The 81652-nt window shown below is 53.5% G+C and carries 69 protein-coding genes, 1 pseudogene and 2 other annotated features; of the genes and pseudogenes, 25 read left to right on the top strand and 45 right to left on the bottom strand.

Annotated elements, in window-relative coordinates; genetic code table 11:
• Both RC73_RS08500 and RC73_RS08495 read left to right on the top strand, forming a co-directional pair.
• Complete coding sequence (locus RC73_RS08500) at window positions 1-1077, top strand: efflux RND transporter periplasmic adaptor subunit (RefSeq protein WP_082014280.1); 1077 nt, start codon at window positions 1-3, stop codon at window positions 1075-1077.
• Complete coding sequence (locus tag RC73_RS08495; RefSeq protein WP_039034247.1) at window positions 1077-4196, top strand: multidrug efflux RND transporter permease subunit; 3120 nt, start codon at window positions 1077-1079, stop codon at window positions 4194-4196. Before RC73_RS08500 ends, RC73_RS08495 begins: the two co-directional genes overlap by 1 nt.
• A gap of 83 nt (window positions 4197-4279) precedes the next feature.
• Here the strand turns inward: RC73_RS08495 and RC73_RS08490 are convergent, their stop codons facing one another.
• Entirely contained in the window at window positions 4280-4633 is a 354-nt protein-coding gene (locus tag RC73_RS08490) for a DUF1428 domain-containing protein (protein ID WP_039034246.1), read from the bottom strand.
• A gap of 208 nt (window positions 4634-4841) precedes the next feature.
• A complete protein-coding gene (locus RC73_RS08485) occupies window positions 4842-5267 on the bottom strand; it encodes an OsmC family protein (protein ID WP_039034245.1) in 426 nt (141 codons plus the stop codon).
• A 189-nt stretch (window positions 5268-5456) separates the two neighbouring features.
• Here RC73_RS08485 and RC73_RS08480 point away from each other — a divergent pair, with 189 nt between their 5' ends.
• Both RC73_RS08480 and RC73_RS08475 read left to right on the top strand, forming a co-directional pair.
• On the top strand, window positions 5457-6203 hold the full coding sequence (locus RC73_RS08480; protein ID WP_052248088.1) for a substrate-binding periplasmic protein: 747 nt from the start codon (window positions 5457-5459) through the stop codon (window positions 6201-6203).
• Between the two features lie 62 nt (window positions 6204-6265).
• A complete protein-coding gene (locus tag RC73_RS08475) occupies window positions 6266-6691 on the top strand; it encodes a thioesterase family protein (RefSeq protein ID WP_039034243.1) in 426 nt (141 codons plus the stop codon).
• 11 nt (window positions 6692-6702) lie between these two features.
• Here RC73_RS08475 and RC73_RS08470 read toward each other — a convergent pair whose 3' ends face one another.
• Together RC73_RS08470 and RC73_RS08465 are read right to left on the bottom strand one after the other, a co-directional pair.
• Entirely contained in the window at window positions 6703-8196 is a 1494-nt protein-coding gene (locus RC73_RS08470) for a putative bifunctional diguanylate cyclase/phosphodiesterase (RefSeq protein ID WP_039034242.1), read from the bottom strand.
• Window positions 8197-8243: 47 nt separating this feature from the next.
• Window positions 8244-9086, bottom strand: a complete 843-nt coding sequence (locus RC73_RS08465; protein ID WP_039034241.1) for an HDOD domain-containing protein — start codon at window positions 9084-9086, stop codon at window positions 8244-8246.
• Between the two features lie 430 nt (window positions 9087-9516).
• On the opposite strand from RC73_RS08465, the gene trhP reads away from it, so the two are divergent.
• The 3 genes from trhP to RC73_RS08450 all read left to right on the top strand — a co-directional run bounded on the left by trhP (window position 9517) and on the right by RC73_RS08450 (window position 11610).
• Window positions 9517-10881, top strand: a complete 1365-nt coding sequence (gene trhP / locus RC73_RS08460) for a prephenate-dependent tRNA uridine(34) hydroxylase TrhP (RefSeq protein ID WP_039034240.1) — start codon at window positions 9517-9519, stop codon at window positions 10879-10881.
• A gap of 269 nt (window positions 10882-11150) precedes the next feature.
• Complete coding sequence (locus RC73_RS08455; RefSeq protein WP_028779037.1) at window positions 11151-11402, top strand: YfhL family 4Fe-4S dicluster ferredoxin; 252 nt, start codon at window positions 11151-11153, stop codon at window positions 11400-11402.
• A 10-nt stretch (window positions 11403-11412) separates the two neighbouring features.
• The gene (locus RC73_RS08450) at window positions 11413-11610 is read left to right on the top strand and encodes a hypothetical protein (RefSeq protein WP_373297519.1); all 198 of its coding nucleotides are present in this window, start codon (window positions 11413-11415) and stop codon (window positions 11608-11610) included.
• A 91-nt stretch (window positions 11611-11701) separates the two neighbouring features.
• Here the strand turns inward: RC73_RS08450 and RC73_RS08445 are convergent, their stop codons facing one another.
• Both RC73_RS08445 and ltaE read right to left on the bottom strand, forming a co-directional pair.
• On the bottom strand, window positions 11702-12070 hold the full coding sequence (locus tag RC73_RS08445; protein ID WP_025009448.1) for an acyl-CoA thioesterase: 369 nt from the start codon (window positions 12068-12070) through the stop codon (window positions 11702-11704).
• 166 nt (window positions 12071-12236) lie between these two features.
• Window positions 12237-13253: a low-specificity L-threonine aldolase gene (gene ltaE / locus RC73_RS08440; RefSeq protein WP_039034238.1), complete on the bottom strand. Its 1017-nt coding sequence runs from the start codon at window positions 13251-13253 to the stop codon at window positions 12237-12239.
• Window positions 13254-13614: 361 nt separating this feature from the next.
• Between ltaE and RC73_RS08435 the strand changes: the two genes are divergently transcribed.
• Window positions 13615-14256, top strand: coding sequence for a trimeric intracellular cation channel family protein (locus tag RC73_RS08435; RefSeq protein ID WP_039034237.1), 642 nt, complete (start codon window positions 13615-13617; stop codon window positions 14254-14256).
• A gap of 141 nt (window positions 14257-14397) precedes the next feature.
• On the opposite strand, the gene thrC is transcribed toward RC73_RS08435, so the two are convergent.
• Genes thrC through thrA form a run of 3 tightly spaced genes read right to left on the bottom strand, consistent with a single transcriptional unit; the run spans window position 14398 to window position 19151 of the window.
• Window positions 14398-15690, bottom strand: coding sequence for a threonine synthase (thrC, locus tag RC73_RS08430; protein WP_039034236.1), 1293 nt, complete (start codon window positions 15688-15690; stop codon window positions 14398-14400).
• A gap of 39 nt (window positions 15691-15729) precedes the next feature.
• Window positions 15730-16689 carry a homoserine kinase gene (gene thrB / locus RC73_RS08425; RefSeq protein WP_039034235.1) on the bottom strand — a complete coding sequence of 320 codons (960 nt, stop codon included), beginning with the start codon at window positions 16687-16689 and terminating at the stop codon, window positions 15730-15732.
• Window positions 16686-19151: a bifunctional aspartate kinase/homoserine dehydrogenase I gene (thrA, locus tag RC73_RS08420; protein ID WP_039034234.1), complete on the bottom strand. Its 2466-nt coding sequence runs from the start codon at window positions 19149-19151 to the stop codon at window positions 16686-16688. Before thrA ends, thrB begins: the two co-directional genes overlap by 4 nt.
• 34 nt (window positions 19152-19185) lie before the next feature.
• Window positions 19186-19306 (bottom strand) — a sequence feature (Thr leader region).
• A 496-nt stretch (window positions 19307-19802) separates the two neighbouring features.
• Between thrA and slyD the strand changes: the two genes are divergently transcribed.
• On the top strand, window positions 19803-20414 hold the full coding sequence (gene slyD / locus RC73_RS08415; RefSeq protein ID WP_039034233.1) for a peptidylprolyl isomerase: 612 nt from the start codon (window positions 19803-19805) through the stop codon (window positions 20412-20414).
• 154 nt (window positions 20415-20568) lie between these two features.
• Window positions 20569-20949 carry a hypothetical protein gene (locus RC73_RS08410; RefSeq protein ID WP_052248087.1) on the top strand — a complete coding sequence of 127 codons (381 nt, stop codon included), beginning with the start codon at window positions 20569-20571 and terminating at the stop codon, window positions 20947-20949.
• Between the two features lies 1 nt (window position 20950).
• Here the strand turns inward: RC73_RS08410 and trpR are convergent, their stop codons facing one another.
• Complete coding sequence (trpR, locus tag RC73_RS08405) at window positions 20951-21226, bottom strand: trp operon repressor (protein WP_039034232.1); 276 nt, start codon at window positions 21224-21226, stop codon at window positions 20951-20953.
• Window positions 21227-21423: 197 nt separating this feature from the next.
• Between trpR and RC73_RS08400 the strand changes: the two genes are divergently transcribed.
• A complete protein-coding gene (locus RC73_RS08400) occupies window positions 21424-21876 on the top strand; it encodes a c-type cytochrome (RefSeq protein WP_039034231.1) in 453 nt (150 codons plus the stop codon).
• Between the two features lie 61 nt (window positions 21877-21937).
• On the opposite strand, the gene RC73_RS08395 is transcribed toward RC73_RS08400, so the two are convergent.
• On the bottom strand, window positions 21938-22615 hold the full coding sequence (locus RC73_RS08395; RefSeq protein WP_039034230.1) for a cytochrome b/b6 domain-containing protein: 678 nt from the start codon (window positions 22613-22615) through the stop codon (window positions 21938-21940).
• A gap of 312 nt (window positions 22616-22927) precedes the next feature.
• Between RC73_RS08395 and hpf the strand changes: the two genes are divergently transcribed.
• Window positions 22928-23281 carry a ribosome hibernation-promoting factor, HPF/YfiA family gene (hpf, locus tag RC73_RS08390; RefSeq protein ID WP_039034229.1) on the top strand — a complete coding sequence of 118 codons (354 nt, stop codon included), beginning with the start codon at window positions 22928-22930 and terminating at the stop codon, window positions 23279-23281.
• Between the two features lie 110 nt (window positions 23282-23391).
• Window positions 23392-23509, top strand: a sequence feature (Phe leader region).
• Window positions 23510-23547: 38 nt separating this feature from the next.
• Window positions 23548-25503, top strand: a complete 1956-nt coding sequence (locus tag RC73_RS08385; RefSeq protein ID WP_039034228.1) for a chorismate mutase — start codon at window positions 23548-23550, stop codon at window positions 25501-25503.
• Here RC73_RS08385 and RC73_RS08380 read toward each other — a convergent pair.
• The 9 genes from RC73_RS08380 to RC73_RS08345 form a co-directional block, all read right to left on the bottom strand.
• Window positions 25491-26792: a cation:proton antiporter gene (locus RC73_RS08380; protein ID WP_039034227.1), complete on the bottom strand. Its 1302-nt coding sequence runs from the start codon at window positions 26790-26792 to the stop codon at window positions 25491-25493. The two genes, RC73_RS08385 and RC73_RS08380, sit on opposite strands and share 13 nt — an antisense overlap.
• Window positions 26793-26838: 46 nt before the next feature.
• Window positions 26839-27174: a hypothetical protein gene (locus RC73_RS08375; protein ID WP_039034226.1), complete on the bottom strand. Its 336-nt coding sequence runs from the start codon at window positions 27172-27174 to the stop codon at window positions 26839-26841.
• Window positions 27175-27273: 99 nt separating this feature from the next.
• Window positions 27274-28371: a hybrid-cluster NAD(P)-dependent oxidoreductase gene (locus tag RC73_RS08370; protein WP_082014279.1), complete on the bottom strand. Its 1098-nt coding sequence runs from the start codon at window positions 28369-28371 to the stop codon at window positions 27274-27276.
• 68 nt (window positions 28372-28439) lie between these two features.
• Window positions 28440-30101 carry a hydroxylamine reductase gene (gene hcp, locus RC73_RS08365; RefSeq protein WP_039034224.1) on the bottom strand — a complete coding sequence of 554 codons (1662 nt, stop codon included), beginning with the start codon at window positions 30099-30101 and terminating at the stop codon, window positions 28440-28442.
• A 229-nt stretch (window positions 30102-30330) separates the two neighbouring features.
• Window positions 30331-31470 (bottom strand): bifunctional chorismate mutase/prephenate dehydrogenase, encoded by a 1140-nt coding sequence (tyrA, locus tag RC73_RS08360; protein ID WP_039034223.1) that lies wholly within the window; start codon window positions 31468-31470, stop codon window positions 30331-30333.
• 13 nt (window positions 31471-31483) lie between these two features.
• Window positions 31484-32575, bottom strand: coding sequence for a 3-deoxy-7-phosphoheptulonate synthase (locus RC73_RS08355; protein ID WP_025887857.1), 1092 nt, complete (start codon window positions 32573-32575; stop codon window positions 31484-31486).
• A gap of 1030 nt (window positions 32576-33605) precedes the next feature.
• Window positions 33606-33752 carry a hypothetical protein gene (locus RC73_RS20740; protein ID WP_160289567.1) on the bottom strand — a complete coding sequence of 49 codons (147 nt, stop codon included), beginning with the start codon at window positions 33750-33752 and terminating at the stop codon, window positions 33606-33608.
• 391 nt (window positions 33753-34143) lie between these two features.
• A complete protein-coding gene (locus RC73_RS08350) occupies window positions 34144-34449 on the bottom strand; it encodes a DUF962 domain-containing protein (protein ID WP_039034222.1) in 306 nt (101 codons plus the stop codon).
• 12 nt (window positions 34450-34461) lie between these two features.
• Window positions 34462-35112: a GNAT family N-acetyltransferase gene (locus RC73_RS08345; protein WP_039034221.1), complete on the bottom strand. Its 651-nt coding sequence runs from the start codon at window positions 35110-35112 to the stop codon at window positions 34462-34464.
• A gap of 334 nt (window positions 35113-35446) precedes the next feature.
• Between RC73_RS08345 and RC73_RS08340 the strand changes: the two genes are divergently transcribed.
• Window positions 35447-35677, top strand: coding sequence for a DUF2789 domain-containing protein (locus RC73_RS08340; RefSeq protein ID WP_039034220.1), 231 nt, complete (start codon window positions 35447-35449; stop codon window positions 35675-35677).
• A 16-nt stretch (window positions 35678-35693) separates the two neighbouring features.
• Here RC73_RS08340 and RC73_RS08335 read toward each other — a convergent pair whose 3' ends face one another.
• Window positions 35694-36059: a DUF3192 domain-containing protein gene (locus tag RC73_RS08335; RefSeq protein WP_039034219.1), complete on the bottom strand. Its 366-nt coding sequence runs from the start codon at window positions 36057-36059 to the stop codon at window positions 35694-35696.
• Window positions 36060-36225: 166 nt separating this feature from the next.
• Here RC73_RS08335 and RC73_RS08330 point away from each other — a divergent pair, with 166 nt between their 5' ends.
• Complete coding sequence (locus RC73_RS08330; RefSeq protein WP_039034218.1) at window positions 36226-36564, top strand: hypothetical protein; 339 nt, start codon at window positions 36226-36228, stop codon at window positions 36562-36564.
• A complete protein-coding gene (locus RC73_RS08325; protein ID WP_039034217.1) occupies window positions 36564-37337 on the top strand; it encodes a Zn-ribbon-containing protein in 774 nt (257 codons plus the stop codon). Before RC73_RS08330 ends, RC73_RS08325 begins: the two co-directional genes overlap by 1 nt.
• Before the next feature lie 75 nt (window positions 37338-37412).
• Here RC73_RS08325 and syd read toward each other — a convergent pair whose 3' ends face one another.
• Complete coding sequence (syd, locus tag RC73_RS08320) at window positions 37413-38054, bottom strand: SecY-interacting protein (RefSeq protein ID WP_039034216.1); 642 nt, start codon at window positions 38052-38054, stop codon at window positions 37413-37415.
• 59 nt (window positions 38055-38113) lie between these two features.
• Here syd and queF point away from each other — a divergent pair, with 59 nt between their 5' ends.
• Window positions 38114-38971, top strand: a complete 858-nt coding sequence (gene queF, locus RC73_RS08315; RefSeq protein ID WP_200887990.1) for an NADPH-dependent 7-cyano-7-deazaguanine reductase QueF — start codon at window positions 38114-38116, stop codon at window positions 38969-38971.
• Window positions 38972-39032: 61 nt separating this feature from the next.
• On the opposite strand, the gene RC73_RS08310 is transcribed toward queF, so the two are convergent.
• Window positions 39033-39803, bottom strand: a complete 771-nt coding sequence (locus RC73_RS08310) for a 4'-phosphopantetheinyl transferase family protein (RefSeq protein ID WP_052248084.1) — start codon at window positions 39801-39803, stop codon at window positions 39033-39035.
• A 46-nt stretch (window positions 39804-39849) separates the two neighbouring features.
• Window positions 39850-40134 (bottom strand): hypothetical protein, encoded by a 285-nt coding sequence (locus RC73_RS08305; RefSeq protein WP_129978400.1) that lies wholly within the window; start codon window positions 40132-40134, stop codon window positions 39850-39852.
• A 400-nt stretch (window positions 40135-40534) separates the two neighbouring features.
• Between RC73_RS08305 and RC73_RS08300 the strand changes: the two genes are divergently transcribed.
• The 5 genes and pseudogenes from RC73_RS08300 to RC73_RS08280 all read left to right on the top strand — a co-directional run.
• Window positions 40535-41320, top strand: coding sequence for a helix-turn-helix domain-containing protein (locus tag RC73_RS08300; protein WP_039034214.1), 786 nt, complete (start codon window positions 40535-40537; stop codon window positions 41318-41320).
• Window positions 41317-48873, top strand: a complete 7557-nt coding sequence (locus RC73_RS08295; protein ID WP_052248083.1) for a type I polyketide synthase — start codon at window positions 41317-41319, stop codon at window positions 48871-48873. The genes RC73_RS08300 and RC73_RS08295 overlap by 4 nt, the downstream gene beginning before the upstream one ends.
• Window positions 48870-51260, top strand: coding sequence for a PfaB family protein (locus RC73_RS19850; RefSeq protein ID WP_052248082.1), 2391 nt, complete (start codon window positions 48870-48872; stop codon window positions 51258-51260). The genes RC73_RS08295 and RC73_RS19850 overlap by 4 nt, the downstream gene beginning before the upstream one ends.
• A gap of 7 nt (window positions 51261-51267) precedes the next feature.
• A complete protein-coding gene (locus RC73_RS08285) occupies window positions 51268-57132 on the top strand; it encodes a hotdog fold thioesterase (protein WP_039034213.1) in 5865 nt (1954 codons plus the stop codon).
• 226 nt (window positions 57133-57358) lie between these two features.
• Window positions 57359-58789 (top strand): annotated as a pseudogene (locus RC73_RS08280) (PfaD family polyunsaturated fatty acid/polyketide biosynthesis protein); the annotation flags it as partial.
• A gap of 144 nt (window positions 58790-58933) precedes the next feature.
• Here RC73_RS08280 and acpS read toward each other — a convergent pair.
• From acpS to rpoE, 11 genes are all read right to left on the bottom strand, one after another.
• Window positions 58934-59314, bottom strand: a complete 381-nt coding sequence (gene acpS / locus RC73_RS08275; protein WP_039034211.1) for a holo-ACP synthase — start codon at window positions 59312-59314, stop codon at window positions 58934-58936.
• Window positions 59314-60051 carry a pyridoxine 5'-phosphate synthase gene (gene pdxJ, locus RC73_RS08270; protein ID WP_039034210.1) on the bottom strand — a complete coding sequence of 246 codons (738 nt, stop codon included), beginning with the start codon at window positions 60049-60051 and terminating at the stop codon, window positions 59314-59316. The genes acpS and pdxJ overlap by 1 nt, the downstream gene beginning before the upstream one ends.
• 112 nt (window positions 60052-60163) lie before the next feature.
• The gene (recO, locus tag RC73_RS08265; RefSeq protein WP_052248081.1) at window positions 60164-60889 is read right to left on the bottom strand and encodes a DNA repair protein RecO; all 726 of its coding nucleotides are present in this window, start codon (window positions 60887-60889) and stop codon (window positions 60164-60166) included.
• An 8-nt stretch (window positions 60890-60897) separates the two neighbouring features.
• A complete protein-coding gene (gene era / locus RC73_RS08260) occupies window positions 60898-61887 on the bottom strand; it encodes a GTPase Era (RefSeq protein WP_039034209.1) in 990 nt (329 codons plus the stop codon).
• Window positions 61884-62567 (bottom strand): ribonuclease III, encoded by a 684-nt coding sequence (gene rnc / locus RC73_RS08255; protein ID WP_039034208.1) that lies wholly within the window; start codon window positions 62565-62567, stop codon window positions 61884-61886. The genes era and rnc overlap by 4 nt, the downstream gene beginning before the upstream one ends.
• Window positions 62564-63478: a signal peptidase I gene (gene lepB, locus RC73_RS08250; protein ID WP_039034207.1), complete on the bottom strand. Its 915-nt coding sequence runs from the start codon at window positions 63476-63478 to the stop codon at window positions 62564-62566. The genes rnc and lepB overlap by 4 nt, the downstream gene beginning before the upstream one ends.
• A gap of 437 nt (window positions 63479-63915) precedes the next feature.
• Window positions 63916-65706 carry a translation elongation factor 4 gene (gene lepA / locus RC73_RS08245; RefSeq protein ID WP_039034206.1) on the bottom strand — a complete coding sequence of 597 codons (1791 nt, stop codon included), beginning with the start codon at window positions 65704-65706 and terminating at the stop codon, window positions 63916-63918.
• A 117-nt stretch (window positions 65707-65823) separates the two neighbouring features.
• The gene (locus RC73_RS08240) at window positions 65824-66303 is read right to left on the bottom strand and encodes a SoxR reducing system RseC family protein (protein ID WP_039034205.1); all 480 of its coding nucleotides are present in this window, start codon (window positions 66301-66303) and stop codon (window positions 65824-65826) included.
• Window positions 66304-66313: 10 nt separating this feature from the next.
• The gene (locus RC73_RS08235) at window positions 66314-67246 is read right to left on the bottom strand and encodes a MucB/RseB C-terminal domain-containing protein (RefSeq protein ID WP_039034204.1); all 933 of its coding nucleotides are present in this window, start codon (window positions 67244-67246) and stop codon (window positions 66314-66316) included.
• 9 nt (window positions 67247-67255) lie between these two features.
• Window positions 67256-67876 (bottom strand): sigma-E factor negative regulatory protein, encoded by a 621-nt coding sequence (locus RC73_RS08230; protein WP_039034203.1) that lies wholly within the window; start codon window positions 67874-67876, stop codon window positions 67256-67258.
• A 24-nt stretch (window positions 67877-67900) separates the two neighbouring features.
• Entirely contained in the window at window positions 67901-68479 is a 579-nt protein-coding gene (gene rpoE / locus RC73_RS08225; protein WP_025010551.1) for an RNA polymerase sigma factor RpoE, read from the bottom strand.
• A 199-nt stretch (window positions 68480-68678) separates the two neighbouring features.
• Between rpoE and nadB the strand changes: the two genes are divergently transcribed.
• Entirely contained in the window at window positions 68679-70289 is a 1611-nt protein-coding gene (nadB, locus tag RC73_RS08220) for an L-aspartate oxidase (RefSeq protein WP_039034202.1), read from the top strand.
• Window positions 70290-70305: 16 nt separating this feature from the next.
• On the opposite strand, the gene RC73_RS08215 is transcribed toward nadB, so the two are convergent.
• From RC73_RS08215 to rppH, 10 genes are all read right to left on the bottom strand, one after another.
• Entirely contained in the window at window positions 70306-70728 is a 423-nt protein-coding gene (locus tag RC73_RS08215; protein ID WP_039034201.1) for a protein YgfX, read from the bottom strand.
• Window positions 70709-70948, bottom strand: coding sequence for an FAD assembly factor SdhE (locus RC73_RS08210; RefSeq protein ID WP_028779782.1), 240 nt, complete (start codon window positions 70946-70948; stop codon window positions 70709-70711). Before RC73_RS08210 ends, RC73_RS08215 begins: the two co-directional genes overlap by 20 nt.
• 98 nt (window positions 70949-71046) lie before the next feature.
• Window positions 71047-71955, bottom strand: a complete 909-nt coding sequence (nhaR, locus tag RC73_RS08205) for a transcriptional activator NhaR (protein ID WP_039034200.1) — start codon at window positions 71953-71955, stop codon at window positions 71047-71049.
• A gap of 16 nt (window positions 71956-71971) precedes the next feature.
• The gene (locus tag RC73_RS08200; protein WP_039034199.1) at window positions 71972-72355 is read right to left on the bottom strand and encodes a hypothetical protein; all 384 of its coding nucleotides are present in this window, start codon (window positions 72353-72355) and stop codon (window positions 71972-71974) included.
• Window positions 72352-73527: a Na+/H+ antiporter NhaA gene (nhaA, locus tag RC73_RS08195; RefSeq protein ID WP_039034198.1), complete on the bottom strand. Its 1176-nt coding sequence runs from the start codon at window positions 73525-73527 to the stop codon at window positions 72352-72354. Before nhaA ends, RC73_RS08200 begins: the two co-directional genes overlap by 4 nt.
• 117 nt (window positions 73528-73644) lie before the next feature.
• Window positions 73645-74439: a thymidylate synthase gene (thyA, locus tag RC73_RS08190; protein ID WP_039034197.1), complete on the bottom strand. Its 795-nt coding sequence runs from the start codon at window positions 74437-74439 to the stop codon at window positions 73645-73647.
• Window positions 74439-75266, bottom strand: a complete 828-nt coding sequence (gene lgt, locus RC73_RS08185; RefSeq protein WP_039034196.1) for a prolipoprotein diacylglyceryl transferase — start codon at window positions 75264-75266, stop codon at window positions 74439-74441. Before lgt ends, thyA begins: the two co-directional genes overlap by 1 nt.
• A 37-nt stretch (window positions 75267-75303) precedes the next feature.
• The gene (locus tag RC73_RS08180; RefSeq protein ID WP_039034195.1) at window positions 75304-76104 is read right to left on the bottom strand and encodes a sulfite exporter TauE/SafE family protein; all 801 of its coding nucleotides are present in this window, start codon (window positions 76102-76104) and stop codon (window positions 75304-75306) included.
• Window positions 76105-76151: 47 nt separating this feature from the next.
• Window positions 76152-78386: a phosphoenolpyruvate--protein phosphotransferase gene (gene ptsP, locus RC73_RS08175; protein WP_039034194.1), complete on the bottom strand. Its 2235-nt coding sequence runs from the start codon at window positions 78384-78386 to the stop codon at window positions 76152-76154.
• A 25-nt stretch (window positions 78387-78411) separates the two neighbouring features.
• Entirely contained in the window at window positions 78412-78936 is a 525-nt protein-coding gene (rppH, locus tag RC73_RS08170) for an RNA pyrophosphohydrolase (RefSeq protein WP_025010542.1), read from the bottom strand.
• A gap of 698 nt (window positions 78937-79634) precedes the next feature.
• On the opposite strand from rppH, the gene mutH reads away from it, so the two are divergent.
• Together mutH and RC73_RS08160 are read left to right on the top strand one after the other, a co-directional pair.
• On the top strand, window positions 79635-80309 hold the full coding sequence (gene mutH / locus RC73_RS08165; RefSeq protein ID WP_039034193.1) for a DNA mismatch repair endonuclease MutH: 675 nt from the start codon (window positions 79635-79637) through the stop codon (window positions 80307-80309).
• A 122-nt stretch (window positions 80310-80431) separates the two neighbouring features.
• Window positions 80432-81514, top strand: a complete 1083-nt coding sequence (locus RC73_RS08160) for an adenylate/guanylate cyclase domain-containing protein (protein ID WP_039034192.1) — start codon at window positions 80432-80434, stop codon at window positions 81512-81514.
• Window positions 81515-81652: the final 138 nt, after the last annotated feature.

Genomic DNA, 81652 nt, shown 5'->3' with positions numbered 1-81652 from the left:
ATCGGACTCCTGGTCCTTGGCCTTTGTGTGGCCACCTATCTCCTATTAACCCAAACGGCAAAAAATACCGTCAAAAAGCCCGGCTCAGGCATGGGGATGGGCAAAGCCGCCGTTCCCGTAATTACCGCCACAGTCACAGAGCAATCCCTGGCGCAATCCCTGACTCTGATCGGCAAGCTGGAAGCTGAACGCTCGGTCACCATAGCGCCTCAAGTCGCCGGCAAGATAAACGCTATCGCGGTGCGCTCCAATCAAGAGGTGAAGGCGGGTGATCTCTTGCTGGTTTTGGAAGAATCCAAGGCCAAAGCGGCGGTGATGGAAGCCGAATCTTATCTGGCCGATGAGCGGCGTAAGTTGGGCGAATATGAAAAACTGATCGGCCGCAACGCCATTACCCAGACAGAAATTGATGCCCAACGCGCCAGCGTCAGCATCGCCGAAGCCAGACTGGCCTCGGCCAGGGCCGAACTTTCCTACCACCATCTGCGGGCTCCCTTTTCCGGTACAGTGGGCCTGGTGGATTTCAGTAAGGGCAAGCTGGTGAGCCAGGGAACCGAACTCTTGAGTCTCGATGATCTGAGCTTGTTGCGGCTCGATCTGCAGGTACCCGAGTCTTATCTGTCGCAACTGAGTGTCGGCATGCAGGTTCAAGGCAGCAGCAGTGCCTGGAACGGCCAACTGTTTCAGGGCAAGGTGGTTGCCATAGATCCCAGAGTCAACCCGGATACCCTCAATGTCAGGGTGCGGGTAGAATTCAACAACCCAAACAAACGCTTGAGACCGGGCATGATGCTGTCGGCCACCCTGACCTTCCCACCACTGCACCAGGCGGTAGTGCCGGTGCAGGCGTTGGAGTATTCCGGCACCAAGCGCTATGTCTATCGCATAGATGAAAACAACATAGCCCACCGCACCGAAGTGCATCTGGGCGCCCGGGTCGAACATCTGGTGCTGATCACAGATGGCGTCAGCCTGGGAGATCGCATTGTGGTGCAGGGGCTGGTGAATATTCGTGATGGCGCCAGCGTCAAACCCTTGACCGCCGAAGCAGTACAGCAGACCGGGGAGCTTCACTGATGTTGTTATCCGATGTCTCGGTCAAACGGCCGATCAGTGCCATAGTGCTGAGCCTGCTTTTGTGTGTCTTTGGTCTGGTGTCTTTCAGCAAGCTGTCGGTGCGGGAAATGCCGGATGTGGAGAGCCCGGTCGTCACTGTGATGACCACCTATGAAGGGGCCAGCGCCTCTATCATGGAGAGTCAGGTCACCAAAAACCTTGAGGATGAGCTGACAGGCATCAGCGGTATCGATGAAATCACCTCGGTGAGCCGCAACGGCATGTCGCGGATCACAGTGACCTTCAAATTGGGCTGGAACCTCACCGAAGGGGTGAGCGATGTCCGTGATGCGGTGGCCAGGGCGCAGCGCCGGCTGCCGGAAGAGGCCAACGACCCGATAGTCTCCAAAGACAACGGCTCGGGCGAGCCCTCCATCTATGTCAACTTGAGCTCCAGCGAGATGGATCGTACCCAGCTCACCGACTATTCCCGCCGGGTACTGGAAGATAAGTTCAACCTGATCACAGGGGTCAGCTCGGTGGATATCTCAGGTGGCCTCTACAAGGTGATGTATGTGCGCCTCAAGCCTGAGCAGATGGCCGGTCGCAATGTCACTGTGCAGGATATCCTTGCAGCCCTCAAGGCGGAGAATATGGAATCCCCCGGCGGCGAGCTGCGTAACGACACCACAGTGATGACGGTGCGCACCGCCCGCCTCTATCTGAGTCCTGAACAGTTCGACTATCTGCAGGTCAGCAGCGCAAACGGCTCGCCGGTTTATCTCAAGGATGTGGCCGAAGTGTTTGTCGGCGCCGAAAATGAGAACTCCACCTTCAAGAGCAACGGTATAGTCAACCTCAGCCTGGGGATAGTGCCGCAATCGGATGCCAACCCGCTGGATGTCGCCAAAGATGTTTACAAGCAAGTGGACGCACTGCAAAAGTTTCTGCCGGCCGGTACCGAGCTGTATGTGGACTACGACTCGACCGTGTTTATCGATCAGGCCATAGACGAGGTGTATTACACCCTCTATATTACGGCGGCGCTGGTACTGCTGGTGCTGTATATTTTTATCGGCCAGCTGCGGGCAACGCTTATTCCTGCTGTGACTGTGCCGGTATCGCTGATCTCGGCCTTTATGGCCGCCTACTTCATGGGCTTTTCCATCAACCTGCTGACCCTGATGGCACTGATCCTGGCCATAGGCCTGGTGGTGGATGACGCCATTGTGGTGGTAGAAAATATCTTTCACCACATAGAGCGCGGGGAAGATCCGCTGCTGGCCGCCTACAAGGGCACCCGCGAAGTGGGTTTTGCCGTTATTGCCACCACGGCGGTATTGGTGATGGTATTTCTGCCCATCTCCTTTATGGAAGGCATGGTCGGCTTACTGTTCACCGAGTTTTCCGTGCTACTGGCGGTATCAGTACTGTTCTCATCCCTGGTCGCGCTGACACTGACACCTGTACTCAGCAGCCAGTTGCTCAAGGCCAATGTCAAACCCAACGCCTTCAACCGCGCCTTGAATCGCTTCTTTGCGGCGCTCGAGCTTAAGTATCGCGCCATGGTGGCCATTGCCATACGTCACAAGGTTGCGGCGCCCTTGGTGATCCTCGCCTGTATCGGCGGCAGTGCCTTGCTGGTAAACCATATTCCAGCGCAGTTGGCGCCACAGGAAGACCGCGGGGTGATCTTCGCCTTTATCAAGGGCGCCGAAGGCACCAGCTATAACCGCATGACAGCCAACATGGATATAGTACAGGACAGGCTGATGCCGCTGCTGGGCCAAGGCGTGCTCAAGTCCTTCAGTGTGCAGGCGCCGGCCTTTGGTGGCCGCGCCGGTGACCAGACAGGTTTTGTGATCATGCAGCTCGAGGATTGGAAAGACAGGGATATCAACGCCGAGCGGGCGCTGGTGATGATAGCCCAGGTATTGAAAGATATTCCCGATGTGATGGTGCGTCCCATGTTACCCGGCTTCCGTGGCCGCTCCAGTGAGCCGGTGCAGTTTGTGATCGGCGGATCCGACTATAAAGAGCTGTTCAAATGGGCACAACTGCTGCAACAGGAGGCCAACAGCAGCGGCCTGATGCGCGGCGCCGATCTCGATTATGCCGAAACCACCCCTGAGCTTCTGGTCACGGTTGACAGGCAAAGGGCGGCAGAGCTTGGTGTCAGTGTTGCCGATGTTTCGGAAACCCTGGAGGTGATGCTCGGCGGCCGCAAACAAACCACTTATGTGGACAGAGGTGAAGAGTATGATGTCTACGTACGCGGAGATGAAAAACAGTTCAGCAACATGAGCGACCTCAGTCAGATCTATATGCGTACCAGCAAGGGCGAGCTGGTTACCCTTGACAGCCTGGCGCATATCGAAGAAGTCGCCTCGCCGCAGCGACTGAGCCATACCAATAAACAAAAATCCATCACCATCAAAGCTAACCTCATGGATGGCGCCACTCTGGGGGAAGCACTGGATTTCCTCGACGCCAAGGCGATTGAATCCCTGCCCGGTGATATCAGTATCAGCTACACAGGTGAGTCGAAAGACTTCAAGGAAAACCAGAGCAGCATGCTGCTGGTATTCGGTTTGGCCCTCTTGGTGGTTTATCTGGTACTGGCGGCTCAGTTCGAAAGCTTTATCAACCCACTGGTGGTGATGTTGACCGTCCCCATGGGGGTATTCGGCGGCTTCCTTGGTCTGTGGCTGACACAACAAGGACTCAACCTCTATAGCCAGATAGGGATGATCATGTTGATAGGCATGGTAACCAAGAACGGTATTCTGATAGTCGAATTTGCCAACCAACTGCGAGACAAGGGGCTGGCCTTCGAACAGGCGGTTATCGATGCCTCGGCGCGGCGTTTGCGGCCGATCCTGATGACCTCCTTCACCGCGATTGTCGGCGCGATTCCCCTTATCTTCTCCACCGGTGCCGGCTCTGAGAGCCGTATTGCCGTGGGTACTGTGGTGTTCTTCGGTATGGCGTTTGCGACCTTTGTCACCCTGTTGGTGATCCCGGCCATGTATCGACTCTTGTCCTATAACACCAAGTCGCCCGGCCATGTCAAAGACAGGCTCAATGCCGCTATCGCCCGGCAGCAGGCGCAGATAAACATAGGCTCAGGTTCAGATTGATTCTGTCTGGGTCAATAAGGAGCCTCAATAAAACAAGGGATGCCAAACGGCATCCCTTGTTTTATTGAGGCGTCAAAGAAAAACTAATCCTTGAGTAGCATCTCAAAGCCGCCCCAGATCATTCTCTTGCCATCGAACGGCATATCACCGAGAGTCTCGGGAACGGAAGGATCTGTCATGATGAACTGCATGCCTCTATCGCGCGTAGCCTTGTCCGGCCAAACGATCCAGGAAACCACCACAGTCTCGTCATCCTGGCGCTTTACCGCCATAGGCATGGAAGTAAGCTTACCTTCCGGGACATCATCCCCCCAGCATTCTACCAGCTCCAAAGCGCCCTGAGACTTAAACAGCCCCGCCGCCTTGCGTGCATGCTCAAGATACTGCTGCTTCTTGGCCGTTGGAACCGGAGCGACCATCACATCGATATAACTCATTTTCGCCTCCTTTGCTCTGTTCTCCCTGAACTTGCATCTTCCCTTGCAAGTGTAGGAGGCGCAACGGCATTTTGCCGTCTGAGTCAGTGGTTATCTGTCAGCCTGTCAGTATTCACGCAGCAGGCCTGGTTCAGCGCTTTATTTTATTTAGCCCGGGCTTGGTCAGGATTGGCTGTGCTCAAGCCAAGAGCAATTGAAGCTTCAGGCCTCAGACGCTTTGATGCTCTACTCTGGAAGCGCTCAACAGGTTGTCATGCACGGGACAACGATGGCAGACAGTATCGAGAAACTGCTGCTTTTGTTCTGCCGTCAAGTCGGCATCGATATCGGCATCCAGGGTAATACGGCGAAACCCAACAGGATCCTCACTGGGTTTCCCAAGCAACCCGTCGGAATTCATCTCGCCACGCACCTTGATATTCATTCCCCGGAGATCGATTTTCTGCTCTCTGGCTACCATTCTGGCAATAGCAGAAATACAGCCGCCCAGAGAAAACAGGAAGGTCTCCAGCGGATTGGCTCCTTCGTTACCGGCGGAAGCTTGGTCAATGACCAAGGTATGCTCACGCACCTGCGCCGTCACTTTCCAGCCTTTGCCCATTTTGGTTTCGAGTTCAATGATCTTTTCTGGCATGGTACTACCTCATCCATTAGAAAATTTTTAATGAGATTAATCTAATGATTATTGTAATGCAAACCCGTATAACGTAAATGTCGCCAAGCTCACAACTCAAAAACTTGTCTCGCTGAGACTATCGAAAAGACTAAGACTCAGGTACTATTTTTAGTCTTTATAACCGGGCCGCTCAACCCAAGGACGAGAATGAGATCTGGAATAATAACTGTATTAATTTGTTTTCTTTGCATATTACCTACCGAGTCAACCAGGGCAACCCCTCAGAATAAAGTCTTACTCGCCGCCGAAGACAGTTGGCCCCCTTTCGCCGACAGAACCGGGCAAGGCTTATCTCACCAACTGATAGCCGCGGCTTTTTCTATTGAACATATCCAAGTGGAAAGCTTGGTGGTGCCCTACTCCAGAGCCTTGATGATGGCCCGAAAGGGACAGGTTCAAGGAGTGTTCAATGTGACTCGTGAGCGCAGTACTGAGGCGGCTTTTTTGTTCGGTGAAGAGCCATTGTTTATTGCCAACGCCTCCTTCTACTACAACAAAAACCGGCCACTGAGTGCCAAAAACAAATGGCAACTTCCGAGGGGGAGTGTCGTTGGGGTTATCAAGGGTTATGAATATGGCGATGAGTTTTCCGAGCTGAGCAAACAGTTGCAACTGGTACAGGTTGCCAGTCAGGAGCAACTGCTCAATCTCTTGCTGCTCAATCGTATCGATGCCGCCATTATGTTCGACAAGGTAGCCGAAGGAGTTATCAAACGTATGGGGGTGAAAGAGGAGATTCTGCCGGCATTTCCCAACCATCAGAGCCGAATATTCCTGGCATTCTCACTACAGGATGCCGATTCACCTGCGTTGGCCAAGGCATTGGATAAAGGGTTGCGACAGATGAAACAAAGCGGTCAATATCAGCAAATAATCAACAATGGTCGCTTCTGAGTGCTCATCTTTGCCTATCACAGTGTTAAACTGCCGGGCACGACTCAATTACAGGTATTTGCATGCAGCTCAGCTTCAGCCCTTGGTTTCATTTTCAATTGCAGATCTACTACGAAGATACAGATTTTTCCGGCGTGGTGTATCACCCCAATTTTCTGAAATATTTCGAACGCGCCCGTGAACAAGTCATAGGTGCCAACGAGTTAAAACGCCTGTGGCAATCTGAGGGAATGGGCTTTGCCGTTTATCGCTCCGAGCTTATTTGTCAGGAGGGAGTCGAGTTTGCCGATATCCTGGATATCCGCACCCGTTTTGCCTTCGAAAGCAAATATCGCACCGTGTGGGAGCAAGAGATCTGGCGTGAAAACGCTGTCAGAGCAGCAGTCAACGGCAGAGTGGAAATGGTGTGCATGAATCGTCAGCGCCAACTTTGCCCCATGCCGGCAACGCTGCTTGAACAATTGGGCGCTCAACTACAACAGATTTAATTCCTTTGAACTCAGCCTGCGGTCTTGGCATGAATGCTGTGTTTAGCGTACCAGTATTCCAATTCCGGCGCCGTTTTGGGTTTGGCGATAATATCTCCCTGTAGTTGGTCGGCCCCCATAGAAATTAGCACCTGTTTCAGCGCCATCGACTCAACCCCCTCAACTGTAACCTCAAAACCCAATGACTTGGCCATCTGGATACTGGCGCGCATTATATGCTTGGCATTACTGTTACTGAGCAGCTCTTCATTGAACGCCTTATCGATCTTAACTTCATCTACCGGCAGATTCTTCAAATAGGCCAATGACGAGTGCCCGGTACCAAAATCATCTATCGCCAGACGAATATCCAGTTGCCGCAAACGTTGTAAAATTTTAATCGCCTGCTCAAGGTCGGCCATCAAGCTGCTCTCGGTGATCTCAAGCGCCAGCACATCACCCGGCAACTGGTATTCTTGCAATTGGCGTTCAATCTCCTGCAACATACAGCCGTTGTTGAGATCCTGCGCCGATAGGTTAAGTGCAATTCGTACTTTAAAGCCGCCACTGCGCCACTTACGCTGCTGTAACATCACTTGCTCAAGCGCCCAATGACTCACCAGGCCTATCATGCCGGAATACTCGGCCAACGGAATAAACTCGGCTGGAGAAATGGCGCCGAATTTAGGATGTTCCCAGCGAATAAGCGCTTCGACCTGGCGGCAAAGGCCGCTGCTCACTTCTTCTTTGGCCTGATAAACCAGATACAACTGACCGGTTTTCAACGCTTTGGGTAGACTATTGATGATCTCCAACTCACGCATTTGAATGCTGTCTTCACCCGTCTGATAACCGGCCAGCAGATCACGGCTATTACGGGCTTTTTTCAGCGCCAGATCCAGGCGGCGCAACATCAAGCTGAGATCGGTATGATGCGCATGCAAATCCAGATAGCCCATCTGGATGCGGAGGCTCAAAGGCGTACCTTTAATATCAAAAGGAACCTGTAACCGTCCCCGCAACCGATGAAGATCCTCCTCTGTCTGTTGTTGCTCAAAGTACAGCAAAAACTCATCTTCATTCATTCGCGCCAATAACCTGGGCGCATGTTGCAACCCCAGCAGGCGATCTGCCATCTGCTTGAGCAGTTGATCGCCAAAGGCAAAGCCAAACAGGTCGTTGACGTAACGGAAACGGTAGATGTCCAGCAGCACCATAGTCCCCTGCTGCAGCGGCATCAAAGCGGTCACGCTGCGCTTGAGCCCTACCCGATTGGCAAGGCCTGTGAGTTTATCTTTCCCCACAGGTGGCGGAAGCGCCTGCAGCAACTTTTCCAGGCTATTAACCAAATCATAAAAAGCGACCGGCACCCAAGGGAGATCGAGTGGCGCGCGGGCTTTTATCTGATTATCGAGTTGTTTGCCGAGCTGTTTGATAAAACGCCGCTCTTTTTGACGCTGGCGGCGCCACAAAAGGAGAATAAACACAGTAATTAACGCGATAGAAAGCAACCATGGGCCTATCATCAAAGCGGTATTCTCCCGTTAATGATCGAAATGAATTATTTTAACTTTTACTCATAGCTTTGCTTGATTGAGTGATATTTGTCCAAAAACTCATCACAGCCAAGTAGTTCGGCACTGACGGGTAAGCCTCTGTCGACAAAGACTTCCAGACGCTGTTCAAGCTCGGCGCCGGCTCGTAACTCACCGGTATAAAAAGCCGCCGAGCGAATAAAATCCAGGTAAGTCACATGATCCGGCAGATAGGGCAGATCAGCCCAACGTTCGACCACTTCCATCACATCCGGGGCAAAGTCCCAGCTCTTGAGTACCGCTCTCCCTATCGGCCCTTGCATCTTGCGCACCAAGGCTCTTAGCTGATCTATGCTGCCAAAAAGCTCTGGGTGAGCCTCGGCCTCGGTCAGTACCGGCAAGGCACCGATATTGTGCACCAACCCGGCCAGGGTCAAAGTATCATAATTCAGGCCGCTACCCGGATGGGTCTTGTTATAGATAAGTAACATGGCTCCGGCCGCAGCAGTAACATCTATTGAAGTGCGCCACACTTCGTCCATGACCTCCCACACCATCTCGTTGGTGGAGATAAACAACTGCTCCATGGCGATAGAGGTAGCGATAGATTTTATCTGCGCCAAACCTATACGGGTCACCGCGCTGTTGATGTTTTCCGCCGGGATCCCCCGGCTGTAGAAAGCACTGTTGGCTACCTTGATCATACGCGCCGATATGGCGGCATCCTGACCTATGATATCGGCAACTTCCCTCAAGCTTGAATCGGGACGACTGACGACTTCCTGCACCCGCATGGCTACTTCCGGCAAGGTTGGCAGCACCAGGGTATCGTTCTTGAGTTTCCGCAACAAACCAACCAAGAGTTGATGTTCGGTAGACATGCACTCTCCAATGTAAAAAAACTGTTCAAATACTGTGACTCAGTATATCAGTAACCCAGGTGGCCGCGAGCGTAAAAAAGCGTCAAATGATATCAATTCGTTTAAAGCCAACACCTGAAATCGACAGTAGGTCACAGATTAATACTAATTTATTTAGGTAATAAGTTATCTATAGGATTTGTGCCAAACCGTGGCGGAGAGTATCACCAGGCCGACGACGCTGTGGGGGGAATATTGATTTATAGAATAAAATACCCCTTAGCAGATATTCCCCGGCGAGATGAACTGCTGCTCCGAAATGCTATAATCAACATCCTTTACTAAAACACTTATCTTGCGATGTTTGCATAGCCCCACTTTTATTAAGTAAAATGCCGCCCCTGCTGCCAAGTCGCGCAACCGCCGGACTGCCGTTAATTGAGAGTAAATTATGTTTAAACCAGAGCTTCTGTCTCCCGCCGGGACCCTGAAAAATATGCGTTATGCCTTTGCCTATGGTGCAGACGCCGTATATGCGGGCCAACCCAGATACAGCTTAAGGGTACGTAACAACGACTTTAAGATGGAAAATCTGGCTACAGGCATTCAGGAAGCCCATGCTCTGGGTAAAAAACTCTATGTGGTCAGCAATATCGCTCCCCACAATGCCAAGCTCAAGACCTATATCAAGGATATGGAGCCAGTGGTTGCTATGCAGCCGGATGCCCTCATCATGTCAGATCCCGGTCTCATCATGATGGTTCGTGAAGCCTTTCCCGAACAGGTTGTACACCTTTCAGTACAGGCCAACGCCATCAACTGGGCCTCGGTTAAATTCTGGCAGTCTCAGGGGATCAAGCGTGTGATCCTCTCCCGCGAGCTATCACTGGATGAAATTGAAGAGATCCGTCAGCGTTGCCCGGACATAGAGCTGGAAGTGTTTGTTCACGGCGCACTGTGTATGGCCTATTCCGGCCGTTGCCTGTTGTCCGGCTATATCAATAAGCGCGATCCCAACCAAGGCACCTGCACCAATGCTTGCCGCTGGAAGTATGATGCCCACGAGGCCAAGGAAAATGAAACCGGCGACATAGTCGCAGTCAACCCGGTGCAGATAGAGCAGCCGACTTTGGGCCAGGGCCCTAGCAGCGATCAGATTTTCCTGCTGCAGGAAGCCAACCGTCCCGGCGAATATATGCCGGCCTTCGAAGACGAGCACGGCACCTACATAATGAACTCCAAAGATCTGCGCGCCATTCAGCATGTGGAGCGCCTGAGCCGTATCGGCGTGGATTCATTGAAGATTGAAGGCCGCACCAAGTCCTTCTACTACGTGGCCCGCACGGCGCAGCTTTACCGTCAGGCCATAGACGATGCCGCAGCCGGAAAAGACTTCGATCGCAGCTTAATGAATCGCTTGGAAGGCTTGGCCCACAGAGGCTACACCGAGGGCTTCCTGCGGCGTCACGTTCACGATGAGTACCAGAACTATGAATACGGCCACTCTATCAGTGACAACCAGCAGTTTGTCGGTGAGTTTACCGGTAAGCGTAACGCCGAAGGCCTGGCCGAAATCGAAGTGAAGAACAAGTTTTTGCTGGGTGACAGCCTGGAGATGATGACGCCGCAGGGCAACATCAACCTGATATTGGAAAGCTTGCAAAACCGTAAGGGTGAAGCCATTGAGGCAGGTTTAGGTTCGGGCCATACCGTCTACATGCCGGTACCGGCCGATTTGGAACTGGACTCAGCCATCTTGCTGCGTAACTTGCCGGAGGGGATGGACACCCGCAATCCCCACGCCGCAACCAAGTGAGTCCTGTCTTCCTGAGTATATTCCCAACCTTACACGAAAGGCTGCCTTCAGGCAGTCTTTCGTTTTACGCAAGTCATAGTGCTCTATAACAATCCCGTTGTAGTCATGCGTATTGGTTATCAATAATAGTGCTGCCGACAGAGGTGCTCCCCCTGTGATAAAATCTGTGCTATGACTTAGTTTGGGCTGCACCTGCTACTGTTTTGTGCGCCAAGCGTTGACCGAAAACCTGCTCGGCAGGATAAGTAATTCCGAGGTAATACAAGGCAATGGCCTTAATCATTGATGACAGCTGCATTAACTGCGACATGTGTGAGCCCGAGTGCCCCAACCAAGCCATTACTATGGGGGAAGAGATCTATGAGATAGATCCGGCGCGCTGCACCGAATGTGTTGGCCACTACGACAACCCAACCTGTGTTTCTGTTTGCCCTATAGACTGTATCGACAAGGATCCCGAACATCAGGAAACCCAAGACGAATTGCTGGTAAAATACGCTCAACTGACCGGCAAGCTTTAAGGATAAAATGATGAAAACATTACTGCTTATTGCTGCATTACTCAGTCTTGGCGCCTGTGCCGAGCTCAAGGAAACCGGCCGAACCATAGGCCACACCACCAGAGACGTGACCAAGGAGATAGGCCACACCACCCGGGATGTGACCCGTGAAATCGGCCACGCCTCCCGTGATGCCGCCAAATCGGTCAAGGAAGAATTAAAAGACTGAGCCATCACGTCCAAGAAGTTCAAGCCCTTTCTCGCCAGCCAACAGGGCAAAGCTCTGCCCGGTTGGCAAGCACATTCAAATATCAGAGTTATCAGGCGGCATTGGCCCTCATACCGTGAGGCACGGGCAAACCGGCTTCATTCACATTAACGAAGACCATCTTGTCAATGCTGACAATAGGTGCCAGATTCAATTTATTGCGCACTTCGCAGCGAATAGTGATGGAAGTATGTCCCAGGCTGATAAGCTCGAGGCCAAACTCAATCACATCCCCAAGCTTGGCCGGGGTCATAAAGTTGATTTCCGAGATAAGCTTGGTCACATGGCTGACACTCTTCATCTGGCATGCGGCGAAGATGGCGGCTTCCTCATCAATCCAGCTCATCAACTGTCCACCGAACAAGGCTCCCGCCGGGTTGAGATGTTCGTGTTTAACCAAACGCCGACTGTAGTATTTCATGTTTGCGTCCTCGCATTCACCTGTGATTGGAATTCTCACTTGAACTAAAGCAAATTGGACGCCAAACATTCAATCAATATAATTCAATAAGTTACACCACACTTATGCTCATAAATGCCATTACGGTGCACCAGGATAACTCCTGCTGCACCGTAATGGACCATGCTCAAACCTGACTGAGCACCCGCTTGAAGGCCTGCAGAGTCTTGTCGATATCGGCGGCGCTGATATCTTTGTGCGTCACCAAGCGTAGTTGCCGAGCGCCGCTGATACGCACTCCTTCCTGCAACAAGCCTTTGACCAGAGCTTCAATATCCACTTCATCGGCCAAAGTGGCAAACACCATATTAGTTTGTACCTGGCTCATATCCAGTGCCAGCTCATCCAACTGACTCAAACCTTCGGCCAAAACCTTGGCATTGGCGTGATCTTCCGCCAAACGCGCCACCTGCTCAGTCAAGGCCAACTCAGCGGCAGCAGCCAGGATCCCGGCCTGGCGCATTCCGCCACCCAGCATCTTGCGCCAGCGACGCGCCTTGTGAATAAGCCGCTCATCCCCGAGTAATAAAGAGCCAACCGGTGCCGCCAACCCCTTGGATAGACAGATGGATACCGAGTCGAAATACTGGGTTATATCGGCTATCTCCAACCCCTGCGCCACAGCCGCATTGGCCACCCTGGCGCCATCGAGATGGATTTTCAAACCGTGATTGAAGGCCAGGTGCTGCGCCTTGGCCAGGTACTCCTGCGGCAATATCTTTCCGCCTATGGTGTTTTCCAGGCTTAATAGACGGGTGCGGGCAAAGTGAAAATCATCGGGTTTGATGGCAGCGCGAATATCTTCAAGCGCTATGCTGCCATCGGCCTGATTGTTCAGTGGTTGAGGCTGAATACTGCCTAACACGGCCGCGCCACCGCCTTCAAACTTATAATTGTGGGCTTGTTGACCACACAGATATTCATCGCCCCGCTCGCAGTGGGACATGAGTGCCAACAGGTTGGCCTGAGTGCCCGAGCTGGTAAACAAGGCACTGTCAAAGCCGAACATCTCGGCGGCCATAGCTTCGAGGCGATTTACCGTAGGATCATCGCCGTAAACATCATCGCCCACCTGCGCGGCCGCCATGGCCTGACGCATCGCAGCAGTAGGTTGAGTCACGGTATCGCTTCTGAAATCTATCATCTATCCCCCATATCACATCCAGTTGCCCCACATTAAGATACATGAGGCCAAAACACTCTAGCGCTGCTCGGCTTGACTGTACAGCGCCAGGAGCGCAAAGCGGAATAACTGGAGTTTTCACCTAATTGGGAGCAACAATAAACCCAAACAAACCGACAGCAAGACAAGGATAAAAATCAATCAGTAATCCTCATGCACAAAAAATACAAAACCATTTAAAATCATAAAACTAAAAAACAAGAATCTAAACAAATCAAATAAAACATAAATAAAACTAATCCAAATATTTAAATAAAATCACTGTTAAACTGCGGTGTTTTCCGGCAGAATTCTGATCCTCTGTTATTTTGATGCGAATATTATGCAAGAAGCTCAGTTTATCGCCATACTTTGGCTGATTGGTGTACTGGCCGAAGCTATGACCGGTGCCTTGGCGGCGGGTAAAAAACAGATGGATCTCTTTGGCGTGGTAATTATAGGTTGTGCTACCGCCATAGGCGGCGGCACGCTCAGAGACATCTTGTTGGGTAACTACCCGTTAATCTGGGTAGAAAACTGGCATTATCTGGTGGCTATCGGCTTTGCTTCACTGCTGACGGTGATAATCGCCCCTGTGATGCGTTACCTGTCAAAGCTGTTTCTGGCAATCGATGCTCTTGGCCTGGCAGTGTTTTCCATTGTCGGAGCTCAAAAGACCCTGCTGCTGGGCTTCAGCCCAGTTGTCGCTGTGGTGATGGGAGTGATTACCGGGGTTTTTGGCGGTATTATTCGCGATATTCTCTGTAATCAGATGCCGCTTATATTCCGCAAAGAGTTGTACGCTGTGATCTCCATTATCACGGCTGGGCTCTATGTATTTTTATCGCAATGGCAACTGACAGAATGGCTAAATCTCAGCCTGTGCCTCACTCTGGGTTTCAGTTTGCGGATGCTGGCTATAAAGTATCACTGGGCCATGCCAACCTTCGACTACCAAACCGGCTCAGATCCACATCCGGATTGATAATACACTTGGTAAGCACTGCCAAGCCAAACACAGATCCAACGTATTGTTTATCAGTTGGATCTGTGTTTATTAACCTACAGCTGTAGATGTTTCATCTAGCTGTTAATTTTGGAGGCCTGCTTGGCTTCCAAAACCAGACTATAATTCCTCATCCAGAACCGCAAACATGTGCTGTTTAAGGCTATCAAAATCGGCCGGCAGAACAGCCGACAGCAACGCCTTATCGGCCACTCTTTGCAATGCCTGAGGCAGTGGCAGACTGGTGTTCAGCTCGCGGTCGACCACATCCTTGAATTTGGCCGGATGCGCGGTTGCCAGAAAGATCCCCTGCTCTTCCTCCTTCAATGACAAGCGCAGTGACTCGGCAGCCACCGCCGCATGGGGCTCGGCCAGATAACCTGTCTGCTCAAGCGCTAACATGGCCTGACGGGTTTGCCCCTCGGACAGCGCCAGGCCGGACAAGTCAGACAGTGGCCATTTCATCTCTGCAAAAATCGCTTCCACTCTGGGCCAGTTACTCGGCTCGGACACATCCATGGCGTTGGACATGGTCGCAACGGTCTGCCGCGGTGCCCAATCACCAAAACTCAAATAGCGCGGTACAGTATCATTGCTGTTGGTGGCCGCCACAAAGCGCTTGATGGGCAATCCCATGGCTTTGGCCAGCAGACCCGCGGTCAGGTTACCGAAGTTACCACTGGGAACACTGACAACCGGCGCCGATTGATGCTGCTTTCTATATTGGGCAACCGCTTCAAAGTAATAACAGATCTGCGCCAGCAAGCGGCTGATGTTGATGGAGTTGGCCGAGTTCAGGTGTAAACCGTCACGAATATCACTGTCTTCAAAGGCCTGCTTGACCAAATGCTGACAGGCATCGAAGTCGGCTTCGACCGCAACTGTGTGAATATTGCCGCCCAGAGTGGCAAACATCTTTTCTTGCAACTCACTTACCTTGCCTTTGGGATAGAGCACCATCACCCGCACCTTATCCAGGCCAAAGAAGGCATCGGCCACCGCCGCACCTGTATCCCCTGAGGTAGCGGTCAAGATAGTCAGAGGCTCTGAGCCGCCAAGCTGATTGAGACACTGAGCCATAAAGCGGGCACCGAAGTCCTTGAAAGCCAAGGTTGGCCCATGAAACAGCTCCAGACAACTGCGCTGTTCGTCTACCTGCACCAGCGGCAGAGGGAAATTAAACGCCTTCTCCACCAGCTTGTCGACACAGTCCTGCCCCAATTCATCGGCGAGCCAGGCACCGAGTATCTGCTTGCTGCGCTCGACAAAAGGCAGAGCCAACAGGGCATCGACATCTGCCAGTTTCGGGATCCGGGTTGGGAAAAAGAGCCCTCGGTCCATGCCAAGACCCAGCTTGAGCGCTTCAGTAAAACTTACCCGCTGTGCCGGGTGCTTGAGGTTATAGAGTTCCATATTGATGCCTTAAATTCTTTTTTTGGATGAAAATGCGTTTCAGGACAATATCCGGGTGCCTTGAATATCCAGGCGGCAGATGTGGGCAAAGCCGCCCGCTTCGGTTAAATAGTGTTGCTCCAGGTAGCGTTTGGCCTGCTCGGCGCGGGCCAGATCGCCGCTGATGGAAAACAGGGTTGGGCCGCTGCCGGAAATCCCGGTGGCCAACATACCCAGCTCAGACAATCCGCGCCGCGCCGCCAGATACCCGGGGATAGCCTCGGCCCGATAGGGTTCAGCCAACACATCTTTCAACACAGTCAGCGCAAGCGCCTCATCCTGGCGGTAACAGGCATGAACAAAGGCGCTGAGATTGCGACCAAATTCTATGCAGGTTCCCTTATCGTATTGGTTCGGCATCAAGGCGCGCATGGCCGCCGTCGACAATGAAATCCCGGGATAGGCCACCAGCCAGTACCAAGAATCAAAGGCCGGCAAGGGCTCGCAGATACGCCCGGGCAAATCCAGCATCAGTTGCAATCCACCCAAATAGCAAGGCGCCACGTTGTCATAGTGCACCGAGCCACTGATCTCCCCTTCAAAACGCCCCATCAACGCCAGCAAGGCCTGCTCATCATAGGGACGGCTGAAATATTCATTGAGACCATAGAGCGCTGCCACCACTGAACTGGCACTGGAACCAAGGCCGCTGCCTACCGGCAGGTTCTTGGACAGGGTCAAGGAAACGCCTTGATTGATCCCGGCCTCACCTAGGAAAAACTCGGCGCAGCGATAGACAATATTCTGCTGCGGCTCCTCCGGCAGCTTATGAGCCCAGGGGCCAAGTTGAGTCAGAGAAACGCCGCAAGGCGCAGGGCCCACTGTGACTGTATCCCCCAGTAAACTGCCATCAATGGGGGCCAGTGCGGCGCCCAGCAAATCAAAGCCGACACCGACATTTCCCATAGAGGCGGGCGCATAGACAGTCACGGGGACATTGGCGGGAATAAACTGACTCATGCGCTGACCTCCCGAGTCCAGTTGAGGGTTCTGAGTAAGTCGGCAAACACCCCGGCGGCCGTCACTTCAGTACCGGCGCCATAGCCTCTGAGCACAAAGGGGATCGGCTGGTAGTAGCGGCTGTAGAAAGCCAGCGCATTCTCACCACCTTTGACGCTGAACAGGGGATCATCAGCCGCCACTTCGGCGATACGCACCCTGCAACCTGATTCATCTATCTGGCCGACATAACGCAGGCGTTTACCCTTGGCATGGGCAGCAGCCACTCGTTCGGCAACGGCGGCATCCAGCTGTGGCAAAGCCGCCATAAACTGGGCTACATCGCCTGATGCATCGAAGTCATCCGGCAAGACAGACTCCACCTGAATATCATCCAGCTCCAGCGGCAAGCCCACTTCCCGGGCCAAAATCAACACCTTGCGCGCCACATCCATACCATTGAGGTCGTCTCTGGGGTCCGGCTCAGTGAAGCATTTTTCCCGGGCAATGGCCGTGGCCTGTGACAGACTCATCCCCTCATCCAGCATACCGAAGATAAACGACAGCGAACCCGAAAGTATCCCCTGGAAACGCAGCAGCTTATCACCGGCAAACAGCAGCTTTTTCAGGTTATCGATAACCGGCAAACCGGCGCCGACATTGGTTTCATAAAGGAACTGGCGCCGCTGGGCCAGCGCGGTTTGCCGCAGCGCGCGGTAAAAAGCCAGCTCACGGGTATTGGCCTTCTTGTTGGGTGTCACCACGTGTAAACCGGCATTCATCACATCCAGATAACGGCCGGCAATGACATCCGAAGAGGTACAATCCAGCAATACGGGATTGAGTAACTGCTGCTCCTTGGCCCAGGCCAACATCTGTGTCAGATCAAAAGCGACGGACGAGTCGTTGAGCCTTGACTGCCAATCGGCCAGAGAGATACCGGCGGCGTCGAGCAACATCTTGCCTGAGTTGGCGATGGCACAAACCCGAATGCTGATATGTTGCCCTTTGAGCATGGCTTCCTGCTGTTTTATCTGCTCCAACAAGCCAGCACCTATGTTACCGGCACCAACCAGGAAGACATCGAGATACTGCTGCACATCGAAAAAGCCCTGGTGACAGGCCGCCACCGCATGACGCGTCTTGCGCTGCTCGACCACGGCAGAAATAGAGCGCTCGGACGAGCCCTGGGCAATGGCAATGATATTGACACTGGCCTGAGCCAGAGCCTGAAAGAAGCGCGCGGCCACGCCCTTGTGGGTACGCATACCGTCACCTATCAGGGATACTATCGCCAGTTGATCCCGCATCTCCAGCGGCTCCAACAGTTCACTCTTGAGCTCTAGTTCAAATTCCTGCTCCAGCGCCCACTTGACTCTGGGGGCATCCAAAGTGGCCACACAGAAACTAATGCTGTACTCACTGGAGCTTTGAGTGATTAGTGATACCGAAACCTTGGCTCTGGCGATGGACTCCAGAATACGCGACGCCATACCCACCATGCCTTTCATTCCCGGGCCTGAAACGTTGAACATGGTTTGGTTGTCCAGATTAGAGATCGCCTTGACCTGCAGCCCGGTCTGATCCGGCTGATTGGATACCAGAGTACCCGGCGCCTGGGGGTTGAAACTGTTTTTGATGTAGCAAGGAATTTGGAACTGGGCTATGGGTGAAATGGTCTTGGGGTGCAGCACCTTGGCGCCAAAATAGGAAAGTTCCATTGCCTCCTGATAACTGAGCTGAGAGAGCAGCTTGGCATCGGCAACCACCCGGGGGTCGGTATTGTATACCCCATCGACATCTGTCCAGATTTCGCAGCTGTCGGCATCCAGACAGGCTGCCAGAACTGCGGCCGAATAATCCGAACCATTGCGTCCCAGAGTCACCACCTTGCCATCGGCACCGGCGGCGGTAAACCCGGGCATAACCCACACTCTTTGCTCATCGAGTTTGAGCAACGCAAATCTGGGCTTACTGACGGCGATATCCACCACAGACTCCAGGGGTGTACCGACACCTAGGAATAATTCCCTCGGATCAAGTAAACCGGCGCTGACTCCCTTATTTTTGAGCACTTCAACCATCAAGGCGGCCGAGAGTCGCTCCCCGGCTACCAGGATCTCGGCCCGCACACTGTCAGGACACTCCCCGAGAAGCTGAACTCCTGCCAATTTTGCGCGCCAACTCGCCAGTTGCTGTGCCAATACCTTCTTCAGCTGCTGTCTGGCTTCCTCTGCGAGAGATACAGATGCATCGGCATACAAGGCTTCAAATACCTCAGCCACCTTGGCAAGGGCCTCGTCAACATCCCCCTTGGCCAACACCATATTAACCATGGCCAACAGATTGTTGGTTACGGTTGCCGGCGCCGACAGTACTGTGGCCACTTGCTCTTCTCTGGCACTGGTCAGAACAATTTCTGCTGCCATTTCAAACCTTTGCCAGTTTGCCAGCGAGGTACCGCCGAACTTCATCACTTTCATCTGTATCTCCTTTAATTACCGCGCCCGCCCAGGAAACAAAAAAGCCCGCTCCTGGATGGGAGCGGGCTTCTTGTTTGCAATTCTTCAGGGTATAGTCAGCCCGCCCCCACACTGGTAATGGTGGTGGTTGTAATGGTGGTAATTACAACTGAGCTTAGCTGATACATTAGGTTTCTATACTCGTTCGTTCTCTTTTATTCAGGCCGGTTCATTCAGGAGTCAATCCCCCAGGAATGGCAGCAATGCAAACAGGATTGCTTTTTTATGTGGCGCTTGTCAAGGGGCGTTTTCATGAAAGTTTTAATAAAATGCCAATCTCATTAAATAAGTCTCACTAAAGTCTGTTTTTAACTGGATAAGTATCAACAAAACTCCCTTATTACCTTTAACCTTGACGTAAAGTGTATTGGATTAAAAGTTGAGTATCAGCCAAGCAAGCGCAGTCAAGCACACCAAGATTCAAGTCAGTACCCCCAAATAGAAATTTTAGAAAAGACGCCTGAACAATAATGGCTTTTCTAATGCCAAGCTGCCCCAAAATGTCATCTTGGTGGCAAAACTCTGTGCAACAGTTGGCATAAGCAACGCTCGGATATCGCCAGCGCGGAAAAAGCACGTTATCATGCGGCCACATTCTGAACGGGAGGCGATATGCAAATCACCCAACACAGCGCGGTTACCATTCACTACCGCCTGACTGACGCCAAGGGTCAGTTGATAGAAAGTTCTTTTGAGGCAGATCCTATGGTCTACCTCCACGGTATGGAAAACCTGATCCCGGGACTTGAAAAAGCACTGGAAGGCAAGAGCAAAGGCGATACGCTGGAAGTGACCATAGATGCCGAGGAAGCCTATGGCCCATACCATGATGGTCTGCGTCAGGAAGTTCCTCTGGAAGCCTTTGGCGATATCCAGGACATAGTACCTGGTATGCGCTTCATCGCCGAAACTGAAATGGGCCAGCGCCCGGTACAAGTGACCGAAGTACTGGACAACAGTGTTATCGTTGATGGCAACCACCCTCTGGCAGGCCAATCACTGACCTTTAATGTCGAAGTGATGGACGTGCGTGAAGCGACAGCCGAAGAGATTGCTCACGGCCATATCCACGCCCATGGCGGTTGTGGTGGTCACGGCCACGATCACGGCGGTTGCTGTGGCGGTCACGATCACGAACACGGCGGCTGCTGTAATTCAGATGCCGAAGAAGACGCCAAGAAAGAAGGTTGTGACGGTAACGGTGGTTGCGGCTGCCGAGGTTGATAGCCAGTCATACTGACGCCTAAACATATTACTGATTACAATCGAGAGTCCGGCCAATGCCGGACTCTTTGTTTATGGCACTTGGAAAAACAAGGCCTGGTGCCCTGCTTTGGACTAAAATTAATAGATACTCCCGGATGCGAAGAAATGCCCCGTGATCTTATCCAGATTGGTCTATGAGAGCCTGCCCTATCTGTATTTTTTAACCGGTAGCCTGACGCTCTATTTACTCGAATCCTTACTTGGGATCCTGGGATCAGTTTTGCTTATATTGGTTGCGGCCCGGATTTACAACCTGCGTTCGAGTCACAGACGCAGCGATCCCAAACGCCTGCGACGGGGAGGAGTTTGGCCCGCCCCCCTGTATGCAGGATTGCCTTTCCTCTGGCTGTTGTCGGGCATGTTGCTGTTAAGGTTTGCCGACCAGGAAGTATATCAACTACTAGGACTGCTCATCTGTGCCTGGGGCGGCTATATTTTGAATCAGCGCCATCTATACCGCCGCCACAAATTGCCGCGACAACCCCTGATGTGACTCAAAGGATCAAGGCGCGGATTTTTTCTCGAAGCGCTTCGGGCATATGCTTCAAATAATTGGAGCAACGGGTTATGGTTGCTATGCTCACCTCGAACTCGGCCGCAATCTGCCGCTGACTCATCTCACCTTCAAGCAATACCTGAAACACCTTCAAACGGCCGGCGATGGCATGTCTTTCATCATCGGTCAGCAGTAATTCAAACAGGCAATTCAGGTCTTCGGGATTATTGTGAGTCAGTACTTTCTCCAGTACTGATATCCAATCAGGGCGCATAGTAACTCTTTCGTGTTCACGTAATGGTACGTGAACACAGTATAGCGTCGTTTTCTTGCGAAAAAAAGTCGTGTTTTAGCAGCCAGTTACTGACAAAACTTTACATGTAAACTGAAAAAGTCTACTCCCTAGGTCAAACAAAATGTGTACAATAGCCAAGCAATGTCACATTAACGCACAAACTTGTGAGAATGATAATGAAAAAATACTTACTGATGTTAGCCGCCACCGCGGCGCTTAGCGCTACAGCTGTTCAGGCCCACAACTTTGAAAGCAGCGATGATGCCATCCAGTACCGTCAGTCTGGTTTCAGCCTGATGGCCTATAACTTCGGTGATATCGGTGCCATGCTCAAAGGCAAGAAAGACTTTAACGCCGATGTTGCAGCTATGCGTGCAGCCAATGTGGCAGCCCTGGCGAAACTGCCACTGGAAGGCTTTATCGATGGTTCAGACAAAGGTGATACTGAAGCCCTGGCCAAGATTTGGGCCGACAAGGCTGACTTTGAAGCCAAGTTCAAAGAACTGCAAACCAATGCCGACGCCCTGGCTATTGCAGCCAAAGGCGGCGACAAGAATGAGCTGAAAAAAGCCTTCGGTGCCGTTGGCAAGAGCTGCAAAGGCTGCCACGACGTATACAAGAAAGACTAATCTCTTTCGTTGATTACATTAAAAAAGCCTGCATCAAGCAGGCTTTTTATTGTTTGGAAGCTTACAACATACCTATCACGGGCATCATCAAAAAGTGCACCACAGGCACGGCGACTACCAATAAAAGCACCAATGCCAGTATCAAAGAGGCAAACCTGGGTTGCTGCGCTTCCGCAGCCGGTAAGCGCTTATAGCCACTGAACATTGCCCCCACCAGCTTTTCACCTTTGAAGCGGTGCAGCAAGACGGCGGCCACATGAATCCCGGCAAGGATCAATAAAAGATCAAAATTTTTCTTGTGTAGCCAGGTAAACCAACTGGCAGTTTCACCGCTAACAAAAGAAACCAAGGGTCCTTCGGTAAATATCTCATCTGTGGCAAATAACCCCGACACCAGTTGCAGACTGATGATGGTCAGCAAGAGTATTACCATATAACCCCCTAGAGGATTATGCCCCAGAGAATGAGGAGCCTGCTTGGCCCGCATTTTGGCAAGATAATCCAATGCCTGACGGGGATGGCGAACAAAATGACTGAAACGGGCGGTGTCACTGCCGATAAAGCCCCAAATAAGCCGTACCACCAACAAGATCATCAGACTATAGGCGAACAACTGGTGATAGCTCATCTCGCCCTGATCGGCACTCCACCACAGCCCGCCCAAGAGCAGCAACATGCCCCAATGAAACACCCGTACAGGTATATCCCAGACCTTCACTTTAACTTCGTTGTTATTCATAAAGTACTTCCTGTTATCACCCGTTTTGGCCCGAACGGCATAAGGGTAAAGAGTTGTAGATAATACACATGATGATATTTAAAGCGACGGGAGGAGGCAATCGGAAAGGACTGATACTCAGTGATCTCATCAAATATGGCCCTTTATCAACCAGGGTTCAAGACTTTTCAGGGCAAAATAATCCAAACTTGTCTAAGTGATCAAATAAGTGACAAACGCTCTCTGACTCGCCACAAATATTGATCTGGATCACATTTTTAAGTCTGGGGATTGTTAATCTGAAGCCAAGGAAGCAACAGAGGGTTTGACAATATGCTAAAGATCACCAGCAAGCAATTTGAAGTCACAGCTGCCATCCGTGAACGCGTTGAGAGTCGCCTTACCAAACTGGACCGTTACGATACTCAGCTGATTAATCCCCATGTCATCATCCTCAAAGAAGGGCCACTCTTTAAAATAGAAGCATCAATTAAACTGGCCAACGGACAACTTTTTGCCCAGGCGAAACATGAAAATCTCTACGCAGCCATAAATGCAATGGGACAAAAGCTGGAAAAACAGCTCAATCGCCTGACCCACAAACCCGCAGCTCAGCGTGGTGCCTTTGAACCCGAAGCCACCGAACCTGAGTTCGAATACGATTACAAGGAGGACTACGCAGCTTGATATTTCAATCTCCCACTAACCAGCGCACCTCCGGGTGCGCTTTTCATTATTGAAGCCTAGGATTTTTTGATTGACAGCCCAAGGGGATAGTTTTAGCTTAATCGTCATGCCATACCTTAATCGCTCGTTTTTTATTTTCTTTTTTACACCTTATTCCCGGAGGCGGCCCTGACGTGTAAAAACGAAAATGAAAATTGCCAAGCCTCCCACCAGGGAGGCTTTTTTGTCTGTATCATGCACTGAGTATTACTGGTTTAGAGGTCTGAATGAATAAAGTACCGCCGCTGGAGCGAATAAGGGATGACATCACTACCCTGGACAGGGATCTGTTGGCGCTGTTGGCCAAACGTCGACAACTCAGCCTGGAAGTCGCCCGCAGCAAAGAGGTGGACATTCGCCCTATCCGTGATACCCAGAGAGAAAAAGAACTCTTGGCAAGGTTGGTTCGCCAAGGGCGGGAACAGGGATTGGATGCCCATTATGTCATCAGTCTGTATCAGGCCATAATTGAAGATTCAGTGCTGAATCAGCAGGCCTACCTCCAGGGCAGAGCCAATCCCGAAACCCAAAAACAGCAATACTGCATCGCCTATTTGGGCGCCAGAGGTTCATATTCCTATCTGGCCGCCAGTCGCTACTGTCAACGCCGTCAGGTAGAGATGCAGGATCTGGGTTGTCAGAACTTCGATGATATAGTACAGGCCGTTGAGTCCGGCCATGCCGATTATGGGTTTCTGCCGATAGAGAACACCTCATCCGGCTCCATCAACGAAGTCTACGATGTGTTGCAGCACACCAGCCTGGCTATTGTGGGTGAAACCACTATAGAAGTGGGCCACTGTCTGCTGGCCAAAGCGGGAAGCAAACTTGCCGATATCAAAACCGTCTACGCTCACCCCCAACCCATCAGCCAATGCAGTCGCTACCTGAGCCGCCATCCCGACTTTCGTCTGGAATATTGTGCCAGCAGCGCCGAAGCGATGGAAAAGGTTCTCCAGGGCGATAGCACTGTGGCCGCTATCGGCTCCAGTGAAGGCGGCGCCCTCTACCAATTGGAACCTCTGGAGCAGGAACTGGCCAATCAAAAAATCAACCAGAGCCGTTTTATCGTAGTGGCCCGCAAGGCGATAGAAGTGCCGGAGCAACTGACGGCCAAAACCACACTGATTATGGCAACCGGTCAAAAGCCAGGCGCCTTGGTGGAAGCTTTGCTGATCCTCAAAGATCACAACCTCAATATGAGTAAGCTGGAGTCACGCCCTATCCCGGGCACGCCTTGGGAAGAGATGTTTTATTTGGATGTCGATGCCAATCTGGCATCCATAGCTATGCAGCAAGCACTTGCCGAGCTTGAACGGCTCACCCGCTTTATCAAGGTACTTGGCTGTTACCCTTGTGAGACGGTCGAGCCAACTCAGCTGAGTCACAGCCAACTGTTGATTGAACCAGAGAGTTCCAGGCAGGACAGCGCCAAACCGTCACCCCAGAGACATTCCCGCCACTATAAACCGGCAAGCACAGAAATTAGTTGTGGTCAGCTCAAACTGGGACAAGGCCAGTTCGCCGCCTTGGCGCAACTGAACCTCCCCATAGATGCAGACAGCTTTGCCCCAAGCGCCAAGGCCCTCAGGGAAGCCGGATTTCAAGGGGTGGTTCTCAGTGCGCTGACGCGTCAGCCCGATGCCAAGCAGCAACTGCCCAAATTGCAGAGCCTGTTGAACCAAGCCGGGCTGCAGAGCATTGTTGCCCTGGAGCATGCAGAAGATCTGGCTCTGGCCCAGACCACGGCCGACATGCTATTGCTCAGCGGCAAACAGATGTACAACACAGAGCTGCTCAATGCGCTTGGCGGACAGAACCTGCCGGTGATATTGGAGCGTAATCCCATGGCCAGTCAACAGGATTGGCTGACCAGCGCCGATACCCTGCTCGCCGGCGGGAATCAGCAGTTGATCCTCTGTGATGCGGGGGTCAGTGGATTGAATCAAGCAGAACAACTTGTGTTGGATCTCGCCGCCCTGGTGGAACTAAAAACCCTGAGTCACCTGCCGCTATTGGTAAATCCAAGCCTGTGCCTCAACCCAAGCAGCAGTGAGCAAACACTGACGGCTCAGGCCTTGGCTATCAAGGCGTTGGGCGTAGATGGTTTAATCATCGCTGCCGATGTCCGTCATCCACAGCAACATGCAGGCTTAATCACCAAGCTGTATCAGACAACCTGAGTCGCTTCGGCAGCGGCTTTACCGGCCTCTGCCGCCTCACGGCTGCGGCGGATCAAACGGGAAACCGTTGAGCCCTGCACCATGATAGAAAAGACCACCACGGCATAAGTCATTACCAGCAAGAGATCCCTGAGCTCCAGCTCGGGGGTCAGCACTATCCCCGCCGGAATACTCATGGCCATAGCCAGCGCCAGGCCACCCTTGAGCCCGCCCCAGATAAGGATCCCCTCAGCGCCTTGGCTGTATTGCCGGATACGCCTGAACCCCAGATAAGGTAAGTACACGCTGACACATCTTGCCAACAACACCACAGGGATACTCAGCAGCACAAACCACCAGAGTTGCATATCCAGATGGGTCAACAGCAGCAGGAGTCCCAATAGCAGGAACAAGAGCGAATTGAAGAAGTGCTCAAGCAGGCCCCAGAACCTTTGCAGCAATATTCTCCCCGTGACCCCAAAGCATTTGGGCACTGTGAAATTACCCAGCACGATTCCAGCGGCCACCATGGCCAGAGGGCCGGACACCGAAAGTTTTTCTGCCATCACATAACCTGCGGTAGGCACCACCAGGGTAATCAAGAGTCTCTGGGTTTCTTCATCCGTGAGTTTCATCAGTTGATGTAGCGCAAAAGCCAACGTCAGGCCATAGGCAATGCCGCCAACGGCCTCATGGAAAAACAGCGCGCCGACATCGGCCAGGCTCAGGGCCTCGGCGGAAAAAGCCAGCTGCGAGACAGCAACAAACAGCACCAGGCCAATGCCATCATTGAACAGCGACTCCCCCTCAACCTGAATGGCAATATCCTCAGGCGCGCCGAGTTTTTTCAAGATGGCCAAAACCGCTATCGGATCGGTTGGTGATATCAAGGCCCCAAACAACAGGCAGTAACTCCAGGGCAGTGTCAATCCCAGCAGCGGCATCAAATAGAAGCAAAGCGCCGCCACTGTCAGAGTGGAAATCACAGTACCAAACAGAGCCAGACAGAGAATTTCCCATTTCTGGCTGGCCAGCACCTTGAGCCTTATCTGCAGTGCACCGGCGAAGAGCAGAAAACCCAACATACCGTTCAGCAGCAGCGCCTGAAAGTCGAGCCGCTGCAATACCGAAATGGTTTTGATATGGATATCCAGCTCAAACCACTTACCCACCACCAGGATAATCAGGCTAAGGAGCATGGCCAGGCCTGTGATGGCTATGGTTTCCTGCAGTGAGTGAAAACGGCTGGATAACAGCGAGATAATCAGTGCCAGCGCCGCCAGCACACAGAAGAGTTGATAGTCCGTCATATTTCCTTGCGATCAGGCTGACCGCTTCCCTGGTAGCAGACAAGAGCTACATGGCTTGTCCATCTGTAAGGCTGAGCCAGCCCTTGAAGATCCGGTAGCTGAACCAGATAACCCCCAGGGCGCACAAGCTAAGGCTGAGCCACAGCGGGTTGACCCAGTAGCCCATAACCAGTAGCAGTGCCAAACCCATAATACTGCGCCTTTGCCAGCGCAAGTGAGAGCCCAGCAGCGACAGAGGTGCAACCTGCCTTTGGCTTAAGTTAATCAACAGGCTCAGGATCACAGGCAGGAAAAACAATGGAAAGGCACACATAAGCGCATATAAAAAATGGCCCATACTGCGATCTTCACTGGCAAATGCTTCTGAGGGTAAGCTGGTCATAGTCTGTCTCCGGCCAACATCTGGAATGCAGGGCCCAAAGCTCTTGCCCTGCTTTAACCATACTGTGAGATCGCCACTTCTGCAATGCCGGAAACAGAATTAGAAGGGGCCGGTTTCCAGTTGAATATCACTCTTCACCCGGCTGGAGCACGCCAGCACCATACCTGAGTCAATCTCATCCTGGCTGAGTGTCTGCTGGCTGCTGCTTTCCACCTCACCGGAGACAACCCGGCACTTACAGGAGCCACAAACACCGCTGCGACAGGCGGCAATAATGGGCAAGCCTTCAGACTCCAGCGCTTCAAGCAGGGTCTGCTCGCCATTGATGCTGAGCTCAAGGCCGGCAACACTCAAACGGTAATTGGCCGAACCGTCACCCGCGGGCGCCGAGGTATTTTCAGCAAAGCTTTCCTTGTGAAAACGCGTCATATCGAAATCCGCTTGCGCCAGCATCTGCTCTGTGGCCGTCATATAAGCCTCAGGGCCACAAACATACACAGTGCGCTGACAATAATCCGGCACCAGTTGCTCCAGTGCCGCCAAGCTCAGGCGTCCCGGTAACATAGGACACTCGGCAAGGTCCCCGGAGACTGAGGCAGTCTCACTTCCCTGCTCCAGCAGATAGCCCAGCTTAAAATTATCGTGACGGCTGTTCATGGCCCGCAAACTGTCTCGGAAGATGAGATCCTGCTCGCTTCTGGCACTGTGAATAAAGGCGATATCGCTGTCAAGATAACTGTCGGTCAGAAAACGACTCATGGAAAACATCGGCGTAATGCCACAACCGGCGCTTAAAAACAGATAGCGCTCGGCCGGTATATCGATAAGGTTAAACTGACCGTAGGGCCCTGAAGCCATCAGGCTGTGACCCGGCTTAAGATTATCAATAAGGTAGTTGGAAATTTTGCCGCCTTCGACCCTCTTGATGGTCAACACCAATGAGTTTGGCCGAGATGGCGAAGAGGAGATGGTATAACAGCGGCGATACTCCTCACCGGCAATCTCCAATTGCAATGCCACAAACTGCCCGGGCTTGAAATGAAAAGACAGCGGCTGGGCCGCTTTAAAACGAAAACTCACCACATCCGGGGTTTCCTGCCAGCGGGCGACACAAATGAGCCGCAGCTCTCCGGGAACCCATTGACCAGCCTGATATTGACTGATTGCCGGCGAAACTTGTAATGGATTGAGTGTCATCGAAACTCCCTCTACAGAGAAAGAAATGGCCGGTATGCCGCAGGCATCCCGGCCTCAAGAGATACGCATCAAGCGGCGCCGAGAATCGCCTCTAGGTCTTCCTCAACCGTGCCAACATTACGCAGGCCGAACTTATCTTCCAGTACCTTCAGCAAATTGGCGGTCAGGAAGGCCGGTGGGGTTGGGCCGGTACGTATGTTCTTCACTCCCAGTGACAGCAAGGTCAACAGGACCACTATCGCTTTCTGCTCAAACCAGGACAGCACCAAACTCAGCGGCAGTTCGTTGATATCACACTCAAATACCTCGGACAGTGCCAACGCCAGCTGGATCGCCGAGTAGGCGTCGTTACACTGGCCGATATCCAGCAATCTGGGGATACCGTTGATATCACCGAATTCGAGCTTGTTGAACTTGTACTTGCCACAGCCCAGGGTCAGGATCAGGCTGTCTTTGGGGGCCGCCTTGGCAAGGTCGGTGAAGTAACTGCGCTCAGCCTTGTCACCATCACAGCCGCCAATCAGGAAGAAGTGACGGATATTGCCGTTCTTGACGTTTTCAACCACGGCAGGCGCCGCGTTCATCAAAGCGTTGCGGGCGAAACCTATGGTGATCATATGGGGGATCTCATCATAGGCAAAGCCTTCAAGCGCCAGTGCCTTGTCGATAACAGCACTGAAATCGTCGCCGGTCAGGTGAGTCACGCCCGGCCAACCAACGATACTACGGGTAAAGATGCGGTCGGCATACTGACCGACATTGGGATCGATAATGCAGTTGGAAGTCATCACCACGGCGCCGGGGAAGTTGGCAAATTCCTTCTGTTGATTTTGCCAGGCGCTGCCGTAGTTCCCCACCAGATGCGGGTATTTCTTCAATTCGGGATAAGCCAGCGCCGGCAACATCTCACCATGGGTATAGACATTGATGCCCTTGCCTTCAGTCTGTTGCAGGATGAGCTCGAGATCCTTCATATCGTGGCCCGATACCAGAATAGCCTTGCCCTTCACCGGCTTGGTGTTGACCTGAGTCGGCTCTGGATGACCAAAGGCCGCGGTTTCACCGGCATCGAGCATAGCCATCACAGAATAGTTGAGCTGACCTATCTCCATTGCGGTGGCAAACAGTTTGTCAGCATCTGTGCTGTCGGTCGCCAAAAAGGCCATGATCTCGTGGAAACGACCGGCCACTTCGCTGCTGGTTTGATCCAGAACCCGGGCGTGTTCCATATAGGCCGCCGCCCCTTTCAGGCCGTAGAGGCACAGAAGTCGCAAACCGAGAATATCTTCATTGAGGTCATCACCGCGGTTGGGCGCAGCGACTTTGGCCTGCTGTAACAGCTCGGCCTTGGATGCCCCCAGCAGCAGAGTCGCCGCGGCGGACATAGGCTCGGGTGTCACGCCCCTTTGTTCGCAAAGCTCCAGATAGCGCTGCTTTAGCTGGTCTCGCAAGCGAGCGGCCTCCTTTGCATATTCGCTAATCCGCTCGTCGTCGAAGTTGACATTGGTCAGAGTGGCGAAAAACGCCTTGGGCACAAAGGTATCGACTTGCGGATCGATAACCTCAAACTCCCGGAGTTTGACAGCATAGGCAGACAGCCCCTGCAACATGTAAATCAACAGATCTTGCAGATCCGAGGTTGCGGCCAATTTACCGCACATCCCCTGGGCATAGCTGCAGCCATTACCGGCCGGGGTTCGAATGGTTTGCTCACACTGAATACAAAACACGGCATATCTCCTTTAATCATGCTTTATTTTTGCATGTTTTAAATCAGTGTACTCTTTCATCGCTCAGACGAAAGAACGTGAGTCATAAAGCTTGAAGGAGATCACCTTAAGCAATTGCTGAATAAATGGCTTTTTGACTTCTATCTTGCTGATACAAATGAAAAAGGAGCCTAAAAGGCTCCCTTGGATAAATCGCGTTGCACTGCCAGCGGAGTTGACCGCCTTGAGATCAGTGACTCTTCATATCATTGACCGACTGCAGCATACTGCGGCTCTCGCTGCGAAACTGTGGTGCAAAGTCACCGAACCATTCGGCCACCTCACGGAACTGGCGCACAAAGCCGTCTCTGTCACCGGCCTTGAGCATGGCCAAAGCGCCGGCATAGTTGTCCAGATAGTCGGAGATAGCACCCAGGCTCTCCTGCTGGGCGAAGATGATATCGGCATAAAGATCTGGGCTTTGGGCAAACAAGCGACCGACCATGGCCAGCTCCAGCCGGTAAATCGGCGAGCTGAACTGCAGCAGGCTATCGAGATCGGCCTGCTCCCGGCACAAGTTGAGGCCATAGACAAAGCTGGAGAAGTGACGCATCGCCTGCACCAGTTGCATCGCTTTATCATGTTTGCCGGCATCCGCTTCCACCAACCGCGCTCCCCAAATAGCTATCTGCTCCAGCAGCCAGGCATAGGCCTCACTCTGCCGACCATGGCATACCACGACAACCTGCTTGGCAAGGCTGCCCACATCCGGGCCAAACATGGGATGAAGCCCCACCACAGGCCCGCTGTGGGCCTCGAGCATGGCTTGCAGCGGCTCCGACTTTATCGAGGTCAGATCCGCAAGGATGCAATCCTTGGGCAAGTGCCGCAAACGGGAGCGAATAAGCTCACAGGTAATGGCAATCGGCACAGTGACCAATACCAGACCGGCACCGTCGAGGATAGCATCGGCATTATCCCAATCATCTTTATCGAGCAGATGCACTGGATAGCCGGAGAGTGTCAGCATCTGGGCAAACAGGGTACCCAACTGGCCACGGCCGCCAATGATCACCACCTTGTTGATATCCGGGTTCACCTGCTTGAAACCCACATCCTTCTCGTTGAGATAGGATTCCCGCATCAGACGCCTGAGCACATCCTCTATCAACTGCGGCGATACCCCCAGACTTTCGGCTTCTACGCGGCGCTTGGCCAACATGGCGGCCTCCCGCTGCGGTGCATAGATGGGCAGGCCGGCATTGTGTTTGACCGCGCCGACCTGGGCCACCAGATCCAGCCGCTGACGCAGCAACTTGAGTAACTCTTGGTCGACGCCGTCAATCAGTCCGCGTAACTTTTCCAGCTCTGCCGTGGTTTTCTCACTCATCTCAAATCTTCCGTCAGCCATTTGCCACCCTGAGCATATCAAAGCGAGTGGGTAAAATAGAACTCAGTTGCGCTGCCCCTTGCCTGAGCAGTTGCTCCGTATCCTGCCAATCTATGCAGGCATCTGTGACCGAAACCCCATAATCAAGCTCGGCAAGCGGCTTGTCACAGGCCTGACTACCGGCAAACAGATGGCTTTCCAACATCAAACCTATGATGGAGCGATTGCCCGCCGCTATCTGGTCAAATACATCCCGGCACACAGGCAGTTGCCGCCGATGATCTTTATTGGAGTTGCCATGACTACAGTCGATAATCAGTCTGGCATTGAGCCCGGCACCATGCAGCTGCCGTTCACACTCAGCCACCGAATCGGCGTCATAGTTGGGGCCAGCACCACCCCGCAGGATCACATGCCCATCCGGGTTACCGGCGGTTTGCAGCAAAGCCACCTGCCCTTGTTGATTGATCCCCATGAATCTGTGACTGCTGGCCGCCGACTTGAGGGCGTTAATGGCCACCCCCAGATTGCCATCCGTACCGTTTTTAAATCCTACCGGCATGGAAAGCCCGGAGGCCATCTCCCTGTGGGTTTGTGACTCTGTGGTTCTGGCGCCTATGGCTGACCAGGTCACCAGCTCGGAAATATATTGCGGACTTATGGGATCCAGCGCTTCAGTGGCAACCGGCAACTCGAGTTCGGCCAGAAACAGCATCAACTCCCGCGCCATCCGCAACCCTTTTTCAATATTGAAGGACTCATCCATATCGGGATCATTGATCATCCCTTTCCAGCCCACAGTCGTTCGGGGCTTTTCAAAATAGACCCGCATCAGGATAAAAAACTGATCCTTGAGCTCGTCATGGAGCTTTTTCAGTTTCAGGGCATATTCCTTGGCCGACTCAATATCGTGAATAGAGCAAGGGCCGGTAACGACCAACACCCGGTTGTCACGCTTGTGAACTATGTCAGAAACCGTCTTGCGAGCGCTGAGAATATAGCGATAGCCGTGATCAGAAAGTGGCAACTGCTGCTTGAGTTCTTCGGGAGTGATGAGGACTTGTTCGGCACTGATGTGCACATTCTCTATGTTACTGGACTGCATTCTGATCACCTGAAATTATTTTGTGCGGCATACCTGAACGCATCACTGTAGCGGTACACCATTACGGCATTACACTATGCCGAGACTGAAGCGGGAGATCAAGGGCGAAATCGGAAAAATTTTCATCTTTATTGCAAAGGAAACAGCAAACGGTTTCAGTTTGTGTTCTGTCTAGGTTTAAATGCCAAGCCTGGCTCACTTGTGGTAACCAACAAAATCGCCAAATCATCAAGCCATGAGGATGACAAAAAGTAAAAATCCACCTTGCTTGGAGGTTTCTTTATCCTGTGTTTGTTGTACCTTCTCGCCAAAGAGAGGCCAGATAAACAAATGCTATTCTCACAAAGCAGAGAAGTCATCGCTCTATCCAGGTTTCAAACAGTACAAAAGACAGTGTAAATGGCATGTCACTCAGCGGAAAGAACAGCAGGTAAGTGTCTGGATTATTGGTGACAATTCAATGCTGAACTTTAATCCACTTACTTCAGCCATTGCAGGTACATCTATTCGATTCCAGTTCGTCAGATCCGTGAGCTATTTTCCATATTACTCCTTTCCCACCTCAAGATGCGCTCCCTCGCCGTACAGCCAATGGCGTCCATGACCGGGCTTAAAGAGGGCTTACAATGGCATCCTACCAACACCAACTGAACTGAACTGAAACGAGTTGGTCACTACAGCCTGACGCACAAAGAAAAGGCGCGTCCTAAGACGCGCCCTATTTACTGCTGTCAGCCATCCCGCTGAGTTGTGCTCCCTGCACCTTCCATGCGTATGAATTTCTTCCTGTGGACACCTTGTCTCAGTGATGACAGCTTCCAAGCCATCTTTTCATCCCTGCTTACAACCATCCTGGTGTCTGCTCAATTCCCTTGAGCCTCCTTGTGGCCTCCTGGCACTCATCTTCCATGTTTGCCCATCCACGAGCGGTGTCGTCCATGAGTTGGGTTTTCCCTTAACCCAAAGGCTGGCATCCCTGAGCCTGTCCTCTACTTCATCCTGAACACTTTCCTTAGCAGACCTTCCTGTCTCAAATGGCCTTTCCTGGCGCGGCAATTTCCTTATTACCGGAAAAAATCTCCTGTGGATCCATCCTGGTGTCTGCTTTCCCTGCGAGCCGTTTCCTTGGCTTTAACTTCCCTGCAATGGTTTCAAGACGTCCTGTCTTGATTGTCATCCATGATTAAAATCCATTTATCAGGCTTCCTTGCAGCTCATCCTTGAATAGGCCTTTCCAAAACGTATCATCCTGACACTTGCCCTTCCTTGGCTGCCACCTTAAACTCCTTGGCGTTGCTTTCCTTGCTGCTCCCTCTTCCTTGGAAGCTCTGTCAAAGCATCCTGCCCTGACCACAACTTAAGTGTACCCAAAGACCCCTATTTGAGATGGTCGATTTTAGAACAGGCTGGGAACAACAAATATTCAGCAGTCACTAATATAAGTCTAATCTCTTGTTTATTAAAAATATTTAATTATTCACCAGTAAGAACAGCCAATAAGGCTTATGTTTATCGCACAGCTTTGTGAGACATGTCTCACATTAGGACTGGTAAATAACCAAAAACACTCAGAAACGACGTTTGCCACTGACAAACTGGGCCAACATGACCCAGTCAGCCATCAAGCTATAGACTGGGTATTGAAAGGTCGCCGGCTTATTGTGTTCAAAACCAAAGTGACCAATCCAAGCAAAGCCATAACCCACCACAGGCAGAGCCAAGAGCCATACAAATTGTCCACTAAGCAAGCTGAATAACAGAAAAAGCAATACCAGGGTCGAACCTAAATAATGCAAACCTCGGCATACGGGATCGGAATGCTGCGACAGGTAGAAAGGATAAAACTCAGCAAAACTCTTGTACTTTTGCTCCATGCTTAACTCCTGTTATTGGTAGACGTCATCATCAGTGTGACTGTGGTAAAAGAGCAACTCTCCTGTTAACAACCCTATATTGAGCTCAACCACAGGTACAAAGCCTTGCTCTCGAAACAGATGAGAATGACCATCCTCGGTCACAAAGACCCCAACTCCTTCCAGCTCCGGCTGCTCATCACACCAACCCAATACCGCCTGGACGAGCAACTTGCCATACCCCTTGTGTTGCTCGGTTAACGCTACTGCGATAAATTGAATAACGCCGTACTCTGTCGCCGGCAGGTGCTCCAGAATTGAATTTTCCTTCTGCATCAACTTCTGCGTCGCCTGCCAGCCCGTCCCCAGCAGCATTTTCAAACGCCAATGCCAATAGCGCCCTTCGCCTTGGGGAAGTGATGAGGTAACCACGCAGGCAACCCCAATCAAGCGCTCAGCGTCGAACAAACCAATAAGGGGCTGCTCCTGTTGCCAAAGTTCATTGAGCTCTTCACGAATTGCGGCCCTGAGCTTTTGTTCATATTCGGCGGCATTGGCAGCCGGCAAGGTCTGCAGAAAAAACGCATCATCGTGATAGGCGTTATAAAGAATTGATGCGGCCAAGCGTAAATCTTCTGCCGTCAGGTAAACGGCACGCAGGGAATCAGAAGTCTGAGTTTCCATTTGTTGTTGTCCTTGTCAGCCAAAAGGGCACTTTCCAATTTAACAATATTGGATCAGAGTACAACATCTTGCTTACCAACTATCACCACAGTTTCTGCCGGCAGCGTATCTATTCAAATTATAGATGGGATTAACTAAGCTCTTGACCTACAACCTTGCATCCAAGCCTTTAGGCGCTCCTGGTGCACAAGCGCCCCCTCCTCAATTTAAAGAAATGGATCTGCTGTTCAATTGATATAAGCTAAGGAAGCAATAATACTTACTTTTTTTATGAAGGCTTGTTCGCCCATCACTCATCACTTGGCAATATGCCGGGATTTCAGGAGGTCAGAATATGGATACCACCCACACAGACTTGGCCCATTTGTTTGAGCAATTGGGACTCCCCAGCGGCAGCAAGGCGATAGAAGGCTTTATCGACGCACATTCTATCCCCGAGGGAGTCAAACTGGTGGATGCACCATTCTGGAATGATGCACAACGCACTTTTTTAACAGAGGCTCTGGCCGAGGACGCCCAATGGTCAGATACCATAGATCATTTGGACGCCCAGCTCAGGCGTTGATTGAAATGAGTTTGAATTACAGCTGCGCGTAAGCCTTATCGCCCCAGCCTATCAGCTGTTGATCGCGAAACACCAAGGGGGTGCACTCATCCTTGGTGGTCTTACCATCACTGTGTCTGTGGCGGGTACGATAAAAGAGCACCTGTACTTGCTGATCATTGGAGAGAAAGGCTTCATTAAAGTCGGCCTGCCCCATGAGCTGCTGCACCTGTTGCTGATCCATCCCCAGGTTCAACTTGGCCAGTTGTTGCTGATTTTGCTGTTGTTGTAATTGCCAGGATTCCCTTTCATCCCAGTTGGCTTCGTGATCACCGACATTGACCACACAAGCACTAAGCCCTAAGCTTGCAATCCCCACTAGTGGCAGTAATAACTTATTCATTGTCACTCCTTGTTATATTTATCAAATGTTGACTTTTGTTAAGCAAATGCAGCAAACGCAATGCAACATGTGGGCCAATAAATAATTTAATAAATATCAAAAAGATAAAAACAAACGCCAGCTGCACTATGTAGCTATTGGCGAAAATGTGAGGTTTTTTACCAAGATGTCCACTCCACTGGAACAGGTCATGGCCGCAGCTGCGGCAGTAGCCCAAAGCGGCCATACTCCCTCTCTGGCATTGATTAAGGCAAGACTCGGCAATAAGTTACCAATGCCCGTGCTGGTTGAAGGACTGCTGCGCTTCAAGTCCCTGCCTGAGAGTGAACGGGAAAAAATGTCTCAAAGCCAACCTCAACAGGATGAAACTGCACCACAGCAAGCAGTGCCCACAGTAGAAGTTCTTCAGCAGGAAATCAGCTGGCTACGCCAGGAACAACAACAACTGAAACAAGAATTCGCGGACTTGCAACAAAGGCTCGCCAAGCTTGAGGAGCAGCAATAATGTTTGTCTGCGAACTCAGGTTTGAATGCTTTGCCAACACCACGATCAGCGCCGCAGAAAAAGCCATCAACACCCTGCTTGAAGCCTGGCGAGCCAATGGTCAGGTATTGGGGAGGGAATTTGCGGTGGCCTTTAGAGACGGGGAGTTCAGAGTCAGGCTGCTGCTGCCGGAAGAAACCAGTCTGGCCAACAGGCATAACAGTCCCTGGGCCAAACAGGCGTTGCAACAGTTAACCGAGGCCAAATTGCTGGCCCCCAAGGAAAAGCTCATAGGTCAGGATATCAATTCCGAGGTCAGCACCCTGGAGCCCCCAAGTTGGCAGCTGCTTTATACCAGCTATGTGCATATGTGCTCGCCACTGCGCAGCGGCGATAACTTGCTACCCATTCCCCTCTACCGTATTCCCGCGACCTTCAACGGCGATCACAAGCGGGTGATCCGTTGGCAAACCGAGTGGCAAGCCTGTGATGAACTGCAGATGGCCGCAGCAACCAAGGCCGAATTTGCCGCCCTTGAGGAGCTTTCCTGCCCGGACAGCGATCTGTTTCGCCGCGGCTGGGATTTGCGTGGCCGTATCGAATATTTGACCAAAATTCCTACCTATTACTACCTTTACCGGGTCGGGGGAGAGAGTAAACAAGCCGAATTAACTCGTCCCTGCCCCCGCTGCGGCAACCCGGATTGGCGCCAACCCAGCCCGTTACTGGATCTATTTCATTTCCGCTGTGACAACTGCCGGATAGTCTCCAACCTCTCCTGGGATCATCAATAAACTGGGACAATCAATAGCCTAGGATCATCAATAGCAGTGATCATCAATCAATAGTGACTGTGGCAACCCCGACTGTCAGCGGCGGGAAAACAGGTGTTGCCACATAAGCTTCATTCGCGCCCAGAGACCGGGATGGTCGACATCCGCCATGGCCGGCTCCACTGGCTCGACCGCCGGCGCCACTCTGGGGCGCAGCATAACAAGAAACTCTTCCAGGCTGTCTGCCAGCTTCTTTGAGGGAAGCTCACCCGGGACCTCACGCCAGACAGCACCGGTTTCATTATCCACGCAGATCATCTCATCACCTTGCCCCAATAGACCGATAAACCAGGTCGGTGGCTGTTTGAGCTTGCGTTTCATCATCAAATGCCCAATCAGATTCTGCTGCAGAAACTCAAAATCATCCTGACTCCAGGGCTGCAATAGTTCCCCTTCGCCGAAATCGGCTTCAAACAACAGATGCGCGGCAAAAAACTGCCCATAAAACTCGTCGATATCGGCATGCAGCGGCAACTCCAGCGCATGACTGACATTGGCAAAACTGCCTGGCTGTTCACGGCGAATAGTCTGCCACAGTAGTGGATCTTCGCCATCCTCCTGCAGCAAGCAGGGCGAGGCTTCTCCCCTGGCATAATATCTGGGGCCTTCCCCCAGACTCGACTGGTAACTTTGATGATAACGGCTGAGAAATTGCTCCAACGCCTGGGCACAAGACACTTATCGCACTTCCAAATTCAGGTATAATGGTAACCTATTTTGACACGGAAACCCGCTTGATGACACAGAATCACGACCCTTACCGGAACGCTGAAGCCTTATCTGGCCTGACACTGGGTCAGCAGACAGATTATCAAGAGCATTACGCCCCAGAGCTGTTGCAGGGAGTGCCCCGCAAACTCAACCGTGATGCAATCAACCTGAGTGCACCTCTGCCGTTTCAGGGGGCCGATATCTGGACCGGCTATGAGCTCTCCTGGCTCAATGCCAAGGGCAAGCCCATGGTAGCCATCGCCGAGTTCCAGCTGGATCTCAACAGTGAGCATTTAATTGAGTCCAAATCATTCAAGCTCTATCTGAACAGTTTCAATCAAACTCGCTTTGACAGTACTGAAGCCGTCGAGCAGACCCTGACCCAAGATCTGAGCCGCTGTGCCAATGGCGAGGTAAAAGTCAGAGTGATTGAGCCCAAGCACTTCAACAGCCAGAGAGTTGTTGAGCTGCCGGGGCACTGCATTGACGATCTGGATATTGAAGTCAACGTCTATGAGTTCAACCCCAAATGGCTCGAAGAAAGCACAGACGACAAGCAGATAGTCGCCGAGACCTTGAACTCCAACCTGCTTAAGTCCAACTGTTTGATCACCTCACAGCCTGATTGGGGCAGCGTGATGATCCGCTACCAGGGCCCCAAGATAGACAGGGAAAAACTGCTGCGTTATCTGATCTCTTTCCGCCAGCATAACGAGTTCCACGAACAGTGTGTGGAGCGGATATTCACCGATCTGAAGCGTTTCTGCCATTGCAGTAAATTGACCGTCTACGCCCGCTACACCCGCAGAGGTGGATTGGACATCAACCCTTTCCGCAGTGACTTTGAGCACGTGCCGGAAAGCCAACGCCTGGCTAGACAGTAATCGAACATAAAGCGGCTTTAAGGCCGCTTTTTCATTCTTGCGCGTTACCTATTTCAGAGTGCTACTGGCCAAGGTGCCACTGCAATTGCCAGTTGATGGCTGCAGGCGCCCCAAGGGTCAGGGCCAATCGATAACCCGGCTCCATATGGCCAAGCCAACTCTGCCATCGGGTGTTTTCCTTAGGCTTTAACAAAAGCCCGCGGCGCATCGAAACAATCTCGGCAGGCCGCTCGGCCGAGCATGCTTCCCCGGAACTCAAGTCGAACGCAAACCCATCAAGCGGCTGCGCCAACCCCTTGCCGGTCGCCTTGATATAAGACTCTTTCAAGGCCCAGAGGTCGAAAAACGCCTCTCGCCGCGCGGCATCATCCAGATTTCGTAACTGCTGCAGCTCAAAAGGCGCAAAATAGTGGCGCATCACAGTATCGATAGCCGTGCGCATCCGTAAACGCTCTATATCGACGCCAAGTTGCAACTCAGGAGAAGGATGTTTCAGCAATGCCAACAGCAGCCAATCACCGCTGTGACTGAGGTTAAAATGCAGCTGAGTCTGTTGAAACTGCTCATCACAAAGGCGCGGCTTACCCTGGGGACCATAATCGAAACACCACTCCCGGGCTGCAAGCGGCGCTTGAGTACTCAGGGTCTTTCTCAGCAAGGCGCGGCTTGTTATTGCCCGTTGCTTTACCTCTTTATGGCTTATTCGGGCAAACTTTTCCCGCTCGGCCGGCGCTAGGCACAGCGCCAGATCTTTGAGTTTTAAAGGCTCACTGGGGCTTAAGGGATACAAAAAGAGCTGAACGGCGTTGATGGGAGGCTCCAAAAAAACCAAGGGGGAGTAGGCTATTTTGCCCTGGCCTCCCCCTCGGTCTCAAGTGCTAATCATTCATGTTTTGCTGATTCATTTTATCGACATAGGCTCTCGCCTCTTCCCGCTCTCTTTCCCGCTGCTGGGCGGTTGTACAGCGGCGGTTGGGAATATTGCTGCCGGTGACCCTAACCCGATCGCAGCGGTATCCCTGTTCATCGAGTCTTTGTTGACGGGCCGCGTCCTCTGGCGACAACTCGGCGGTCGTGGCACTGGTACCACTGCAACCGGCGCCGAGTACTGTAAACAAGGCCGCACTCGCCATTCCCAATAGATTATTTTTTGTTAAATACACCTGACACTCTCCATTTCTGTTGCTGATGCCAGTTCATCCAGCTGCCCTAAAGGCAGATACCCAGGTTGTAACATAAGCTGCAATATAAGCGGCAACAGATCACAGGGGATTAGGGATAAATAGGTATCAGATATCCATTTTTACAGCACAAAAAACCAAAACAACCAAGTTATATCAATTTAAAAACAAATCAACAACAAGTCATTCCGGACTCATTTGCGAGTAAGAGCCTTAAAACAAAAGCAGGATTTTCAGTCCCAGATGATTGTATCGAGTGGCAGGCACTGGTAATCTGCTTCACCTGTTACTGAAATAACAGCCTGACGCTCAGTATTGTGGAAGTTTGCAACCATAGCAGACAGGCGAGAAAGGAAGCCCAAGGGCCCAGTCCCAGCTGATTATGAAGCAAACTCAAACCGGAAAACGGCGCCATCGCAATGCCACCACCACCCCGGAAATGCGCCGCTTTATCCAGGAGTCGGAGCTCAATGTCAGCCAACTGGCACGGTTACTGAATATCAGTGAAGCAACCGTTCGCAAGTGGCGTAAACGCGAGTCGACCCAGGATCAATCCCATACCCCGCATCATCTGAATACTACCCTGAGCGATATTCAGGAATATGTGGTTGTCGGACTGCGTTGGCAGCTCAAGCTGCCATTGGACAGACTGTTGCAAGTCACCCAAGAGTTTATCAATCCCCATGTTTCGCGCTCCGGGCTGGCCCGCTGTCTGAAACGCCACGGCGCGTCCCGGCTCGACAATATTGATGCTGCGCACTCGCTGCCGCCGAAACACTTCAATAAGCTGCCGGTCTACAGCGGCAGCAAGATGCAAACCTACACCCTCAACAGCCAAACGCTCGCCGATGCGTTGATGCTGCCCAGTACCGATGAACACACTGTGGTTCAGGTCGAAGCCATGAGTATTCCCATTGGCCAACAGACCCATTCGGTACTCATAGGGATGGATCCCGTCAGCGGCTGGGTCTATGTCGACATCTATCAGGATGACGACACCCACGCCGCCGACCGCTACATAGCCTACGTCCTCAAGCGTGCCCCGTTTGCACTGCGCCGCTTGCTGGTACGCAACTATCATATTTTCCAATCCAGGTTTCCCGCTGCCGCCAAGGCAGGGCGCAAACCCAGGCCGCAACTTGCAGCCACCAATGGAGATGCTCAATGAGCCAAGCACAAGCCTCTCAGATAGACAAACGCCTCAACAAAAGGCTGAAAGACACGCCGATTGCCATAGTCGGCATGGCGAGCCTGTTTGCCGGCAGTCGTTATCTGAACCAGTTTTGGGATCTGATCTGCGACAAGATAGATGCCATCACCCAAGTGCCCGCCGACCGCTGGCAAGTGGCAGACTATTTTGACCCCGACAAGAAAGCCGCCGACAAGAGTTACTGCAAGCGCGGCGGCTTTATCCCGGAAGTGGATTTCAACCCCATGGAGTTTGGTCTGCCGCCCAATATCCTCGAACTGACCGACACCTCGCAGCTGCTGTCACTGGTGGTAGCCAAAGAGGTGTTGGAGGATGCAGGTATTCATGAAGGCTCGGACTATGATCGCGACCGCATCGGCATCACCTTGGGGATTGGCGGTGGCCAGAAGATCAGCCAAAGCCTCAATGCCAGGCTGCAATACCCTGTGCTGAAAAAGGTGTTCCGCGAGAGTGGCGTCAGTGAGCAGGACAGCGAAATGCTGATCCGCAAGTTTCAGGACCAATATATTCACTGGGAGGAAAACTCCTTCCCTGGGTCGCTCGGCAATGTTATCGCCGGTCGGATTGCCAACCGTTTCGATCTTGGCGGCATGAACTGTGTGGTCGACGCCGCCTGTGCCGGCTCTCTGGCGGCAATGCGTATGGCGCTCACCGAGCTGACCGAAGGCCGCAGCGATATGATGCTCACCGGAGGCGTCTGCACCGACAACTCTGCCTATATGTACATGAGCTTCTCCAAGACCCCGGCCTTTACCAGCGACGAGCAGATAAAGCCGTTCGACGCCGACTCCCGCGGCATGATGATAGGCGAAGGCATAGGCATGGTGGCGCTGAAACGCCTGGAGGATGCCGAGCGCGACGGTGACCGCATCTATGCGGTGATCAAAGGGGTTGGCGCCTCCAGCGACGGCAAGTTCAAGAGCATTTACGCACCGCGCCCCGAAGGCCAGGCCAAGGCGCTGCAGCGGGCCTATGATGATGCCGGGTTCCCGCCCCATACTCTGGGCCTGATGGAAGCCCACGGCACAGGTACCGCCGCCGGTGATGTGGCCGAATTCAGCGGCCTCAACGCCGTAATGAGCCAGGATAATCCTGAGCTGCAGCACATTGCGCTGGGTTCAATCAAGTCCCAGGTGGGCCATACCAAGTCGACCGCTGGCACCGCCGGGGTGATCAAGGCGGCTTTGGCGCTGCATCACAAGGTGTTGCCGCCCACCATCAATGTGAAGCAGCCCAACCCCAAGATGGCAGTGGAGCAATCGCCCTTCTATCTCAACACTCAAACCCGCCCCTGGATGCCAAGAACCGACGGTACGCCAAGGCGCGCCGCCGTCAGCTCCTTTGGCTTTGGTGGCACCAACTTCCACCTGGTATTGGAAGAGCACAGCCCCGAATTACCCAAGCAACCCGCTCGCCTGAGACGCACGCCTTTGCCGCTGCTTTTCTGCGCGCCGGACAAACCTACGCTGGAGCAAGAGATAAGCGCTCTGCTCAAGACGCTGGAGTCAGATGCCCATGACGACCTTGAAACCCTGTGCGCGCCCTATCGCCTCGGCAGCCAGACACAGGTACAAGGCCCAAGGCTGGGACTGCTTGCCTGCGACACCATAGAGCTGCAGCATAAGTTGCAACTGGCCTTGAACAAGCTGCAAAGCACGGCTGAAGAACAGCCGCGAACCCGTTGGCAACAGCAGGGAGTCGAGTACCGCAGCGCGCCTTTGACTGAGGCCAAGACCGCCGCCCTGTTTGCCGGTCAAGGCAGTCAGTATCTACAGATGGGCTCTGGGCTAACCCAGCTCTATCCCGAGCTTCGCGCCGAATTTGCCGCCGCCGACCGTGAGTTTTCCCGCCAGGGCATAGCCGACAAGTACGGCATGGGCCCCTTGTCGGCGCGGGTGTTCCCGATAGCCAAATTCTCGCCCCAGGCCAGCAAAGAGGATGAACTGGCACTGGCCAATACCCGCTTTGCCCAAAGCGCCATCGGCGCCCTCGGCATGGGGCAGTTTACTCTGCTTTGCCAGGCCGGATTCCAGGCGGATATGCTGGCCGGTCACAGCTTTGGTGAGCTGTCGGCACTGCGCGCCGCTGGTGCCTTGAGCCGTGAGAGCTATTACACGCTGGCCTTCGCCCGAGGCGATGCCATGGCCAGTGTCCCCGAAGATAAAGATCCGGGCGCCATGAGCGCCGTTATCCTGCCTTCAGCCGCTGAGCGCAATACTCTCGAGCAACTGTTGCAGACTGAACCCGAGGTGCAGATAGCCAATATCAACAGCCCGGTTCAGCTTGTGATTGCCGGCGCGAGTGAAGCGGTAGCCCGGCTCAACCTCAAACTGAACGAGGCAGGTTTGCGCGCCATAGCGCTGCCGGTATCCGGTGCCTTCCACACTCCGCTGGTGGCCCATGCGCAGCAACCCTTTGCCGAGGCGATTGCCCGCCAGGGCTTGAGCGATGCGAAAACGCCTCTGTATGTCAATGCCACAGGTGACAAGCTGGCACAGGATGCCGAAAGCCTCAGAGCCAACCTGGAGCAGCATATGCTCAAGCAGGTGCGCTTCAGTGAGCAGATAGAGAGCATGTACCGGGACGGCGCCAGAATATTTGTCGAGTTTGGCCCGAAAAACACCCTGGCCAGGTTGGCGCAAACCACCTTGGGCGATCGCGCCGCCGAATGCCTGTTCCTGTCGCTGGACAGCCCAAGCTGTATCGATTCACTGGCCGCCGACACTGAGCTGAAGCAAGCCCTGCTCAGCCTGGCATTGGCGGGCCTGCCTCTGACAGATCCCGATGCCTATCGCGCCGTACAAACCCAGGCCAAACACAAAGCCTCACCGATGACTATCAAGCTCGGTGCCAGTAACTATATCAGCCCGGCGACCGCCCAGAAGATGGCGGCCTCACTCAAAGAGGGCCGGATCAGTCAACAGACAAAAATAGTCGAGAAAGTCGTGGAAAAAATCGTCGAGATCCCAGTTGCGGCCGCAAGCCAAAACCCGAGTCAACCGAGCCAAGCTACAGCGCCACAAGCTGCAAACGGCCTCCCAGCAAACAGCGGCAGCGGATTACAGCAGTTTTTCAGCGCCCAGCAACAGTTGGCCGAGCTGCATCAGCAGTTTCTGAATATCCCACTGCAATATGGCAACAGTGTGCAGCAACTGCTCACAGAGCAAGTAAAACTGGCAACGGCAGGTAAAGCGATTCCTGACAGCCTCAACCAGACCCTGGCCATGTTCCACCAGCACCAGGCCGAGACGTTGAAGATCCACAACGACTTTATTCAGTCGCAAAATCTCGGCGCCCAGCAGTTGTTGCAACAACTTCAGGGCGGTGCTGTGTTGACCAATGCTGTGTTGACCAAGATAGAGCAAACCCAAGCAGTGTCAGTGCCAGTCCAGGCCGCAGCGCCTATAACTCACGCCGCAGCGCCAGTCAAAGCCGCAAGCACGCAACAGCAACCCAGCCAGGTGCTACAGAGCCGGCCTCAAGCCCCTGTCCCTGTCCCAACCATAGCCGTAACCACTGCCAAGCCAAGCACAGGTGTCGAAGAGCTGATGCTGCAAGTGGTGGCAGATAAGACAGGCTACCCCACGGAAATGCTCGAGCTAGGGATGGATATGGAAGCCGATCTCGGTATCGACTCCATCAAGCGGGTGGAAATTCTCGGCACAATGCAGGATGCCTTGCCTGAGCTGCCACAATTGGATGCCGCCACCTTGAGTGAATGCCGCACTCTGGGACAGATCGTCGATTATCTGCAGCAAAGCGCCGGTGTGGATTCCAGTGTGCAACCCGAGCCAATTCAGCCGAGCCCAGCCCTGTCAAACACGGCTCAATCAAACACAGCTAGTGATGTGACGGCACTGATGCTGCAGGTGGTGGCCGACAAGACAGGCTACCCGGCCGAAATGCTCGAGCTGGGGATGGATATGGAGGCCGATCTTGGTATCGACTCCATCAAGCGGGTGGAAATTCTCGGCACAGTGCAGGATGCCTTGCCTGAGCTGCCACAATTGGATGCCGCCACCTTGAGTGAATGCCGCACCCTGGGACAGATCGTCGATTATCTGCAGCAAAGCGCCGGTGTGGATTCCAGTGTGCAACCCGAGCCAATTCAGCCGAGCCCAGCCCTGTCAAACACGGCTCAATCAAACACAGCTAGTGATGTGACGGCACTGATGCTGCAGGTGGTGGCCGACAAGACCGGCTACCCGACCGAAATGCTCGAGCTGGGGATGGATATGGAAGCCGATCTTGGTATCGATTCCATCAAACGGGTGGAGATCTTGGGCACAGTACAAGATGAATTGCCTGAGCTGCCGCCGCTGGACGCCGCCACCTTGAGTGAATGCCGCACCCTGGGGCAAATTGTCGACTATCTGCAGCAAAGCGCCGGAGTGAATTCAAGCGTTCAGCCAAGCCCGATTCAATCAAACACGGCTAGCGATGTCACGGCACTGATGCTGCAAGTGGTGGCCGACAAGACCGGCTACCCTGCCGAAATGCTCGAGCTGGGGATGGATATGGAGGCCGATCTCGGTATCGATTCCATCAAACGGGTGGAGATTCTCGGCACAGTGCAGGACCAATTGCCTGAGCTGCCGCCTCTGGATGCCGCCACCTTAAGCGAATGCCGCACCCTGGGGCAGATAGTCGATTATCTGCAGCAAAGCGCCGGAGTGGATTCAAGCGCGCAGCCTGAGCCAGTTTCAAATCAGAGTGATATCACGGCAATCATGCTGCAGGTAGTGGCGGACAAGACCGGCTACCCGGCCGAAATGCTCGAACTGGGGATGGATATGGAGGCCGATCTCGGTATCGATTCCATCAAGCGGGTGGAAATTCTCGGTACAGTGCAAGACCAATTGCCAGAGCTGCCACAGCTGGACGCCGCAAGCTTAAGCGAATGCCGCACCCTGGGGCAGATCATAGATTGTTTTGCCGGTTCAAACGCTGAGCATGCAGCCGAGCCGCTAACCCAAACCGATGAGACGCCAAACACTCAGCCGAGTGTGGCCTTGCCGCCCCATGCGGGAGTCAGCCTAAAAAAGCTGCCGGCGGCAGATAGATTCTCAGGCGCAAGCGCCGAGGCTCTGTTTGCCGCGAACAGCTGTGCGCTGCTGCTCGATGACGGCCACAACGCCGGTGTCCTGGCCAAGAAACTGACAGACAGTGGCATCAATGTCACTCTGGTGCGCCCGGCGGCAACCGATTCGCAATCGGCGCTGGATAGCAAGCTGCCAATCCTGACTCTGGCCAGCAATGATGATGCCGGAGTCGAGGCGCTCATCGCCGGGCTCGAACAGCAAGTGGCCATCTATATCCATCTGCAGCCACAACTGCCGCGGGAACAACTCGAAGAGTTGATGCCGCTCAACATCACGGCCAAGACTCAGGTACAACTGAGCTTCCTGTTCGCCAAGCATTTGAGCCCAGCCTGGCAAACGCCGACAAAAGGCCGCCGCGCCTTTATCACTGTGGCGCGTATGGATGGTCAGCTGGGTTTCAGCGGTCAGCCCTGTGAACTGAATCAGAGCGCCCTGTTTGGCTTAACCAAGACCCTGGCGCAGGAATGGCCTCAGGTGCATTGCCGCGCGTTGGATCTTGCTCCTGAGCTTGATGCCTCGGCGCTGGCCTCGCAAGTCATGGATGCGCTCTACAGCCCGAGCCAGGATCCGTTGGAGTGGGGCAAAAGCGCCGCCGGTAGAGTGACCCTGGTAGCGACTTCGGCCGATGACCAGAATGCTGCCGATACAAGCCTGGCGCCATGCAGACTCGATAGTTCAGATAAAATACTGGTGACCGGGGGCGCAAAAGGCGTCACCCTGGACTGTGCCCTGGCGCTGGCCCGCCAAAGTGGCAGTCACTTTATTCTCGCCGGTCGCAGCAAGGCCTTGGCATTGGAAGCATTCCCCGATTGGGCCAAGGGGCTTGAGAGCGGTCAGCTAAAAGCAGCCGCAATCACCGCGCTATTGGCCAAGGGGCAAAAGCCCTCGCCCAAGGAAGTGGAAGCCCTGATAAAACCTCTGGTCAACGCGCTTGAGATACACGCAGCGCTCAAGCGCTTTGAGGCCATAGGTGCCAGCGCCGAATACCTGAGCCTGGATGTCAGTAACCCGGATGCGGTCGCGTCCACACTGGCGCCCACTCAAGCATTGGCGCCTATCAGCGGGCTGATTCACGGCGCCGGGGTGTTGGCCGATAAACACATCGCCGACAAGACCCTCGCCGAACTCGAATTGGTTACAGGCACTAAAGTTGGCGGCCTCTCCGCCTTGCTCAGTACCTTGGCGCCAAACAAAAAGGCCGCCGAGCACTTAAAACTGTTGGCGCTGTTTTCCTCCGCCGCCGGTTTCTACGGCAACACAGGCCAGAGCGACTACGCCATGGCCAATGAAATTCTCAATAAAACCGCTCATCGGCTGCATCATGAGTTGCCAACCACCCGAGTGATCAGTTTCAACTGGGGCCCCTGGGATGGCGGCATGGTCAATGCTGCGCTGAAGCAGATGTTTGAGTCCCGCGGCGTCTATGTGATCCCAAGAGAAGCCGGTGCCAAGCTGTTTGCCGAGGCGATTCTGGCCCGCTCGGAGCCGCAGCTGTTGATTGGCTCCAGCATGCAAGGCCCGGGTGGTAAACAAGGCCTGAACCACACAGATGCGCCAGAGGCCCAAGCTAGCCCGCAAACCCTGAGTCGCAGCATCAAGCGCCAGGAGCTGGCGCTGCTGAAAGATCACTGCATAGGCGGCAATCCGGTATGGCCGACTGTCTGCGCACTCCAGTGGATGCTGCAAAGTGCCCAGAGCCTCTTTGGCGGCGATTGGCGCGCCGTGGACTATAAGCTGCTCAAAGGCGTGGTGTTTGACAGTGATGAAAAGCGATTGCAGCTCAGCCTGACTCTGGGAGCCGACGGCGAGCTGCAGGCGAGCATCAGCTGTGATGAGCGGCCTCAGTATCAGGCGACGCTGCTGCCTTTAATGCAGCAGCCGTTAATGCCACAGCCCGCCAGTCAGCCACTGGCACATGTTTCTATGCCCGAAACAGGTGAAAGTGAGCTCCAAGTGCGTCAAGGCAGTGAGTTTTATCACAGCGGCACCCTGTTCCATGGCCCACAGCTACAGGCCATTACTGAGGTGCTGCAGTTTGACGACCAAGGGCTTAGCTGCCGATACCGGCTACCGGATGCCGCATCGAGCGAAGATCGCGCCCTGATCCAGCAAGACGCACTGCTGCAGGCCATGTTGGTCTGGGCCCGGCTCAAATACGATGCCGCCAGCCTGCCCTCTTCCCTGGCGGCGCTCTGGCAAAACGCCCTGCTACCTGAAAATGACACCGGCCTTATTCGCCTGCAGGTGACCAAGCACTCCAGCCGTCAGCTCAGCGCCGATCTGGCCCTGTTCAACGCCGAGGGCCAACTGCAAACCGGGCTGGAAAATGCCAAGGTCACCATTAGCAAGGGGCTCAATGCCGCCTTTGAACCGGCCAAGGCCGCCACAGGTAATAGAGAAAGGCCTTGAGCAAAGCGATAGGCCCTATGCCTCACATTGGAGTAAAGCCAGCTGAGTCCGCGGCCGAAAAGCCGCTGCGGCTGGCGCTGTGCCTGGTAGAAGAGGAGCAAAGCCTGGCGCCCAAGCTTAGGGCTGCCTTGCGCACTATCGCGTTTGATAGCAATCAGGTTCCCGACTGGCCTTGGCTGGTGGCCGAGGTCAAGGCCGGGGCAAGCCTGAGCCTGGTGCTGCCATCAAAGCAGCGGCTATTGCTGCTAAGCGCAGTCGATGCGGCGCAAGCAAGACTGCATCCCCAAGCCTTGCTGCAGGCCTTAAGCCATGGCGCTCACAAGCCGCAGCAGCTTCTTAAGCAGGCCTGGCAGCAGGCAAAACGCCAGGAAACGGAGGAAAGGGACACTCTGTTTCTGGAGCAATCGCTGCAGCTTGAGCAGTTATGCCTGCAACTGGAGGCATTTGCCAAGCGGCGCCAGGTACAGAAAATGGCGGGGTTGCCTTTTCAAGGCAAGTCTCTGGCGCTGGCCAGTAACTCCCCGGCTATGGCGCTGATCCTCAGCCAAGGCACAGCCTTGAGCGGCTCTTATGATAAAACAGCCTTGAGCGGTTCTTGCGATAAAACAGCCTTGAGCGGTTCTTGTGATAAAACAGCCCTGAGCGGTTCTTGTGATGAAACAGCCCTGAGCGGTTCTTGTGATGAAACAGCCCTGAGCGGTTCTTGCGATAAAACAGCCTTGAGCGGTTCTTGTGATGAAACAGCCTTGAGCGGCTCTTATGATAAAACAGCCTTGAGCAGTTCTGGCGATAAAAAAGCCTTGAGCGGCTCTTGCCTGAACAGCTCTTGTGTGAGCGGCTTGGCTTCTGGAAAAAAATTAACCTCAAGCCTTTGCCCCCAAGGAGCGCCCTGGCTTTTACCGCTGACCTTGATTGCCAGCCCAAAGACTCTGCTCAGTGAGGCGCAAACTGCGCTGCAGCAGGCCCAAAGTCGCCTGAGCCAATCGATGAGCACTCATGCTCTGGCGCGCTGGCTGACGGATGAATTAAAAACCCTGGAGCAGAGCTTTTCAGGCACAGCGTCCGAGGGCGGCGAATACTATTCGCTGGTGCTTATTGGCCGAGATGCCACCGAGCTTATTGCCGAGAGCGAATTGCTCATGGGTCAGCTTCAAAAAATAACGTCTTTGGCCGAACTGCTAGAGCTTGAGCTTATTACGCCAAATGGCAGCGTTTTTTGCGCCAAGCCACTGGGCCCTGCTCGCCTCTGCTTTGTCTACCCGGGTGTCGGCACGGCTTACCATGGCATGCTCGGCGCCTTAAAACAGGCCTTTCCCAACAGTTATGCCGATTTTGAGGCCGCGGCAACAGCCGAAAATGTCGCCCTATCCACCCTGCTGCCAACAGCCTTGAGCGATGCTTCCAAAGAAACAACCTTGAGCGATAAAGCAGAGGCCGCACCCAGTCCGGCGCCAACAATGACACTCGCCGAGCAGGCCGTTGCCGGGGTCGGTGCCAGTGTGCTGCTGACGCAGATACTGCGGCGGGAGCTCAAGCTCCGCCCAGCCTTTGCCATCGGCTACTCCATGGGCGAAGCGGCCATGTTTGCCGCCAATGGCGTCTGGGACAAGCCTTTTGCTTTGGTTAAACCTACGCTGGAAAGCCGGATTTTCTCAGAGCAGATCTCGGGCGCGCTCACAGCCGTGCGCCAGGAGTGGCAACTCGATGCCAGAGATGCCATCTACTGGAACAGTTTTCTGCTGCGCATTGATGCAGACAGCATCACGCCATTATTGCAAAACCCGGCTTACTCACGGGTCTACCTCGCCATACGTCAGGGGCCAAGCTGCGTGCTGGCCGGGGATGAGGCTCAGTGCCGGGCACTGATAAAGGCCCTTGGCAAACGCGGCGTTGCCGCCAACCGGGTCACCGCCATGCACACACCGGCGGCCCTGCGTGTAAAGCCCGAATTGACCGCTTTTTATGACAGACCACTCTCGGGTGAGCTTGAACAGCCGCAGCCCGTCTATATCAGCGCCGGCAGCGAGCAGTCGCTCAAACCTGCCAGGCTTGAGCGCCAGCAGATAGCCGAGACCATAGCGACTTGTTTCAGCCAGCCACTCAATGTGGAGTCGCTACTGCAAAGAGCCCGAAAACATGGCGCGCAGCTGTTTCTGGAGGTCGGCGCCGACAGCCAAACCAGCAGCATTATTCAGGCGATGGCCGGAAAACAGCTCTCCAGCGAGATCAAGGCCTTTGGCTGCGATCGCAAGCATAGCGGCGCCGCCGACAACAAAGCATTACTCAAGGCCCTGGCTCGACTCATCAGCCACAGGGTCCCACTGGCCACAGCGGCGCTGTATCCACAGCTTGCCCGGCCCGATAAACTTAGTGACGTGAGAAAGTGAGAACAGAGTGACAAGTAAACAAGCCGAGCCCATCGCCATAGTTGGCATGGCCGCCCGCTTCCCGGGCTGTGAGGATCTGGACGCCTTCTGGCAACTGCTCAGCGAAGGCCGGGATGCCATCAGCTCCCTGAATGACAGCCAATTGGGCGCCAGTGTCAACGATTATCAAGGCGCAAAAGGCCAGAGCGACCGTTTCTATTGTGATCAGGGCGGTTATATTCGCCAGCTAAACTTCTCGCCAGAGGGCTATGCCAGATCAGCGGATGAGATGGCAACGGGTGCCCAAACCTGGGATCAGCACCTGTTGTGGGCACTCGATTGCGCCCGCAAGGCCCTGCAAAGCGCCGGGCTAACCCCTGCACAAAACGCTTCCGACTTGGCGCGCTGCGGCGCCGTGATGGGCACGCTTTCGTTCCCGACCCGAGCTTCCAACAAGGCCTTTTTGCCGCTGTATCATCACAGTGTCGATACGGCGCTGCGACGGCGTTTCCCCGGCATGCCGCCATTGGCGTCAGCCATAGATGCGGGAACAGACGCAAATACCGGCCCAGGCACAGATGCAAGCATTCGCCATTGGGATACGGATATCGCCGCCCAGGGCTCTGAACTGCTGTGCGATTGCCTGGGCCTTGGCGGCCCCAGCCTGAGCCTGGATGCCGCCTGCGCCAGCTCAGTCTATGCATTGCGCCTGGCCTGCGACTATCTCAGTAACCACAGCGCCGATGTGATGTTGGCCGGTGCCGTCAGCGGTGCAGATCCCTTCTTTATCCATATGGGCTTTTCCATTTTCCAGGCCTTCCCCGAGTCGGGCCAAAGCGCCCCGCTGGATAACCATTCCGGCGGCCTGTTTGCCGGTGAAGGCTGCGGCGTATTAGTGCTCAAGCGCCTGAGCGATGCCCAAAGGGATGGCGATACCATTCACGGCATAATCAGAGGCACTGGGCTTTCCAACGATGGTCGCGGCCAGTTTGTCTTAAGCCCCGCCAGCAAGGGCCAGGTACTGGCGTTTGAACGGGCATCCGAGGCGGCAAATATCGCGCCATCCCAGGTGGAGGTGATTGAATGCCACGCCACGGGTACGCCTCTGGGTGACAAGGTGGAACTCAGTTCCATGGAGCAGTTTTTCGGCCCACGCCTGGAAGGCAGTGCCGCGCCTAAAATCGGCTCGGTCAAGTCCAACCTCAGCCACTTGCTGACCGCTGCCGGCATGGCAGGCATCATCAAGTTGCTGCTGTCGATGAAACACAAGCTGTTACCTGCCTCGGTGAGAATATCGGCGCCGCTGAGCTCGCCCAACGGCTTGTTTGGCGAGCACAATATAGTGCGCAGCGCCATCCCCTGGCCGACCAAAGCGGGCAATCCCGGCTCGGTTGCCGGGGTGTCTGTGTTCGGATTCGGAGGCTGTAACGCCCACTTGCTGCTTACAGGGCCAGATACTGCCAAAGAGCTTATTCCGGCCAAACCTGCGCCGGGAACGGCTGAACACAAGGGCGCTGACGGCCTGGCGATTGAGGGCGCCGCCGCGCATTTCGGCGCCGCCGACTCGCTCGAGACGCTTGCCAAACTGATAGCCAAAGGGCAAACGGCCACCAGAGCGCTGCCACCCAAACGCTGGAAAGGCCTGGAGCGCAACCGCTCTTTGCTCTCCAAAATGGGGCTTGAACAGGCTCCCAATGGCGGCTACATAGACAAGTTTGAACTGGATTTTCTCAAATTCCGCCTGCCGCCCCATCCGGGGGATAGACTGGTGGCGCAGCAATTACTGCTGCTCAAGGTGGCCGATGATGCGATTCGCGATGCCCATCTGCCCATGGGTGGCCGGGTGGCTGTGTTGGTCGCCATGGAAACCGAGCTTGAGCTGCATCAGTTCCGCGGCCGGGTCAATCTGCACAGCCAGATTAGCCAGAGCCTTAACGATGCCGGCATCAACCTAAGCCAAGATGAGTATCTCGAACTTGAGCGTTTGGCGATGGACAGCGTACTGCCCAGCGCCAGCCTCAATCAATACACCAGCTATATAGGCAACATCATGGCCTCCCGGGTCGCCTCCCAATGGGATTTCAACGGCCCGGCTTTCAGTATTTCGGCCGCCGAGCTGTCGGTTCCCCGGGCGTTGGAAGTGGCCGCCAATCTCTGCCGCACCGAGGCGTTGGACGCCGTGGTGGTGGCAGCGGTGGATCTCGCCGGCAGCGCCGAGCGGATATTGCACTCGGGCAAGCGTCTGCAGCAGCTTGGACTGTTACCGGGTGAAGGCGCCGGTGCCTTGGTGCTGAAACCGTCAGTTGCGCATCAAAGCGGCCGCTACGGCGCCTTGACAGAGCTGAGCTTCAAGCCGTTTTCATCAGTGGAATTAACAGCTACAGGGCCTCTCTCTGCGGCAGACTCAAGGGAGCAAGCATTTTGCCGGAACGCACAGCCTGAGGTAGATGAACACAGCCCCAGCATCAAGGCTTTTCGCCGTCTCGCGGCCACCAGCCACAGCGCCGTCTCGCGTATGGGGCACAGCTTTGCCGCCGCCGGGATGGCCAGTTTGCTGCACTCGCTGCTGCGCCTGACCCAGGATAGGGATAAAAATTCCCACACCCTGCTGATAGATGGCGAGCGCCGCTGCGCCGCGGTTAATTTGCAACAGTCGGCGGAGCAAAAGGCGCGCCTGCAACAGGCGCTCCGCACGCAGAATAAAAAGAACAGTCAAGGGGCCAGTGAAAAGCCCAGTCCAAAGATAGCCGGCGCAAATGTCCGCCAGCTGTGGCAAACCATCACCCTTGGCGGTGACGCCATAGAGCAGCATATCGCCACCGCCGAGCTTAAACACGAGACCGGCATTCGCCAAAAGCTTGCCCAGGCAAAGAACACTCAAACCCAGGCCACGCCGGTAATACACACCAGCAGCCAACAAGTTAACAGTGAACTCACTCAGGAACTCAGCCCGGTGAACAATCAGCACGCCCCATCAGCTCTCAGACAATCCGTGCCCGGCGATAAAATTGCGGCCACACCCCATAGAGCCGCTACCGAAGCGCACCTGCAGGCGCTGGCAGATAATCAACGGCTGGCACGTGAAGTGCACCAGGCCTTTCTCAAGAGCCGTGAAACCGGACTGGCACTGGCCAGCGCCCTCTTGGGCGCCGGAGCTGCGGCCGAAAACCGCTTAAGCGCCGAAAATATCGGCTCAGAAGACGAGCGCTCGACAGCCCAAAACTCCGCCTCAGTAGCGCCTTTGCCAGCGCGCACGCCCAATGACTCGGTCCAAACGGCTGCTAAAGCTGTTGCCAAAACCATTTCCCCCAAAGCGACATCCCAAGCGCTCAAGGACAAACCCTGTATCTGGAATTATCAGGATCTGGTGCAATACGCCGAGGGCGACATAGCGCCGGTATTCGGCCCCGAGTATGCCGTGATTGACAGCTACCGCCGCCGGGTGCGACTGCCCACCACAGATTATCTGCTGGTCTCCAGGGTGACTAAACTCAATGCCCGTCTTGGCGAATACAAGCCGAGCACCATGACCACGGAGTATGATATTCCCGTGGACGCCCCCTATCTGGTCGATGGCCAGATCCCCTGGGCGGTGGCCGTGGAGTCGGGCCAGTGTGACTTGATGCTGATAAGCTATCTCGGCATAGATCTGGAGAACAAGGGCGAGCGGGTCTACCGTTTGCTCGACTGTACCCTCACCTTCCTCGGCGATCTGCCCCGTGGCGGTGATACCCTGAGATACGACATCTCCATCAATCACTTCGCCCGCAACGGTGATACCCTGCTGTTTTTCTTCTCCTACGAGTGTTTTGTCGGCGAACGTCTGATCCTCAAGATGGACAACGGCTGCGCCGGTTTCTTCACCGATGCCGAGCTGGCCGATGGCAAGGGAGTCATCCGCACCGAAGAGGAGATCAAGGCCCGCAACCTGGCGATGGCGAACAAGCGCCAATTCCAGCCCTTGATCCACTGTAAACAACAGATATTTGATTATCAGCGGATGAGGCAACTGTTGAGCGGTGATATCGGCGCCTGCTTTGGCCCTTCACATGACTTGGGTTACCGCCAAGCCTCGCTGTGTTTTGCCTCGGAAAAGTTCCTGATGATCGAAGAGGTCAGCAGAGTCGAGTCAAGTGGCGGCGCCTGGGGCCTGGGCCTGGTTGAAGGACACAAGCGACTGGAGCCGGATCACTGGTATTTCCCCTGTCATTTCAAGGACGATCAGGTGATGGCCGGCTCCTTGATGGCCGAGGGCTGCGGTCAGTTGCTGCAGTTCTATATGCTCTATCTTGGCCTGCACAAACACACCCGCAATGGCCGCTTCCAACCACTGGAAAGTGCGCCGCAGAAGGTGCGTTGTCGCGGACAGGTACAGCCGCAATCCAATCGTCTCACCTATCGGATGGAAGTCACCGAAATAGGACTGACCCCCAGCCCCTGGGCCAAGGCCAATATTGAGATCTTGCTCGACGGCAAGGTGGTGGTGGACTTCCAGGATCTGGGCGTCATGCTCAAAGAAGATGAAGACTGTCACAGGTATGCCGATGACAGCAACCAGGAGCACAGCAGAAAGCCGCAACACCCTGCCGCCTCGGCAAGTGATGCTAACGAGGCGCTGAACGCCGGACGCCAGGCGTCCATCAATGCTCCCTTGATGAGCCAGGAAAGCTGCCCGGACTCTCAGCCCATTCACGGCGTGCTCCCGGTCAGGCATGTTCCGGCGCCAGTAACACCGGACTACCCGAATCGCAGGCCAGATACTGCGCCCTTTACCCCCTGGCATATGTTCGAGTTCGCCACCGGCGATATTGAGAACTGCTTCGGCCCCGACTTTGCCGCCTACCGCGGACTTATCCCACCGCGCACCCCCTGCGGCGATCTGCAGCTCACCACCAGGGTGACACAGGTGATTGGCAAGCGCGGCGACTTCAAGTCTCCGGCCTCCTGCATCGGCGAATATGAAGTGCCGCCCAAGGCCTGGTACTTCAGTGAAAACAGTCACCCGGCGCATATGCCCTACTCGATTTTGATGGAGATAGCGCTGCAGCCCAACGGTTTTATTTCCGGCTATATGGGCACCACCTTGGGCTATGGCGACACAGAGCTTTTCTTCCGTAACCTCGACGGTAAAGGCACACTGCTGCGCCGGCTTGACCTGCGTGGCAAGACCATCAGCAACGACTCGCGTTTGCTGAGCACTGTCAAGGCGGGCACCAACATCATCCAGAGCTTCAGCTTTGTGCTCAGCGCCGATGGTGAACCCTTCTATGAAGGCGAGGCAGTATTTGGTTACTTTAAGGCCGAGGCGCTGAAAAACCAGTTGGGGCTGGATAACGGCAAGGTGACCGAGCCCTGGGATAAACAGCAGGGGCTTGAGGCCGATGTAAGCTATGATCTTCGCGCCGCCGATTGCGCTCTCTATCATGGCTCTTGGGAGCAAAAACACCTGCGCCTGCCGGGCGGTCGACTCAACTTTGTCGATTCTATCCGCATCTGCCGCCAAGGCGGCCATTCCAACTTGGGCTACATCTATGGCGAGCGCAAAATCGATGCCGCTGACTGGTTCTTCCGCTTCCATTTCCATCAGGACCCTGTGATGCCGGGCTCGCTCGGAGTGGAAGCCATGCTGGAACTCCTGAGTGCCTTTGCCCTGGACGCCGGGCTTGGAAGCCAATTCAGTAACCCAAGATTCGCCCATTGCCTGAGTCAGGTACAGTGGAAATACCGCGGTCAGATTAATCCCCTGAACCGGCAGATGTCGCTGGAGCTGCATATCACAGCCATAGAAGATACGCCGGACAGAGTCACACTGACAGCCGATGCCTGGCTAGCCAAAGATGGCCTGCGAATTTATGAAATAAAAGATCTGGCTCTGGCCATTGAAGAAGCCTGAGCCCTCAGGCAAAGACAACCGAACAGATAATGAGAGCAACAAGATGACAAGCTTCAATTGGCCCTGGGCCCTGAACCCAAATAGTGATGATGTCTTTGCGGCCACGGATAACTGTGCCGTCAACGCAATCAAGGCGCTGGATAAGCCGCTGTTTGTCGCCAAACAAACCAAGGGTGAAATCCTGTTTGCCAATCAGGCACAGCTTGCCGAGGCGAGTGCTAGCGGCAATACACTGCCGGTTTGTGCCATGGTGCCGCCACTCAGCGCAGCAGCGCTCGGCGATCCGGCCTTTGCCGCCTGCCACAAAGTCAAGTACGCCTATTATGCCGGCGCCATGGCCAACGGTATCGCCTCCGAAGATCTGGTGATTGCCCTCGGCAAGGCCGGCATTCTCTGCTCATTCGGCGCCGCCGGTCTGGTGCCCGCCCGAGTGGAAGCCGCCATCAGCCGAATTCAGGCGGCGCTGCCAAGCGGGCCCTACGCCTTTAACCTGATCCACAGCCCCAGCGAACCAGCACTCGAACAAGGCGCGGTCGAGCTCTACCTCAAACACCGGGTGCGTACAGTCGAAGCCTCGGCCTTTCTGGCGCTGACCCCTCACATAGTGAGATATCGGGTGGCCGGACTGAGCCGGGACAGTGACGGCAACACCCTAATCGCCAACAAGGTGATAGCCAAGGTGAGCCGCACCGAAGTCGCCGCCCACTTTATGGCGCCGCCGCCGGAGAAAATCCTCCAGCAGCTGCTGAGCCAGGGATGGATCACCGAACTGCAGGCCGAACTTGCCCGGCAGGTGCCCATGGCCAACGACATTACCGCCGAGGCAGACTCCGGCGGTCATACCGACAATCGTCCTCTGGTTACCCTGCTGCCCACCATTATCGCCTTGCGGGATAAAATGCAGGAGAAATACGCCTACCAAGAACCTATCCGGGTTGGAGCAGGTGGCGGCATAGGCACGCCGGATGCCGCTTTGGCGGCCTTCAATATGGGCGCCGCCTTTATCGTTACCGGCTCTATCAATCAGGCCTGTATCGAAGCCGGTGCCAGCGAGCACAGCCGTAAGCTATTGGCGACAGTGGAAATGGCCGATGTCACCATGGCGCCGGCCGCAGATATGTTTGAGATGGGCGTCAAGCTGCAAGTGGTAAAACGCGGCACCCTCTTCCCCATGCGGGCCAATAAGCTTTACGAAATCTACAGCCGCTACGACTCGATAGAGGCCATTCCGGCCGATGAGCGCCAAAAGCTGGAAACTCAGGTGTTTCGCGCCAATCTGGATGAAATCTGGCAAGGTACGGTTGCCCACTTTATGGCGCGGGACCCCGAACAAATTCGCCGCGCCGAGGGCAATCCAAAGCGCAAGATGGCGCTTATTTTTCGCTGGTATCTGGGGCTATCGAGCCGCTGGTCCAACACAGGGGAAAGTGGTCGGGAGATGGATTACCAGATCTGGGCCGGGCCGGCACTGGGCGCCTTCAACGCCTGGGCCAAGGATAGCTACCTGGATGATTACCGTCAGCGCCGCGCCGTGGACTTGGCACTGCAACTGCTCGAAGGCGCCGCCTATCAAAACCGGGTCAACCAGTTGCGAAGCCAGGGCATAGCCCTGCCATCCAGCCTGGGCCATTATCGGCCGCTGAAATCGCTGGACTGATAAGAAGCGAATCTTGATACAAAAAGACCAGAGGCAAGTTAATAACCTACCTCTGGCCTCAGTCACCATCAATCGAGCGAGTATGCCGTTAGAATGAATGGATTGAGCGACTTGTCAAACTGAGCTTACTGTTCCGACTGAAGCTCAGTCGCTCAGAACAACAGTCGCCACCGCATAGTGACGTTCATCGGCAATGGATAATAGTGCCCGCTTGGCGCCCAGTGTTTCCAGGCGTTGGCACGCCCCATCACTGAATTCAAGCTGGGGCGCACCATCGGCATTATTACTGATATGAATATGCTGAAACGAGACTCCGCGGCCGATTCCGGTTCCCAGCGCCTTGGCAGCCGCTTCCTTGGCCGCAAAGCGCTTGGCAAGAAATCGCGCCGGGTCGCTCAACGTCTGAAAGCGGGCATATTCGGCCTCGGTCAGCACCCGTTTGGCCAGCCTATCTCCGCCCCGCTCCAACTGAGCCTCAATGCGGGCGATTTCCACTATGTCGGTACCCAGTCCCAGCACAGCCATTACTCGCCTCTGCGACCTTCCAACATGAGTTGCTTCATATCTCTGACCGCCTTGTCCAGGCCGTCTATCGCCGCCCTGGCTATGATGGCGTGGCCGATATTCAGCTCATGCAGCTCGGGAATGGCCGCTATCGGCTTCACATTATGATAGTGCAGCCCGTGCCCTGCGTTGACTACCAGGCCCTTGCCGTGAGCATAGGCCGCCATTTCCGTGATACGGGCCAACTCCTCCCTCTCCTCTTCAGCACTGTGGGCGTCGGCGTAGCGGCCGGTGTGAATTTCTATCACGGGCGCACCCACGGCAACGGCAGCATCTATCTGCTCACGGTTGGCATCGATAAAGAGAGATACTTTAATGCCCTGCTCGGCCAAACGTTTAACCGCAGCGGCGATTTTAGGCTGCTGACCGGCAACGTCCAAACCGCCCTCTGTAGTAAGCTCCTCACGTTTTTCCGGCACCAGACAAACATAGGCAGGCTTAACCTCACAGGCGATATCCAGCATCTCTTCGGTGACCGCCATTTCGAGATTCATCCGGGTCTTGAGCGTCTTGGCCAGCAGATAGACATCGCGATCCACTATGTGGCGTCTGTCTTCACGCAGATGGATAGTGATCCCTTCGGCGCCGGCGTGCTCGGCCACGGCCGCTGCATGCACAGGATCCGGGTAATGGGTGCCACGCACCTGCCGCAAGGTGGCGATATGATCAATGTTCACCCCTAACAAGATTCGATTCATCTGTAACTCCTTGATAATTCCTGGAATGCACCGGCCTGTTCGGCGGTATAAAAGCAGTTTCTATTCTCTGCCCATTGTAACGGCAGCATTTGAAAAAAGCGGGCTGAAGAGCTCATTTATCCCCTCGGTTTTGCGGCTGTGGCTCCCTTGGCAAATTTCCCCCCCGGCGGGCAAACAACTGCCTGCTGAGCAGTGGCTTATCGCCGAGCAGTGGCCGGAGCAATTGCCGGGTCAAGGCTTTGGCGGCTTGCCAATCCTCTTGCTGAAGGCGATTTTCTGCCAATGCCAACAGAGTGCTTCCCGGGAATGCCTCTTGCCGCTTGGCATCACCAACAAAGGGAATAAATCCCTGTTCGGGAATGAATCTGTAGCAGCCATCAGCTTGGATCTCGGCGCCATCGGCATCCTTAAGTAGCGAGGGCATGCAGCCAAGCTCGGATAAGAGTCTGAGCTCGAAATAGCGCAGTGTTGTCTGCTCAAAGCCCTTGGCCAGCGCCAGCAGGCTCTGATGATAACTGAAAAACAGCGCTTCGCCACTCTGGTGGTTACCCAGTACCCGCACCAAGAGTTCATTGAGGTACATGGCCGCATATAAAGCGTCCCCGGACAGGGGCACTGCCGGGGACGCACTTTCAATTTGAGTCAGGGTTCTGAGGTCGCTGCGGCCAGTCAGTTGGAACAGCAGCGGCTGAAACGGCTGCACTATGCTCTTTATCGAGCGCTTGCCACTGCCGACTCTGGCAACGGCGTCGACCCGACCAAGGCCATCCACCAACAGGTTCAACAACATGCTGGATTCCCGATAGGGCCGGGCGTGCAGCACATAGCCTCGCAGCATAGTCGGCCTCAGTCTTCACCGTAACCCAGACTGCGAAGGGCGCGTTCATCATCGGCCCAGCCCGACTTCACCTTGACCCAGACTTCCAGGAACACTTTGTTATCAAATAATTGCTCCATGTCCTTGCGGGCCTCGGTGGCGATAGTACGAATTCGCTCGCCCTTCTTGCCGATCACCATGCGTTTCTGGCCGTCGCGTTCAACCAGGATAAGCGCATTGATCTGATAGACGCCATTCTCCATCATCTTGAACTGCTCGATTTCCACCGTGGCATCATAAGGCAGCTCATCACCGAGAAAACGCATCAGTTTTTCACGGACGATTTCAGAAGCCATAAAGCGTTGTGAACGGTCGGTAATATAGTCTTCCGGGAAATAGTGCACGCTCTCGGGCAGTGATTCTTTCGCCAGCGACATCAAGCGACCAACGTTGGTACCCGACTTGGCTGAGATGGGCACAATTTCATCGAAGGCATATTTCTGCCCCAGGGCTTCCAGGTGCGGAAACAGTGTCTCTTTATCCTTGATATAGTCGACCTTGTTCACCGCCAGCACTGTCTTGCGCTCATTGCCGCCATGACGCAGCTTATTGAGCACCATTTCGTCATCGGCGGTCCAGTTGAGACCATCGACCACAAAGATCACCATGCAAACATCGGCCAGCGAGCTGGCGGCGGCGCGGTTCATCAAACGGTTGATGGCGCGCTTTTCCTCTATGTGCAATCCAGGGGTGTCGATAAAGACTATCTGCGATGGGCCTTCGGTGTGGATCCCCATGATCCTGTGGCGGGTGGTTTGCGGCTTACGGGAGGTGATACTCACCTTTTGGCCGAGCAAACGGTTGAGCAAGGTGGACTTGCCGACATTGGGGCGACCGACTATGGCCACCATACCGCAGTAAGTGACATCATAGGCGGGTGTCGGTGACGGCTGGTTCATCTTGGCCAGCAGTTCATCCAGGCTCGGCTCCTGGGCCGGTACCTCTGGGGTCTTACTCATTTTTTCAGTAACTCCAATATCCCAGCAGCGGCTTGCTGCTCGGCTTTTCTGCGTGAACTGCCGGTACCGGATACGGCTTGCTCCAGCTCTTCGATACGGCATTCTACGGTAAAGGTCTGATCGTGCGCCTCGCCGGAAACCGCCACCACTTTATACTCAGGCAGGGGTTTCTTATAACCCTGCAGGTATTCCTGCAACTGGGTCTTGGCATCTTTCTGGCTGACCCCGGGTTGAATCGCCTTCAGTCGCGGCTGGTACCAGCCCAAGAGCAGTGGTCGACAGGTTTCCAGATCTGAGTCCAGGTAGATGGCGCCTATGATGGCCTCCACCGCATCGGCGAGAATGGATTCGCGGCGAAAACCGCCGCTCTTGAGTTCGCCCGGACCCAGGGTCAGATAGTCACCCAGCTTAAACTCCTTGGCGATTTGCGCCAAGGTATCACCGCGTACCAAGGTGGCACGCATCCGGCTGAGATCGCCTTCGGTCGCCCTGGGGAACTGATGATACAAGGCATCGGAAATCACTATCGACAGGATAGAGTCTCCGAGAAACTCCAACCGCTCGTTATGCTTATTAGCCGCACTTCTGTGAGTCATGGCCTGCTCCAGCAGTGCCATGTTATTGAATTCATACCCCAGAGTACGACACAGACGGGCAAAATTCTTCACAGGTTCTCTCACTTCAAACCACCTACACGTTCAAAACGCACACCGCTTGGCACCCAGGTAGGTAACCAATCCTGAGGCTGGCGCTCAAACTCAAAACTTATCCAAATTGCCACGGCTTTACCCACCAGATTCGCTTCGGGTACAAAGCCCCAGAAACGGCTATCGGTACTGTTGTCACGGTTATCGCCCATGGCGAAGTAATGGCCTTCTGGTACGACAAACTCCCCTTGGCCAAAGCCTGGCTCACGGTAATAGAAGGCCGATGGCTCAGGGCGGGCCGGGTTAATCAGAATATCGTGAGTCACCTCACCCAGTTGCTCGCGAAAACGCAGCAGATCCACGCCGTCATCCTGGAATTCGCCTTTATTGACCGGTGCTCTCAATACCAGTTTAGGACCTGGACAAGGTTGTTGCTCTTTACAGGCCTCCTGAATATAGAGTTCCTTGTTGCGATAGATGATCTTATCGCCTGGTAAACCGATAACCCGCTTGATGTAATCGACCCGCTCATCTTTAGGGTATTTAAATACTATGATGTCGCCGCGCTCCGGCTCGCCGGTTTCCACCAGCTTGCTGCGCCATACAGGATCTTTCAGGCCATAGCTGAATTTTTCCACCAGAATGAAGTCACCCACCAGCAGAGTTGGCATCATGGAGCCGGAAGGGATCTGAAACGGCTCGTACAAAAAAGATCTCAGGATTAGCACAAAGGCTATCACAGGGAAAATGGACTTAGAGGTTTCCACATAACCTGGCTCCTGGATAATTTTTTCAGTGACTTCATCGGTCAGGGTGCCATTTTGCGCTTGGGCCAGTGCCAGTTTAGCCTGACGCTTGGGGGCCAGCACAAAGGCATCGAGCGCCCAGATAAGGCCGCTGACCAAGGTCACCAGCACCAGAATAATGGAAAAATAGGCTGCCATTGGTTATTTAACTCCTGCCTTGTATTAAATTGGAATAAGTCTTGTCAGCTTTAGGGAAGGTGCGAACAAGTCCTCGTGGCACTCTGGCTTACACAGCAATTGGCGTTCAAGGCATCTGACTGAAGGCATGCCGGGGCCTGCCAAAGGCGGATAACGCAGAGAGCCGGTTGCTGTGCAAGCCCCGAAGGGCGTGGCTTACAAGCCTGCCTGCTGTGTTGTGCTTCTTGCAAAGGACTAGGGCCATTTGCTGCGAACCACGCCTTGCATCCAGGCTTGTAAGCCGACGCAGAGCACACATGGGACTTATTCGCACCTTCCTTAGTTAGTTTACCCATATTTGCCGTTCCAGGGACAGGTCTCCCCTTAAACTAACTAAAGCGCCGCAAAATGCGGCGCAAATGAGATGTTGCTATCCAGGGCGCCGCGGCGCCACAGGATCACTCGTTCAGTTTCAATACCGCCAGGAAGGCTTCCTGTGGAACTTCCACGTTACCGAGCTGCTTCATCCGTTTCTTACCTTCTTTCTGCTTCTGCAGCAGTTTCTTCTTCCGGGAAACGTCACCACCGTAACATTTGGCGGTTACGTCTTTACGCAGTGCTTTCACGGTCGAACGGGCCACAATCTGACTGCCCACTGCGGCTTGGATTGCAATATCAAACATCTGCCGCGGGATCAGCTCTTTCATCTTCTCCACCAGGGCGATACCACGGTGGCGTATGTTGCCCCTGTGGATGATCATCGCCAGAGCATCGACTCTGTCGCCGTTGATCAACACATCCAAACGCACCATGTCGGCTGCCTGGAAGTAGACAAAGTTATACTCGAGCGAAGCATAGCCACGACTGGTGGACTTAAGCCTGTCGAAAAAGTCCATCACGACTTCAGCCGCCGGAATATGATAGGTCAGTGCCACCTGGTTGCCGTGGTAAACCATATTCTTCTGTACACCGCGTTTTTCAACACAGAGAGTGATCACATTGCCCAGGTAATCCTTGGGCACCAGAATATTGGCTTCGACAATAGGTTCACGCATCTCTTCGATATAGTTGAGTGCCGGCAACTCCGATGGGTTATCCACATAGACAACATCGCCATTGGTCAGCTCAACTTCATACTCTACAGTGGGTGCCGTGGTGATCAGATCCAGGTTATATTCCCGCTCCAATCGCTCCTGGATGATCTCCATATGCAGAAGTCCCAGATAGCCGATACGGAAACCAAATCCCAGAGCAGTGGAGTTTTCCGGCTCAAACTGCAGTGAAGCATCGTTCAAGCTCAGTTTATTCAACGCATCACGGAAGTTTTCATAGTCGTCGGTAGAGATGGGGAACACACCAGCGTATACCTGAGGCTTCACTTTCTTGAAGCCAGGCAGAGGCTTGTCTGCGCCGTGTTTGGCATGGGTCAGGGTATCCCCCACGGGGGCCCCGTGGATCTCTTTGATACCGGCAATAACAAAGCCTACTTCACCGGTTCTCAGTTCAGTTTTTTCTTTCTGCTTGGGAGTGAAAATCCCCACCTTGTCGGCGTTGTAAGTCTGGCCTGTGCTCATGACCTTGAACTTATCGCCCTTCTTGAGCACGCCATTCTTGATCCGCACCAGGGACACAACCCCTTGGTAGCTGTCGAACCAAGAGTCAACAATCAGTGCCTGCAGAGGCCCTTCCGGGTCACCTTCCGGTGGTGGGATTTGTGCCACTATGGTTTCCAGCACTTCGTCTATGCCGATACCTGTCTTGGCAGAGCAGCGCACTGCATCTTTGGCTTCAATGCCAACTATATCTTCAATCTCGGCCGCCACCCGCTCGGGTTCAGCCTGTGGCAGGTCAATCTTGTTGAGTACAGGAACAACGTCCAGATCCATTTCCAGCGCGGTATAACAATTCGCCAGTGTCTGGGCCTCAACCCCTTGACCGGCATCAACTACCAGCAAAGCTCCTTCACAAGCCGCCAGCGAGCGGGAAACTTCATAGGAGAAGTCAACATGCCCTGGGGTATCGATGAAGTTCAACTGATAGACTTCACCGTCTTTGGCCTTATAGTCGAGTGTCACGCTCTGGGCCTTGATGGTGATACCGCGTTCGCGCTCCAGATCCATTGAATCCAGCACCTGAGCAGCCATTTCACGGTCGGTTAAGCCGCCACAAACCTGGATCAGGCGATCTGAGAGGGTAGATTTGCCATGGTCGATATGGGCAATAATCGAAAAGTTTCTAATATGTTTCATTATGCTGCAATGACTAAATTCTAATGGGAGACTGTGCTCAAAGGTGCGAAATTGTACCCGATTGCTGGGCCAATACCAATTAGATTCACACTTTGAGCCTGTGTGGGAATGACGGAATTAGTGGCACTTGCTTTCTGAAGCGGCCTCCATGGCTTGGCCAAGATTAGCGAGAATGACGGGTTGAGCCCGGTTTTCAATCCTGCGCGCCTGAGACTTGCCCAATTTCCAAGCCAGCAAAACAAAGATGATCGCCATGAATATGGCCCCTCCATCTGTACTGAACCCGGCAAGCGAGGCAATAAAGCGCCCAAGCAAGCCGCCTAAAAACAGCCCGGCCAAAGGCAGCATGTAAACCAGCATTGCCGCCTTGAGCACTACACTTTCCGGCAAGCCTAAGCGCAATAGAGTGCCTTCTGGATAAGTTTCAGTACTGGGCAGAGAAAACTCCTGCAGCCGACTGCCAAACGCCTTGGCAACCGCAGAAGTACCACAGGATTCGCTACTGGAGCAGTGATTACAGGCGCTCTTCAATTCCACTTGCACCTTGACCCAACCGTCACTGTCTGTGCCTATAACCTTAGCCACCTGCTCCATCATAACCCTGTCCTCACTCCAGTCTTAAACCCGAAGCGATACGGATAAGCGTTTGTGTCGGCACCTTACCGACAGCAACCACTTCCAGGTTACCGACTCGGTCGGCCGCCATGGAAAGGCCATTACGGGTCATCAGCTCTTCCGGCATAGGCGCGTCACCGGCGCGGGCGACGTAGACAGAAATATTGCTGAAGCCATCGGTCAGGGCTATGTATTCCACCGGCTCATGGCTGCCAATCAGGCGATGGTGATCACGAACCACAACTTGAAAACCGGGCGGCAGCCAATCGAACTGCCAATTCTGGCCATCTGCACGCTCTGAGGAGTTCATCACCGCCGGCCATTCCTGCTTGTAGGCCTCCACCAGCAGAGGCGCGGTCTCTTGCAGTTCTATCAATTCGATGACTAACAACTGCTCCAGCAACTGCTTGTCCTGATTCAGCATGTCATAGCGCAGCGGCAGGAAGGTTTCCATATCCATCCACACCTGAAAACCATAGCGGTATTCATCATTGGGCAAAATACGGATCATCTGTCCTGGACGGCCGGCGATACGGCTACGCCCCCCCAACACCAATTGATATCCGGCCTCGATATTGCCGCTGTCACCGAAGAAGGCCGCTGGCATCACTCCTTGAATACGCTTGGCATTAATACTATAGGCGGGCTGTTCGTGTTCGATAAAGGTCACTATATTACCGACACGAACCGCATTTTTCGGCGGCCCATTGAGGTGTTCGAGAAAGGCCACTTCCTCACCGTTGACTTTACCGTGCAGGTATACCAAAGGCCGAATATTATCGGCCTGAAGTTGGATGAGCGAAATCTTGTATTCTTTTTCGCGCAAAGCCTGACTCATTTTTTCAAGCCAGGCTTTGGCGGACATATCATCCTGCGCGAAGGCAGGCACTGCGAAGGCCAGAAGGGCCAAGAGGAAAAGGCGCAAGAGATTTCCTTAACGATTCATAGGAACAGGAACGACCTCACTATTGTTATCCATAACCACACCGGCATTCAATCTCTGTTGCAACATATGATCCTGAATATAGCTGTTAATCCTGCGACGTTGCTCAATCAACTGCTCATTGGTATACCCCTGTGGCTGCTGAACCGGTCCGGTTTGCAGGCTAACAGGTGAAGCACTGCCCACCAATGGACGGGTAATAAGCACTGGGGATGCAGGATCCTGGCTTTCAGGTGTCTGGTTGTAGTTCTGAACACCAACAATGGCAACCATGGCAACAGTGGCCGCAATCGCATACTGGCCAAACTGTTTGAACATGGGAATCACTCTACCGCCGGAAGCAAGCTGACGTTGGGGCTCAACGTCCTCAGGTACCTGAGTTGAGGTGACAGGCGCAACAATCGCCGGCTCCTTGTCGATAGCGGCCGCAATACTGGCGGACAGATCCAAGGGGATAGCAGAAGGCAACTCGCCACGCATGGCATCACCGATTAGGTGGTAGTTACGCCACTTGTCGTGAGAAGCAGTGTCACCAGCCAGTTCTGCCAGCGTCTGAGCGTCGGTTTCGCCGTCCACTGCCGCAGAAACCCACTCCTGACCTAATTTATCCATTACTCACCTGTCTCTATTAAAGGGTCATCTTTCCAGCAAAGGCTGGAGCTTCTTATCGATGGCTTCCCGGGCGCGAAAGATACGGGATCTCACAGTACCTACAGGGCAATCCATCACATTGGCAATATCCTCGTAGCTCATACCATCAAGCTCACGCAAGGAGATAGCCATCTTTAACTCTTCCGGCAGCGATTCGAGAGTGTCGAAAACAGTCTTCTTTATCTCGTCTGAAAGCATCAACCGCTCAGGAGAGGCGAATTCTTTCAGGGCATCACTGCCATCGTAAAATTCGGCTTCATCGGCATCAACATCGTTCGCAGGTGTTCTGCGCCCCTGTGACACCAGATGATTCTTGGCCGTATTTACTGCTATTCGGTACAACCAGGTATAAAAGGCACTCTCACCGCGGAAATTTGGTAACGCCCGATAAGCCTTGATAAAAGCTTCTTGCGCCACGTCTGCTACATCAGCCTGATTCCGTACATAACGGGATATCAGATTGATGACCTTACTCTGGTACTTTTGTACCAGCAGGTTAAAAGCGTTTTTATCGCCACGTTGTACGCGCTCAACCAGTTGTTGATCACTTGTTTGTCCACTCATCCGAGCCGACTTCTCCCAAATCTTATAATGCTGATTTCTCAGTCGCTCGAATCATATTCACTTATGTAGACTAGCGTGCTTCGAAAAAGTTCTGATGTTTTGCAAAAAATGTACTGCGAATAACCTGAGCTGAGTTGTATCCATCCCTTGCGAGTTGGTTTACCATAACCGAACCCCCAGTCACATCTCATGATACCCGATGAAACAAGTAGTTGAACACCAATCTGACGTCCTGGTCATAGGCAGTGGTGCAGCGGGCTTGACTCTCGCCCTTCACCTGGCTGAAAAAACCAAAGTCATTTTACTCTCCAAAGGTCCTCTCAACGAAGGCTCGACCTATTATGCCCAAGGGGGCATAGCCTCGGTTTTCGACGAGGAGGATACCATAGAATCCCACGTGGCCGACACCTTGGTCGCCGGCGCCGGACTCTGTGATGAAGCCGTGGTAACCTATACGGCCGAGAATGCCCGCGCCGCCATGCAATGGCTGATTGAATGCGGTGTTGCCTTTGATAAGGAAGAAAACCCCGATGGCAGCATCAATGACAGCGCCTACCATCTGACCCGTGAAGGCGGCCACAGCCACAGACGTATTCTGCACGCCGCCGATGCCACCGGCAAAGAGGTACAGACCACACTGCAGGAGATGGCCCAGGCCCACCCCAATATTCTGGTGCTTGAGCGTTACAACGCCATAGATTTGATCACCACCCGTAAACTGGGCCGTCCGGGCAACCGGGTATTGGGCGCCTATGTCTGGAACCGTAACCTTGAGCAGGTGGAAACCATCAAGGCTAAGTTTGTCGCGCTGGCGACCGGCGGCAGTTCCAAGGTTTACCAGTACACCTCTAACCCGGATATCGCCAGTGGTGATGGTATTGCCATGGCCTGGCGTGCCGGTTGCCGGGTAGCCAACATGGAATTCAATCAGTTCCATCCGACCTGTCTATACCATTCAGATGCCCGTAATTTCCTGCTGACCGAAGCCCTGCGCGGTGAAGGCGCCTATCTGCGCCGTCCCGATGGCAGTCGCTTTATGCCTGACTTCGATGAACGCGCCGAACTGGCGCCCAGAGACATTGTAGCCAGGGCCATAGACTATGAAATGAAACGCCTCGGCGCCGATTGCGTCTATCTGGACATCAGCCACAAGGATCCGGAATTTGTCATCAAGCATTTCCCCACCATTTACCAGCGCTGCCTGGACTTAGGGATAGATATCACCAAGGAACCTATCCCTGTGGTGCCTGCCGCTCACTATACCTGCGGCGGGGTAATGACAGATTTTCATGGCCAGACAGATCTCAATGGTCTCTATGCCATAGGTGAAGTGGCTTATACCGGACTGCACGGCGCAAACCGCCTGGCGAGTAACTCCTTGCTGGAGTGTCTGGTATTCGCTCGCGCCGCTTCGACCGATATTCAAAGCCAGCTAGGTAAAATAGCCATGCCCGGTAATATCCCGGCCTGGGATGAAAGCCAGGTGTGTAACTCGGATGAGGAAGTGGTTATTGCTCACAACTGGCACGAGCTGAGACTCTTTATGTGGGATTATGTCGGCATTGTGCGCTCAGACAAGCGTTTGGAGCGGGCCCTGCGCCGCTGCGCCATGCTACAACAGGAGATCCAGGAGTATTACAGCAACTTCCACGTCACAAACAACCTGCTGGAATTACGCAACCTAGTGCAGGTGGCCGAGTTGATCATCCGCTGCGCCATGGCCCGTAAGGAAAGCCGCGGCCTGCACTGTAATATCGATCATCCGCAGAAACTGGATAATCCGCAGCCTACCATTCTGCAGCCGGAGTAACTGGGCTGGAATCAGTTTAGTTAGCGGACTTTGAGCGCTGCAACAATAGACGACACAGATGACGATAGTCTGTGTCGTCAAACATATCGGCAAACAGCCAGCAACGCCCGCAGTTATCCTCCCCCTGATAAGTAAAAGTCACCACAAAGGGGCTGACCCAAGGTTTGCCACTGAGCTTAAAACTCGAACCGGGTACGAACTGTCCTTCACCCAAATCATTGAGCCAGAAACAGAGTTGCCAGCGGCGCAAACGCAACAGCGCAAGGCCAAAGCCTGCCAGCATTAGCAGTAAACATAGGTATTTGAACGATAAATAAAAAGGATAATCCAACGCCGGCCAGGCAAAAAAGCTGCTCAGGCAAACAGCAGCCAGCACAGTTAGACTCAGATACTGGCTGAAGGAAGAACTGAGCTGAAATCTATGGCGCTGCCCGACCACGAACGCGCACTACCATCTGTGCCAGTTGCGGATCCGGACATTGCTCATGCCCCATAAACCAGGCAAACAGTTCCGGGTCTTCACACTCAAGCAGACGAACAAACAAGGCCTTATCCTCAGGACTCAGAGTCTCGTAATGCTGTTCCACAAAGGGTTGAAACAGTACATCAAGCTCCAGCATACCACGGCGACATGCCCACTTTACCCTGGGGGTACTCATCAAGTCAGACACCTATCATGCTCCAATCAAGAATTTTGTCGCAAGTTTACATTCTGGCGTCAGCGCTGTCGAATATCCGCCTTAATCATCCACTCGTATCAGAACTGCTGCACCTGAAGATCACGACCGGCGAATAGCTCACCAAAATCGGTTTCCAGCAAACGCTGCACCGCCGGATGCTGGATCATTCGCTCGGCAAACATCACATGATATTCCTCTTTGATCTCCATGGTTTCACCGAGCAGACGTATGTTGTGCTCGAGAATATCCTGCTGATAGATGGAGGGGGCGACAAATATCCCCTTACGGAAGTAGCCAAAGGCCTTCATCATAGCCGCATCATCAAACTCGCCGAGAATCGTGACATTAAGGCGTTTCTCATCAAACCAGCGATAGAGCTGCTGGCCCAGGGAAGTGCGCCGACTCGGGATCAGCAGGGGCCCCTCTTCCAAACATTCAGGAAAGCCACTTTTGAACTCCTGCGCCGAGAAGAAGGCAATACCGCACTCACCCAGTTTCTTGGAAAGAATTTCCGGATATTTGAGAGACTCACCGGCACAGTCCGACAGTATCATATCCAGCTTGTGTTCTCTGAGCCTGGCCATCAAACTCTCGTGAGTCGATTCATAACAGGCAAGATGCATGGAGCTATTGGCCGGGATAACCGACATCAAAACTCGACTAGCCAACGCCTTGGAGAGAGCATCGGCAATGCCCACCTCGAACAGAATGGACTCATCCTTGCGATAGTTGAGCACATCGAGCATCTCATAGGAGAGGCTGAACATTTTATCAGCGTAGCGAAACACCAACTCGCCCAATTCAGTGGGGGCCAGATTACGCCCCACCCGCTTGAACAGACTCCCCTTAAGCCTTTCTTCCAGAGTGCGTATCTGGCCGGTAATGGTTTGTGGGGTTAAACAGAGTGTCTCGGCAGCCTTGGTCACTGAGCCTTGCTTATGCACCATCCAAAAGTAATACAGGTGGTTATAGTTCAAATGAGACATAGGCTGCCCCGACTCCTTACTTCAAACGCTGACAGTCCAGCAAATTATTCACGGCAAGCTGCAGTGTCTCTATATCCTTGACCTCGCCGCTTTCAAAAGCTTCGCTGATCCCCTGTACCAGTTGCTCCCTATCCGGGATCCTCTCCAGGCAATACTTGCGATTGGCTTCCTGAAAACGCTTACCACCCCGATATTTAAGCGCGCGGGCTTCATAACCGTTGCTGTCCAGGCGGGCACCTACCGCCTGAGGCTTATACATAAGCGCACCATCAACAACACCCTCAAGGTAACTCTGACACAGGACAGCTTCCTTGTCTGCAACACAGGCTTCTATCTGTGACGCCTGAACCAAAGGGGCTAAGCCCGCCAGAATGAGTCCTGCCATTATGCTTGTTTTCATTCCTTTTCTCCTTTTTCAGGTAACACTTTTGACAGCCAGAAATAGCCCACGACTGCCGCCAACATAGATCCGATCAGGATCCCCAACCTGGCCAAATCGCTATAGACAACGCCACCATGTTCAAATGCCAGCGAGGCAATAAACATCGACATGGTAAATCCTATACCGCACATCACAGCCACAGGCATGATATGGCGCCAGGCAATGCCCTCAGGCAACTCTGCCAGACGCAACTTAACTGCAATAAAACTGAACAACACCACACCAATCGGCTTACCGAGCAACAGACCCAAAGCGATCCCCAGAGGTACAGGCGATACCAGGCTCTCCAGCGACATACCGCCCAAGGCTACCCCGGCGTTGGCAAAAGCAAATACCGGCAGGATCAGGAAAGTGCTCCAAGGGTGCAGCGTATGCTCCAAATGCTCGGACGGTGAACCACCTTGCTTGTCGCGCAGCGGAATACAGAAGGCGATGATCACCCCGGCCAAAGTGGCATGAACCCCGGACTTGAGTACGGCAACCCAAAGAATGGCCCCAAGCACGCCATAAGCGCCAAGCGCAGTTACACCGCGGCGGTTCAGAATAATCAAACCTATAACCGCAGCAGCAGCAATCACCAGGCTTATCATCGACAGATCACTGCTATAGAACAGCGCAATAATAACGATTACACCCAGGTCATCTATGATTGCCAGCGCCAATAAAAACACCTTGAGCGCAACAGGAACCCGGTTGCCTAAAAGTGCCATTATCCCCAGCGCAAAGGCGATATCGGTCGCGGCCGGAATAGCCCAGCCCCCCTGGGTCACAGGGTCATTGGCATTAAACAGCAGATAGACTGCGGCCGGAACAAGCATGCCGCCTATAGCAGCAAAAGTGGGTAGAGATGCCTTGGAAACGCTGGACAGCGCTCCCTCAAGCAATTCACGCTTAACTTCAAGACCGATCAACAGAAAGAACAGCGCCATCAAACCATCGTTGATCCACAACAGTAAGGGCTTGTTGATATCCAGCGCCCCGAGACGCAACTGCATCGGGGTATCCAAAAAACCTTGATAAACGCCGGCTAGTGGTGAATTAGCCAAGACCATTGCCAAGGCTACAGCAATCAATAACAAGATGCCGCCGGCAGATTCCTGACTCAGGAAATTCCGAAGTGCCTTTTCCATACTAAACTCCCAAAAACATAATTGATTTGAGTGTAGTAGATGGATTTAGGTAAGAATAATCGAAAGTTTCTGCGAAACACCTCGAAATATACGAGGTATTTCGCTAAAAAACTGTTTTTAAATGGCAACTGGTGCTTTGATATGAGGGTGAGGATCGTAACCTGACAACTCGAAATCTTCGAATCGGTAGTCAAAAATAGACTCAGGCTTGCGAATAATTTTCATTTGTGGCAGAGACTTGGGTTCACGACTGAGTTGCAGCGCCGTTTGTTCCATATGATTGGAATAAAGATGGGTATCACCGCCGGTCCAGACGAAATCGCCCAATTCGAGATCGCACTGCTGCGCTACCATCATGGTCAACAGCGCATAACTGGCAATATTGAACGGCAGCCCCAGGAACACATCACAGCTGCGCTGATACAGTTGACAGGACAACTTGCCATCGGCCACATAAAACTGGAAGAAGGCATGGCAAGGCGCCAGCGCCATCTTGTCGAGCTCGGAGACATTCCAGGCGGAGACAATCAAACGTCTGGAGTCAGGTTGTGATTTGATCTGTTCTATCACCTGGGTAATCTGATCGATATGACCGCCATCGGGCGTTGGCCAGCTACGCCACTGAGCGCCGTAAACCGGTCCCAGATTACCGGATTCATCGGCCCACTCATCCCAAATCGTCACTTTATTTTCATGCAGGTAAGCAACATTGGTGTCCCCTTTCAGGAACCAGAGCAACTCATGAATAATGGAGCGCAAATGGCACTTCTTGGTGGTCACCAAGGGGAACCCCTTACTGAGGTCAAAACGCATCTGATAGCCAAATACAGAGCGGGTTCCCGTGCCGGTACGGTCAGTTTTTTCGGTACCGGCATCTAAAATATGTTGCATTAAATCAAGATATTGCTGCATTACTGCTTGTCCTTCACCACGCCGGCCTGCGGCGCATTACGCATTAACAGATAGAGTCCAAAGAGGATCATGGGCACTGACAGTATTTGCCCCATGGTCAAAAAGCCCAAATAAAGCCCGAGTTGAGCATCCGGCTGCCTGACCGTTTCCACTATGCAGCGGAAGATACCATAGCCGAGCAAAAACATCCCGGACACGGCTCCGGTCTTGGGACTGCGTTTGCTGAACCATTGCAGTAAAATAAACAGCGCAACGCCTTCGAGGGCAAATTGATACAGTTGTGAAGGATGACGAGGCTCAGGGCCACCGGAAGGAAACACCATGGCCCAAGGTACATCTGTCACCCGGCCCCAAAGCTCACCATTGATAAAGTTACCCAAACGCCCGGCCCCCAAGCCGATAGGTACCACAGGGGCCACCATATCCGCCACCGCAAAGAAGCTGCGCTTCTGTTTCCAGGCGATGTAGAGCATGGCCAGAATAACCCCCATCAAACCACCATGGAAAGACATGCCGCCTTCGCTGATCTTGAATAGGTACAAGGGGTCGGCAATAAAGTAATCCAGATGGTAAAAGAGCACATAACCTATGCGGCCCCCCAGGATCACCCCGAGAAAGGCATAGAACAGCAGATCAGAGACCTGCTCGCGGCTCCATAACCCCTTGGATCTGTCAGCCATACGGTTGAGCAGTATCATAGCGGCCAAAAAGCCCAGCAGGTACATGAAACCATACCAACGCAAAGCCGGTTCAAAAGTCTGGCCGAACAGCTCAAAGGGGCCAAAAGAGACGATCACAGGATCAATATTGGGAAATTCTAAAGCCATAACAGAAAGACGATTCCTAAATTAACCAAGGCGCAGATCAGGCCAGAATAAGTTTAAGACCCACAACAACCAATAAAAGTGCAAATATTTTCTTCAGTACAGGCGTCGGCCAGGTGCTGGCCGCTTTGACCCCCACAGGCGCAACCAACATTGAGGAAGCAATAATACCCAGCAAAGCCGGCAGATAGACATATCCCAAAGTACCACTTGGCATATCAGGGGCATTCCAGCCTGCGATAACATACCCTAAACTGCCCCAAAGGGCGATAATAAGGCCGGTAGCCGATGAAAAACCCACCGCCTGACGCATCTGCAACCCACACCAAGTGAGGAAAGGCACCAAGAGCACCCCACCGCCTATCCCCATCAAGGCGGCAATAATGGCAATCATCGCCGAGACGATAAGCAACACGGGAAATGGCGGCAAGCCCTCTTTCGCTGATGGACGGAAAGGAAATGCCATCTGGGCGGCCATTAGAATAACAAACACCGCAAAGGCACGGCGCAGATCATCGGCCGGGATCAACTCGGCAATAAAACCCGAACACAAGGCCCCCAGTGCCAGACCCGGCAACATGGATTTAAACAGCGGCCAAGGAATATTGCCGCGGCTGTGGTGGGCGCGGGCGGATGAAAAAGAGGTCAAAATAATGGCCGCCAACGAAGTAGCAATGGCGACATGGGGCAACTGCGCGGCAGGAACCCCCACCTTGGGTAAAATATATAGCAGCGCCGGCACCACGATAAGACCGCCGCCTATCCCCAACAAACCGGCCATAAAGCCGACAAAAGCGCCCAACGCCAGACAAACACCAAATACCCAGAGAAATGCGTCCACAGAGGTTCCTTAATTCTTGTTGTTATTCCATACCCGACATAGCAGGTTCAATTGAGAATGGCTGCCAGTTCTCTTTGCCCCAAATAATCGTGCACCAGTTGTCGCACTTCGTTGCCGCTTTTGAGTGTCAATGCCTCGGCCAATAACTGCTCGAGTTCATCGCTGCGCACTCGCCGCAGCAGATAATTTATTCTGGCCAAGCTCCCCTGGTTCATACTCAAGCGGTTGTAGCCCATAGCAACCAGCAGCAAGGCACCACCGGGTTCACCGGCTAACTCGCCACAGACACTGGCACCGAGACCATATAGACGGCAGGTCTCCCGCGCCTGTTTCAGCGAACGCAATATCCCCGGATGATAACTGTCAAACAGGGCGCTGACCCTGGGGTTGTTGCGATCCACCGCCAACAGATATTGGGTCAAATCGTTGCTGCCGACCGAAACAAAATCGACCCGCTTGGCAACTTCATCCAGTTGAAACAACAGCGCCGGCACCTCCAGCATAATGCCCACCTTGGGTCTTTTCAGCTCAGGATTCACATCCGACTTAAGCTCGGAATAAGCCTGTTCGATATATTCAAGCGATTGATCTATCTCATCGAGATTACTGACCATGGGCAGCAGAATATGCAGCTGCTCGCCGCTGCCGCTGGCCTGGAGCATGGCGCGAATTTGCACCAGAAACAGCTCTGGATGGTCCAGCGACAAACGAATGCCACGCCAGCCCAAAAATGGGTTTTCCTCCTTGATGGGGAAATAAGGCAAGGGTTTGTCTCCGCCCACATCCAGGGTGCGCATCACCACGGGGCGCCCCGATGCCGCCTCCAACACCTGGCGATACACCTTGACCTGCTCAGACTCGCTGGGAAAACGCTGCTGCAACATGAAAGGGATTTCGGTGCGATATAGCCCAATACCATCGGCGCCTTCGGCAATTTCCGAGGCCAAACCACTGAGTAAGCCGGCATTCATGTATAGATGAATACGTTTGCCATCGACCGTCTCGGCCGGCAGGTTCAGTTCTCTGGCGTATTGCCGCTGTAACGCTCTCTCGGCGGACAACAAACTGCGGTACTCACCGACCACGGCCGGAGACGGCGACACCATCAGCTGACCGCGGGTGGCATTGAGCACCAAAAGCTTCTTGTCGATATCGGCAGCCAAAACCTGGTCGACCCCTGTGATAGCCGGCACACCCAGCGCCCGGGCCAGAATAGCAGCATGGGAGTTGACCCCGCCAAGTTCTGTCACTATCCCGGCCAACTTTTGCCGCGGAAACTCGGCCAGCAAGGTGGTATCAGCTTCACGGGTCACCAGAATAACCGGCTTATCGGCATTGAGCTCCAACCGTTCCGGCTCAATCAACTGGCGCAGCACCTTCTGCCCCAAGTCACGGATATCGCTGGCCCGCTCCTTGAGATAGGGGTCTTCCATCGCCATAAACTGGGTGATGTAACGCAAAGACACGCGGCTGACCGCCGACTCGGCGCACCAACCCGCAAGCACTTCATCGCGATATTCGCCCCCAAGGCTGGCCTCTTCCAGCAAGAGCTGCAGCGCCGAGAAGATAGACACCACCTCTTCATCCTGCTCGCGGTCAAAACGCTGTGCCAGGGTGCTCAGAGTGTTACGGCAACGCTCGATTGCCGCCTTGAGGCGTTCAAGCTCATTGGGGATATCTGTTGCGGTTTGATCCGGCTGCTCCAGGGATATCTGACCACCCAGCACCAAAGCATGGGCAATGGCGATACCATTGGAAGCCGGTGTGCCCTGAAACAGGATTTGCAGCTGATCTTCCTTGACGCTGGCCTTTTGTTTGAGGCCGCGAATAGCCATGGCCAACTGCGCCGCCAGCGTCATAAGAAAAGCTTCTTCTCCTTCGCTGAACTGACGGGCACTGGGCTGCTGCACCACTATGACGCCAAGCAACTGTTTCTGATAGATAATAGGCGCGGCGAGAAAAGCTCGATATTCCTCTTCAGCCACTTCGGGAAAGAGTTTGAATCTGGGATGTGCTCTGGCATCGGCAAGGTTGATGGCTTCTTCACGCTCAGCAACCAAGCCCACCAGACCTTCGGTCAACGGCATGCGAACCTGGCCAACGGCACTGGGCTTAAGACCATCAGTGGCCGAGAGGACCAACTCATTTTTATCCAGAATATAGATAGAACAACACTGAGTGCTCATGGCGGCCTTTATCTGGCCGACCAATAGCTCAAGGGCAGCCTCAAGATCCCTTGCGGCCGCAACTGCCTGAGTAATATCCCTGAGCGTGTTTAACACCTGTTCCCCCTTTCGATATCAAACCTCAGCCTGCTGCTCTTTGTCGTCCCCTTCGGCGTGAAGGCTCCCGGGTCTGCAATGCCAGAGCCGTGGTGGCGAACTCTTTCATCACTTTCCGGTAGACGTCACGTTTAAAAGATACGACCTGACGCACAGGGTACCAATAACTGACCCAGCGCCAGTCATCGAATTCAGGATGGCCGGACGAATTCAAGTTAACGGCACTATCCTGACTCTTGAGCTGCAGCAAAAACCATTTCTGCTTTTGACCGATACAGACAGGCTTGCTGTCTTGGCGCACCAAACGCTTTGGCAATCTGTATCGCAACCAGGAGCGGGTGGATGTTAATATCTGCACATGTTCCGGCCTGAGCCCGACTTCTTCATACAGCTCTCGATACATGGCATCTTCGGCGGATTCACCGTCATCCAATCCCCCTTGGGGAAACTGCCAGGAGTGCTGACCAAAACGCCTGGCCCACATTACTTGGCCAAATCTGTTACAGATAATGATGCCCACATTTGCGCGAAAACCGTCGCTGTCAATCACATGGACTCCGAAAAAGCGATAAATTTCAATGATTCGATTGTTTCACAATCCCACGTCGGCAGCAATTCTCTATTTACGGCTTTTTCTTTGGATAATCAAATAAGCTTTTCCACTTTATCAACAATTAACCATCTCTGCTTGAGTGGATATCCACAAAAACTGTGGATATCTCTGTTTGAAACTCGGCTGAACTTCTGGAAATGCTGCTTTTTACAACCTTCCCCTCCTAATTGACAAAGACACAAACCAAACAAAAACACTTAAAATACATAATGATACAAGGCGCAAAAACGAATACAACCACAACCAAACCACCAATAGTACACTTTTTAACCCGCACTCGATCAGAAGCAATTTCTCGGCAATGTCACAAAACTTTATTCACACCCTACGGACAAAAACTCGACTTTCAAGCTGAAAAACAGCGTCAAAACCCGGTTGACACCGACCATTATTTGTTTTATTGCGGCCATAATTGTTCAGTTATCCCAAAATGCTGTGGATAAGTTTGTTGGCAACACAGGGGAAATCGGCGAGTAACTCAGGAAATCCATTCCCCTATAGTTGAAGATGAAAACTTTAGTCAATAAAAACATAATGATAGAAAAATTAATTTTGGGGATGACTTCACCCGACATCGCAATGACCATTTTTTGCACAAACTTGTTATCCAATCCCGCTCAGGTAAAATCAACGCCATGAAAACCAATATCTTGCCGCCAAGCTCCTTGGCACAACTGCTAAAGCGCGCCGACGATATCGCCGGGCTGACTCTGGGACAGCTCGCCGAATCTTTAGGGGTAGCCGTGCCCAAAGACTTTCGCCGTGATAAAGGCTGGACCGGACAACTACTGGAGCTGGCATTGGGAGCGACCGCAGGCTCCAAGCCCGAACAGGACTTTCTGCACCTTGGGGTAGAACTGAAGAGCATTCCAATAGATGAACGCGGTATGCCGCTGGAAACCACCTATGTCTGTGTCGCGCCGCTAACCAATATTTCAGGACTGCGCTGGGAGCAGAGTCTGGTGTATCACAAATTGCAGCGGGTACTGTGGATCCCGGTTCAGGGGGACAGGGATCTTCCCCCGGGTGTCCGACGTATCGGCTCGCCGCTTTTATGGGAACCAAGCGTCGAGGAAGACAGGCTATTGCGCCAGGATTGGGAAGAAATCATGGAGCTTATCAGCATGGGCAAGGTCAGCAAGATCACGGCCAGGCACGGTGAAGTATTACAGTTAAGGCCAAAGGCGGCCAACAGTAAGGTGTTAACCGAGAGTATTGCCGAGGATGGCAGTATCCAGATGACCAACCCCAGGGGCTTTTATCTCAAAACTCAGTTCACAAAAGGGTTACTTGAGCGCTTTTTTGGCTGATATCGCCTCTAATCGGCACTTGCCTTGATTAAGATCACAATTACCACTGGAAATCAGAGGGGTATATTCTATAAACTAGCGCATCCTGAGAAGGCCCGTTAATTTAGGATAGAAGTTACCCCGTGAGAGCGCGTCGCCAGGCCAAAAAGCTTCTGTTTGCCATAATGGCATGGACAGTAGCTATGGCAGCTTTTGTATTTTTTCGCTATGCCCAAACCACTGAGCTACCTCAGTGGGCTGTCGGCTCGGCGGATCTCGCGACGCTGGCCGCCTACATGGGAATTATTTTCGGTAGCTTGCACTGGATGTCAAACCTGATAGCCGACTTCAGTGCCATCAATCGCCTGCCCTATGTCTTCTCCGTCATCTTTAAAGGGCTGTTTCTGCTCTTGGGTGCCACCACTTTGGCTTATATGACCCAGTACCTGAATATGTGGGCCATAGAGAACCATATGGCAACCTTGAGGCAGATGCTGACAGTGCATATCCTCTATAGTCCCTCATTCCAGGCGTTAATTATTTATCTGGTGGTAGTCAGGGTCGGGCTCGCCTTTATTGAACAGATGGGACTACTGGTAGGCCCCAGGATCCTGTTAAACATAGGTCTGGGTAAGTATCACAAGCCCAGATATGAACAGCGGCTATTTCTCTATCTCGATATGGTAGCTTCCACTACCCATGCCGAATCTCTGGGGGATTACCGCTTTGCCCGGCTGATACAGGACAGTTTCAGCTTGCTTTCCGATACAGTCACCAACAATGATGCCGAGATCTATCGTTACATGGGTGATGCCGTGCTCATCCATTGGCCGCTGGAAGACGGCATCATTAACGACAGATGTATGAATATCTACTTTGAATTCAGCCAGCAGCTCAATTGGCAGCGACGCTATTTTGAAGAACACTATGGTTTTGTCCCCAAATTCAAGGCGGCGGCTCACTGTGGCCAAGTGGTTGCAGCTGTGGTCGGGGTGCAAAAACAGGAGATCAGCTTCTTCAGCGACGTGCTCAACACCCTAGCGCGACTACAGGATCAGTGTAACCCCTTAGGACAAAGGATGCTGCTCTCCGGCGCGCTGGTAGCTAGGCTGGAAAATGATGACAGCGAGTATCAGCTCACCAATTTAGGACCGGTCAAGTTAAAGGGTAAACAACACTCCATTGAAGTGTTCGGGGTTAAACCAAAACAAGGCAATCAGTCATAAAAAACAGCCTATTAAGGGCTAAATTTTAAGTGGCAAAGTTGCTATCAGAGTACTTATCCGTAGCAATTTTCAATTGCCTTGTGCGCTAACAGGGAATTTAACACTACCCCATTCCCTGATGGCGGGCATGGTTTCATG

The organism is Shewanella sp. ECSMB14102 (genome assembly GCF_000813075.1).
In the GTDB taxonomy this organism is placed as follows: Bacteria; Pseudomonadota; Gammaproteobacteria; order Enterobacterales; family Shewanellaceae; genus Shewanella; species Shewanella indica.
Note: the sequence above shows the minus strand (reverse complement) of the source record. Positions and strands in the feature narration are given on the sequence as shown.

Coding starts and splice junctions, on each gene's coding strand:
- RC73_RS08325 (WP_039034217.1), top strand. CDS start 36,564: ATGTTTGTCTGCGAACTCAGGTTTGAATGCTTTGCCAACACCACGATC.
- RC73_RS08355 (WP_025887857.1), bottom strand. CDS start 32,575: ATGCAGTCCAGTAACATAGAGAATGTGCACATCAGTGCCGAACAAGTC.
- RC73_RS08475 (WP_039034243.1), top strand. CDS start 6,266: ATGCAGCTCAGCTTCAGCCCTTGGTTTCATTTTCAATTGCAGATCTAC.
- RC73_RS08385 (WP_039034228.1), top strand. CDS start 23,548: ATGAATAAAGTACCGCCGCTGGAGCGAATAAGGGATGACATCACTACC.
- tyrA (WP_039034223.1), bottom strand. CDS start 31,470: ATGAGTGAGAAAACCACGGCAGAGCTGGAAAAGTTACGCGGACTGATT.
- RC73_RS08335 (WP_039034219.1), bottom strand. CDS start 36,059: ATGAATAAGTTATTACTGCCACTAGTGGGGATTGCAAGCTTAGGGCTT.
- lepA (WP_039034206.1), bottom strand. CDS start 65,706: ATGAAACATATTAGAAACTTTTCGATTATTGCCCATATCGACCATGGC.
- ltaE (WP_039034238.1), bottom strand. CDS start 13,253: ATGATAGATTTCAGAAGCGATACCGTGACTCAACCTACTGCTGCGATG.
- thrA (WP_039034234.1), bottom strand. CDS start 19,151: ATGAAAGTGATGAAGTTCGGCGGTACCTCGCTGGCAAACTGGCAAAGG.
- RC73_RS08240 (WP_039034205.1), bottom strand. CDS start 66,303: ATGATGGAGCAGGTGGCTAAGGTTATAGGCACAGACAGTGACGGTTGG.
- era (WP_039034209.1), bottom strand. CDS start 61,887: ATGAGTAAGACCCCAGAGGTACCGGCCCAGGAGCCGAGCCTGGATGAA.
- RC73_RS08300 (WP_039034214.1), top strand. CDS start 40,535: ATGAAGCAAACTCAAACCGGAAAACGGCGCCATCGCAATGCCACCACC.
- RC73_RS08485 (WP_039034245.1), bottom strand. CDS start 5,267: ATGCCAGAAAAGATCATTGAACTCGAAACCAAAATGGGCAAAGGCTGG.
- thrC (WP_039034236.1), bottom strand. CDS start 15,690: ATGGAACTCTATAACCTCAAGCACCCGGCACAGCGGGTAAGTTTTACT.
- RC73_RS08470 (WP_039034242.1), bottom strand. CDS start 8,196: ATGATAGGCCCATGGTTGCTTTCTATCGCGTTAATTACTGTGTTTATT.
- slyD (WP_039034233.1), top strand. CDS start 19,803: ATGCAAATCACCCAACACAGCGCGGTTACCATTCACTACCGCCTGACT.
- recO (WP_052248081.1), bottom strand. CDS start 60,889: ATGCTGCGAGGCTATGTGCTGCACGCCCGGCCCTATCGGGAATCCAGC.
- RC73_RS08340 (WP_039034220.1), top strand. CDS start 35,447: ATGGATACCACCCACACAGACTTGGCCCATTTGTTTGAGCAATTGGGA.
- lgt (WP_039034196.1), bottom strand. CDS start 75,266: ATGGCTTTAGAATTTCCCAATATTGATCCTGTGATCGTCTCTTTTGGC.
- pdxJ (WP_039034210.1), bottom strand. CDS start 60,051: ATGAATCGAATCTTGTTAGGGGTGAACATTGATCATATCGCCACCTTG.
- RC73_RS08380 (WP_039034227.1), bottom strand. CDS start 26,792: ATGACGGACTATCAACTCTTCTGTGTGCTGGCGGCGCTGGCACTGATT.
- RC73_RS08375 (WP_039034226.1), bottom strand. CDS start 27,174: ATGACCAGCTTACCCTCAGAAGCATTTGCCAGTGAAGATCGCAGTATG.
- RC73_RS08445 (WP_025009448.1), bottom strand. CDS start 12,070: ATGAAATACTACAGTCGGCGTTTGGTTAAACACGAACATCTCAACCCG.
- trhP (WP_039034240.1), top strand. CDS start 9,517: ATGTTTAAACCAGAGCTTCTGTCTCCCGCCGGGACCCTGAAAAATATG.
- thyA (WP_039034197.1), bottom strand. CDS start 74,439: ATGCAGCAATATCTTGATTTAATGCAACATATTTTAGATGCCGGTACC.
- RC73_RS08395 (WP_039034230.1), bottom strand. CDS start 22,615: ATGAATAACAACGAAGTTAAAGTGAAGGTCTGGGATATACCTGTACGG.
- RC73_RS08210 (WP_028779782.1), bottom strand. CDS start 70,948: ATGAGTACCCCCAGGGTAAAGTGGGCATGTCGCCGTGGTATGCTGGAG.
- RC73_RS08455 (WP_028779037.1), top strand. CDS start 11,151: ATGGCCTTAATCATTGATGACAGCTGCATTAACTGCGACATGTGTGAG.
- queF (WP_200887990.1), top strand. CDS start 38,114: ATGACACAGAATCACGACCCTTACCGGAACGCTGAAGCCTTATCTGGC.
- RC73_RS08330 (WP_039034218.1), top strand. CDS start 36,226: ATGTCCACTCCACTGGAACAGGTCATGGCCGCAGCTGCGGCAGTAGCC.
- RC73_RS20740 (WP_160289567.1), bottom strand. CDS start 33,752: ATGACAATCAAGACAGGACGTCTTGAAACCATTGCAGGGAAGTTAAAG.
- RC73_RS08400 (WP_039034231.1), top strand. CDS start 21,424: ATGAAAAAATACTTACTGATGTTAGCCGCCACCGCGGCGCTTAGCGCT.
- RC73_RS08345 (WP_039034221.1), bottom strand. CDS start 35,112: ATGGAAACTCAGACTTCTGATTCCCTGCGTGCCGTTTACCTGACGGCA.
- lepB (WP_039034207.1), bottom strand. CDS start 63,478: ATGGCAGCCTATTTTTCCATTATTCTGGTGCTGGTGACCTTGGTCAGC.
- nhaR (WP_039034200.1), bottom strand. CDS start 71,955: ATGTCTCATTTGAACTATAACCACCTGTATTACTTTTGGATGGTGCAT.
- RC73_RS08295 (WP_052248083.1), top strand. CDS start 41,317: ATGAGCCAAGCACAAGCCTCTCAGATAGACAAACGCCTCAACAAAAGG.
- nhaA (WP_039034198.1), bottom strand. CDS start 73,527: ATGGAAAAGGCACTTCGGAATTTCCTGAGTCAGGAATCTGCCGGCGGC.
- RC73_RS08495 (WP_039034247.1), top strand. CDS start 1,077: ATGTTGTTATCCGATGTCTCGGTCAAACGGCCGATCAGTGCCATAGTG.
- RC73_RS08490 (WP_039034246.1), bottom strand. CDS start 4,633: ATGAGTTATATCGATGTGATGGTCGCTCCGGTTCCAACGGCCAAGAAG.
- mutH (WP_039034193.1), top strand. CDS start 79,635: ATGAAAACCAATATCTTGCCGCCAAGCTCCTTGGCACAACTGCTAAAG.
- rpoE (WP_025010551.1), bottom strand. CDS start 68,479: ATGAGTGGACAAACAAGTGATCAACAACTGGTTGAGCGCGTACAACGT.
- RC73_RS08450 (WP_373297519.1), top strand. CDS start 11,413: ATGAAAACATTACTGCTTATTGCTGCATTACTCAGTCTTGGCGCCTGT.
- RC73_RS08435 (WP_039034237.1), top strand. CDS start 13,615: ATGCAAGAAGCTCAGTTTATCGCCATACTTTGGCTGATTGGTGTACTG.
- RC73_RS08350 (WP_039034222.1), bottom strand. CDS start 34,449: ATGGAGCAAAAGTACAAGAGTTTTGCTGAGTTTTATCCTTTCTACCTG.
- RC73_RS08230 (WP_039034203.1), bottom strand. CDS start 67,876: ATGGATAAATTAGGTCAGGAGTGGGTTTCTGCGGCAGTGGACGGCGAA.
- trpR (WP_039034232.1), bottom strand. CDS start 21,226: ATGCGCCCTGATTGGATATCAGTACTGGAGAAAGTACTGACTCACAAT.
- thrB (WP_039034235.1), bottom strand. CDS start 16,689: ATGAGTCAGTTTATTCCCGCCAATGTCCCCGTGACTGTCTATGCGCCC.
- RC73_RS08200 (WP_039034199.1), bottom strand. CDS start 72,355: ATGAAAACAAGCATAATGGCAGGACTCATTCTGGCGGGCTTAGCCCCT.
- acpS (WP_039034211.1), bottom strand. CDS start 59,314: ATGGCTGTGCTGGGACTGGGTACCGACATAGTGGAAATCGCCCGCATT.
- hpf (WP_039034229.1), top strand. CDS start 22,928: ATGCTAAAGATCACCAGCAAGCAATTTGAAGTCACAGCTGCCATCCGT.
- RC73_RS08480 (WP_052248088.1), top strand. CDS start 5,457: ATGAGATCTGGAATAATAACTGTATTAATTTGTTTTCTTTGCATATTA.
- nadB (WP_039034202.1), top strand. CDS start 68,679: ATGAAACAAGTAGTTGAACACCAATCTGACGTCCTGGTCATAGGCAGT.
- RC73_RS08465 (WP_039034241.1), bottom strand. CDS start 9,086: ATGTCTACCGAACATCAACTCTTGGTTGGTTTGTTGCGGAAACTCAAG.
- RC73_RS08370 (WP_082014279.1), bottom strand. CDS start 28,371: ATGACACTCAATCCATTACAAGTTTCGCCGGCAATCAGTCAATATCAG.